General features: G+C 72.6%; 88 protein-coding genes and 1 pseudogene (2 of these 89 running past the window's edge). 51 read left to right on the forward strand and 38 right to left on the reverse strand.

Annotated features, from left to right (window positions below):
- From WMF42_RS45000 to WMF42_RS45060, 13 genes are all read right to left on the reverse strand, one after another.
- Positions 1–495, reverse strand: the 5' portion of a protein-coding gene (locus WMF42_RS45000; RefSeq protein ID WP_061608465.1) for a pilus assembly FimT family protein. The gene continues 204 nt to the left of window position 1, outside the view; 495 of the gene's 699 nt are visible here — the first part of the coding sequence; it begins with the start codon at positions 493–495; the stop codon falls past the left edge of the window.
- 25 nt (positions 496–520) lie between these two features.
- Entirely contained in the window at positions 521–973 is a 453-nt protein-coding gene (locus WMF42_RS45005; protein WP_233561509.1) for a type II secretion system protein, read from the reverse strand.
- Between the two features lie 3 nt (positions 974–976).
- On the reverse strand, positions 977–1,390 hold the full coding sequence (locus tag WMF42_RS45010) for a type II secretion system protein GspG (RefSeq protein ID WP_437689472.1): 414 nt from the start codon (positions 1,388–1,390) through the stop codon (positions 977–979).
- A gap of 7 nt (positions 1,391–1,397) precedes the next feature.
- The gene (gene gspF / locus WMF42_RS45015) at positions 1,398–2,624 is read right to left on the reverse strand and encodes a type II secretion system inner membrane protein GspF (RefSeq protein WP_061608467.1); all 1,227 of its coding nucleotides are present in this window, start codon (positions 2,622–2,624) and stop codon (positions 1,398–1,400) included.
- A gap of 8 nt (positions 2,625–2,632) precedes the next feature.
- Positions 2,633–4,405, reverse strand: a complete 1,773-nt coding sequence (gspE, locus tag WMF42_RS45020; RefSeq protein WP_437689474.1) for a type II secretion system ATPase GspE — start codon at positions 4,403–4,405, stop codon at positions 2,633–2,635.
- Positions 4,402–7,029 carry a type II secretion system secretin GspD gene (gene gspD / locus WMF42_RS45025; RefSeq protein ID WP_437689476.1) on the reverse strand — a complete coding sequence of 876 codons (2,628 nt, stop codon included), beginning with the start codon at positions 7,027–7,029 and terminating at the stop codon, positions 4,402–4,404. The genes gspE and gspD overlap by 4 nt, the downstream gene beginning before the upstream one ends.
- 52 nt (positions 7,030–7,081) lie before the next feature.
- Positions 7,082–7,381: a hypothetical protein gene (locus WMF42_RS45030; RefSeq protein WP_437689477.1), complete on the reverse strand. Its 300-nt coding sequence runs from the start codon at positions 7,379–7,381 to the stop codon at positions 7,082–7,084.
- A 93-nt stretch (positions 7,382–7,474) separates the two neighbouring features.
- Positions 7,475–8,458: a type II secretion system protein GspC gene (gene gspC / locus WMF42_RS45035; RefSeq protein WP_061607246.1), complete on the reverse strand. Its 984-nt coding sequence runs from the start codon at positions 8,456–8,458 to the stop codon at positions 7,475–7,477.
- 207 nt (positions 8,459–8,665) lie between these two features.
- Positions 8,666–10,078, reverse strand: a complete 1,413-nt coding sequence (locus tag WMF42_RS45040; RefSeq protein WP_061607247.1) for a sigma-54-dependent transcriptional regulator — start codon at positions 10,076–10,078, stop codon at positions 8,666–8,668.
- 165 nt (positions 10,079–10,243) lie between these two features.
- On the reverse strand, positions 10,244–10,801 hold the full coding sequence (locus tag WMF42_RS45045; RefSeq protein WP_437689480.1) for an isochorismatase family protein: 558 nt from the start codon (positions 10,799–10,801) through the stop codon (positions 10,244–10,246).
- 5 nt (positions 10,802–10,806) lie between these two features.
- A complete protein-coding gene (locus WMF42_RS45050) occupies positions 10,807–11,223 on the reverse strand; it encodes a hypothetical protein (RefSeq protein WP_437689481.1) in 417 nt (138 codons plus the stop codon).
- 26 nt (positions 11,224–11,249) lie between these two features.
- Positions 11,250–11,633 carry a (2Fe-2S) ferredoxin domain-containing protein gene (locus WMF42_RS45055; RefSeq protein ID WP_437689483.1) on the reverse strand — a complete coding sequence of 128 codons (384 nt, stop codon included), beginning with the start codon at positions 11,631–11,633 and terminating at the stop codon, positions 11,250–11,252.
- A gap of 127 nt (positions 11,634–11,760) precedes the next feature.
- Positions 11,761–12,369, reverse strand: coding sequence for a hypothetical protein (locus tag WMF42_RS45060; RefSeq protein ID WP_061607251.1), 609 nt, complete (start codon positions 12,367–12,369; stop codon positions 11,761–11,763).
- A gap of 117 nt (positions 12,370–12,486) precedes the next feature.
- Here WMF42_RS45060 and WMF42_RS45065 point away from each other — a divergent pair, with 117 nt between their 5' ends.
- Positions 12,487–13,182 carry a TetR/AcrR family transcriptional regulator gene (locus WMF42_RS45065; RefSeq protein ID WP_437689485.1) on the forward strand — a complete coding sequence of 232 codons (696 nt, stop codon included), beginning with the start codon at positions 12,487–12,489 and terminating at the stop codon, positions 13,180–13,182.
- A gap of 63 nt (positions 13,183–13,245) precedes the next feature.
- On the opposite strand, the gene hisN is transcribed toward WMF42_RS45065, so the two are convergent.
- Positions 13,246–14,043 carry a histidinol-phosphatase gene (hisN, locus tag WMF42_RS45070; protein ID WP_437689487.1) on the reverse strand — a complete coding sequence of 266 codons (798 nt, stop codon included), beginning with the start codon at positions 14,041–14,043 and terminating at the stop codon, positions 13,246–13,248.
- Between the two features lie 95 nt (positions 14,044–14,138).
- On the reverse strand, positions 14,139–15,182 hold the full coding sequence (locus WMF42_RS45075) for an alpha/beta hydrolase (protein WP_437689488.1): 1,044 nt from the start codon (positions 15,180–15,182) through the stop codon (positions 14,139–14,141).
- A 95-nt stretch (positions 15,183–15,277) separates the two neighbouring features.
- On the opposite strand from WMF42_RS45075, the gene WMF42_RS45080 reads away from it, so the two are divergent.
- Positions 15,278–16,279 carry an AraC family transcriptional regulator ligand-binding domain-containing protein gene (locus WMF42_RS45080; RefSeq protein ID WP_061607255.1) on the forward strand — a complete coding sequence of 334 codons (1,002 nt, stop codon included), beginning with the start codon at positions 15,278–15,280 and terminating at the stop codon, positions 16,277–16,279.
- Positions 16,280–16,324: 45 nt separating this feature from the next.
- Here the strand turns inward: WMF42_RS45080 and WMF42_RS45085 are convergent, their stop codons facing one another.
- On the reverse strand, positions 16,325–17,389 hold the full coding sequence (locus WMF42_RS45085) for a hypothetical protein (RefSeq protein ID WP_233561303.1): 1,065 nt from the start codon (positions 17,387–17,389) through the stop codon (positions 16,325–16,327).
- Between the two features lie 376 nt (positions 17,390–17,765).
- Here WMF42_RS45085 and htpG point away from each other — a divergent pair, with 376 nt between their 5' ends.
- Positions 17,766–19,754, forward strand: a complete 1,989-nt coding sequence (gene htpG / locus WMF42_RS45090; RefSeq protein ID WP_061607260.1) for a molecular chaperone HtpG — start codon at positions 17,766–17,768, stop codon at positions 19,752–19,754.
- A 79-nt stretch (positions 19,755–19,833) separates the two neighbouring features.
- A complete protein-coding gene (locus WMF42_RS45095; RefSeq protein WP_434044774.1) occupies positions 19,834–20,853 on the forward strand; it encodes a hypothetical protein in 1,020 nt (339 codons plus the stop codon).
- A 25-nt stretch (positions 20,854–20,878) separates the two neighbouring features.
- Here WMF42_RS45095 and WMF42_RS45100 read toward each other — a convergent pair whose 3' ends face one another.
- The gene (locus tag WMF42_RS45100; protein WP_061607258.1) at positions 20,879–21,739 is read right to left on the reverse strand and encodes a tetratricopeptide repeat protein; all 861 of its coding nucleotides are present in this window, start codon (positions 21,737–21,739) and stop codon (positions 20,879–20,881) included.
- 184 nt (positions 21,740–21,923) lie between these two features.
- Between WMF42_RS45100 and efp the strand changes: the two genes are divergently transcribed.
- On the forward strand, positions 21,924–22,487 hold the full coding sequence (efp, locus tag WMF42_RS45105) for an elongation factor P (protein ID WP_061607259.1): 564 nt from the start codon (positions 21,924–21,926) through the stop codon (positions 22,485–22,487).
- Positions 22,488–22,510: 23 nt separating this feature from the next.
- On the opposite strand, the gene WMF42_RS45110 is transcribed toward efp, so the two are convergent.
- Positions 22,511–24,445, reverse strand: coding sequence for a hypothetical protein (locus WMF42_RS45110; RefSeq protein ID WP_437689492.1), 1,935 nt, complete (start codon positions 24,443–24,445; stop codon positions 22,511–22,513).
- Positions 24,446–24,656: 211 nt separating this feature from the next.
- Between WMF42_RS45110 and WMF42_RS45115 the strand changes: the two genes are divergently transcribed.
- From WMF42_RS45115 to chrA, 3 genes are all read left to right on the forward strand, one after another.
- Positions 24,657–24,860 (forward strand): DUF5522 domain-containing protein, encoded by a 204-nt coding sequence (locus WMF42_RS45115; RefSeq protein ID WP_061613117.1) that lies wholly within the window; start codon positions 24,657–24,659, stop codon positions 24,858–24,860.
- 249 nt (positions 24,861–25,109) lie between these two features.
- Positions 25,110–27,287 carry a VWA domain-containing protein gene (locus WMF42_RS45120; RefSeq protein ID WP_437689494.1) on the forward strand — a complete coding sequence of 726 codons (2,178 nt, stop codon included), beginning with the start codon at positions 25,110–25,112 and terminating at the stop codon, positions 27,285–27,287.
- 135 nt (positions 27,288–27,422) lie between these two features.
- A complete protein-coding gene (chrA, locus tag WMF42_RS45125) occupies positions 27,423–28,634 on the forward strand; it encodes a chromate efflux transporter (RefSeq protein ID WP_437689496.1) in 1,212 nt (403 codons plus the stop codon).
- Positions 28,635–28,706: 72 nt separating this feature from the next.
- Here the strand turns inward: chrA and WMF42_RS45130 are convergent, their stop codons facing one another.
- The 3 genes from WMF42_RS45130 to WMF42_RS45140 all read right to left on the reverse strand — a co-directional run bounded on the left by WMF42_RS45130 (position 28,707) and on the right by WMF42_RS45140 (position 34,781).
- Positions 28,707–29,897: a glycosyltransferase gene (locus tag WMF42_RS45130; RefSeq protein WP_061605421.1), complete on the reverse strand. Its 1,191-nt coding sequence runs from the start codon at positions 29,895–29,897 to the stop codon at positions 28,707–28,709.
- A gap of 87 nt (positions 29,898–29,984) precedes the next feature.
- Positions 29,985–31,127, reverse strand: a complete 1,143-nt coding sequence (locus tag WMF42_RS45135) for an acyl-CoA dehydrogenase family protein (RefSeq protein ID WP_437694448.1) — start codon at positions 31,125–31,127, stop codon at positions 29,985–29,987.
- 153 nt (positions 31,128–31,280) lie between these two features.
- The gene (locus WMF42_RS45140; RefSeq protein ID WP_437689498.1) at positions 31,281–34,781 is read right to left on the reverse strand and encodes a hypothetical protein; all 3,501 of its coding nucleotides are present in this window, start codon (positions 34,779–34,781) and stop codon (positions 31,281–31,283) included.
- A gap of 338 nt (positions 34,782–35,119) precedes the next feature.
- On the opposite strand from WMF42_RS45140, the gene WMF42_RS45145 reads away from it, so the two are divergent.
- The 11 genes from WMF42_RS45145 to WMF42_RS45195 all read left to right on the forward strand — a co-directional run bounded on the left by WMF42_RS45145 (position 35,120) and on the right by WMF42_RS45195 (position 49,572).
- Positions 35,120–35,893, forward strand: coding sequence for a phosphoenolpyruvate--protein phosphotransferase (locus WMF42_RS45145; RefSeq protein WP_437689500.1), 774 nt, complete (start codon positions 35,120–35,122; stop codon positions 35,891–35,893).
- Between the two features lie 538 nt (positions 35,894–36,431).
- The gene (locus WMF42_RS45150; protein ID WP_437689502.1) at positions 36,432–36,857 is read left to right on the forward strand and encodes a hypothetical protein; all 426 of its coding nucleotides are present in this window, start codon (positions 36,432–36,434) and stop codon (positions 36,855–36,857) included.
- Positions 36,858–37,256: 399 nt separating this feature from the next.
- The gene (locus tag WMF42_RS45155) at positions 37,257–37,403 is read left to right on the forward strand and encodes a hypothetical protein (protein WP_437689504.1); all 147 of its coding nucleotides are present in this window, start codon (positions 37,257–37,259) and stop codon (positions 37,401–37,403) included.
- A gap of 1,212 nt (positions 37,404–38,615) precedes the next feature.
- Positions 38,616–39,296, forward strand: coding sequence for a hypothetical protein (locus WMF42_RS45160; protein ID WP_437689506.1), 681 nt, complete (start codon positions 38,616–38,618; stop codon positions 39,294–39,296).
- Positions 39,297–39,412: 116 nt separating this feature from the next.
- Positions 39,413–39,979 carry a cytochrome c maturation protein CcmE gene (locus WMF42_RS45165; RefSeq protein ID WP_061607061.1) on the forward strand — a complete coding sequence of 189 codons (567 nt, stop codon included), beginning with the start codon at positions 39,413–39,415 and terminating at the stop codon, positions 39,977–39,979.
- A gap of 109 nt (positions 39,980–40,088) precedes the next feature.
- Positions 40,089–41,339 (forward strand): phospholipase D-like domain-containing protein, encoded by a 1,251-nt coding sequence (locus tag WMF42_RS45170; RefSeq protein WP_437689508.1) that lies wholly within the window; start codon positions 40,089–40,091, stop codon positions 41,337–41,339.
- A gap of 18 nt (positions 41,340–41,357) precedes the next feature.
- Positions 41,358–42,131: an endonuclease/exonuclease/phosphatase family protein gene (locus WMF42_RS45175; RefSeq protein WP_081426317.1), complete on the forward strand. Its 774-nt coding sequence runs from the start codon at positions 41,358–41,360 to the stop codon at positions 42,129–42,131.
- A gap of 107 nt (positions 42,132–42,238) precedes the next feature.
- On the forward strand, positions 42,239–42,877 hold the full coding sequence (locus WMF42_RS45180) for an NAD(P)-dependent oxidoreductase (RefSeq protein WP_061607059.1): 639 nt from the start codon (positions 42,239–42,241) through the stop codon (positions 42,875–42,877).
- Positions 42,878–43,082: 205 nt separating this feature from the next.
- Positions 43,083–46,487 carry a DUF4215 domain-containing protein gene (locus WMF42_RS45185; protein ID WP_437689510.1) on the forward strand — a complete coding sequence of 1,135 codons (3,405 nt, stop codon included), beginning with the start codon at positions 43,083–43,085 and terminating at the stop codon, positions 46,485–46,487.
- A 754-nt stretch (positions 46,488–47,241) separates the two neighbouring features.
- The gene (locus WMF42_RS45190) at positions 47,242–47,739 is read left to right on the forward strand and encodes a hypothetical protein (RefSeq protein WP_437689511.1); all 498 of its coding nucleotides are present in this window, start codon (positions 47,242–47,244) and stop codon (positions 47,737–47,739) included.
- Positions 47,740–47,982: 243 nt separating this feature from the next.
- Positions 47,983–49,572 carry a carboxypeptidase regulatory-like domain-containing protein gene (locus WMF42_RS45195; protein ID WP_437689513.1) on the forward strand — a complete coding sequence of 530 codons (1,590 nt, stop codon included), beginning with the start codon at positions 47,983–47,985 and terminating at the stop codon, positions 49,570–49,572.
- 170 nt (positions 49,573–49,742) lie between these two features.
- On the opposite strand, the gene WMF42_RS45200 is transcribed toward WMF42_RS45195, so the two are convergent.
- Positions 49,743–51,242 carry a DUF4215 domain-containing protein gene (locus WMF42_RS45200; protein WP_155798200.1) on the reverse strand — a complete coding sequence of 500 codons (1,500 nt, stop codon included), beginning with the start codon at positions 51,240–51,242 and terminating at the stop codon, positions 49,743–49,745.
- 520 nt (positions 51,243–51,762) lie between these two features.
- Between WMF42_RS45200 and WMF42_RS45205 the strand changes: the two genes are divergently transcribed.
- The 15 genes from WMF42_RS45205 to WMF42_RS45275 all read left to right on the forward strand — a co-directional run bounded on the left by WMF42_RS45205 (position 51,763) and on the right by WMF42_RS45275 (position 69,609).
- A complete protein-coding gene (locus WMF42_RS45205; protein WP_437689516.1) occupies positions 51,763–53,055 on the forward strand; it encodes a YkgJ family cysteine cluster protein in 1,293 nt (430 codons plus the stop codon).
- 140 nt (positions 53,056–53,195) lie between these two features.
- Entirely contained in the window at positions 53,196–54,527 is a 1,332-nt protein-coding gene (locus WMF42_RS45210; RefSeq protein WP_061607053.1) for an aspartate kinase, read from the forward strand.
- Positions 54,528–54,709: 182 nt separating this feature from the next.
- Positions 54,710–55,522 (forward strand): HAD family hydrolase, encoded by an 813-nt coding sequence (locus WMF42_RS45215; protein ID WP_061607052.1) that lies wholly within the window; start codon positions 54,710–54,712, stop codon positions 55,520–55,522.
- Positions 55,523–55,533: 11 nt separating this feature from the next.
- On the forward strand, positions 55,534–56,637 hold the full coding sequence (locus WMF42_RS45220) for an ABC transporter ATP-binding protein (protein ID WP_437689518.1): 1,104 nt from the start codon (positions 55,534–55,536) through the stop codon (positions 56,635–56,637).
- Positions 56,638–56,653: 16 nt separating this feature from the next.
- Positions 56,654–57,970 (forward strand): ABC transporter substrate-binding protein, encoded by a 1,317-nt coding sequence (locus tag WMF42_RS45225; protein ID WP_437689520.1) that lies wholly within the window; start codon positions 56,654–56,656, stop codon positions 57,968–57,970.
- Positions 57,967–58,848 carry a carbohydrate ABC transporter permease gene (locus WMF42_RS45230; protein ID WP_437689522.1) on the forward strand — a complete coding sequence of 294 codons (882 nt, stop codon included), beginning with the start codon at positions 57,967–57,969 and terminating at the stop codon, positions 58,846–58,848. The genes WMF42_RS45225 and WMF42_RS45230 overlap by 4 nt, the downstream gene beginning before the upstream one ends.
- Complete coding sequence (locus WMF42_RS45235; RefSeq protein WP_061607048.1) at positions 58,845–59,687, forward strand: carbohydrate ABC transporter permease; 843 nt, start codon at positions 58,845–58,847, stop codon at positions 59,685–59,687. Before WMF42_RS45230 ends, WMF42_RS45235 begins: the two co-directional genes overlap by 4 nt.
- Positions 59,688–59,808: 121 nt before the next feature.
- Positions 59,809–60,072 (forward strand): hypothetical protein, encoded by a 264-nt coding sequence (locus WMF42_RS45240; protein WP_437689523.1) that lies wholly within the window; start codon positions 59,809–59,811, stop codon positions 60,070–60,072.
- A 371-nt stretch (positions 60,073–60,443) separates the two neighbouring features.
- Positions 60,444–62,180: a cytochrome-c peroxidase gene (locus WMF42_RS45245; RefSeq protein WP_437689524.1), complete on the forward strand. Its 1,737-nt coding sequence runs from the start codon at positions 60,444–60,446 to the stop codon at positions 62,178–62,180.
- Positions 62,181–62,541: 361 nt separating this feature from the next.
- Positions 62,542–63,093, forward strand: a complete 552-nt coding sequence (locus tag WMF42_RS45250) for a hypothetical protein (protein WP_437689525.1) — start codon at positions 62,542–62,544, stop codon at positions 63,091–63,093.
- Between the two features lie 31 nt (positions 63,094–63,124).
- The gene (locus WMF42_RS45255; RefSeq protein ID WP_061608595.1) at positions 63,125–63,781 is read left to right on the forward strand and encodes a hypothetical protein; all 657 of its coding nucleotides are present in this window, start codon (positions 63,125–63,127) and stop codon (positions 63,779–63,781) included.
- 233 nt (positions 63,782–64,014) lie between these two features.
- Positions 64,015–65,802, forward strand: coding sequence for a sensor histidine kinase (locus tag WMF42_RS45260; RefSeq protein ID WP_437689527.1), 1,788 nt, complete (start codon positions 64,015–64,017; stop codon positions 65,800–65,802).
- A 345-nt stretch (positions 65,803–66,147) separates the two neighbouring features.
- The gene (locus WMF42_RS45265; RefSeq protein ID WP_437689529.1) at positions 66,148–67,098 is read left to right on the forward strand and encodes a diacylglycerol/lipid kinase family protein; all 951 of its coding nucleotides are present in this window, start codon (positions 66,148–66,150) and stop codon (positions 67,096–67,098) included.
- A 5-nt stretch (positions 67,099–67,103) separates the two neighbouring features.
- The gene (locus WMF42_RS45270) at positions 67,104–67,913 is read left to right on the forward strand and encodes a metallophosphoesterase family protein (RefSeq protein ID WP_061608616.1); all 810 of its coding nucleotides are present in this window, start codon (positions 67,104–67,106) and stop codon (positions 67,911–67,913) included.
- A 346-nt stretch (positions 67,914–68,259) separates the two neighbouring features.
- Complete coding sequence (locus WMF42_RS45275) at positions 68,260–69,609, forward strand: DNRLRE domain-containing protein (protein ID WP_437689531.1); 1,350 nt, start codon at positions 68,260–68,262, stop codon at positions 69,607–69,609.
- Between the two features lie 89 nt (positions 69,610–69,698).
- On the opposite strand, the gene xylB is transcribed toward WMF42_RS45275, so the two are convergent.
- The 7 genes from xylB to WMF42_RS45310 all read right to left on the reverse strand — a co-directional run bounded on the left by xylB (position 69,699) and on the right by WMF42_RS45310 (position 76,007).
- Positions 69,699–71,255 carry a xylulokinase gene (xylB, locus tag WMF42_RS45280; RefSeq protein WP_061608597.1) on the reverse strand — a complete coding sequence of 519 codons (1,557 nt, stop codon included), beginning with the start codon at positions 71,253–71,255 and terminating at the stop codon, positions 69,699–69,701.
- Between the two features lie 36 nt (positions 71,256–71,291).
- Positions 71,292–72,302 carry a zinc-dependent alcohol dehydrogenase family protein gene (locus tag WMF42_RS45285; RefSeq protein ID WP_061608598.1) on the reverse strand — a complete coding sequence of 337 codons (1,011 nt, stop codon included), beginning with the start codon at positions 72,300–72,302 and terminating at the stop codon, positions 71,292–71,294.
- A 104-nt stretch (positions 72,303–72,406) separates the two neighbouring features.
- Positions 72,407–73,396, reverse strand: coding sequence for a hypothetical protein (locus WMF42_RS45290; RefSeq protein WP_061608599.1), 990 nt, complete (start codon positions 73,394–73,396; stop codon positions 72,407–72,409).
- A gap of 114 nt (positions 73,397–73,510) precedes the next feature.
- Positions 73,511–74,176 carry an LON peptidase substrate-binding domain-containing protein gene (locus tag WMF42_RS45295; protein ID WP_061608600.1) on the reverse strand — a complete coding sequence of 222 codons (666 nt, stop codon included), beginning with the start codon at positions 74,174–74,176 and terminating at the stop codon, positions 73,511–73,513.
- Positions 74,177–74,285: 109 nt separating this feature from the next.
- Positions 74,286–74,972, reverse strand: coding sequence for an SDR family NAD(P)-dependent oxidoreductase (locus tag WMF42_RS45300; protein ID WP_061608601.1), 687 nt, complete (start codon positions 74,970–74,972; stop codon positions 74,286–74,288).
- Positions 74,969–75,547 (reverse strand): GTP cyclohydrolase I, encoded by a 579-nt coding sequence (gene folE, locus WMF42_RS45305; RefSeq protein WP_061608602.1) that lies wholly within the window; start codon positions 75,545–75,547, stop codon positions 74,969–74,971. Before folE ends, WMF42_RS45300 begins: the two co-directional genes overlap by 4 nt.
- A gap of 10 nt (positions 75,548–75,557) precedes the next feature.
- Entirely contained in the window at positions 75,558–76,007 is a 450-nt protein-coding gene (locus WMF42_RS45310) for a DUF2203 domain-containing protein (protein ID WP_061608603.1), read from the reverse strand.
- Positions 76,008–76,233: 226 nt separating this feature from the next.
- Here WMF42_RS45310 and WMF42_RS45315 point away from each other — a divergent pair, with 226 nt between their 5' ends.
- The 7 genes from WMF42_RS45315 to WMF42_RS45345 all read left to right on the forward strand — a co-directional run bounded on the left by WMF42_RS45315 (position 76,234) and on the right by WMF42_RS45345 (position 84,247).
- Complete coding sequence (locus tag WMF42_RS45315; protein ID WP_437689536.1) at positions 76,234–77,079, forward strand: ABC transporter permease; 846 nt, start codon at positions 76,234–76,236, stop codon at positions 77,077–77,079.
- Between the two features lie 52 nt (positions 77,080–77,131).
- A complete protein-coding gene (locus WMF42_RS45320; protein WP_061608605.1) occupies positions 77,132–78,223 on the forward strand; it encodes a polyamine ABC transporter substrate-binding protein in 1,092 nt (363 codons plus the stop codon).
- Positions 78,224–78,236: 13 nt separating this feature from the next.
- On the forward strand, positions 78,237–79,118 hold the full coding sequence (locus WMF42_RS45325; protein WP_437689538.1) for an ABC transporter permease: 882 nt from the start codon (positions 78,237–78,239) through the stop codon (positions 79,116–79,118).
- 34 nt (positions 79,119–79,152) lie between these two features.
- Positions 79,153–80,238, forward strand: coding sequence for an ABC transporter ATP-binding protein (locus tag WMF42_RS45330; protein WP_437689540.1), 1,086 nt, complete (start codon positions 79,153–79,155; stop codon positions 80,236–80,238).
- A 153-nt stretch (positions 80,239–80,391) separates the two neighbouring features.
- The gene (locus WMF42_RS45335; RefSeq protein WP_437689542.1) at positions 80,392–82,323 is read left to right on the forward strand and encodes a DUF2330 domain-containing protein; all 1,932 of its coding nucleotides are present in this window, start codon (positions 80,392–80,394) and stop codon (positions 82,321–82,323) included.
- A 64-nt stretch (positions 82,324–82,387) separates the two neighbouring features.
- Positions 82,388–82,969, forward strand: coding sequence for a Uma2 family endonuclease (locus tag WMF42_RS45340; protein ID WP_061608609.1), 582 nt, complete (start codon positions 82,388–82,390; stop codon positions 82,967–82,969).
- A gap of 39 nt (positions 82,970–83,008) precedes the next feature.
- Complete coding sequence (locus tag WMF42_RS45345) at positions 83,009–84,247, forward strand: molybdopterin molybdotransferase MoeA (protein ID WP_437689544.1); 1,239 nt, start codon at positions 83,009–83,011, stop codon at positions 84,245–84,247.
- Positions 84,248–84,334: 87 nt separating this feature from the next.
- Here the strand turns inward: WMF42_RS45345 and WMF42_RS45350 are convergent, their stop codons facing one another.
- A complete protein-coding gene (locus tag WMF42_RS45350) occupies positions 84,335–85,075 on the reverse strand; it encodes an endo alpha-1,4 polygalactosaminidase (protein WP_437689546.1) in 741 nt (246 codons plus the stop codon).
- Between the two features lie 800 nt (positions 85,076–85,875).
- On the opposite strand from WMF42_RS45350, the gene gspC (WMF42_RS45355) reads away from it, so the two are divergent.
- The 9 genes and pseudogenes from gspC (WMF42_RS45355) to WMF42_RS45395 all read left to right on the forward strand — a co-directional run bounded on the left by gspC (WMF42_RS45355) (position 85,876) and on the right by WMF42_RS45395 (position 100,050).
- Entirely contained in the window at positions 85,876–86,838 is a 963-nt protein-coding gene (gene gspC / locus WMF42_RS45355) for a type II secretion system protein GspC (RefSeq protein WP_437689548.1), read from the forward strand.
- 201 nt (positions 86,839–87,039) lie between these two features.
- Positions 87,040–87,203 (forward strand): annotated as a pseudogene (locus tag WMF42_RS45360) (SPFH domain-containing protein); the annotation flags it as partial.
- Between the two features lie 84 nt (positions 87,204–87,287).
- The gene (locus WMF42_RS45365) at positions 87,288–89,561 is read left to right on the forward strand and encodes a Kelch repeat-containing protein (RefSeq protein WP_437689550.1); all 2,274 of its coding nucleotides are present in this window, start codon (positions 87,288–87,290) and stop codon (positions 89,559–89,561) included.
- Complete coding sequence (locus WMF42_RS45370) at positions 89,561–93,601, forward strand: kelch repeat-containing protein (protein ID WP_437689552.1); 4,041 nt, start codon at positions 89,561–89,563, stop codon at positions 93,599–93,601. Before WMF42_RS45365 ends, WMF42_RS45370 begins: the two co-directional genes overlap by 1 nt.
- Before the next feature lie 150 nt (positions 93,602–93,751).
- Positions 93,752–95,389: a protein kinase domain-containing protein gene (locus tag WMF42_RS45375; protein WP_437689553.1), complete on the forward strand. Its 1,638-nt coding sequence runs from the start codon at positions 93,752–93,754 to the stop codon at positions 95,387–95,389.
- A gap of 209 nt (positions 95,390–95,598) precedes the next feature.
- Positions 95,599–97,452, forward strand: a complete 1,854-nt coding sequence (locus WMF42_RS45380; RefSeq protein WP_437689555.1) for a vWA domain-containing protein — start codon at positions 95,599–95,601, stop codon at positions 97,450–97,452.
- 64 nt (positions 97,453–97,516) lie between these two features.
- Positions 97,517–98,359: a hypothetical protein gene (locus tag WMF42_RS45385; RefSeq protein WP_437689557.1), complete on the forward strand. Its 843-nt coding sequence runs from the start codon at positions 97,517–97,519 to the stop codon at positions 98,357–98,359.
- 111 nt (positions 98,360–98,470) lie between these two features.
- Positions 98,471–98,908, forward strand: coding sequence for a hypothetical protein (locus WMF42_RS45390; protein ID WP_061609575.1), 438 nt, complete (start codon positions 98,471–98,473; stop codon positions 98,906–98,908).
- Positions 98,909–99,084: 176 nt separating this feature from the next.
- Positions 99,085–100,050, forward strand: a complete 966-nt coding sequence (locus WMF42_RS45395; RefSeq protein ID WP_437689559.1) for an NAD(P)-dependent alcohol dehydrogenase — start codon at positions 99,085–99,087, stop codon at positions 100,048–100,050.
- A 64-nt stretch (positions 100,051–100,114) separates the two neighbouring features.
- Here WMF42_RS45395 and WMF42_RS45400 read toward each other — a convergent pair whose 3' ends face one another.
- A complete protein-coding gene (locus WMF42_RS45400; RefSeq protein WP_437689561.1) occupies positions 100,115–101,389 on the reverse strand; it encodes a CapA family protein in 1,275 nt (424 codons plus the stop codon).
- A gap of 124 nt (positions 101,390–101,513) precedes the next feature.
- Between WMF42_RS45400 and mobA the strand changes: the two genes are divergently transcribed.
- A complete protein-coding gene (mobA, locus tag WMF42_RS45405) occupies positions 101,514–102,260 on the forward strand; it encodes a molybdenum cofactor guanylyltransferase (protein WP_081426658.1) in 747 nt (248 codons plus the stop codon).
- A 7-nt stretch (positions 102,261–102,267) separates the two neighbouring features.
- Here the strand turns inward: mobA and WMF42_RS45410 are convergent, their stop codons facing one another.
- From WMF42_RS45410 to WMF42_RS45440, 7 genes are all read right to left on the reverse strand, one after another.
- Positions 102,268–103,287, reverse strand: a complete 1,020-nt coding sequence (locus WMF42_RS45410; RefSeq protein ID WP_437689563.1) for an MBL fold metallo-hydrolase — start codon at positions 103,285–103,287, stop codon at positions 102,268–102,270.
- A gap of 8 nt (positions 103,288–103,295) precedes the next feature.
- Positions 103,296–103,940: a hypothetical protein gene (locus WMF42_RS45415; RefSeq protein ID WP_437689565.1), complete on the reverse strand. Its 645-nt coding sequence runs from the start codon at positions 103,938–103,940 to the stop codon at positions 103,296–103,298.
- Positions 103,941–103,947: 7 nt separating this feature from the next.
- Positions 103,948–105,051 (reverse strand): serine/threonine-protein kinase, encoded by a 1,104-nt coding sequence (locus WMF42_RS45420; protein ID WP_437689567.1) that lies wholly within the window; start codon positions 105,049–105,051, stop codon positions 103,948–103,950.
- A gap of 98 nt (positions 105,052–105,149) precedes the next feature.
- A complete protein-coding gene (locus WMF42_RS45425; RefSeq protein WP_437689569.1) occupies positions 105,150–107,234 on the reverse strand; it encodes a serine/threonine-protein kinase in 2,085 nt (694 codons plus the stop codon).
- A gap of 358 nt (positions 107,235–107,592) precedes the next feature.
- Complete coding sequence (locus WMF42_RS45430; protein ID WP_437689571.1) at positions 107,593–109,986, reverse strand: hypothetical protein; 2,394 nt, start codon at positions 109,984–109,986, stop codon at positions 107,593–107,595.
- A gap of 138 nt (positions 109,987–110,124) precedes the next feature.
- Positions 110,125–111,435 (reverse strand): serine/threonine-protein kinase, encoded by a 1,311-nt coding sequence (locus tag WMF42_RS45435; RefSeq protein WP_437689573.1) that lies wholly within the window; start codon positions 111,433–111,435, stop codon positions 110,125–110,127.
- A gap of 134 nt (positions 111,436–111,569) precedes the next feature.
- On the reverse strand, positions 111,570–115,343 hold the 3' portion of the coding sequence (locus WMF42_RS45440) for a cellulose synthase (RefSeq protein WP_437689575.1). It continues 2,151 nt past the right edge of the window; 3,774 of the gene's 5,925 nt are visible here — the last part of the coding sequence; its start codon lies beyond the right edge, outside the window — the gene reads right to left on this strand; it ends in the stop codon at positions 111,570–111,572.

Here is a 115,343-nt window from a genome sequence, read left to right on the forward strand (position 1 = left end):
CCGCCCCTCCGTCGCGGGCTCGTCCTGGTGCGCCGTCTCCACCTGGAGGAAGCGGACGCCGCTCGAGAGCTCCTTGCCGGCCCTGTCCTTCTCGGGGTTGAAGCCGTACGCCTTCGCCGGCGCGAACGAGGGCCGCGGCGCGCGCGGCCCCTTCAGGATCGCCTCGGCCTCCGCCACCGCCGCCCGCTCGGCCTCGGTGGCCGCGGCGGCCCCGCCGGTCCGGTCGTTCCTCTCGACGAAGAGCTCGCCCGTGGACTCCTCGAGCACGATCATCCGCTCCTCGAAATCGAAGACCAGCCGCACCGGCTTCGACTTCGCGTTCGCGTGCGCGTAGGCGACCCGGACGGCGCCCGCGAGCAGCGCGGCGCTCCGCTTCAGCCGCGCGCTCGTGACCGCGCCCATGCCGAGCATGACGGAGCCGCTGATGAGCGCGATCACCGTGACGGTGATCAGCACCTCGACAAGCGTGAGTCCCCTCGTGCGACGGCGTGTCATGAGCGCTCCTACGTCCAGCGCGGCGTTACATCTCCGCGATCTTGTTGAGCTCCGACTGCTTCATGTCGTCCCGGATGTCGTCCGGGGTGTTCTCTTTCCGGTCGTTGCCGGACGAGACGACATGAACCTCGTTGGTGGCCTCGTCGCACTTGATCTTGTACGGCTGGCCCCAGGGATCGTCCGTCTTGTTGCCGTCGATCTGCTTCGCGCTCACCAGCGTCTGGATTGTCGGGCACCCGTCGCTGCCCGCGCCGAGCTGCTGGTACTGCTCCGCGGCGCTCTTGATGATCGTCGCCCCGGTATAGGCGCTCTTGACGCGCGACTGCTTGAGCTTCGGCCACACCACGAGCGTGGCGCCGCCGGCGATGATCGCCATGATCGTCACCACGATCAGCACCTCGACCAGGGTCACGCCCCGCGAGAGCTTCCGGCCCAGCCGTCGAATCCTTCTTGCGCTGCTTGCTCTGTTCGTCTCCATCTCTCACTCCACCCTGTCAAGTCCGCCGATTTCGCCGTCCGGTCCGTCGCTCATCAGATCGTATCCCTCCGGATCCCTCCTGCTAGGGCAGGTGAGCCGGAGCGGCCTGCCCCACGCGTCGACCAGGTCGATCGCGAGATATCCCTCGCGCTTCAGCTCTTCCAGGGAGCCCGGGCACCGCCGCTCGTGATCGGCGCGGTACAGCGTGATCGCCCCGTGGACGACGGACAACGTGGCGCGGGTCGACCGAATTCCCACGAGCCGCCGCTCGCGCGCGCCGAGCAGCAGCAGCAGGACCGCCATCGCGAGGCCGGCGGCGAAGGGCTTCGCGCGCGCCACGCCGCTCCGCCGGAACAGCCCGCCGGCGCGCTCCCAGGGGAAGAAGATCGTGCTCTCTCGCTGCCTGCGGCGTCCCATGAGCCACCTACCCGACGAAGCTCGACATCTGGATGAGCGGCATGAGGATCGAGATCGCGATGAACGCGACAGCGCCGCCCATGATGACGATCATGAGCGGCTCGAGCAGGCTGGTGAGCACCTGGACGCGGGTCTCCACGGCGGCGTCATAGGCGTTGGCGACGTTCTCCAGCATCGACTCGAGCTGCCCGCTCTTCTCGCCGATGGCGATCATGTGGGTGACCATCGGCGGGAACCGCCCGCTGCGCTTCAGCGGATCGGCGATGCTCTGGCCCTCGCGGATCGACCCGATGGCGTCGATGACGACCTTCTCCAGGGCGGCGTTGCCGAGCACGCTCCGCACGATGTCCATGGCGCTGAGGAGCGCGACGCCCGACGAGAGCAGCGTCGCGAGCGTCCGGGCGAAGCGCGCGATGGAGAGCATCTGGATGAGCTTGCCGAAGATCGGCGCCTGCAGCACGAACGTGTCCCACCGGAGGCGCCCCTTCGGCGTCCGCACCCAGCGGCGGAACCCGTAGATCGCGCCGGCGAGCGCGATCAGCACGAGCCACCAGTAGCTCGCGGCGAACTCCGACGTGCCGATGAGCGCCGCGGTGTACCAGGGCAGCGCCTGGTCCATCGACGCGAAGATGCCCGTCACGTTCGGCACGACCGCGATCATGAGCACGGAGATGAGCCCGATGCCGATGAGCGCCATCAGCGCCGGGTAGGCGAGCGCCGCGGTCACCTTGCCCACGAGCTTCGCCTGGTTCTCCATGAAGGTGGTCAGGCGGGTCAGCACGCCCTCGAGCGTGCCGGAGGCCTCGCCGGCGCGCACCATGCTCACGTAGAGGGGCGGGAAGACGGAGGGGTGCGCCTCCAGGGCCTTCGCGAAGCTCGTGCCCTCGCGCACCTGCTCGCGCACCTGCGTGAGCACCTTCTTCAGCGACTCCTTCTCGACCTGCTCGATGAGCGCGTTGAGCGACTCGAAGAGCGGGATGCCGGCGCCGATGAGCGTCGCGAGCTGGCGGGTCATCACGGCGACCTCGGACGTCGAGGGGCGGCCCGCGAAGGCGAGGATCTTGATGTCGCGCTTCGCCTTCGCCTTCGCGGCCTGCTCCTCGGTCGCGCCGGTGAGCATGATGCCGTCCTTGCGCAGGGCGGCGCGCAGGGCCTTCGCGTTCTCCGCGTCGCGGACCCCTTTGACCGGCTTGCCGGTGCCGACGAGGATGCCTTTGTATTCGAATACCGCCACGGCCTTCCCTACTCGTCGACGATGACGTCTTCCTGGGTCGCCGCGAGCACCTCCTCGACGGTGGTGGTGCCCTGGAGCACCTTGCGCGCCCCGTCGTCACGGAGCGTATCCATCCCCTGGGAGATGGCGACCCGCTTGATGGTCTGCGCGTCCGCGCTCTTCAGGATGAGCGGGCCCACCGCGTCGTCGATGATCATCAGCTCGTAGATGCCCCGCCGGCCGATGAACCCCTTCTGGTTGCAGGCGTCGCAGCCCCCGGGTTTGTAGAACACGGCCCGGTCGATGTCCTGCCCGATGTAGGCGTATTTCTGTCCGTGCACGCCGTACCGGTTGGAGAACTTCCGCCGGGCTTTCCAGGCGAGCCGGTCCTGGTCGAGGCCGAGCTGCTGGAGCTCGTAGTCGGAGGGGCGGTAGGCGACCTTGCAGGTCGGGCAGAGCAGGCGCACGAGGCGCTGGGCGAGGATGCCGATCACGCTGCTCCGCACGAGGAACGGCTCGATCTCCATCTCGACGAGGCGCGTCACGGCGCCGGCCGCGTCGTTCGTGTGGATGGTCGAGAGCACGAGGTGGCCGGTGAGCGACGCGTGGATGGCGATCTCGGCCGTCTCCTTGTCGCGGATCTCGCCGACCATGATCACGTCCGGGTCCTGCCGGAGGAAGGCGCGCAGCGCCGAGGCGAAGGTGAGCCCGATCCCGGGGTGGACGTGGATCTGATGAATGCCGCCGATCTCGTACTCGACCGGGTCCTCGGCCGTGAGGATGTTCCGGCTCGGCTCGTTGATCCGGTTGAGGCAGGCGTAGAGCGTGGTCGTCTTGCCGCTGCCGGTCGGGCCGGTGACGAGGATGATGCCGTCCGGCCGCTGGATGAGCCCGTCCATCAGGGCGTACTCGCGCGGCGCGAAGCCGAGGTCGTCGAGCCCGAGCAGGACCGAGGCCTTGTGCAGGATGCGCATCACGATCCGCTCGAAGCCGCGGCTCGTCGGCACCGTGGAGACGCGGATATCGACGCTCTTGCCCGCGATCTTGAGGGTGATGCGGCCGTCCTGCGGGAGCCGCTTCTCGGCGATGTTCAGCGACGCCATGATCTTCACGCGCGCGATGATCGGCGCCATGAACTGCTTCGAGGCGCGCTTCGCGACGTAGAGCTCGCCGTCGATCCGGTAGCGGACGACGACGTCGCGCTCCTCGGGCTCGATGTGGATGTCGCTCGCGCGCTCGCGGACGGCCTGCGCGAAGAGGCCGTTGACCCAGGCGATGATCGGGGCGTCGTCGTCCGAGTCGATGATGTCGACGAGGTTGTCCTCCTCGAGCGCCGCCTCGCCCTCGAGCTTCGCCCCGCCGTCCTCCTTCTTCTCCCAGATGCGGTTGATCGCGTTCAGCACGGCGTCGCTCGTCGCGACGGCGATCTCGACCGGCTTGCCGAACAGCGCCCGCACGTCGTCGATCGCGGTCGTGTCGAGGGGGTCGGCGGTCGCGCAGTAGACGACCCCGTCGTGCTCGGCGAGCGGCAGGATCTTGTGCTGCTTGGCGTAGGTGATCGGCACCCGGCTCGCGAGCTCGAGCGGCACCGCGTCGATGTCGATGCGCTGGAGGAAGCCGACCTCGCACTCCTCCGCGAGCGCCTTCGCGATGCTCGCCTCGTCGGCGATGTTGGACGAGACGATGAGGTCCGCGAGCGGCTGACCGCGCTCGCGGACTGTGTCGTAGAGCGGCGCGAGCCGCTCCGCGGGGACGACGCCCCGGCGGACCAGGATCTCGCCGAGATACTGCTGCGTGCTCATTCGACGCGCTCCATCTGCCGCCCGCCGATCGGTCGCCGCGAGGGCCGCGCCGGCGGCGCGGCCCCGTTCGGCGGCGGGGGCGGGGGCGCGTCGCCGTCCATCTCCATACCAGGGGCCATCGGCCCGCCGGCGCTCTTGCCGCCGAAGACCGGCAGCCCCACCGGCTCCACCGGCGTGTGCTCCCGCGGCACCTTCGGCCGCGCCTCCTCCTCGAGCCGCGCGCGCTCCTCCTCGGTCAGGATCGACTGCCGGATGTCCTCGACGAGCCCGTTCGACCGGCCGAAGTCGCGCGGCGGCTCCCACGCGGCGCTGTCGCTGAAGACGAAATAGCGGTCGATGAACTCCTGCCGCTCCTGCATCTTGCGCTCGAAGATGGCCCGGAGGTCCTCCTGGTCGCGGATGACGTAGGGCGTCAGCACGAGGAGCAGGTTCGTCTTCGTCTTGGTCCTGACCCGCTGCCGGAAGAGGAACCCGAGCACCGGGATGTCGCCGAGCACCGGGATCTTCGTCTCCGAGGTCGTCGTGCCGTCGCGCACGAGGCCGCCGATCACCACGGTCTGCTGGTCCCGGACGACGAGGGTGGTGCTCGCTGTGCGCTTGTTGATGGGGATCGCGCCGAGCGCGCCCTCGAGGGGGGCGCCGGCGTCGGAGATCTCCTCGGTGAGCTCCAGCCGCACCTGGTCCGAGTCGTTGACGTGAGGGATGACCTTGATCTTCGTGCCGACGTCCTGGCGCGCGGCGGCGCCGCCGAGGCCGCCGAGCAGGCCGCCGAGCCCGCCGAGCCCGCCGAGCGCGCCCGCGGCCCCCGCGCCGCCCGCCAGGCTCGCGAGCTGGTTGAGCCCGCCGCCGCCCACGTTGGTCTGGAGCGGGATGTTCTGGCCGATCGAGATCTCGGCCGGCACGTTGTCGGTCGCGAGGATGTGCGGCGTCGCGAGCACGTTGGAGTCGCCGTCCTGGGCCAGCGCGTGGAGGACGACGCCGAACGCGGGGATCGACAGGCCCGTCCCGAAGATGTTGTTCGAGCCCGGGATCTCGGCGCCCCGGACGCCGAGCGCGAGCGCGCCGAGCTGCGACGGCAAGCCGCCGACCGAGGGCACGACGTTGTTGCCGCCGTAGACGAGGCCCTGGCCCTGCGCGGTGTCGAACGGCGCGCCGGCGTGGTAGCCGATGCCGAAATCGAGCGAACGGTTGACGTTCACGTCCATGATCACGGCCTCGATGAACACCTGCCGCCGCGGCTCGTCGAGCTGGTCGATCACGGCGCGGAGCTGGGCGTAATCGTGGGGGGACGAGGTGATGAGGAGCTTGTTGCTCGCCTCGTCGCAGGTGACCTTCACCTGGCCCTCGAAGATGTCGTCGGTCGAGCCGGGCACCGCGGGGGCGTTGCGCGCGGCCCCCCGGCCGCCCACGGCCGCGCCGCCGCCGCCGGTGTTGCCGCCGAGCACCTGGTTCAGGGTCGCCGACAGCTCCTTGCAGCCGGCGTGCTGGAGCGAGAGCACGTGGACCTGCCCCTCGCCCGACTGCGGCACGTCGAGGCGCTTCAGGATGCCGAGGACGCGCAGGTAGTCCGGCTCGGAGGCGGTGATGATGAGCGAGTTGGTCCTGTCGTCCGCGATGATGCGCGCGCCGGTGCCGCCGGCGCCGGCGCCGCCCCGGCCGGGCCTGCCGCCGGCGCCGCCCGCCGCCCTCGGGTCCACGATCTCGTTCAGCTTCGTCGCGACCTCGGCCGCGGAGCCGTAGTGCACCGGCTGCACCCAGAGCTGATCGCCCGCGCCGCCGACGTCGATCTCCTCGACGATGCGGAGCATGCGCTGGATGTTCGATCCGGTGTCCGTGATGATGAGCAGGTTGCCGGGCGGGTAGACGGTGACGTCGCCGTCCTTCGACTTGAACTTGGTCAGGACGCCGCCCGCGTCGTTGGCGTCGATATGGGACAGCCGGTAGAGGCGGGTGACGAACCGGTCCTCCGTGGGCACGGGCGCGGCGGCGCCGTACACGGGGGTCGTCTCCGACACGGCGCCGGGCGTCTCGACGATCTTGAGGAAGCGGCCGTGAGGGATGACGGTGAGGTCGTTCGAGGCGAGGATCGACAGGAACGCGCTGTACGCCTCGGCGACGGTCACCTTCTCCGGCGCGTACACCGTGGCCTTGATCTGCCGGAGCTTGCCGCCGTAGATGAAGCGGCGTCCGGTGATGTTGCTGATCGCCTTGACCAGCTCCGGGAGGTCGGCCTCGTCGAGGTTGAAGCTGACCTTGTAGCCGCCGGGCTTCGGCTTGAACTCGATCTCCTGGACGCCTTGCTTCACCCCGGCGAGCGGATCGTCTCCGGCGTCGCCCGCGGCGCCCGCGGCGCCTGCCGCACCCGCGGCGCCCGGCGCGCCCGGGGCTGCTGCGCCTGCGCCCGCGCCCGCGCCCGCGGCGCCCGCGGCCGCCGCGCCGGAGGGGATCCCGGGGCGGCCCTGGGCCGGCGCGCTCTGGCCAGGGGTCCGCAGCACGGGGGCGTTGCGGTTCGCGGGCTGCGCTGCGGCGGGCGGGGCCGCCGCGGCGAGCACGAGCGCCGCCACCGGCGCGGCGAGGAGCCTCCTCCGGAGGCAGCGGGGTCGCTCGAGGGTCGTCATCACCATCAGTCGGCTCGATATTCTCTGCGTGGGTTGATAAGGGGGGAGGCGGCGCCGCTCAGTCGGCGCTCGGCGCGCTCGGCGCGCTCGGCGCGCTCTCGCGCTCGGCCGGCGAGGGGGGCCGCGGCCGCTTCGAGCGGGATGTCTTGCCCAGGGCGGTCTTGCTCGTCCCGGCGGCGGCCTCGCTGTCGGCCTCCTCCGTCGCTTCCGCCGTGGATCCATCGGCGTTGCGGGGCGGCAGGACGGTCCTCGCCACCGACACGAGGAGAAGGCTCATGACCCCGACGAACGCGAGAGAGCCGAGGACGAACGTGCCGACATACAACAGCGTCCGTCGGAGCAGGCTCCCTTCGTTCAATCTCCCTATCCATCGCGCCATGCCGCTACCCTGGTTTCGTCTTGTCTCGTCCGGTGTCGCCTGCTGCAGTCCCCGAGGTTCAGTCCGGAGCGCTCACTTGATGTTGAAGTCGATGTTCATCGGCTTTCCCTTGCGGTTGATCGTCACCGTGAGCCTGTCCGCCGTCCGGAGCCGCGCATAGGCCTCGAGGGCCTTCTGCGGATCGCTCATCTCGAACCCGTTGATGCTGGACAGCCGATCTCCGTTCTCCAGGCCGAGCGTCCCGAGCAGCGAGTCCGGTCGAATTCCGAACATACGGATGCCGACCACCTTGTCGCCCTCCTTCTCGGGGACGATGCGCGCCGAGCGCATCAGCTCGCCCTGGTTCTCCAGGATGGCGTCGACCGCGCTGCGCTCCACGTTGAACTCCGTCTCGCTCACCCGCTGGATCTTCGAGGCGATCTCCGGCGGGACCTTCTTGCCGCCGCGGGCGGCCGCCTTCGCCGTCGACGCCGTGGGCGGCGGCGCCGTCGCGGGCGCCGGCGAGGCGCTGGCCCGCGCGCCGGCGTTGTTGCCGCCCACGATGGCCTGGCAGCGCGCGCTGCCGGAGGTCAGCCAGACCCGATCCCACCCCACGTAGTAAACGGTCTGCCCGGCGATCTCATCCCCTTGCCGCCGCAAGATCGCCTTGCCGTCCGAGCCGCTCATGGCCGCGAACGACCACTCCGGATCCTCGGCCTGCGTGATGAGCAGGACGCGGGCGCCGTCGCACGACGGATCGGCGTACGGGTCCTTGTTGGCCATCTCCTGCTGGATGTTCGGGAGCTCGACGGGCTTGCCGTCGAGCGGCCCCGTCACCGAGTCGAACGGGTTCCGCGAGAGGATCGGCCCGGCGTTCGTCGCGTGGTCCGCGCTCGCGGTCGACCCGAACGCCCCCGGGCGCGCCGGGGGGCGCGGCGGCGGCGGCGGCGGCGCGTCGACCGCGACGCTGGAGGCCACGAGCTGACCCATGCCCGACGCCTGGAAATAGGCGGCGAGCGCGATCAACACGCCCAGCACCCAGGGAAAATACCGCTTCAGGATCGCGTCGATGCCCATGCGCCCATGCTCCTCTAGGCGAGTTCCATGCCAGTGGTCAATCTTCGGCAGCTCTCGCCATTTTCACAGAATTGCGGAAGCTGCCCCGCCAAGGTGACGCACCCGCGGCGCGCCGGACGGCCTCGCCTTGCCAAAGTGACAAATGGATTTTCACGGGGGTGTCGGCAAGCCGGCGCGGGCCCTGTCTGCCGGGGGGCGCGCGCTGTGTCACTCCAGCTCGCCGAGCTTTCGATAGATGGTGCGCGTGGAGATGCCGAGGAGCTGCGCGGCCACCGACTTGTCGCCCCGGGCGTGGCGGAGCGTCTCCCGGATGAGCCTGCGCTCGACCTCGTCGAGGGGGGTGCCGACCGAGAAGGTCAGCGAGCTCGGCTCGGCCGGGGCGGCCTCGCGGATGAAATCGGGCAGGTCGTCGACCGAGAGCTGGTCGCCGCGGCAGAGCACCACGGCGCGCTCCATCACGTTCTCGAGCTCGCGGACGTTGCCCGGCCACGTGTAGTCGGTGAGGCGCGCGAGCACGTCGCGCGGCGCCTCCAGGCGGGGGCGGTTGTTCTTCGTGCAGTAAGCGCCGAGGAAGTGGTCGACGAGGAGCGGGATGTCCTCGCGCCGGGTCCTGAGCGGGGGCGCCGTGATCGCGATCACGTTGAGCCGGTAGAACAGGTCCTCGCGGAAGCGGCCGGCGGCGACCTCGGCGCGGAGGTCCTTGTTGGTGGCCGCGACGAGGCGCACGTCGGCGCGCACGGTGTCGCCGCCGACGGGCTCGTACTCGCCCTCCTGGAGCACGCGGAGGAGCTTCACCTGCACGGCCGGCGAGAGCTCGCCGATCTCGTCGAGGAACAGCGTGCCGCCGGCGGCCTTGGCGAAGCGGCCCTCGCGCTTGGCGAGGGCGCCGGTGAACGCCCCGCGCTCGTGGCCGAAGAGCTCGGCCTCGAGGATGGTCTCCGGGATAGCGGCGCAGTTGACAGCGACGAACGGCCCGCGCGCCCGGGAGCTGCGCTCGTGGATGAAGCGCGAGAGCAGCTCCTTGCCGGTGCCGCTCTCGCCGAGCACGAGCACCGTGGCGCTCGAGGGCGCCGCCTGGGTGGCGATGTCGAGCACGCGGCGGAGCGTCGGGCTCGAGCCGACGATCTCGCGCTTCGTGAGCAGCTTGATCTCCTGCCGGAGCGAGCGGTTCTCGGCGACGAGCGACTGGCGCTCGGCGGCCTTGCGCACGCTCTTGATGATCGTCATCCGCTTGAGCGGCTTCTCGACGAAGTCGTAGGCGCCCTCGCGCATGGCCTGGACCGCGGTCTCCACGGTCCCGTACGCGGTCATCATCACGACCTCGGTGTCGGGCGCGATCTGCTTCAGCGCGCGGAGCAGCTCGAGGCCGCTGACCCCCGGCATCATCAGGTCGGTGAGGACGACCTCGACGCGGCGGCTGCGCACGATCTCCAGCGCCGCCTTCGCGCTGTCCGCCGTGATGACGCGCATGCCGTCGCGCTGGAAGATCTTCTCGATGGAGGCGACGTTCGACGGCTCGTCGTCGACAACGAGGACCGTGGGGGCGCCGGGCGGCGGCGCGGCGCCAGCGGGCGGAGGCGCGCTCGGCGGTGCTCCGACTTGTGCCAGATCGTCAGCCATGCGCCACTATGTCATGGGCGCGAGCGCGGTGTCCAGCCGAGCACGGGTCTGACAAAGTCCGATCGGCCGGTCTGACAAAGTGGCAAGCCGACGTTGTCAGGATGCGCTGCCCGGGAAAGCGCGCGGTCCGGGCTCCAAGAGGGGCGCGGGCCGGCGTCACCGGCGTCAGCGGATGAGCTTCGAGAGGTGCTTGAAGTCGTCCGTCCCGGCGACCCGGAGCCAGTCGAAGACGAGGGTCTCCGCGGTCGTGATCGTGGCGCCGGCCGCGCGGCAGAGGTCGAGGCCGGCGAGCCGGTGGTCGTCGCGGCGCGAGGCGACGCCGTCGAGGGGCACGTGGACCTCGACGCCGCGGCCGGCGAGGTCGCGCACTGTCTGGAAGACGCAGACGTGCGCCTCCAGGCCGATGACGATGGCGGTGCGGGGGGCGCGCTGGGTGAGCGCGCGATCGAACTCGACGGCGTCGCAGGCGGAGAACTCCATCTTGGGGAGGACCGGCGCGCCCGCCTGGGCGAGCTTCTCGGCGATGGGCGCGATGGTCCGCCCGAGCCCCGCGGGGTACTGCTCGGTCGCGAGGACGGGCGCGCCGAGGCGCCGGGCCGCCTCGATGAGCACCGTGGCCGCGCGGGTCAGCGCGTCCATCTGGGGCGCCGGCATCGCGGCCGCGAGCTTCTCCTGGACGTCGATGACGATGACCGCGCTGGCGGCGGGATCGAGTCTTCGCATGGCGGCTACCTCGTGGCGCGGAAGCTCTTCAGGAACCGGAGCAGGTCGCTCCGCAGGTCGAAGCGGAGCAGCGCCTCGCCGATCACGGCGCCGCCCTCGCCGACGAGGACGCCGGGCAGGACGGTCATCGACTCGAGGAGGTCGCCGGGGCGGACGGTCTTGCGGCCGGCGAACGCGCAGCGGCGGCCGTCGTTGGCGGTGAACTCGAAGGAGTAGGGCAGGGTGCCGGTGCGCGCGAGGTCGAGCCCGAGCCGCCCGGACAGGTAGCGGTGGTCGGCGAACCCCTCGGCGTCGATCTCGCCCTCGATCTCGACCTCGGGCCTGCGCAGGAAGTGGAGGAGGCCGCGCGAGCGGGCGCGGATCGTGAACGACATGGGCCGCTCGTCGGCGGGGGCGTCGGCCAGGTGGAAGCTCCCGGCCATTGTCTCGCAGAACTCGAAGCCGCGCATCACGCCCCCGGCGCGGCGCCGCGGGGCGGCGCCGGCAGCGGCGGGCCGGCCGTCGCCTCCGTGAAGTCCTCTGGCGGGAGCACGAGCCGCTCGACGCGGCGGCCCGCGGCGAGGGCGTCGACGATCTCGGGGACGTCGGCGGCTGTCACGCGGCCGTAGAAGTAGCCGTCCGGCTCCACCGCGATGACGGGGCCCGCCCAGCAGACGTCGAGGCAGCTCGAGGTGCAGGCGCGCGCCTCGACCTTCGCGAGGCCGCGCTCGGCGAGGGCGACCTTGAGCTGCGCGTGGATGCCCTCGGCGCCGCGCTGGGCGCAGGAGCCCTTCGGAACGCCGTCGGGGCGGCGGTTGACGCAGACGAAGAGGTAGCGATTTCGCTGGGGCACGGGGCGGATCCTCGTGCGGCGCGGGCGCCGGGTCAAGCCGGGGTGGGGGAGGGCGCGTGGGCGGGTGGAGCGGGAGAAAGGGCGCCGCGGCCGAGGGGTGGGGGAGGACACGCGCGCGTGCGCGGGCTCAGCCGGCTGCTTGTCGCCGGCGGCGCAGCGCCAGGTTCGCGAGCCCGATCGGCGCCACGACGAGCGCGAACGCGAATCCGAGGACGCCCACCGCGAGGCCCGCGAGGCTCGCGAGCGCGAGCCAGAGCACGTCGCTCGCCGCCGGGCCGGACGAGGGCACATCCACGCGCATCTCCCGGCGCAGCTCGCCCACCGTGCGGTCGAGCAGCGCCTCGAACGGGCGGCCGTACAGGGTCTCGCTGCGGCGGCCGCGGAGGAACGCGCGGACCGTGCGGCGGGGCGCCGAGAGCAACCCGGCGAAGAGACCGCCCAGGTTGAGCTGCCACGCGGCGGCGAAGTCCTTGCAGCCGGCTCCGAGCTCCCAGGCCGAGATCTCGAACTCGCCGATCGTGTTCGTGTCGTAGCCCGTGAGCACGTGGTGCAGGTCGTGGTAGCGGACAGCGCGCACGCGCGCCTGCGTGTTCGGAAACGGGACGGGGAGCGGGCCGAGCTTGAAGTCGACCCACGCGTCGCCATACCCGCCGTCCGCGCCGAAGCGGTTCACGTCGAAGTAGATCGCCCGCGCCTGCCGCATCGTGAGGCCTTCGTCGTAATGGACCAGAGCCATGGCACCACCCTCGTTCAATGACTTAAGTCACTGACCATGGTCATCATGCGAGCTCGTCATGTCAAGCGCAAATGAGGATTGACTTGATCGATGGCGCGGAAACAGATTGCCTGGACGATGAGCAAGGTCAGTGCAGGCGCAGCGAAACGCCGGAAGGGGTCCGCCTCGCCGGCCACGCCCACGCCGGACGCGCCGGCCACGCCGGCGCCCGGGCGCGGCGGGCGCGCGCAGCAGAAGCTCGACACCCGCCGGCGGATCCGGGACGCCGCGTGGGCGCTCTTCACCGAGCTCGGTTACGACGGCACGACGACCAAGGCGGTCGCGGAGCGCGCGGAGGTCGCGACGGGGACGGTGTTCGTGCACGCGCGCGACAAGGCCGACCTGCTCATGCTGGTGATGCACGACCGGATCGCGACCACGGTCGACGCCGCGTTCGAGGCGCTGCCGCGGAAGGAGCCCCTGCTCCCGCAGCTCCTCCACGTGTTCCAGAGGCTGTTCGCGATGTACGGCGAGCAGCCGCTCGTGTCGCAGGCGTTCGTGAAGGCCTTTCCGGGCGCGTCAGGCCCGAACGGAGAGCGGATGAACGCCCTCACGTTCGCGTTCCTGCACCGCATCGCGGCCCTCGTGCGCGACGCCCAGGCGCGCGGCGAGGTCGGGCGCGACATCGACCCGCTCGCGGCGGCGCACAACGTCTTCGCCCTGTACTTCGCGGCGCTCCTCTCCTGGCTCAGCGGCTTCGTGACGCTCGGCGTCGCGCTGGATCCGGTGCTGAAGAGCTCCCTCGCGCTCCAGTACCGAGGGCTCCGCGCGTGAGCCATGGGCCGGGCGCGCGGCGGCCCGGCCGGAGAGGCTCCGGCGCGCCGCCCTCAGGCCATCTCAGCCGTCGCCTCGCTCCGGACGGCCGGCGCGGAGCGCGGCGAGCACCTCGGCGTGGGCGCGCGGATCGCCGGCGGCCACCACGTCCCCGGCGCTCGCGGCGTCGAGGGGTCGCCCTTCCCAGTCGGTCATGAGCCCTCCGGCGCCGGTGATCACGGGGACGAGCGCCGCGAAGTCGTGGAGCTTGAGGCCGTGCTCGACGACGACATCGACGCAGCCGCTCGCCACGAGGCCGTACTGGTAACAGTCGCCGCCGTAGCTCACGAGCTTCGCCCGGGCCGCGACAGCCCCGAAGGCGCGCGCCGCCGTCGGCGAGAAGTACTGCGGCCCTGTCGTGGAGAGGCGCACATCCGAGAGCCCCGCGCAGGCGCGGACGCGCGCCGGCGCGCCGTTCCACAGCGTCTCCCGGCCCAGGACGCCGAGCCAGCGCTCCCCGAGCACGGGCTGATCGATGACGCCGAGCACGGGGCGCCCCCGGTGCAGCAGGGCGATGAGCGTGCCGAAGAGCGGCTTGCCCGTGATGAACGCCTTCGTGCCGTCGATGGGATCGAGCACCCACACGAGCTCCGCCCCCTCGTTCTCGCGGCCGAGCTCCTCTCCCACGATCCCGTGGCCCGGCGCGCGCGCGGCGAGGAGCTCGCGCATCGCCACCTCCGCCTCGCGGTCCGCGACAGTCACCGGGCTCGCGTCCTCCTTGTCGTCGGCCTCGATGCCCTTGCGAAAATAGCGCCGGATCACCGCGCCGCTCGCGTCCGCCAGCCGCTGGGCCAGATCGACAAGTTCCTGGGAAGGGGTCATCGTCTCCGTCCTCCTCGAGGTCCCCACGAGGCGAACCCGCGGGCGCGATCCAGTACGCGCGGCGCGCGCGCACCGCAACCGGCGCGGAGCGGAGCTCAGGCCCGGCGCGCAGACTCCCCATCTCCCGGCCGCAGCGACGACTCCCGTGGACGCGCCGCCTGCGCAGCCCCCGACAGGCACGCTCGCAGGTACGACCCCAGCGTCTCGGCCCCCCGGGCGCCTTCAGGGTGGTACTCGGCCAGGACCGGTCCGTTGTGCGGCATGTCGCGCAGCACGTCGAGCGTGACGTCGACACAGGCCTCGCGGGCCCGCCGCGCGAGCTCCAGGCCCTCGTCGTGGAGCCGCTCGGCGTCGCCGACCTGGAGGAACAGCGGCGCCAGGCCGTCGAGCCGCGCGTGCAGCGGAGACAGCCGGGCGTCGTCGAGCGGGATCGCGCCCGCGAAGTCGCGCGCCTGACGCAACAGGCCCTCCGTGGTCCCGTAGTCGGTCGGCTCGTTCGCGCGCGTCGAGGCGCTGCCCGAGGTGAGGTCGAGCCAGGGAGAGATCAGCGCGGCGCAGCGCGCCTGCTCGCCCCTGTCGCGCAGCGCGAGCTGAACCACGAGCGCGAGGTTGCCCCCGGCGGAGTCGCCCGCGAGCGCGATCTCCCCGGGCGCGTGGCCCCGCTCGACCAGCGCGTCGAAGGCGGCGAGCGCGTCCTCGAGCTGGGCGGGATAGCGATGCTCCGGCGCTAGCCGGTAATCGATCCCCACCACGCGCGCGCCGCTCGCCAGCGCGAGCCGCGCCATCATGTCCGCGTGGGTCCTCGTGGAGCCGAACAGGTACGAGCCTCCATGAAAATAGAGGACGACCCCTCGACCCATCGCGCCCGGCGGCTCGAACCACACCGCAGGGATGCCCGTCAACGTGTCGCTCGTTCGCTTGACGCGCCGGACGGCCTTCCCGGGATAGAAGCGCGCGTCCATGTCGGCGCGCATCCTCGGATACGGCCAGCCGAGCATGTCGATGAAGTCGCGGCGGAGCGCCCGGACCACCCACTCGAAGCCGAAGCTCCAGCTCGGGCGAGCGGGCCCCCGGCGGGCGCGCTCGACGGCCGTCTCCACGAATGCGAGACTGAATATCCCCATGAGACGCAGCATCATGGCGAGAACCTTAGTGCGCCCTCCCCGCGGGCGCGGCGGCCGGACACGCCAGATCGCACGGCCTCGCGCGCCATCTCGATCGTCGCATGCGCCCCATGCCGCCGCGCGGTAGCAGCCGCGCCGGCATCTCGGGCGCGATGGCCCTGCGCCTCGCCCGGCTCTTCGCGGATCGCGGCGAGGACCCGGCGCCGCTCCTCGCCGCGCTCGGCGCCACCGAGGGCGAGCTCCGGCGGCCGACCTGCCGCGTCCCGTACGCCGCGCTCGACAGCGCCGTCGAGGCGGCGGCGTCGCGGGTGGGCGCGGCGGGCCTCGGGGCCGCGATGGCGCGCGTGCGGGACGAGGAGACGTACGGCGTCGCCGCGCTCCTGCTGCTCGCGGGCCCCTCGTTCCGCGAGGGGCTCACCCGCGCCGTCGCCTACCAGCGCGTCTGGGGCGACGGCGAGCGCTTCACCCTGGCCCCGCGCCGCGGCGGCCTCGCCGTCCGCTTCGAGCACCCCGGGCGGAGCGCCCTGGCGCGCGCGGTGCTCGCCGAGTGCGCGCTCGTCGAGATCGTCGACGCGGTGCGCCTGCTCACCGGCAAGCCCGCCGACGGCCACGCCGTGCAGCTCCGGCACGATCGGCTCGGCCCCGACGACGCGCTCTGCGCGGCCCTCGGCGTCGCGCCGGCGTACGGCCGCGCCGAGAACGAGCTCGCCCTGCCCGCGGCGGTGGCCGAGCGCCCCGTCGCGGCGCCGCCCGACTTCCTGGGGCGCGCGCTCGAGCGCATCGCCCTCACGGCCGTCGCCGCGCTCCCCTCGTCCGCGTCGCTCTCGGAGCGCATCCGCTCGATGCTCCGCGCCGAGCTCGACGTCGCCGCCCCCCGGCTCGAGAGCGTGGCGCGGCGGCTGCACATGAGCGCCCGCACGCTGCAGCGCCGGCTGCGGGAGGAAGCGACGAGCTTCCAGGAGCTCGTCGACCGCGAGCGCCGCGCGCGCGCGAGCGACCTGATGGACAGCGGCGCGAGCGCCAAGGAGGCGGCGCTCCTCGTCGGCTTCGCCGAGCCGGGCAGCCTCTCGCGCGCCCGCAAGCGCTGGAGCGCAGGGGCGCGAGGCGGCTGAGCGGCGGCCGCCTCGGGCGCGCGGTGGCCGGCCGCGCCCGCCGCGTCAGCCCCGCTTGCGCGGGTCGCCCCGGAGGATGGGGTAAGCCATCAAAAGGCTCAGCCACACCACCAGGAACTTGGGGTCGGCCAGCGTCTCGAACGGGATCTCGAACCGATCGTTGTGGGCCTCCGCCTTGCGCTGCTGCGCCTCAACGACCGCGGGGCTCACGACCTGGGGCAGCCGCCTCCCGCCGATCTCGGCGGTCGTGCCGCCGGACCCGGGCAGCGGCGGCAGCAGCGCGCCCTCGGCGATCGCCTTCTCCTCCGGCGTGCGCGTCGCGAGATCCGGATCGATGATCACCGCCGCCGGCGCGAGCTCCTCGGGAAGCTCGGCGCCGGAACGGTCCGCCGCCGGGGCCCGCGCGATCTCCTCCGGGCGATCCACCGGGATGTAGCGCGGCGCGATCTCGCCCGGCTTCCTGTCGCGGAGCTCGACCGTCACCAGGATCGGGAGGTACACGCGCCGGACCTCCTCGACCGTGACGGTGTCCGTGGCGGACCCCGGCGGTGCGCCGGCGAGCTCGGGGACCTTCGCGCGCGCGGCCGCGATCGCCGCCTGCTCCGCGTCGATCGCGGCCTTGCACCTCGGGAGGGACGGATCGAAATCGAGGCCGACGGCGCTGTGGCCCCCCCTGGTCAGCTCGGGCTTCGCCGTGCACTCCTGGAGCACGCGCTCCGCGATCGCGTCGTCCTCCCGGTGCAGCAGCGCGAGCGCGAGCTCCTTGCGATCGTCGATGCCGTTCGCGATCTCCGGCCGGGCCACATAGCGGTACCGCACGCGGAGCGCGACGTCGCGCTGCCCCGTCTCCGTGTCGACGACAGTGACGGCTTCCTTGATGAAGCGGTCCGTTGTCGCGCCCTGGACCTCGCGCCGGCTCACCATCACCCGGGAGCGCCGCAGCCCCGTGAACAGCGAGCGCGTCTGCGCCCGCACGCGCTCGAGGATCTTGAAGTCGCTCGTCCCGGTCGGGACGTAGAGGTAGCCCTCGAACTGAAGCAAGGCAGGAGGACGCTTCGCGTCCGCACCGGCCGTCGCCTTGCCCCGGTCGCCGCACCCCGCGAGCGCCAAGATCCCGATTACCGGGACAAGACGAAATACTACACGGAGAAGTGCTACCACAACGGATTTCCCCGACGGCGTGGGTGCAACTTCCGTGAATCTAGCGCCCCTGACCCTCCGAAGAAACCCTGACCCTCCAGAAAAGCCGAGCGTACATGCGGGGATCGCGGACAGCGACCTCGACGTGAGGAGCCAGACGCGCAGCGTCCGACCTCGGCGCAGATCGCGACCTGGGTGATCCGGTGAGCCTCGATCGATCCTGGCCGGGGAGCGCCGCGGCAGGCGAGCGCGGAGAGGGGCGGGGCCCAGGGGCGCGGTAGGGCTGTCGCTCGACGGCGCGTCAGGGGATTGCCGTTTCGAAAATCGGATCCATTTGGTCGCCGAGATGAACACGGAAAGCCAGAACCCCGAAACCAGCGGACCCACGCCCTCTGCCCAGCCTTCGGGCGCGGAGCCGGGCGCCCCGCCTCCCGCGTCGCCCGCGCCCGATGAGGCCAGGGCGGCCGGAGCCGTCGAGCTCCCCTTCCAGGCCGAGGTGCAGCAGGTCCTCGCGCTGGTCATCAACTCGCTTTACGCCAACCAGGAGGTCTTCCTGCGCGAGCTCATCTCGAACGCGTCGGACGCCCTGGACAAGGCGCGCTTCCTGGCCCTCACGCGCGAGGGCGTCGCCGAGCAGGCGGGCGAGCCCGCGATCCTCATCACGCTCGACGACGCCGCCCGGACCCTCACCATCGAGGACAACGGCATCGGCATGACCCGGGACGAGGTGGTGGAGAACCTCGGCACCATCGCGCGCTCGGGATCGCTCGAGTTCCTGAAGGCCAACGCCGAGGCCGCGAAGCAGAAGAAGGACGGCGGCAAGCTGCAGCTCATCGGCCAGTTCGGCGTCGGCTTCTACGCCGCGTTCATGGTCGCCTCGCGCGTCGACGTGCAGACCCGCTCGATGCTGCCAGGCGCCGAGCCCGTCCTGTGGCGGTCGTCCGGCGCGGGCTCCTTCACCGTGGCCACCGGCGATCGCGAGCACCCCGGCACGAAGATCGTCCTCCACCTCAAGGAGGACGCGCGCGAGTACACGAAGGCCTGGCGCGTCAAGGAGATCATCCGCAAGTACTCCGACTTCGTCCACTTCCCCATCAAGGTGAACGACGAGGTCGCGAACCGCTCGGCCGCCCTCTGGACGCTGCCCAAGTCGCAGATCACCGAGGAGCAGCACGCCGAGTTCTTCCGGCACGTGACAGGCGGCTACGAGGGGGACAAGCCGCTGCTCACCGTGCACCTGTCGATCGACGCGCCGGTGCAGTTCCACGCGTTGCTCTACGTGCCCGAGAGGGCGCCGGCGGACATGTTCCACAAGGACCGCAGGGCGATCCGCCTCTACGCGAAGCGGGTCCTCATCGTCGAGGACTGCGACAAGCTCACGCCGATGTACCTGCGCTTCCTGCGCGGCGTCGTCGACTCCGAGGATCTGTCGCTGAACGTCTCGCGCGAGATGCTCCAGGAGAACCGCACGCTCTCGCAGATCGAGCAGCAGATCGTCAAGCAGGTGCTCAAGTCGCTGAAGGACCTCTCCGAGTCCGACCCCGAGCGCTACGCGACGTTCTGGAAGGAGTTCGGCCGGGTCATCAAGGAAGGCGCCACAAGCGACTGGAAGAACAAGGACGCGATCGCCGAGCTCTGCCGGTTCGAGTCGATGAACACAGAGGCCGGCAAGGCGATCTCGCTGCGCGACTACGTGGAGAAGATGCCGGACGAGCAGAAGGAGATCTATTACGTGACGGGGATCGGCCGCCGCGCGGTCGAGCAGAGCCCGCACCTCGAGGCGTTCCGGAAGCGCGGCTACGACGTGCTGTTCCTCGTCGATCCGGTCGACGAGTGGTTCGTGAAGGCGCTGAACGAGTTCGACAAGCGCCGGCTCAAGAGCGTGACGCACGGCGACGTCGACCTCGGCGGCGAGCCGGAGAAGAAGGACGAGCCCGAGGCGTCGGTGGACGCGGCCGTGGCGGCGGTCAAGGCGGCGCTGGGCGACCGCGTGAAGGACGTGCGCGTCTCGCGGCGCCTGACCGACAGCGCGAGCTGCCTCGTCGCCGCCGAGGGCGACCCAGGGGCGAACCTCGAGCGGATCATGAAGCTCATCGACCAGAACGCCGAGGAGTCGAAGCGGATCCTGGAGCTCAACGCGGGGCACCCGGTCGTGAAGAACCTCAACATCCTGGCGGGGCGCGAGCCCGACTCGGAGCGGGTGAAGCAGTGGTCCGAGCTGCTCCTCGACCAGGCCCTCCTCGTCGAGGGCGTGGTGCAGGAGCCGGCGAAGCTCGTCCGGCGCATCCAGGACCTGCTCGCGCAGGTGAGCACGGCGGCGGTCAGCGGCCAGTAGCCCCCCGCGGGCGGTTTCTTGGCCCTGATCCGGGCCCTGGTGTACGCGCGCCAGGGTGGCATCGGACGAGGACGGCAGGTTGTCCCGCTGCGCAGCGCCCGCGCTCGGCCGTCGGGCGTTCCTCCGGGCGCTCGGGGTGGCGGGCGGCGCCGCGGCGGCGCCGGGGCTCTGGGACCCGGCGCCGGCGCTCGCCGCGGCGTCGAGGGTGAAGGGGGTAGAGACCTCCGCGATCGGCGTGACGCTGAAGCTCGAGCTGTCGCAGGCGCCGTTCCCCTGCGACGGGGCGCCGTACCGGGACGAGACGGTGATGGTCTTCGTGCCGGCCCACTACCGCGCGCCGGAGAGCGGTGAGCTCGACCTCGTGATGCACTTCCACGGCCACGTCACCACCGCGGAGCGGGCCATCGCGGCGCACAAGCTCCGCGAGCAGCTCCACGAGAGCAAGCAGAACGCGGTGCTCGTCGTGCCGCAGGGCGCGGTGAACGCGGCCGAGTCGCCCCCGGGCAAGCTCGGGCAGCAGGGCGGCCTCCGGCGGCTGTGCGGCGAGCTCGCGGCGGTGCTCTCGACCGCCGCAGCGCGGCGGGCGCTCGGCGACTGCGCCGTCCCGCGGCAGGCGAAGCTCGGGATGCTCTGCCTGTCGGCGCACTCGGGCGGGTACCGCGTCGCGGCCGCGTGCCTCCGCCACGGCGGCTGCGAGGTGAGCGAGGTGTACCTGTTCGACGCGCTGTACGGCGAGGTCGACGCGTACCGCGACTGGGTGCTCGAGCGGAAGGACCGGTCGGGCCGCGACAGGCACAAGCTGATCAGCCACTTCGTGGCGGGCGACGTGCGGCGGCTGAACCTGGAGCTCGCGCGCGCGCTCGAGGCGCAGGGGGTCTCGTGCCTGCACGAGCGCCGCCCCGGTGAGCTCACGCGCAAGCAGCTCCTCGGCGGCCGCGCGATCTTCATCCACGCCCCCCTCGCGCACAGCGCGGTGACCTTCGAGCAGAACGCGTTCCGCGATTGCCTGTTCGCGTCAGGCCTCCGCCGCCATCTCCGGTCGAGCTGGTTCGAGAAGAAGGACGAGCCGCGCCAGATCGACGTGCGCTCCCGGTCCTGAGGCCAGCGCGCCGGCGCGGCGCGCGTCAGTGCCGGAGCGAGACGTCGGCCAGCGCGAGGCGCGCGTCGTTGATGAACGCGCTGTCCGGGAAGCGGCGAATGAACGACCGCAGCGTCGTCTTGGCGTCGTTCCAGGCCTGGATGTCGAGGAGGCACTCGGCGAGGAGGAAGGTCGCGTCGTCCATGACCTCGCGGTCGGGCGACGCCTCGGAGAGCGTCATGAGCAGCGGGATCGCGTCGCGCTGCCGGTTCAGCCTGCGGTAGGCGCGCGCCAGGTTGAGCCGGGCCGAGGGGGTGTGCGACGCCGTCTCCTTCTGGCGGATCGCGTCCTCGAAGGCGACCGCGGCCTCGTGCCAGCGGCCGGTCCGCATGTGATCGAGGCCCGTCTGGTACGACTTGATCGAGAGCTCCGACCGCGCCTTGTCGACAGCGTCCGTGAAGAACGCGAGCTCGGCCCGGGTGAGCGGCGCCTTCCGCAGCGCCTCGAAGCCCTCGATCACCTCCTGCCGCCGCTCGGCACGGATGAGCTCGTAAAACGCCGCCGCGTCGCTCTCGGCCTTGGCGCGCGCGTCGCTCCGCTGCTGCATCTCCTTGAGATCGGCCTCGTGCTTCGCGATGCGGTCGCGCGCGCCCTTGGTCTCGGCCTGGACGGCGTCGACGCGGGCGTCCCAGGCGAGCTTGACCACGCCGATCACCACGATCACGAAGAGCAGGTTCGCGCTCGCGCTGTTCCAGAAGGCGCGCCGCTCGTACGCCATCTGGCGCTTGGAGATGCTCTTCAGATCGGCGGCGAGGGCGTTCGTGAGGTTGTTCGTCTTGATGATGAGCCCACGGGACTCCACGATCTCACGCTTGATCTCCCGGAGCTCGTCGTCGAAGTCGTGCATTTTCCAGTCCTGAAACCGCGCCCTGTGCAGGAGGCCGCGCTCGTGCTAATGGGGCCGCGCACGCGGACCCCCGACCGCGCCCGGAACGCCGCGAACGCGGACGCCCGGGCCGCGCCAGGGGGCCGCGCCCGCGGTCCCCGGCCTCGCCGACAGGCCGCCCTTACGCTACCAGGAAGCTCTGCCCATGGACACAAGCGACATCCGAAAAGGCCTCAAGATGATGGTCGACGGCCAGCCCTACTCGGTCATCGACTTCCAGTTCGTCAAGCCGGGAAAGGGGCAGGCGTTCACCCGCGTCAAGATCCGGAACATGGCGACGGGCGCCGTGCTGGAGCGGACGTACAAATCGGGTGAGAAGCTGGAGCCGGCGGACGTGGAAGAGCGCAGCCTCCAGTACATCTATCCCGAGGGCACGGACTTCGTGTTCATGGACCCGGCCACCGGCGAGCAGCTCACCGTCCCCGGTGACAAGATCGGCGAGGACTCCCAGTGGCTGAGCGACGGGATGTCGATCGACGTGACCCTGTTCAACGGGCAGCCGATCGGCGTCAGCATGCCCTCTCACGTGGTGCTCCAGATCGTGAGCAGCGAGCCGGGCGTGAAGGGCGACACGGCGAGCGGCGCCACCAAGCCCGCCACGGTGTCGACCGGCGCGACGGTCAACGTCCCGCTCTTCGTGAAGGAGGGCGAGTGGATCAAGATCGACACGGCCGAGGGCAAGTACCTGGAGCGCGTCAACAAGGGCTGACCCCGGGCCGCGCGCCGCCGGGGTCACTTCGCCTCGAAGATCACCGCGGCCGCGCCGACGACGCACGCGACGCGGGCTCCCCCGTTGGCCGGCGCGCACGCCCTCGCCTGCGCGAGATCGCCGCCCGACCAGAGGCGCGCGGCGCCGCCGGCCGTCGCGACGAGGAGCCCGCCGGCGGCGGGGACCGCGAGCGTGGCGCCGTCGGGCGACCGCGGCGCGCCCTGCGGGGCGGGCGTGGTGAGCGGGAACGACAGCGCGGACGACCTCGGCGCGGCGGCGCGCAGGTCGATCGAGACCAGCGCGGCGCCGAGGGCGATGTCGAAGCCGCTCTCGGACGCGGCGAGCGGGGAGAAGGGCAGCTTCTCGGTCCCGGCGCAGCGCTCGGGCGAGGCCGCGCCCGCGCGAGGGCCCTGGGCGCGGAGCAGCGGGAGCGGGACCTCCATCGCGCCGACGGCGTCGGGCGAGCTGCGGAACAGCGCGAGCAGCGTGGGCGCGTCGCAGCGCCGCTCGACGGCGACGAGCTGCGCCGGGCCGGCATGGACCGCCGCGGGCCAGGGCGGGACGTCGGTCGCGGACTCGGTGGACGCGGCGGGGTCGACGCGCACGACGCCCTGCGCGGTCCGGACGAGCAGCGCGCCGCTCGCCTCGAACGCGAGCGGGCCGAAGGCGCCGGGGCCGGCCGGCTGCGGCGCGGCGGCGGTGCGGTACACGGCGGCGGCCGTCGTCGGCGGCGCGAGCTTCGCGAGGAGCCTGGCGTCCTCCTTGGCGCGGGGCTCGGCGCCGCCGTGGTCGAGCGCCGCGACGGCCGCGAGCGGCGCGCCCCGCGTGGACGCGGCGACCGCCTCCGCGTGGTCGATCGCCGCGGCGAGCCCCGGCTCCCCGCAGCGCACGGGGCCGACGCCCGTCCAGACGAGGGCCTCGCCCGCGCGCGCGGCGTCGCGGCCGGCGATCGCGCCGCCCCCGCCCGCGGCGTCGGCGCAGAGGACGGCGTGGAGCCGGCGCAGCCGCTGGGCGGCGGCGGCCACGGACGGCGCGGTGGACTTGCCGCGCGCGTCGCGGAGCAGGGAGGCGGCGAGGCCGCGCAGCGCCTCGCCGGGCTGCGCGGCGTCGCGCGACAGGCCGGCGGGGCGATCGAGGAAGACCAGCGGGGCGCGGAGCTCGGCGGCGGCGCCTGACGGGGCAGGGAAGGGGCGGAGCGCGCCGGCGAGGCCGACCGAGACGACGAGGTCGTCGCGGCCGTCCGCGTCGCGGTCGGCGACCTCGATGGAGGCGGAGAGCGCCTCCTCGGGCGGCGGGGTCCGGAGGCGGAGCTCCAGGGCGAGCTCCGGCGGCGCGCCCGCGCCGGGGAGGCGGAACACGGCGACCCAGCGCGTGGCGCCCGCGCTGGCGGCGCGCTGCTGATCGCCGCACTGCGGGGCGAAATCGAAGGTGAGCGCGGACGGGCCGATCTGGCTGAGGCCGACGCGCGGGGCGCACCCCTGCGCGGCGAGATCGCCAGGGAGCGCGGTGAGCGTGCGCAGCGCCTGCGGCCGCGCGGCGGGCGCGAACAGGAGCTCGCCGCGCAGGCCGTCGGGCGACCGCGCCCAGGCGACGAGGTCGCGCGCGCCGTCCCCGTCGGCGTCGAGGAGGAGCCCGGCCTCGAAGGTGCGCCCTGTCGGCGCGGCGACAACGGCGCCGCCCTCGAGCGGCCACTGCTTGCCGCCCGCGGGCGCCGGGACGCTCGGCACGACCGCGAAGCGGGGCGGGGCGGCGGCGTCCTGGTCGCCGGCGCCGGCCTCGGGGCCGGCGTCGGCCGCGCCGGGGGCCACGCCGCTCAGCGGGGGCGGCGAGCCGGCGGGCGTCGCCGAGCCGAGCGTGTAGGGCGTGTAGGGCTTCGAGCTCGGGCAGCCGTCGCAGCCGGTCGCGGCGAGGAGCGGGAGCAGGGCGCGGAGGAGCTTCGAGCAGGATCGATCGGGCATCGCAGGCGGACCAGCCGTTGCAGTCGAGGTACGGCGGGCGGCGCAGGCGTAGCACGGGAGGCGCGGGGACGTCGCGGCGCCGGCGTGAGCGCGCGCCAAGACGTGGCCGAGACGCGGCTGAAGATGAGGACGGGGACGGAGGGAGGACCCGATGGCGCATGCGCGCGCGATGGCGCGCATGCGCGTTTCAGAGTAGCTTGATCGAGGGTAGATGCGCGGGCCGAAACCTCCCAAGGCGATCGAGGGCGAGGACTACTACCTCGAGGGGAGCCGGGTGGTCTTCAAGGCGGCGTATCACCTGAAGCGCGGATACTGCTGCAACTCGAAGTGCCGCCATTGCCCTTACCGGGAAGAGGCGCCGGCGCCGGCGGGGGAACCGGTGACCGTCATGGTGCCTCGCGTGAAACTTCTCTGAAGCGAAGGCGGCGGTAAGGTCGCGGTCGAGCGCTCGCGGCGGAGGCGCCCTGCGTTCCGTTGCCAGCGCATGAGGTGACATCTCGGCCTCTGCTGGAGAGGCGCGCGCTCCGCCGATCCGCTGTGATTTCTCCGCGGCGATCCGCCGGGCTGTCAAAGGCAGAGAGAGCACGCTCGCCATGGAATGTGGGTTGATCCGGATTGAGCGAAGGGTCTAGGATTTTGCACCCACATTCGCGCAGGAGTTCCTATGCGTCGCAGTCTTCGCCCTCTTCTCTACAGCCTCTTGCTCGCGGTGCCGCTCGGCTGCACCGCCGCGTCGGGCAGCAAGCCGCCGCCGCCGGCCACGACGACCGGCGAGCCGTCGCCGAAGGTCGAGGACACGGATGAGGACGGCATCTCCGACGAGGACGAAGGGCGCATCGACGCGATCGACACGGATGGTGATGGTGAGCTGGACTTCGAGGATGCCGACTCTGACAATGACGGAATCCCCGACAAGATCGAGGGTGCTGTCCGGCCAGGGCAACAGGAGCTGCCGGACAGCGACGACGACGGGGTGCCCGACTTCCGGGACGAGGACTCCGACGGCAACGAGATCCCCGACGGGGAGGAGGGCGACGACGATCTCGACGACGACGGTCTGCCCGATTACGCGGACCTCGACGACGACGGCGACGGCCTCTCTGACAAGCTGGAGATCGGCCCGGACCCGTTCGATCCGATCAACTCCGACGACGACAGGCGGCCCGACTTCCGCGACACCGACTCGGACAACGACGGCATCCTGGATCGCTTCGAGCGGGAGCTCGACGCCGACAACGATGGGATCCCGGCGTTCCGCGATCTCGACTCGGACGACGATTGCCGGCCCGACGAGGTCGAGCGGGGCGACGGTGACCCCGAGTTGCCGCCCGTCGACAGCGACCAGGACGGCGGGGCCGATTTCGTCGATCTCGACAGCGACAACGACGGCCTGCTCGACCAGCTCGAGGACATCAATTGCGACGGCGTGCTCGATCCGGGGGAGTCGAGCACCGCGAGCGAGGACACGGATGAGGACGGGGTGGGCGACCTCATCGAGCTCGCGGCCGGCACGAACCCGAACGACGATCTGGACAACCCCCACGCCAACGGCGATTTCGTGTTCGTCATGCCGTATCGGGACGACCCGACCCCGGCGCAGGACACGCTCGACTTCTCGACCAACATCTCGCAGGCGGACGTGGTGTTCGCGATGGACACCACCGGCTCGATGAGCGGCTCGATCTCGAACCTGCAGGACGCGCTCCAGGAGATGATCGATCAGCTCGCCGAGGAGATCCCGAGCATCGGCATCGGCGTGACCCATTACAAGGACTTCCCGATCTCCCCGTATGGGGATTCCGCCGATCAGCCGTTCTTCCTGGCGCATCGGGTCATGAGCGTGCTCACGCCCGCAGGGCGGGCATCGGTGCAGCACGCGGTGGACTCCCTCAGGGCGAGCGGCGGCAATGATGTGCCGGAGAGCGGCTGGGAGGCCCTTTATCAGATCGCGCACGGGACGGGCACGACCGAGGGGAACGCCGAGGTGCCTGCGTTCAACCCGATGACAGCGCGGCCCGGCGTGGTCCCGGCGGGCGAGACGGTGGGGACCCTCGGCGGCGTCGGCTTCCGCACCGGCTCGCTGCCCATCGTGGTGATGATCACCGACGTTCCGAGCCACAACGGCACGATGCCGGGCAACAACTACTCCCGCCTCTCGTCGCCGAACTACACGCAGGCGCTCAGCTCGATCACCAGCCTGGGCGGCCGCGTCATCGGCATGGTGACGACCACCTCGGACGGGGGCCAGGCCAAGGCCGACCTCACGGCCGGCGCGCTCGCGACCGGCTCGGTGGTTCCCCCGACGGCGTGGGGGCCGGCGGGCATGCGCCCGCCGCAGTGCGCTGTCGGCCAGTGCTGCACCGGCGAGGACGGCACGGGCGTGACGGCGACGAACGGCAAGTGCCCGCTCGTGTTCGTTGTCTCCAGCAGCGGCACCGGCCTGAACCTGGCTGTCGTGCAGGCGATCAAGGTGCTCACGACCTACGTCACGCTCGACATCTCGGCCGCGGCCGAGGACGACGAGAGCGACACGATCGACGCCGTGAGCGCCTTCGTCGACAGGATCATCGCCAACAACATGGCCCCTGAGCCCTGCACCTCCGGGCTCAGGGTCATCGACAAGAACCTCGACAGCGTCGCGGACACCTACACCAACGTCTTCCCGGGGCCGACTGTCTGCTTCGACGTGCTCCCGAGGATCAACGTCTCGGTGCCTCCCACGGAGGAGCCGCAGATGTTCACCGCGAACATCGTCGTCACCGGCGACGGCGTGACCACGCTCAGCACCCGCAAGGTGTTCTTCCTCGTCCCGCCGGAGATCCCGCCGCCGCCTGTCAACTGACGTCAGTGGACGTCAACTGACGTCCACTGACGCGCCACCGGCGGCCGCTGGCCGCGCCCGGAGGCCGCCGGGAGGGCTCGCCCTCGGCGGCTCCCTGGCAGCGCGGCGGCGCCCGTTTTCAGGTAAAGACGGCGCATGGGTGAAGGCCTGCCAAGCGACGGAGCCCCGGCGTCCGGGCAGGCGCGCGGCGCGGCGCTCCGGGAGCTCGCGCGCCTCTTCCTCCGGCTGGGGACGACGGCCTTCGGGGGCCCTGCCGCCCATGTCGCGATGATGGAGGACGAGGTGGTCCGCCGGCGCGGCTGGATGACGCGCGAGGACTTCCTCGATCTCTATGGTGCGACGAACCTGATCCCGGGGCCCAGCTCGACCGAGCTCGCGATCCACATCGGACACCGCCGGGCCGGGTGGCCGGGGCTGCTCGTGGCCGGGAGCTGCTTCATCTTCCCCGCGGCGCTGATCACGCTCGGCTTCGCGTGGGGCTATGTCCGGTTCGGCGCGGTGCCGGAGATGTCAGCGCTCCTCTACGGGGTGAAGCCGGTGATCATCGCCGTGGTGGTCCAGGCGCTCTGGGGTCTCGGCCGCGCCGGCCTGCGCTCGACGCCCTCGCTCGTCCTCGCGGCGCTCTGCGCCGGCGCCGTCCTGCTCGGGGTCCACGAGCTCGCGGTCCTGGCCGGCGCCGGCGCGCTCGCCGTGGCGCACCGGCTCGCCGCCGGGCGCTCCGCCGGCCCCTCCGCCGGCGCGGCGGCGGCCGTCCCGCTCGCCGGCGGCGCCGCCGTCCCGCTCGCCGGCGGCGCCGCCGCGACGGCCGCGGCGGCGAGCGTGCCGTTCGGGCTCCTGCCGCTGTTCCTTTTCTTCCTCAAGGTCGGGTCGGTCCTCTTCGGGAGCGGCTACGTGCTCCTCGCGTTTCTCCGCGCCGATCTCGTCGAGCGGTACCGGTGGATGACGGAGGCGCAGCTCCTCGACGCTGTCGCGGTCGGCCAGGTGACGCCCGGCCCCGTCTTCACCACGGCGACGTTCATCGGCTATTTCCTTGGCGGGGTCCCGGGCGCGCTCGTCGCCACGGCGGGCATCTTCCTCCCCGCGTTCTTCTTCGTCGCCCTGAGCGGCCCGTTGATCCCCCGCCTCCGTCGTTCTGCCGTGGCCTCGGCCTTCCTCGACGGCGTGAACGCCGCGTCGCTCGCGCTGATGGCGGTCGTCTCCTACCGCCTCGCCCGGGCCGCGGTGGTCGACTGGCTCACCGCCGCCCTTGCCCTCGTCGCGGCGCTCCTCCTTGTCCGCTTCCGCGTGAGCTCGCTCTGGCTGATCGTGGCCGGCGCCGCCCTCGGCGTCGCCTCGGTCCACCTCTGAGCCCGGAGGCCTCCGCCTCCACCCCCTCTCCTCCTCGGCGGCCCCCGCGCCTCGGAGCGCGCCTGCCCCTGGCTACCTGGCCGGCGACCGCAAGGAAGCCGGCTCTTCCGCCGCCACAAGCTCCGACCCCGCCCCGATGGTGAACGCGTTCCCCCGCCAGGTGACCCGCCGGTTCGCGTGAGCGTTCAGCCAGCAGAAGAACCAGCACAGCGTCCGCAGCGGCTCCGCGGCCACCAGCGCCAGGTTGGAGCGCGTCGGCCGCAGCCATCCCAGCGCCAGGAACGTCCCCAGGCTCTGCAGCACCCAGGCGAACAGCCAGATCTCCAGCGCGAGGCGCGTCGGGCTGAGCAGCAGCGTCAGCCAGGCGATCAGCAGCGGCGCGTTGAGCGGCTCCATCACGAAGCAGCGCGGAGCGAGCGCGCGCCGCATCTTCGCCCAGCGGGTGTGCCGGTCCAGCGTGCGCATGAGCGAGCAGCTCGTATTGCGGTTCTCGATCGGATCCAGGCAGAGCTCGACAACGAACCCGCACGCGCTGAAGCGCTGCCCGAGCACGTCGTCCTCCGCCAGCACGCTGGCCACGCGCTCGAACCCGCCCACCCGCGCGAGATCGACCCGCCGCATCGCCATCGATTTGCCCACGCTGATCGGCCGCCCCGCGAGCTCGGCCGCCGCGACGACCCCGGGCGCGATGAACGACCCGAGCTGCGCGTTCTCGATCACCGCGCCGAGCGTGCGCTCCCCGGTGCCCACGATCAGGCTCGAGACGAGCCCCACGCCGGGCCGCAACAAGATCGACAGCAGCGACCGGAGATAGTCCGGGCGGACACGCACGTTGGCGTCCGAGATGACGAGGACGCTGCCCTCCGCCCTGCGCTCGAGCTCGAGGAGCTGCGCCACCTTCGGGTTCAACCCCTCGCTCGGGTCCGTCAGGCAGAGCCGCGCCCGCACCTCGGGGTGCGCCGCGATGAAGGCCTGGATCACCGGCACGGCCGGGTCCTCGCGCGAGGCGACGCCGAAGACGAGCTCGTAACATGGATAATCGAGGTGGGCGAAGGACTCGAGATTGCTGGCGAGCTCATCGTCCACGCCGGCCACCGGCTTGAGGATGCTGACGAGCGGGGTCGCGCCGAGCGGCCTCGGCGCGCCGCGACGCGCCCTCGAGCGATGCCGCGTGAGCCTCCCGTGGAAGGAGGCCTGAAGCGTCGCATAGATGATGGATGACAGCGCCGTCGGCGCGACCGTCGCCAGATCTCCCCAATCCATGGAGGCCGATGCTGACGCAGGCGCATGGCGTCTCGATGGCCGGCCCGCAAACCCAGCGCTGCCTTTTCGCGACCGGGGCGTGACAGGTCAGCTCATGCGGCCGATCAGCTCTCGCGTGATGTTCTTCTGGTGGGACTCGAGCGTGCCGCCGCCGATCTCGAGCAGCTTGGCGTCCCGGAAGAACCGCTCCACCTTGTACTCGGTGCAGTACCCCCAGCCGCCGAGCACCTGCATGGCGTTGTCGGCCACCTCCTTGCCGACAGGCGCCGCGAAGAGCTTCGCCGCGTCCGTCCCGAGCCGGTTCCGCCGATCGGGGCTGACGTTGCGCGCCACCGAGTAGATGAGCGCGCGCGCCGCCTCGGTCTTCGCGTAGCTCTCCGCGATGTAGCGCTGGATCTGCCCGTGCTCCGCGATCGGCTTGCCGAAGCTCTTTCGCTCTCCGGCGTACTGGATCATGATGTCGAGACAGCGATCGGCGATCCCGAGGCTCATCGCGGCCAGGGTGAGGCGCTCCAGCTCGAGGTTCCTCATCATGTTGCGGATGCCGCCGCCCTCCGGGCCAAGGACGTTCCGGGCGGGCACGACGCAATCATCGAAGATGAGCTCGCTCATCGTGCTCGCCCGCATTCCCATCTTCGGGGTCTTCTCGTCGGTCGAGAACCCGGGGAACCCCCGCTCCACCACGAAGGTCGTGATCCTGCCCTCGATCGTCGCGTAGACGAGGAAGATCCTGGCCTCCGGCGCATTGGTGATGAGCGCCTTGCGCCCCTTCAGGATGTACCGGTCCCCGTCGCGCCGGGCGAACGTCTTCATGCCGAGCACGTCTGTCCCGCTCGAGGGCTCGGTCATGCCCATCGCGCCGATCCACTCGCCGGATAGCACCTTGGGCAGGTAGCGCGCGCGCTGCTCGTCATTGCCGGCGTGGAAGAAGTTGTTCACGAACAGCATCGCGTGCGCGAGGTACGCGAGCGTGAACCCGGGATCGCTCTTCGCGAGCTCGTGGTGGACGATCACGGCGGCGAGCGCGTCCATGCCCGCGCCCCCGTACTCCGCGGGCACGGTCACGCCGAGCAGGCCGAGCTCGCCCAGCCGCTGCATCAGGGGGACGTTGAGGGCGGCGGTGCGGTCGTGCTCGTCGGCCTGCGGCTCGACGACCTCGCGGGCGAAATCTCGCACCATTTGCCGGAGCATCCGGTGCTCTTCCGTCGGGTTTTCCAGGTCGCTTTCCATGGCGGAGGATGACGCGCTCATCACCGCCGAACGTAGCACGTGAAAGCGCGCGCCCGCGATGGCGTGGCACGCGATTCGCTTTATCCCTGGACGAACCCTGTCGAGAGGGGCCGAATGAAACACTGGACCGATGTGGTGCTCTGGAGCGTGGCCCTAGCGTCGCTGCTGATGTGGCTGCTCTCCGTGTTCGGAGTTCTGCCCGGGAGCACCTGGGTCCACGTGCTCCTGGTGATCTCCGCCGTGTTCGCCTTGGCCGGGATGCTCCGGCAGGTCCCCGGGCGGCCGCGGGGCTGAGCCGCCGGGCGCCGCGGGAGCGCCCGGCGGCGACTCCATGTCTGCCGCCGGCGTCGAGGGCCCGTCCTGACAGCAGCGGACGCCGGTCGAGTAGTCGAGGTAGCTGCGCGGGTGGGACGTGACGAGCGCCTCGCAGCCCGAGCGGGTCGAGCGCGAGTAGAAGCCGCCGGCGAACGCGCCGCCCGGCTCGTTCACCCACTCATCGAGGTTGCCCACGAGGTCGTAGACAGCGTCGTTGCCCCAGCGGCTCCTGCACCGGGGGCTCTCGCCCGTCTCCCGGAGCAACGGCTCCCGGCCGATGCGCACGCGGTTCAGCCGCGGATCCAGGTGGCCGATCGAGGCGTTGCCGTGGAGCGCGGACGCCGGGTGCCCTGCCCGGAAGACATTGCACGCGCCCTCCTCGAACGTGTCGCCGTACGGGTACAGCGTGTCGTCCTCGCCGCGGCATGCCGTGACGAACTCCTCGACCGAGCACAGCCGCTTGCCGGCGGCGGCGCAGGCGCTCTCGGCCACGAGGCCTGTCACGTAGCCGCTCGGCCGCGCGCCGATCCGGGAGCGGGCCACGGCGGCGGTCGCGCGGCCGCGCTGCCAGCCGGGGAGCAGCGGCAGCGGGAAGGCGCGCGCGTGGACGTCGCCGAGCCTCCGCCGGCCGGTCGACCACTCGGCGAGCGTGAGCTCGAGGAGGTTCGGGGTCGACGGGTAGTCGGGCGAGAGCGCCTGCCCGGTGGCGCCGTCGACGAGCATCGCCTCGAACCGATCGACGCAGAAGCGACCGCCGTCGACGGCGACCATGTCCGCGGGGCACGCGGGCGCGCCCGGCGGCGCGGGGGCGGGCGCCTCCCCGGGATCGGCCGCGGCCGGGCGCACCGCCGCGCCCGCGCCGGCCGCGATCGCCGCCAGCGCGGGGCGCGCGACGCCCGCCTCGGCCTGCGCGTCGAGGCCGCTCACCGCGCTGCCGAACCACCGCAGGCTGCCGTCGGCGGCCCAGACGGCGTCGCCCACCACGCAGGCGCCGGGGGCCGCGAGCTCCGGGACGGTCACGAACGCCCCGGGCGAGGGGGCCGGGACCGCGCGCCGCGCGGGCCGCCCGTCGACGCAGAGCGCGCCCGTGTCGTCCGCGGGCCACGGCTGCGACGCGAGCTCCGCGCCGTCGTCGTCGAGCCACACCACGTGGCGCCGGGCCGCGTCGCTGAGCAGCGCGCCCCCCTCGGGCAGGGCGACGAGCCGCACAGCGAAGTCGCCCTCGGCGAGCGGCAGCGATGTCGCGCGCGCGGCGCCGGGCCGGCCGAGCGCGTCGATCGACAGCGCCACGACCCGGGTTGGATCCGCGGCGCTCACGCCGGCCACGATCGCCCCGCCGCCGCGGCGCTCGCACGCGTCGAACCCCGCGCGCACCGGCGACGCGATCGCGACGGCGGGCGGCGCGCGGCCTGCGGCGCCGGCGCCGGGCGCGACCTGCGCGATCGCGCCCGGCGCGGAGAGCGCGCCCGAGGCGTCGATCCCGGTGATCTGGAGCCGATCGCCGAGCACCTCGAGGAAGAGCCCCCGCTCGCGGCCGCCGACGAGCGTCGCGCCGCCTTCGTGGGCGCGCCCCCGCAGCGCGGGCACCGCGAGGGGCGCTGGCAGGAGCCGCACCACGTCGGTCCTCGCGAGCCACCAGGACGCCCCGATGCGCGCGGCGCGCCGCCTGTCCGCGGGGCGCTCCGGCTCGCTGATCGGCGTCCCCGGCGCGCCGGCCGGCGACGCGGCGCCCAGGCCCTCCGGCGCGCCGGCCGGCGACGCGGCGATCTGCCCGCGCGCGTCGATCCGGTGGAGCTGCCCCGCGGCGAACGCGAGCCCCTCGCCGTCGGTCGCGAGCGCGCCCCACGCGATGCGCGCGCGCCGCGCCGGGAGCGGGTCCGGCTCGCGGCGCGCCTGGCCGTCGGCGCGCGAGGCCGAGAACAGCGCGCCGGCGCTCGTCTGGAAGTACGCGCGATCTCCCGCCCACGCGGCGAGGCCCGGATCGTACGCCGGCTGCCCCGGCGCGCGCCGGGCGCCGCTCGCGGCGATGCGCTCGAGCGCGGCGATCTCGGCCGGCGCGAGCGGGGTCGCGTCCGCGAGGCGCGCCGGATCCACGGCGCAGACGGCCCTGGGACCGCCGCCGGCGCCGAGCCGCTGGAGCGACGGCGCCACGCGCGTCGCCTGGCACGCCCCGTTGCGGCCGGTCACGTCGACGACCACCGAGCCCGCGCTCGCCGTCACGAGGCGCGGATCCTGGTGGCCGCGCAGCGCGCCGTAGTCGAGATCCCCCTCGACGACGACGGCGCGCCGGCCCGGATCGAGCTTGCCGTCCTCACCGAGCGAGGCGAAGGCGATCTGCGCGCTCCCGAGCCACGACGTGCTCGTCTTCTTCGCGCTCGCCGCGTAGTAGAGCAGGTCGATCGCGCCCGGCCTCCCGCCGGCGTCGATCAGCCCCATGCCGTCGAGCGGCGGCCGGAAGCGCAGCCCGGTGGGCGCCGACGTCGCCGCGATCCCTTCGCCCGGCGAGATCCACCGGACCCGCACCTCGACCTCGGGCAGCGGATCCGGCCGCTTCGGCCGCGGCGCCGGGCGGGCGTTCTTCCTGGGCCGGCCGTCGCGCCCGCGGTCTGCGCCGCCCTTGTCGCGCTTCTTGTCGGTCGCCTTGTCGCGCTTCTTGTCGGCCGCCTTGTCGCGCGCCCCCGGGGCCTTCCCCGTCCGCTTCTTGTCGGTCGCCTTGCGGGCGGCCTTCGCCGCGGCGGCCTTGTCGCGCCGCGCGTCCTTGGCGGCCTTGTCGCGCTTCGCTGCGTCGACGACCTCGAGCTCGAGCAGCGCGACGCGCTCGCCCACGGCCGCCATCGCGTGCGCGCGGACCTTCGCGCACGCGCGGGACGCGGCCGAGGTCTCGCCCGGCAGGAACGCGGTCGCGCAGAGCTCGTCGCCCTGCGAGGTGAGCAGCGTGGTGCCCCCGGCGGCCGACGAGAGCGCGCCGGCGAGGTCCTCGTCGACGAGCTGGAGCGGCGGCCCGAGCTCGCCGGTCGCGGCGTCGAGGCGCCTCACCCAGCCGACCCGATCCGATGACAGATCGGAGAGGAGCAGCACCGAGCGGCCGTCGAGCGACGGCTCGATGACGAACGGGAGCGGCTCGACCTGCGGCGCGCCGAGCGGCGTGCGCCCGGGTTGCGCCGCGCCGCCGGACGTCGCCGCGCCGGGGTCGACCGGGGGCGCTGGCGCCGGGGCCGCGGCCGGCGCGCGGCCGGCGTCGCGCGCCGCCGTCCCGGCAGGCGCGGGGGATGCTGTCATCGGGCGGCCGGAGCACGCGCCCGCGCCGCAGGCGAGCGGCACGAGCAGCGCGGAGATCAAGGGGAGGGGCGGTCGGGGACGTCGCATTCTTGGCTCGCGCGGCCCCCTCGCGGCGCGGCCGGGCGGGGGCGGCGGCCGAGCCTAGTACCGCGGGGCCGAAATCCGGCCAGCGATCTGCTTCGCGCGTGGGGGGACGCGCGCCGGTGTGCGGCGGCGCGTGGGGGACGCGCGCCGGCGTGCGGCGGCGCGTGGGGGGACGCGCGCCGGCGTGCAGCGGCGCGGGGGGGACGCGCGCCGGCGTGCGGCGGCGCGTGGGGGGACGCGCGCCGGCGTGCGGCGGCGCGTCGAAGACGTGCCGCCGCCTTGCCGGGTCATGGCGAGCCCGATAGCCGGGTCTGATGGGAAAAGCCGCATTCCTCGCCCGCCGGCTCACGCCGAGCGGGTGCATTGTTGCAGGTACCAAGCTCGCCGCTCACCGGGAGGCCTTGAAATCGAAGAAGATCAAGCTCTCTGCCAAGGTCGACGCAGCGGTCCACGCCGTCATCGCGTCCACCGAGGCCCTCGAGGCGCTCGGGAGCCTCGACGCCACGATGATGGAGATCGATCGCGGCACCGACAGGTGCATCGGAGCGTTCAGCAGCCAGCTCGCCAGCATCGAGCGCGCGTTCGATCACGACGACATCCTGCCGCTGACGGAGGACGAGGCGGCGCGCCGTCGTGATGCGCTGCTGGTGCGCTCGGAGGTGCTGTCGTCAGGCACCGATTTCATCCGCCTCGTCTACTCCCAGCAATGGGTGCGCATGAGCGCGATGGTCAAGGCGCTCGACGGCAAGGACGTGAAGGCGGCCGTCGAGCGACTCGGCCTCTCGGCCGAGGCAGGCCGCCTGCAGCGCTGGACGGAGCTGTACGGCAAGAAGCTCGGCGTCACCGAGGCGAAGGCAGCGGATCCGGCCATCAAGGCGGTCGAGGCGTGGCACGAGGCCTATGGCACGCTCCTGGTGCAGGCCCACGCCGAGTACGACGACGACAAGGACGAGACGCACGCGCTCCTCCGGGATCGGCTGCTCTCGCCGTACGAGGAGGCGGCGGAAGAAGAGCGGCGCGCCGAACAGCGGGCCCGCGCCGCCAGCGCCAGGAAGAAGGCCCAGGCCGAGCCTGAGCCGATCGGATAGCGCTGCTCCCCGCACGCCCGCCAGAAGGCGACCGGCCATCCCACCCATCGCGCGAGGACGACGCCGTTCGCCGGTCACCTCGCGACACCGTTGCAGTCCCGATCCCGGGTGACAGCTCTCTCTGTTCGGGGTGCTGAACCTGATGTATGCGCCTCGCGGCGCCACGCTGCCTCGCGCGGGGAGACGCGAACAAGCGGCCCACACCAGAGCAGCTACTCAGGCTGTTCGATGGCGCCGCCAGACGAAACCCGGGGTAGCCCACCCCCCGTTCGATCGCACTGCGAAGAGACGGTGAGCGTTGCGCTGGAGTTACAGCGCGAACGCCATGCCAGGGTGTCTGCCCCGCACGAGGGGCGAGCGGACCGAGCGATGTGCGGCGCCAGGAGTCCGCCTGGCCGTGCGCCCCCACCAGCAGGCGAGGGGAGCCAGGCGCTGTCTGGTGCTCGGTAACCTTCTCCTATCGCGCGCCAGACCGTCCTCGGACGAGGCGACGCGCGCCGCGCCTTTCCGCATCGTGAGACTGAATTAGACTCCGGGTATGTCTGACCCGGACCAACTCATCCCGGAAGAAGAAGAGGATCTGCTCGACTGGGCGACTTGGGCCGAGCTCTTCGCCGTCGGCTACATCCGCATCCTCGCCGACGCGATCGAGCGCGGCGACGCCGATCTCCAGGTGGATCCCGTGGCGTGGGAAAACACCCTGAGCGCCGTCGAGGAGGTGATGGAGGAGCACATCCGCGGTCGCCTGCACGGGCCTACAGCCATCACCGTGGAAGACGTCGAGCGGATGCGGCGACTCCGCGGACTAGGTTCCGCTGCGCTCTCGGGCGGTGGGCGGTCGCCCGAGCTCTGCCCGCTCGCTCTTCGGTGCATGGAGTCTCTGTTCGGACGTGACTGGAAGCGCGCGGCGCGGGAAGCCGCGTTCCACACACGCGCTCTCAATCAGGAATTCCACCGCTCGTAGCGGCACTTAACGGGAACTCTTCCGAGGAATACACACATGTCTCCGTTTTTATAATAGTACCAGCAGCTGCTGGCCAGGCCGAGGGATCTGCACTGCCACAGCAGTCCAGTTTTGACGTTGTCTTTGTACGGGTGTTTTCGTCCAGCCGGGCAAGATATTCCTGCGTCGGCGCACCGCATCATGCAGTCGGCGCCGTGCTCATGTCTCTTGCAGCGGATGGTCTTCGCCGTGCCGATCGCCTCCGTTTCGGTCGTGGAACCGCCCGCCGCTCCGCCGTCAAGTGTCATGTTGCCGGCTTCTGGAGCGCTGGTTGGCATATCGATCTCCGCTTCAGAGAAAGTCTCCGATGGGTGCATGACGCAAGATGCAGCACATAGAGCGACTCCATGGAGAGAGACGATGGCGGCAACCGTTGGAGCGATTCGCATGGTGCCGGCGGCCGACGCAAGCAGCAGGCCCACGTCCGCCGAGTGGGACGGTGCCATGCGGCAGGGGCATCTCGTGTCCATTCTGGGGTTGGAGGACGACGAGAATCCGCAGGAGTGAACATCGTCCGGGGGGCGTGCGTCGGCGAAGAGCTCGCCGCGCAGCACGGAGGCCGGCGATGATTCCCGCGACCCCTCGACGGCATTCACCGAGGTGCATGTCCCGTCCCACCCAGTAGGGGCAGCGAACGAGATGGCGGGAGCCTCGGGGCCGCCGCAAGGGAAGTCGCCCTTCACGAGGACCCGAGCTGTCCCCGTCGTGCGCCGGTCTCCCGCCTGCCGCCGGAACGAGCGCGCTGGTGCCCCACGGTTACGCGGACCGGTCGATTGTGCAACGAGAAGCGGGGCAGTCCCGGACAACGCTCCCATGAAGACCCCGTTGCCGGCCGGCTGCGTTGCGCCAGGAAGGCGCTCGCCGAAAGGCTCGCTCCACCCGGGGCCGTCGTGCGATGAGGGCGCCGTTCGTTGACGCTGCCGCCGCGGTGAGGCCTCCGCGGGAGCTGCTCGCGCTCGACGATGCCTCGAGGGAAGCGACATGCGCGACATCGCGCAGGCCCTCCAGATCCCCGTGAACACCGCGTGGGATCGGCTGAGACGCGCACGCAAGCAGTTCACGGCCGCGGTGAGACGGCTCTCCGCGCGGGACCCGGACGCGCTCGGCCTTGGTGGCCTGCGCTTCGCCCTGGCGCCGTTCGCTCTGGCCGACAGCCCCATGCTGCTCGACGCAGGCAGGGTCCGGATCGGGCGGGCGCAGGAGCTCGCCGCACCGCTGTGGGCGCGGCTCCAGCGATCGCTCGCCTCGCCCGCTGGCCATCCAGGCCCTCGTCCAGGCCGGGCGGCGCGCCGACGCCGGCGCGCGGGCCGAGCGGTTCCGCGCGGCGTTCCCGCGCTCCATGGTTCTCCCTGCCATCGAGGCGGCGTTGAGCGGCCCATGAGGGCTCAGGCACGCTGCCTCGGGCGCGCACGGAGGACGCGCCCGCGCCGCAAGCGCGCGGCGCGACGTGCAGCGCGGTGCCGGTTCGCCGGCAGGGGGCGCGCCGCGGGGATCCCGCGAGCCGGCACGGTACCTGCAGCCCGGCGGCGCGAGAGGCTCGCTCGAGCAGGATGGCAGCGCCGGCATGTCGCCGTACGGGCGGCGCCGGCCGGGAGAACCACAGGGACCCGCCCGGCGCTCCCGGGCGCCGGCGCGCGCCACCCGCTCGACCCAGGTCGAGCTCGCGCGATCGCCGAAAGCGCGCAACCGACCTGCGCCAGAGCCCTCCAGGAGGCCTCCATGAACGCGCCGACTCGCCACACGATCCACCGCATGCACGTCGCCCTGGGATCCCTCGCGCTCCTCGCGCTCGCCTCCGGGTGCGGCGGGGAGCGGCGGCCGGCCCAGCCGGTCACCGGGACGCCGACGTTCGAGTCCGAGGTGCCCCACGACGAGGCGCCCTACGGCGAGGGGCCCTACGGCGAGGGGCCCCACGGCGCCGACGAAGGGCCGCCGGGCGCCGCGCCGTGGCACGCGCAGCCGGGCCCGGACGGCGCGCTCGGCAGGGGGCCAGCCGACGAGGGGCGGACGGGCGAGCTCGCGGAGCGCGGCATCGACGAGCACGCGCTCTGCGAGCAGCTCGCGGCGTCGACGAGCGTCAGCGCGGAGGACATCCCGGGCGGCGTGCAGATCGTGATGACGCCGAGCCCCGGCGCCAACGCGACCTCGCTCGACACGCTCGCCCGCCAGCTCGACGCGCACCTCGGCGCGATCGGACAGGCGCGGCAGCAGCCGCCGAGCGACGCCGGGACGCGCTGCCGCCTGTTCGACATGGCCCGCACCGGCGCGCGCGGCAGGGTCGTCGAGGCGGCGGACGGGCTGCGCGTCCGCTTCACGTCCCCGGATCCCGAGGAGGTCTCGATCCTCCGCGAGCAGGCGCGCCAGTTCGAGCGGTCCGCTCGCGAGGGACAAGTCCGGTAAGGCTGTCCAGATCTTGCGGGATACCGCGCGGTTGCCGCCGATCGCGGGCGGGCCGGAGCAGGTGGCGCTCGACCGGCCGTGGAGCGCGGGCTAGCCTGGGCCTGAAGGGTTCCACGATGAGCAAGAAGCTGGATGATGAGTTGGCCCAGGCGCTGTCTCTCGCAGAGCAGCAGGAGACCCCGGCGGTCGTGAAGCCGGCCGCGTCGAGCCCGCAGCCGAAGCCGCGCCCGTCGCGCAGCATCGGCCTGCTGGCGACGCTGCTCGTCATGGTGGGCGCGCTCGTCGCCCTGTTCCTCGTCGGCTTCAAGGAAGCCGCCGTCTACGCGACGCCCGTCGATCAGCTCCTCGCCTCGAAGGACAAGCTCGCCGGCCGCAAGGTCCGCGTCGAGGGCGAGCTCGTGCCGGGCACGCTGGTCAAGCGCGACTCCCCCTGCGAGTACCGCTTCCAGATCCACGGCACGCAGGCCGAGCTGCCCGTGCGCTACGCCCAGTGCGTCATCCCCGACACCTTCCGCGACGTCCCGAGCGGCGGCGTCCAGGTGACCGTCGAGGGCGCGCTCACGCAGGACGGCAACTTCGAGGCGAGCCTCGTGATGGCCAAGTGCACCTCGAAGTACGATCCCAACTCGCACGAGATGAAGGGCGACGCCAAGGCCGGCGAGGGCCCGCTCTCGCTCAACTGAGCGCGCCCCCGCCGCCTGGCGCGCGCCGCGCGCGCGCGGCGAAGAAGAAGACAACGGGCGGGCCCCGCAGCGCGCTCGCCTCCCCCCGCGCATCCTCCACACTGCGGCGATGATCTTCCGCGAGCGCCGGTTGCACAGCCCCCTCGACGAGGACCGCGGCGTGTCTGCGCCGGGGGTTCCGCCCGTCGGTCGCGCCGCCGCGTCCTCGGGCGCCGGCGCCGACGCGCCGAAGGCCGTCGGCCCCATCCTGACGGCCGAGCACGCGCTCACCCTGCTGCCCGGCATGGAGGCGGTGCTGGGCTCGATCTTCCGCGACGTCGACCGCGCCGAGCGGCGCGTCGACATCGAGACGTACATCTACCGCGACGACCTGCTCGGGCGCTCGTTCGCGGAGGTCATGGGGCAGGCCGCCGCGCGCGGGGTGCGGACGCGGCTGCTCTACGATCCGCTCGGCTCGAACGAGACCGACACCCCGTTCTTCGAGGAGCTCCGGCGCCGCGGCGTCGAGGTCCGCGCCTACCGCCCCATGGCGATCGCGCTCGGCCGCGGCGGGCTGCTGCCCCGGGATCACTCGCGCGTGATCGTGATCGACGATCTCGCCTACACCGGCGGCGCGGCCTGGGGGGACGAGTGGCTCCCGGAGCGGCGCGGCGGCGAGGGGTGGCACGACGTCTGTATGCGCGTCGAGGGCCCCTGCGTCGGCGATTTCGCGTACCTCTTCGAGCAGCGCTGGCGCGAGGCCGACGGCGAGGGCGGGGGCCTGCGCGACTACGCGACCGGGAGCAAGTACCCGGACCTCGAGCTCGTCGCGGACACGCCGGACGACAACGCGCGCGTCTACGCCCGCCACCGCGAGGCGATCCGGCGGTCGAGGGGGCGCGTCTGGATCGAGAACGCCTACTTCTTCCCGCCCGCCGGGATGCTCAAGGACCTCGTCGACGCGGCCAGGCGCGGCGTCGACGTCCAGGTGATCCTCCCCGGCCAGACCGATCTGCCCATCATCCAGCGGGCCGCGCGCGCCGAGCACGCCGCGTGGCTCGATCGCGGCTTCAGGCTCTTCGAGTACCAGCGGGACGTCCTGCACTCGAAGTTCGCGCTGGTCGACGACGACTGGTGCACGATTGGCACCTTCAACGCGAACCCGAGCAGCCTGAGCGCCGTCAACGAGGTGAATCTCTTCGTTTTCGATCCGGAGTTCGTGGCCCGGGTGGCCGACCTGTTCTCGCGGGACAGGGCGGACTCGCGGCCGGTGACCCGGGGCGCGCTCGCGGCGCGGTCGCTCCCGGACAAGGCGATGGACTGGCTCGCTCACGGGGCCTTGAGCCTCCTCGACGCGTTGACTAAGACATCCCCGGACTGACGCCCGAGGAGGAGGCATTTGAGCCACGAACGCGACCTCGTTATCCTGACCCAGAACATCTGGGGTGGCGTCGCCCTGTGGGAGCGGCGCCGGACGATGCTGGCCCGGCTCCTCGGCGATCTGCGGCCCTGCATCATCGGGCTCCAGGAGGTGCACGCGCCGTCCGCGAGCGGCGACCTCGGGCAGGCAGGCGAGCTCTCGCGGCTCGTCGGCGGATACAGGGCCTGGTTCGCGCCCGGCAGGGTCGCCGCGAGCGGCGAGTGCGAGGGGGTCGCGCTGCTCTGCAGGGAGGACATCGAGGTGCTCGACCACTCCGTCGAGGCGCTCACGCTCGATCGCGACGACCCGTTCGAGCGCGACAGCCAGCGCGTCGTCCTGCGCGCCGCGATCCGGCACGCGGGCGCGGTGATCGACGTGCTCGTCACCCACCTCTCGCTGTCGAAGCGCGCGCGCGCGCGCACCGTGCGGGAGCTCGTGAGCTTCGCCGCGCGCGAGCGGGAGAAGTCGAGGAGCCTCGGCGCCGTGCTGATGGGCGACTTCAACGCGCTCCCGAGCGAGGAGGCTGTCTGTTACCTCCAGGCGAGCGCTGGAGAGGCGAGCTGGCTCGACGCGTGGACGCAGACGCACCCCGGCAAGGCCGGCGGCACCTGGCCGGCGGGCCTGCCGCTGCGCCGCATCGACTATGTCTTCGTCCAGCCCGGGGAGGGGTGGGCGATCACGCGCTGCGAGCGGGCGCCGTTCTCCGGCTCGGATCACCACGGCGTTGTCGCGTGGCTGCGGCTCGGCGCCTGACGGGCGGAGCGCCCCTCGCCCGGCTCCAGAGCCGATCTCGGTGGACGAGCCCGGTGTGACACGCGCATGTTGAACCCGCCGCGGCAGACCGGGTAGGCTCGGGGCTCATGAGCAGATTGCTGATCTTGGGGGCGACGGGGGGCACGGGCGCCGCGCTTGTGCGTCAGGCCCTGGAGGCCGGCCACGAGGTCTCGGCGTTCGCGCGCAATCCCGCCACCATCCCTGTTCCGCACCATGAGCGGCTGCGCGCGCTCCGCGGCGACATCATGGATGCCGAGCAGGTGTCGCGCGCCGTCGCCGGCCACGACGCTGTCCTCTCGGCCCTGGGGTCGCGCGGCCTGGGGCCGACGCGCGTCTACTCCGAGGGCATCGTCAACGTCCTCCGCGCGATGAAGGAGCACGGCGTCCGCCGCCTCATCGCCGTCACCGCGGCGGGCATCGACGAGCAGCAGAGCGCGCTCTGGTTCCGCCTGCTGGTCAAGCCGCTGCTCCGCAACCGGTATTCCGACATGGTGCGCATGGAAGAGGCCGTCCGGCAGAGCGATGTGGCCTGGACCCTTGTGCGGCCGCCCAAGCTCACCGATGGGAGGCTCAGCAAGGAGTACCGCGCCAGCGTCGACCACGTGCCGCTCGGCGGCTATTTCGTCGGCGGTCCCACGATCTCGCGCGAGGACACCGCACATTTCATGCTCGCGCAGCTCGACAGCGACGAATTCGTCCGCAACGCGGTCGTCGTGGCGTACTGAGGCGCGGCGCTCGCGCGCTGTCCCTTGACGCGACGGTGGGCTTTGCGTCTGCTGCCGTCGCGGCGTCGGGGAGACTTCGGCTCTTCTGCCGTCACGGCGCCGAGCAAAGGCCGCAGTTTCCATGGTTATCCCTTCCAGGACCGCACTCCCGTTGTTCCTCGGACTGGCGGCTCCGGCCCTGGTCGGGTGCGAGCCCCTCGTCCCCGTGGACCGCACCAGGATCGATGAGCCCGCTGTCTCCAGCAGCGGTGGAGAGGCCGGCAGCAATGGAGAAGCTGGCAGCGGTGGAGAGGCTGGCAACGGTGGAGAGGGGGGCGCGCCAGGCGCTGTGTGCGGCGACGGGGCTGTCGCCGACCCGGCCGAGGCGTGCGACGATGGGAATCGGACGGCCGGCGACGGGTGCGACCCGGGTTGCGCGATCGAGCCCGGATTCGCCTGCGCCGGGGCGCCGAGCGCGTGCACGGCCGGGTGCGGCGACGGCGTGCCCGGCGGCCGGGAGGCGTGCGACGATGGCGGCAACGAGGACGGCGATTGCTGCTCGCGCGCATGTCAGGTGGAGCCCGGGTGCGAGGTCGAGCCGAACGACGAGCCCGCGTCGGCCAACGACGCCTTTGCCATAGCGCCCGACGGCCGGATCCGCGCCTTCCTCGATCCCGCGGGCGACGTGGACGTGTTCTCGGTGAGCGTCCCCGACGGGGCGTTCGGGCGGCTCAGGGCAGAGACGCTCGATGGCCCGCTGGGCACGGCGTGCAGCGCGCTCGGCGTCGATACGGTTGTGACGATCTTCGACGGCAGCATGGTGGCCCTCGACAGCAACGATGATATCGCCGGCGACAACACATGTTCTTCCCTGGCGCTGAACAGGCTCGGCGCGGGGGACTACTTCGTCAGCGTGCAGATCTCCCCGGAGGTGGAGCCCGCGACCCTCGATCAAACGCTCGATTACACGCTCTCGCTCACCCTGGACACCGCGGTGTGCGGCGACGGCGTGCTGGAGCCCCCGGAGCTCTGCGAAGACGGGAACACGATCGGCGGCGACGGCTGCAGCGCCGCGTGCGAGCTGGACGCTCCGGTGCGCGAGGTCGAGCCGAACGACACAGCGGTCGAGGCCGATGAGCGCGGCGCCCTCCGGCCGAACGAGCTCGTCACGGGGGCGATCGAGCCGCTCGGCGACGTCGACGTCTTCGCCCTTGTGGTGCCGCGCCTCGCGGAGATCCAGCTCGCCACGTTCAACCCGGGCAGCCTGAGCGCGTGTTCCCAGGGCGTCGACACATTCCTCCAGCTCCTCGACGCCGACGGCGTGACGGTGCTGGCGAGCGACGACGACAGCGGCCCCGGGGCCTGCTCGCTCATCGACTCCACCATCGCTCCCTGGGCGACGCAGCTCCGGCCAGGCACGTACTATGTGACCGTCGAGGAGTTCACGAGCGACGCCACCATCCCCGGGTACGACCTCCTCGTCGTGTTCACCGCGCTCTGCGGCGACGGCGTCGTCGAGGGGGCCGAGGCGTGCGACGGCGGCGACGGGTGCTCGGAGGACTGCGCGCGGATCGCTGTGTGCGGTGACGGCGCCATCGACGGCTCGGAGGCGTGCGACGACGGCAACACGGAGGGCGGAGACGGCTGCGGCGCCGCGTGCGAGCTCGAGGGGACGCTCCCGGAGGTCGAGCCGAACGACGCGTCGGATCAGGCCACCGCGGGGCAGGCGACCGCGTCGGGCGCGCTGTTCTCGGCGTGGATCTCGCCGGCGGGCGACGTCGATTACTTCGCCATCGACGTCCCCGGCGTCGCCGACCTCGACATCGAGACCTTCGACGCGAGCGGCCCGACCTCCTGCCGCGACGTCGATACGGTGGCGCAGCTCCTCGCGCCCGACGGCGCGCTGGTGGGCGAGGACGACGACGGCGGCGAGGGTCATTGCTCGCGCATCCAGGCTGTCATCGCCGCTCCCGGGATCTACCATGTGCGCGTCGAGGCCTCCGGTGGGGGCTCCACCGCGGGATATACCCTGCGCGCGCGGACAACCGCCCTGTGCGGCGACGGGGTCGTCGAGGGCCACGAGGAGTGCGACGGCGGCGCCGCGTGCGAGGCGACGTGCCAGCGGGTCCCGGCGTGCGGCGACGGGTTCATCGACGATCCCGAGGTGTGCGACGACGGCAACACCGAGGACGAGGACGGCTGTGACGCCGCCTGTCGGCTCGAGGGGGCGACGGCCGAGATCGAGCCCAACGCGACCCCGGCCGAGGCCGACGCGAACGGCGCCGTGGCGCCGGGAGCGCTCGTGTCCGGCGTCCTCGAGCCGGACACCGATGTCGACGTCTTCGCCCTGCGCCTCACGACCGTCTCGGACCTCCGACTCGAGACCTTCGACGCGAGCGGCCCCGGTCGGTGCGCCGACGGCGTCGACACAGCGCTCGTCCTGCTGGCGCCGGACGGGGCCACCGTGCTCGCTTCCGACGAGGACGGCGGCGCCGGCGCCTGCTCGCTCATCGACCCGACGAGCCCGGGCGGCGCCTCCGCGCGCCGCCTGGCCCCGGGGACCTACTACGTCGTCGTCCACGGCGTCCCCGGGGAGCTGGACGCCCGCTACACGCTGCGCGCCTCGCTCGACGCCTCGTGCGGCGACGGCGTGACGGAGGGCGCGGAGGAGTGCGACGGCGGCGCGCGCTGCGCGCCGGGCTGCGAGCGCCTCCCGGTCTGCGGCGACGGCCTCGTCGACGTGCCGGAGGGGTGCGACGACGGCGGCGCCGCGGGCGGCGACGGGTGCAGCGCCGACTGCCAGCTCGAGGCGGCGACCGCGGAGATCGAGCCGAACGACACCGCCGCGGAGGCGGGGGCGCGCGAGGTCGTGATCGCGGGCGACGCGCTCATCGCGGCGCGCATCGACGCGGGCGGCGACAGGGACGTGTTCCGCGTGCGCCTGCCGGTCGCGTCGGTCGTGCGCCTCGAGGTCCTCGACGGCACCGCCGCGGGCTGCGAGGGGGGCATCGCGACGGCGCTCCGCGTGCTCGACGCCGCGGGCGAGCTGGTCGCGACGGACGAGGGGCTCTCCGACGCCGAGTACGCGGGCGGGATCGGCGGGTGCTCGGCGCTCGTCCTCGGGCTGCCGGCGGGCGATCTCCTCGTCGAGGTCGCGGCGCGCGACGGCGGCGCGGCGATCCCGATCTACCTCCTCCAGGCGAAGATCCTCGCGCCGGCGGGGGCCGAGGAGGAGCCGAATGGCACCCTCGCCGAGGCGAACGGGCCTGTCGGCTCCGACGTTGTCATCGCCGGCGCGCGCACGGTCGATGACTTCGACCTCTACGCCGTGGACCTCCCGGAGGGCCGCTCGATCCGCGCGGAGATCGTCGAGGGCGGCGCGGAGACGTGCGAGTCGCTCGAGATGGACAGCCGGCTGTCGCTGCTCGACGGAGAGGGCCTGATCATCGCGGACGACGACGACGGCGGCCGGGGGGACTGCTCGCTCATCGACGGCACCGGGAGCGCCCCGCGCCACCCCGGCGCGCGCGCGCTCCCGGCGGGAACGTACTTCCTGCGCGTCCGCGCCTCGTCCGGCGCGGCGGGCTCCGCGGCCGTGTTCGACTACCGGCTGGCCGTCACGCTCCGCTGAGCCGCGCGGCGCCGCCGGGCGGCTGACCCGCGCGGCGCCGCCGCGCCACGTCCAGCCGAGATGGCGCGCGCCCGCTCCGGGCGCCGCCGGGAGAGGCCCGGACGAACCCGGCGCCGCGCGGTGACTCGATATCTGGAGTTCCCATCATCGCGATGACTACCGCGCTCGATCGCGCCGCGGCGAGGAGGTGGCTACCCGGTGCTCATCGGCGTCTCATGGCGGGTCGGGACCCACAGGCGTCATCGGGCCAGAGGGCGCGAAGGCACGCGCGAAATCCCTGGGTTCCTGCCTCGCGCGCCCAGCGTGCGCCCGCGCTGCGCCCCTCTGGCCACTCCGGGCCTGGACCGCTCTTCGCAGCGCCTCACACAGCGCCTCTGGCGCGCCGGTGCGCGATACTTCGGCTGGATGTGGGAGCCCATGGGGTGCGTTCGAGGCAGAGGATTCGAGCGCATAGTCGAGGAGTGCCGGTATTCTCCATGGTTCTATGTCAGTCGTGTTTTCGACCGCAGAATTGCCAATCAAAAGTGCTTGCGTGAACCCGCGGGGAGAATAGTCTCCTGTTGTTCGCGTCATGACCTCGGGGCGGGTTCCTCCGGGAGCGTGACCATGACGGGCCGGCGACAACGCGCGCCGCGCCCGTCGGGGCATCGCTCTCCTGGTTCAAGCCTCGGGGCATGAATCCCTTGGGTGACGATCTGGATAGGTATCTGCAACAAAACTTCACCACAGATTCGATTCCTCGGAGGTATTTCTCATGAACAAGATTGCTCGTTTGGCGCTCGCTTTCGCTGTCGTGACGTCGGTCTCGGGCAGCGCGATGGCAATGCGTAATGATTGTATTTACAAGGTGACCACCAGCACCGGGCTCCGGCAGGTCAGCGTCGGGTACATGATGGCTCAGCTCGAGGAGCACCTCCTGACCAGCCCGTGGGATCCCGTGTGCTCGAACCACGTCAACTGGTTCTCCGGGGGTGGCGGTCCGGTCGGGGTGGCTCAGAGCAGGATGCTGTACAGTCCGACGTTCGAGTGGGGGGATTGCTACGCTGCCAGCTACCAGTTCACCCAGGGATACATCCAGGTCGATCCGCAGGAGAACAACTACGGGATCACCGCGCACGGCCAGATCCAGCCGATCTCCAGCTTTCATGGGACCATGGATCCCGTGAACGGCGTCGGCGTGGCCCTGATGAAGTACAGCCCCCTGAGCTCCGCCAAGCAGATCAAGATGACCCCGGAGTGCCAGGGGCCGTGACGCACACGGGTCCGGTGTCGTACCGGCGGTAGGTCGGCGCTCGGCGCGCGGATGATCGTCGAGAGACTCCCTGTCCAGAAGCCCACAACGCAGGCCCCGGGCGGGACAGGGAGCGGATCTCTCGGAGCGCGCCGCGCAGGAGGAGGAGGGGTCGCTGGCCACGGCTGGCGACCCCTCTTTCTTTCTCCGTCGAGCGTCCGGCCGCAGCGCTTTGGCCAGGTCAACTCATCTGCAGGAGCAACAATGCAACGCGATTCCTCGACACGGAGACCCTCGCGCCGGCCCTTGTGGGTCGCCCTCGGGCTGCTCACGGCGGCCCTCGCCGGCGTCGTCCTCTTTCTCCTCCTGCGCCCGGGCCGCGAGGAGGTCGCCCCCGGCGCGAAGGCCCCGGCCGCGGCCGGAGCGGAGAAGCGCGCCCGCTACCGCAACCGGGCGCTCCTCCGTGGCGCCCACGAGGCGCCGCCCGAGGCGCGCCCCACGATCAGCGGCCACGTGTACACGACCGACGGCAGCACCCTCGCGGACGTGACTGTCGTCGCGTCCGCCTTCGAGGTCGCCGGCAACGTGCTCACGACAGCGGGCACCGCGAAGAGCGACGAGGCCGGGCGGTTCGAGCTCACGCTCCCCGACGGGACCTACCAGCTCAGCGCGAGCGTCGAGGGATACGGGACCACGTCGACGACGGCGCACAGCGGCCAGACGGCGAGCCTGGTGCTCCCGAAGAGCGGCGTCATCGAGGGGCGCGTGCTCGACGAGCGCGGCGAGCCCGTGCGGCGGTTCTCCATCGACGTGCTCTCGCCCGTGACGGAGGACGACCCCGCGCCGCCGCCCCTGTTCTCCCGCGTCTTCGAGAGCCCGGACGGCTCCTACCGCGTCGCCCAGCTCCCGTCGTGGCCCATCATCCTGAGGGCGACGACGGCGGAGCACGCGCCGGCGTTCTCGCCGTTCGTCAGGGTGCGGCCCGGGGAGGTCGAGAAGGTGGATCTGACCCTCCCCAAGGGCTGCACCCTGACCGGGCGCGCCGTGGACCCGTCCGGCGCTCCGCTGCCCGGGGTGTTCGTCGACGCGGAGTCGCTGCTCGCCGCCGGGCAGATGAGCAATGTCGCCCTGGAGGCCGCCGCCCAGGCGCAGAGCGAGGACGACGGCTCGTTCGTCCTGCCCAACGTGCCGAAGGGCACGATCGCCGTCCGCGGCTACGACGGCGCGAACGCCGTGAGCACGGTCAACGTCGATGTCGCGGGCTGCGACGACATCGCGCCGGTGAAGCTCGTGATGTCGCGCGGCGGCAGCATCGCCGGCGTGGCGCGCGGGGCCGACGGGGCGCCCCTCGCCGGCGTCCGGCTCACGCTGCTGCAACGGCGGATCGGGTTCGTGAACACGATGAGCGACGCAGAAGGGCGCTATCGCTTCGACCAGATCCCGTCTGGCCCGATCCGCATGACGGCGCAGCACGGGGAGCGGACGAGGCTCGTCGACCTCGAGGTCGAGGAGGGGAAGGAGACGGAGCAGGACGTCTCGCTGCCGCCCGGGGGGACGAGCGAGATCCGCGGCCGCGTCACGGCGGGCGGGCAGCCGCTCCCCGGGGTTCGCCTCACGCTGGCCACGCCGTTCGCCGACGACAACTCGATCGGCCTGTACTCCCCTGTCACCGCGGAGGACGGCTCGTACCGCGTGTCCGCGATCTCGCCCGGGCTCTACATGATCAGCGTCGAGTCCACCATCGCCGGGGCCGGCGTGCAGGTGAAGCCGGGCGAGGTCGCCACGGTGGATCTGCGCGTGCCCGACGCGCCGCCCGCCGGGGGGGCCTCGCCGCCGCCGCCGCCGCCGCAGTGAGCGCACCGCCGGCCGCGATCCCCGGCTGTCCCGGAGGCGGCGCCTCCCGGACGGCCGGTCCGCGTCGTGGCGACGAGGCGCGTCGCGCGCAGGCGATGTGCGGTGTCGTCGCGTCGCGTCGAGGCGTCGCGAGGGCGCCCCCTGGCGGGGCGCCCTCGCCCGGCAGCAGGTCACTCCGCCGGGGTGATCGTCAGCGTGAACGCCCCCGAGGAGCCGCTGTCGTAGCTGTCGACGAAGATGTCGATCGGCGCTGCCTCGGTCACCGTCACCGTGATCGACTCGGCGACCTCGGCGTCGAACGGGTCATCCGCGCACGCGAGCTCGCTGTCCCGGTCCGCGCAGTCGGTCCGCGCGTGGAGGACGACGTCGGCTGCGCCGACAGGCGTGGCGGTGATCGTCACCTCGCCGCTCGCAGCGGGGGTGTACCGATAGACGATCTCACCGCCGGCGCCGCCGCACGACCCCGTGAAGCCTTGCGTGCCCTCGGACGCGTCCCCCTCCGTCGCCTCCGCGGTGATCGGCACCGCGGCCGCGCACGCGACCTCCGTGTTCACCTCGCACGCGTTCGTGCACATATCGTCGTCCACTGTGTTGCCGTCGTCGCACTCCTCCGTGCCGACGAGCGCCCCGTCGCCGCAGACCTGCGCCGCGAAGGACACGTCGAGCGCATACGCGGCTTCCGCGTCTTCCGTGCCCTCGATGAAGAGGAAGTAGGTGTCGCCCTCCTCGACGGGGAGCTCCACGGGCGCGTCGTCCGCGACGAAGGCGGGCAGACAGCCGCGCAGCGTCGCCGCGTCGTCGCAGTCGGTCCGGACGTACCAGTCGAAGTCGCCCTCGGTCGCCCGCGCTGCCATCTGGACGATGCCCTTGGCCGGGGCGACGAACTGGAAGACCCGCTCGTTCGTGCCCACGCCGGCGGCGTACGTGCCGCCGAGCGTCTCGCACAGCGAGGCGAACAGGTTGGTGCCGCCCTCGGTCGTGCCGGAGAACGTTCCGCCCTCGGACACGTCGGTCGCGCCCGTGCAGGCCGCGGCGATGCTCGTGGCGCACGCTCCCGGCGCGCAGTCGCGCTCCTCGCAGTCCTGCAGCCCGTCCGCGTCGTCGTCCTCGCCGTTGTCGCAGACCTCGCCGGACGCGACGCAGTACCCGAGATCGTCGTTGCAGGCGCCCTGACACTGATCGTCGGCGTCGCAGCCGCCGATGCACATCAGCGCGCCTTCCCCGGTCACGTCGAAGCAGGCCTGCCCCGCTCCCCCGCAGTCGTCGGCCGCTTCACAGGTCTTGAGGCAGAGCGAGTAGCTGCCCTGGTTCAGGCACTCGGACCCCCCCTCGCACGGCATGAGGTCGGGGTCGCACAGCCCGGAGCAGTAGCCGGCCGCCCAGCCGAACAGCTCCTCCGTCAAGCAGAGCCCGCCGAGGCACTCGTCGTTTGTCGTGCAGGGCTCGCCGTCCGCCCTCGTCTCCGCCGTGGCGCCGCCCTGGCCGCCCTGGCCGCCCTCGCCGCCGTCAGCGCCCTGGCCGCCCTCGCCGCCGTCAGCGCCCTGGCCGCCCTCGCCGCCCTCGCCGCCGGTGCCGGACGGGGTCCCGTGCGGCGCCGGATCATCGTCACCACACGCAGCGAGCGCCAGGCACATCGCTGTAACTGCTGACAGGGGAAGACCAAGTCGCATCTTGTTTCTCCTTAGTAGAGGTACGGCGCACGTAGCACGGAGCACGCCACGGCGTGCCACGACACGAGAAAAAGACGGCCCTGACTGTACTGGTTGCGTCCGTGGCGAAATGCAGTGGTAAGACAAGAGTTTTTACGATCGTGCAATGCTGCGACCCTGACGTTTCAGAATCGAAACCTGGGAGGGACGTTCCCGACGCGATGGTGCCATTCCCGCGTCGATCTCAGGGCGCGCCGGATGGCACGCTGAGTGCTTCATAGGAAGTCAGCGCCGCCGGCGTGGCCTTCGCCCCCCTGAGGCCCCGGCGGCGCTATCTTTTTGTCCGCGTCCTGTCTGCGTCCTGCCCGCGCTCGCTCGCCTGTCGCCTTCTGCCACGGCTGAGCCCTGCGGCGCGCCTCTCCCGGAGGGGATGGGGCTGTTTGACACAGCGAACCCAGCGGGCGGGCGGCGCGGGCGTGGTGGAGGCGGCGGCGGCGCGGCCAAGCGCAGGCCGCCGGCGCGTTGTATCGTCCGCCGCCCCATGGCGATGAAGACGAAGCGCTCTCCGGCGACGAAGCTTCCGACGGCGAAGCTCTCCTCTCCCCCGGATCAGAAGTTCGAGTGCCGCGACTGCCCAGCTCGCTGCTGCCGGCTGCCCTGGAACATCCGCTTCAGCGGCGACGAGGCCAGGCGGTACCTCGAGGAGCCGTGGGTCCGGGAGCGGGCCGGGGAGGAGGGGGCGCTCGTCATCGCGCGCGGCGTCCTGCCGATGCGGGAGCAGGACGGCCGGCTCCAGTGCGTCTTCCTCGACGACGACCTGCTCTGCAGCATGCAGAAGCGGTTCGGCCACGAGTACATCCCCAAGTCGTGCCAGGCGTTCCCGTTCGGGTTCGTCCGCGACGAGAAGGAGGTCGTCGTCGCGCAGCTCTCCCAGCTCTGCCCGTCGATCCGCGAGAACTACGGCAAGCCCGTGGACCTCCAGCTCAAGGCGAAGCTCGAGCAGCGGGGCGACGCCGAGCGGATGTCGAAGGCGCTCGCCACCCTGGGCGGCGTCATCCTGGCGCAGCCCCAGTACCTGCGCGCTGTGAAGCGCTGGGAAGACGAGCTCGCGACCGGCGCGTCGCCCGCCGCGACGCTGGCGCGGCTCTACGACTGGACGGCCGCCTTCGAGCGCGCCCTCCCGCAGGGCGCCGAGCGCGCGACGGACGCGTCGATCGAGGCCGCCCTCGGGCAGGCCGGCGCCGGGGAGCTCGCGCCGCTCGAGCCCCGCAGGAGGCCCTCGTTCTACGCGCGGGTCCTGTTCGCCCACCTCCTCGGCAACCTCTGCTATCCGTCGCGGGTCCGCGAGGCGCACCGGGTCGGAAAGGCCTCGTGGACGCAGCTCCAGGCGCTGCGCAGCGCCGGCAACAAGGTCGCCTGGATGCTCGGGCGAGGCACCGTCGACATGCTGTTCGTCCCGAAGCCGTTCAAGCTACAGCGGGTGAGGACGGTCGACCGGTTCCTCGGCGCGGACGAGGGGACGATCGTCAGGGACTACCTGCGCCTCGTGCTCCAGCGCCGGCACATCTTCTCGGCGCCCCGGCACCTCCTCGCGGCCGTGCTCGACCTCTCGCTGGCGACGGTCGTGATCTCCCGCTTCGCCCGCTGCCGCGCGGCGGCGGACGGCAGGGTCAAGGTCTCGCTGGAGGACGTGCGGGAAGGCATCAGCGTCGCCGAGCTCGTCCTCCTGAGCCACGCGGCGCTGTCGGAGCAAGGCAAGCTCATGAAGAACCTGCGCTGGCTCCTGCTCACGAAGCGCGAGAGCTTCCGGGCCCTGCTGGCGACCGAGGCCTAGCGCCCGATGTGCGGCGATCGGCGCCACGGCGCGGCCCGGGGGAGCGCGCCGTGAACACAGCGCTTCCCTTCTCGCCTGGCGGCCGGCGCTGACTATCATGCCGCGCCCAGCGGGCCGGCAGGCCCATGGAGGCACGCGCCATGATCGTCATGAAGTTCGGCGGCAGCTCGGTCGAGAGCCGCGCGCAGATCGAGAAGGTCCTCAGCATCGTCCGAGCCCGCCTGGCCCGCCGCCCCGTCGTCGTGAGCTCCGCCCACAAGGGCATGACCGACGCGCTGATCAGCGCCGCCAGGCTCGCCGCCACCGGGCGGTTCGACCCCTCCATCCCGCTGGGCAAGCAGCGCTCCGTCGCCGAGTCGCTCGGCTGCGCACCCGACCTGCTCGCGCCGTTCTACCAGGAGATCGAGGATCTCTTGCGCGGCATCAGCCTCGTCAAGGAGCTCAGCCCGCGGAGCCTCGACTACATCGCGAGCTTCGGCGAGCGCATGGCCGTGCGCTGCATCGCGGACTTCTTCGCGCGGAGCGGCGTGAAGGCGCGCGCCTACGACGTCTGGGAGCTCGGCTTCATCACCGACGCGAACTTCGGCCGCGCGCGCCCGCTGCCCGGCTTCGACGCCCGCGCCAGGGCGATGTTCGCCGAGCGGGTCCCCGAGGGCGTCGTGCCGATCGTCACCGGGTTCGTCGGCCGCAACGAGGCCGGCGAGATCACGACCGTCGGCCGCAACGGGAGCGATCTGACGGCGACGCTGCTCGCCGCGGGGCTCGGCGCCGAGGAGGCGCAGATCTGGAGCGACACCGACGGCGTGATGACCGCCGATCCGAGCGTCGTGAAGACGGCCCGGAACATCCCGACGATGCACTTCGACGAGGCCGCCGAGCTCGCGTTCTTCGGCTCCCGCGTGCTGCACCCCTCCACGCTGCTGCCCGCCATGGAGAAGGGCATTCCGGTGCGGGTGCTCAACACGAACCGGCCGGATCACCCCGGCACGGTGATCGACTTCAACACCGACGCCGCGTCCCCGCCCGTGACAAGCATCGCGTACCGCGAGCGGCAGGTGGTGCTCAAGATCAGCTCGACCCGGATGTTCGGCGAGGTCGGCTTCCTCGCGCAGGTCCTCGCGGTGCTGGCCCGGCACGAGGTCGTGATCGACGTGATCACCACGTCGGAGGTGTCGGTCTCGATGACCACCGACGACCTCGGGAAGCTCGGCCGCGCGCTGCCCGAGCTGGAGCGCTTCGGCGCCTGCGAGGTCCTGCCCAACCGGACGACGCTCGTGATCGTCGGCCAGGGCCTGCCCCGGCAGAAGGGCGTCGCCGCGCAGGTGCTCGAGGCGATGTCCCAGGCCGGCGTCAACGTCGAGATGCTGAGCTACGCGATGGGCAGCATCAACCTGTGCATGGTGATCGACGACGCGAACGTCGCGCCCGCTGTCGCCGTGCTGCACCGGTCGCTGTTCGAGAAGGCGAGCTGACGCCCCTCGAGAGGGCGAGCCGCGAGGCGGCGGGCCGGCGGCGCGCCGCCGCGATGGCTCACGGCGCCCGGCCGCCGCCCCGGGGAGCGGCGCGTGACAGGGCGTTGACAGGCGTGACGCGACGCCCGCGCCGCAGTAGGCGTGGTCCTCGGCCGGAGCGGACGCCCGGCCCGGGGAGGACCATGACGGCAGCACAGGTCGACAGCAGCGGGGCGCCGTTGCCCATCCCGCGCGCGAGCACGAGCGACATCCTGCGGCGCCTCGAGGCCGAGCGCGGCGCGGTCGGCGCGAGCGCGGCGCTCGCGTTCGACGCGGACGGCACCCTCTGGGAGGGGGACGTGGGCTTCGACCTGTTCGAGGCGTTCCTCGCCGGGCGCTGCGCGCGGCCCGAGGCGGAGGCGGCGCTGCGCCGCGAGGCCGAGGCGTTCGGCGTCGCCGCGGAGGGCGGCGCGCACGAGATCGCGAGCGCGCTCTACGCGGCGTTCGCCGCCGAGAAATACCCGGAGGATCGGGCCTTCGCGATGATGGCCTGGGCCTTCGCGGGGTGGCGCGAGGACGAGCTCGCCGCCCTCGTCGACAGCGTGCTCGAGGACAGGGGCCACGCGGGGCGCATCCGGCCGGCGCTGCTGCCGATCCTCGAGTGGGCTCGGTCGCGCGGCGCGCCGGTGTACGTGGTGTCGGCGTCGCCGCGGTTCGTGATCGAGCGCGCTGTCGGGCGGCTCGGCATCGCGCCCGAGCGGATCGCCGCCATGACCCCGGCCGTCCGCGAGGGCCGGATCGCCCCCGAGCTCGGCGCGCCGGCGACGTACGGCGAGGGGAAGACGCGGGCGCTCGAGCGCATCTTCCCCGAGCTCGCCGTGCTTGCGGCCTTCGGCGACAGCGCGTACGACGCCGCCCTGCTGAGGACAGCCCGGGTGCCGGTCGCTGTCTCCCCGAGCCCGAAGCTGCTCGCTGTCGCGGGCTCGATCCCGGGGCTCCTCCTGCTCGACTGGTAGCCGCTGCCGCCATGGCCACCCTCTCGCTCCGCGGGCTGACCCGCCGCTTCCCGAACGCCGAGCGCGCCGCGCTCGCCGGCCTTTCCCTCGAGGTCGAGGACGGCGAGCTGCTCGTGCTCGTCGGCCCCTCCGGCTGCGGCAAGTCGACGGCGCTCCGGCTGATCGCGGGCCTCGACAGCCCCGACGGCGGCACGGTGTCGATCGGCGGGCGCGACGTCAGCCGGGTCGCGCCGGAGGACCGCGACGTGGCCATGGTCTTCCAGGGCTACGCGCTCTACCCGCACATGACAGCGCGCGACATCATGGGCTTCCCGCTCAGGATGCGCGGGGTCGACAAGGCAGCGCGGGCGCGGCGCGTCGAGGAGGCGGCGGCGCTGCTCAGCATCGGCCACCTGCTCGACAGGCGCCCCGGCGAGCTCTCGGGCGGCGAGCGCCAGCGCGTGGCCATGGGCCGCGCGATCGTGCGCGCGCCAGCGGCGTTCCTGTTCGACGAGCCGCTCTCGAACCTCGACGCCGCGCTGCGCGCCGAGCTCCGGGTCGAGCTCGCGGCGCTCGTGCGCCGCCTCGGCACGACGTCGGTCTACGTGACCCACGACCAGGTCGAGGCGATGACCATGGGCGACCGCATCGCGGTGCTCCGCGCCGGCGAGCTCCAGCAGGTCGGCCCGCCGCGCGCCATCTACGAGGCGCCGGCGAACGTGTTCGTCGCCGGCTTCCTGGGCACGCCGGCGATCAACCTGATCGAGCTCGAGCGCTCCGGCGCGCTGTACGAGGGCGCGGCGCTCGCGCTGCCCGCCCCGCCGGGGGTGGCGCTGCCCGACCGGGTCGTCGCGGGCGTGCGGCCGGAGCACCTGCGCGTGGCGCTGGGGGCGGTGACGGAGGGGGACGCGGGGGCGCGCGGCGCGGCGGGCGAGGTGGAGATCGCGGCGCGCGTCGTGATCGCGGAGCCGCTCGGGGCCGAGACGTTCCTGTACCTCGACGCCGGGGGGACGCGGCTGCGCGCGCGGGCGCACGGCTTCGCGACACCCGCGCCGGGGGAGGCGGTGCGCGCGCGGCTCGATCCGCGCGCCGTGCTCTGGTTCGACGCCGGCTCCGGCGCGCGGATCTCGCCATGAGCCGGGGGGCCGCGCCATGAGCCGGGCGCCGTCCTGGTCGCGGCGCGACGCGCTCCGGGCGCTCGCCGCGTCGATCGCCGCGGCCGCTGCGGGCTTGCCGGGGTGCGCGCGGCGGTCGCCGGACGGGCGCGTCGTGGCCTCGCTGTGGTTCGCGTACGGGGGCAAGAACCGCGAGGTGCTCCTGTCGCTCATCGACCAGTTCCACCGCGAGCAGGGCCGCTACCGCATCGAGGCGGTGTACCAGGGCGACTACTTCGAGGCGCTCGCCAAGCTGCGGACCGCGCTCGCGGCGCGCGCGGCGCCGGCGCTCACCCACGTCGTCGGCGAGGTGGTGCCCTACCTGGCCGAGGCGGGCGCGCTCGAGCCGCTCGATCGGTTCGTCGCCGGCGTCCCCGGCGGCGATCTCGACGTCGTCGAGGCGCTCGGGCAGTCGGGGACGTTCGTCGGCGGCGGCGAGCGCCCGCTCGTGTGCCTGCCGTTCAACCGATCGACGCCGATCGCCTACTACAACCGCGGCGTGTTCCGCGAGCTCGGGCTGTCGCCGCCGTCGACGTGGGACGAGCTGCGCCGGGCGGCGGCGCGGCTCGTCGTGCGCGACGGCGGCAGCACGCGGCGGTGGGGCTTCGAGTGCCCGATCGACTGGTGGTTCTGGGCGGCGCTCGTGGGGCAGGCCGGCGGCGAGCTCCTCGGGCCGGACGGCGCGCCGACGCTCGGCGGCGAGGCGGGCGTGCGCGCGCTCCGGTTCTGGCAGGCGCTCGTGCACGAGGACCGCACGATGAAGCCGCCGCCGGGGCGCGACTACAACGCGTGGCAGGTGACGAACACCGACTTCCTGGCGGGCCGGGTGGCGATGATCTGGACCTCGACGGCGTTCCTTCGCTACCTGGAGGACAACGCGGGCCAGGCGGGCGCGGGGAGCTTCGAGGTCGGCGCGGCCCCGCTGCCGCGCGACGTGCGCGCCTCGGTGCCCACGGGCGGCACGATGTTCGTGATGCCGCGGGGCGCGGCGCCGGCGGCGCAGGAGGCGGCGTTCGCGTTCCTGCGCTGGATGATGCAGCCGGAGCAGGCGAACGCGTGGGCGACGCGCACCGGCTACATGCCCGTCTCGCGGCGCGGCCTCGAGGCGCTCTCGCAGGGCGGCTACTACGCCGCGCACCCGAACGATCGCGTCGCCGTCGACCAGCTCGCGCACGCCGCGCCGTGGCCGTGGTCCCCGGACCTGTTCCGCGTCCAGCGCGAGGCGGTGCAGCCGCGGCTCGAAGAGGCGGTGCTCGCCCCGCGCGACGCCGCCGAGACCCTCTCCGAGGCCGTCCGCGCGGCGCGCGAGCGATGAAGCCCAGGCACCCCCTCTCGCCCTACCTGCTCCTCCTGCCGACAGCGGCCTTCCTGGCCGTGTTCTTCCTGGTCCCGCTGCTGCTCGCGGCGAAGAACAGCCTCTACGCGTGGGACATGCTCACGCCGCCGCGGTACGTCGGGCTGCGGAACTACGAGGTCCTCGCGGAGAGCGGCGAGCTCACCGGGACGCTCCTCCGCACGCTCGGCTACAGCGCCGTCGTTGTGACGCTCTCCGGCGCGCTGGGGCTCGCGCTCGCGGTGGCGCTCGATCGGCCGGGGCCCGTCTACGCCTTCGTGCGGGGCGCGGTGTTCAGCGCGTACGTCGTGTCGTGGGTCGCGGTGGCGCTGCTGTGGATGTGGATCCTCGACGCCGACGGGGTGCTCTCGGCGGCGCTCCGCGGGCTCGGCCTGCCGACGATGAGCTGGCTCGGCGACCCGCGGTCGGCGCTGCTCGCGCTGGCGGCGGTGAGCGTCTGGAAGATCACCGGGTATGCGATGGTCATCTTCCTGGCCGGCCTGCAGGACATCCCCCGCGTGCTGCACGAGGCGGCGGCGCTCGACGGGGCCGGCCCGTGGCGGCGGTTCCGCCACGTGACATGGCCGCTGCTCCGCCCGAGCGCCGCGTTCGTGGCGACGACGAGCCTCATCCTGTCCTTCCAGGCGTTCGACGTTGTCCGCGTGATGACGCAGGGGGGGCCCGTCAAGGCGACGACCCTGTTCGTCTACGCCATCTACGAGCACGTCTTCGTGAACCTGCGGGTCGGCCGGGCGAGCGCCATGATCGTGATCTTCTTCGTGTTTTTGCTGCTGCTGACCGTCCTGCAGCTCCGGGCGCTCCGCGCTGGCGCCCCGCGCGAGGGGAGGCGGCCGTCGTGACAGCGGGGCGAAGCGGCGGCGCGGGGCGCTCCGGCGCGCGGCGCCTCGTGTCGGACGCCGTGCTCGTCCTGGTGGCCGTCGTGTGGCTCGGGCCGTACGCGTGGATGACGATCACCTCGCTGAAGACGCTGCCCGAGATCACCCGCGCCCCGGCGTACCCGCTGCCGCAGGCGTTCCAGCTCGGCGCCTACCGCGAGGTGCTCCAGGCGGTGCCGGTGATGCGGTATTTCGCCAACACGGTGTTCATGGCGACGGCGATCGCGCTCCTGCAGATCGCCCTGGCGCTGCCGGCCGGCTATGCCCTCGCGAAGCTCAGGTTCGCCGGGCGGAGCGCCGCGTTCGTCCTCGTGCTCTCGTGCCTGCTCATCCCGGCGCAGGTGACGTTCGTCCCTGTGTTCACGATGCTCGGCTCGGTCGGCCTGGTGAACACGTTCGCGGCGCTGATCCTGCCCTTCGGGGTCAGCGCGCTCGGGACGTTCCTTGTGCGCCAGGCGCTGCTCTCGGTCCCCGACGAGATCATCGAGGCGGCGAGGATGGATGGGGCGGGCGAGCTCAGGATCATCTACCTGATCCTCGGCCCGATGCTGCGGCCGACGCTCTCGGCGCTGTTCCTGTTCAGCTTCGTGTTCCACTACAACGATTACTTCTGGCCGCTCGTCATGACCACCGACGATGACGTGCGCACGCTCCCGCTCGCGATTGCCCTCCTGCGGGAGCAGGGGACAGGGGTCCGCTGGCACCTCGTCATGGCCGGAAACGTCCTCTTGAGCCTCCCGGTGCTCGCTGTGTTCGCGGCGGCGCAGCGGCAGCTGCTGCGCGCGGTGACCGCGCGGATCTGAGCGCCCGGCCGTCGCTGCGCGGTTTGTTCCCGTCCGGACGCCCTCGATTCTGGCCCGGTCGTCGCACCGGCTCGCGACGGCAAGCGCAGCGCCTGCCAGGCGCCGCCGAAGGAGATCCACGATGACGACGACCGAACCAATGATGCAGAAGGAAGAGGGCAAGGTCACCACGAAGATCGAGGAGAGGACCGCGAGGGTTCCGTCCGGCGCTTATCTCGGCCTGGCGATCGGCTCCATGGTGCTGTCGGCCGGCTTCATGCTGGCCGGCAAGAAGCAGATAGCGAACTTCGTTGGCCAGTGGGTGCCATCGCTGCTCGTGATCGGCCTCTACAACAAGCTGGTCAAGATCGAGCACGAGATCGGGTACGGCGGAGCCTACCGCTGACGGACTCCGCCCCCGCGCTCCGGCCTCCACCGCGCTGTCCGGCGCCGCCGCGACACGGGGGCACGACGCCCGCTCCCGGCGCGCGCGGCGCGCGGCTTTCTTCGCACCACGCCTGAGAACACGCCTTCCCGCCCCGGCCCGCGGCGCCGGGCCCCGGCCCGCGGCGCCGGGCGTGGCGCGCCGCTCGACGGCGTGCCCGCCGTCCAGAATCCGACGTCTCCCTGGAATCCTTCTTGCTGAGCTCGCGCGCGCGGCGAACGGAGGAACTCATGCGTCAGCGACTTTGTCGTTCTCTTGTCCTCGTGGGGAGCGTGGCCACGAGCGTTTTCTCGTCCTTTCTCACGGCCTGCGGGCCATCCGAGCCATTCGGGATGCCCGAGCCCGGCCTCGGCGGCCCTGATCCGCGGATCACGGTGACCGAGGTGCCGCCGCCGGCCATCAGCGGTGGAACGCTGATCGTCGCCAGCGACGGACACACGGCGGTGGCGGCAGACCCCGACCGCGATCGCGTCTGGATCGTCGATCTCGACGGCGGCGCGCCGGGGGAGGTCCGGCTGGAGCACGGCGACGAGCCAGGGCGCCTCGTCGAGGACGCGAGCGGCCGGGTGCACGTGGCGCTCCGGCGCGCCGGGGCCGTGGTGACCCTCGATATCGAGGCGCGGTCCGTCATCGAGCGCCGGGAGGTCTGCCGCGCGCCCCGCGGGGTCGCCTACGACGCCGCGCGCGACGCCGTCCACGTCGCCTGCGCCGGCGGCGAGCTCGTGACGCTCCCGGCCGCCGGTGGCCCCGCCGTCCGGAAGCTCCGCCCCGCCGCCGACCTGCGCGACGTCGTTGTCGAAGGCGACCGGCTCCTGGTCAGCCGCTTCAAGTCCGCGGAGACGCTGGTCATCGACGCCGACGGCGCGGTCCTCTCGCGCCGCACGCTCCCCGTCTTCAACACGACCGGGTTCGGGGGCTCCGTCTCGAGCTACACGCCGTCGGTGGCCTGGCGCATGGCGCCGCTCCCGGGCGGCGGCGCGGTGATGCTGCACCAGCGCGCGATGTCGTCGCAGGTCACCCTCAGCCCGGGCGGCTATTACCAGGCGACCAACTGCGATGGGAACATCGTGCACGGCACGATCAGCACGATCGACCCGGCGGGCGCCGACGGCGAGCCGGCCGCGCCCGCGGCCGCGCTCCCGAGCCTCTCGCTCCCGGTCGACATCGCGATCGCGCCCGACGGCAAGCGCGTGGCCGTTGTGGCGGCCGGCAACGACATGATCGTGACGACGACCCTCGACGACATGGCGGACGGAGACGGAGAGCGCAACTGCGCTCCCGCGGCCACGCAGCAGCCGTTGAGCGGGCAGCCGATCGCCGTGGCGATCGACGGCCGGGGCGGCATCGTCGTGCAGCTCCGCGAGCCGGCGGCCCTGGAGGTGATCCGCGGGCAGGAGGCCGTGGAGATGTTCGACCGGCGCACCATCGCGCTCCCGGGCGCGACAGTGCGAGACACAGGACACGAGATGTTCCATCGCCCGCCGAACGGCGTGAGCGCCGCTGCGTGCGCGTCGTGCCACCCCGAAGGGCACGAGGACGGACGGACGTGGAACTTCGACCCCGTGGGCCAGCGGCGGACCCAGGCCATGGGCGGCGGCATCCTGCAGACAGCGCCCCTCCACTGGAGCGGCGACCTGATGGACCTCGACGGCCTGATGGGCGAGGTGTTCGTCTCCCGCATGGGCGGGCCGCAGCCCGGCGCCCGGCGGCTCGACCTGATGGCCCGTTACATCGACAGCCTGCCCGCCTTCCCGGCGTCGCCGCCCGAGGACGAGGCCGCCGTGGCGCGCGGCGCGGCGCTCTTCCACGACAAGAAGGTGGCCTGCGCGGACTGCCACAGCGGCCCGATGCTCACGAACAACCGGAACGAGGATGTCGGCAAGGACGAGATCCTGCAGGTGCCCTCGCTGATCGGCATCGCCGGGCGCGCCCCGTTCATGCACGACGGCTGCGCGGCCACGCTCCGCGATCGCTTCGATCCGCGGTGCGGAGGCGACAAGCACGGCGACGTCTCCGGCCTGGCCCCGGCCCAGATCGACGATCTCGTCGCCTACCTCGAGTCGCTCTGAGCCCTCGCCCCGCCGCGCTCCTCGCCTGGAGCCACCGGGGCGTTCCTCATCACCCGGGGCCGATTGCCACGATCGCGCCCCCGGTGATCCCGCAACCCGCGCGGCGGTAGAACCGCAAGAGACGGGAAATCCGGACTCACGTCAGGGGGCGGCGCTGCCCTCGCGACCCGGCATTGCGCTTGCTCCTTCCTGGAACAACCGACGTCAGACTCCGCCCATCGATGGGCCCGAGCCACAGGCACGGTCCTGTTTCTCTTCTCATGGTTCGCATGGTCCTCAGGGCTCGCGCCGCAGGCCGGGCCGGAGCTCCCAGCGTGAGAGGCAGGCCCGCACGGCGGAGGAGGCACCGAAGGAGGGCACCATGCCGAGAGGCGACAAGTCGAGCTACACGGACAAGCAGAAGCGGCAGGCCGAGCACATCGAGGAGGGGTACGAGAAGCGAGGGGTCTCCGAGGCAGAAGCCGAGAAGCGGGCCTGGGCGACCGTCAACAAGATGACCGGCGGAGGAAAGAAGTCGGGCTCGGGGGTCGGCAAGGAGGTGAACAAGGAGCCGGCGAAGAAGGGGGGCCGCAGGGGAGGCGCCGCGTCCAAGGCGCGGCCGGCCGCGGCGAAGAGCGCGGCGGCGAAGAAGGCGGCGGCGACCCGCAAGCGGAACGCCGCCAGGCGGAGCGCCGCGTCGAGCGCGGAGCGGCGCCCGGCCGCGAAGAAGGCGACGAAGAGCGCGGCGAAGCGCTCCGCGACAGGCGCCCGCGGCCGCAAGACGACCGCGCCCAAGGCGACCGCGCGCAAGACGACGAGCAGCCGCCCCCGCGCTGCGCAGGGCACGGCGCGCCGCGGGGGGACAGGGGCCTCGCGCAAGACGACCTCGGGGGCGAGGACGGGAGCGCGGCGGCGCGCCGCGGGCGGGTCCTGACCTTGCCACACGCAGGGGAGAGGGAACGACCATGCAGGAACTTCAGGGCAACGGGGCGCCGAGCGGCGGGGACGGCCCGGAGAAGGACGAATCCGGACCGCAGCAGGAGAGCCAGAAGGGGCGAGCTTTCCTGGCGAACCTCGTGCGCGAGCTGTTCCAGACGGAGCACTCGGCGAGGACCCACCCGCTCGTGGAGGCGGAGCGGCTCGGCGATACGCCGCCGGCGCGCGCCCTGCGGGCTGTGTCGTCCCACGCGGAGGCCGTGCTGTCGGAGCTCCCCGCGCTCATGGGCGAGCGCGGTCTGCCGGTCAGCGCGGGCGGGAGCGCGGTGGGCGAGGCCTTCTCGGCGCTGCGCGATCACATCGCCGATCACCTGCTGACCGCCGAGAAGTCCTACCGCGGCACCCTCCTCGGGATGCGTCACGGCATCGACCTCGTCGCGCTGATCCAGTACGTCGCCGCGGCCGAGGGCGAGACGCTGCTCGCCGCGTGGTGTGCGCGCTGGCTCTCGGAGCGCCGGCCCCTCGTCGAGGCGGCCGCCGGCGAGCTCGCGTGGTTCGCGGCCCGCCCGGCGCGCGCCACGAGGGCGGCGAAGGACAGCGCCGTCGCCCACCTCCTCCAGGGCCTCGTGAGCGGCCTCGAGGGCGCGGCGCAGCAGCTCCGCCGCCTCACCGCGCTCGCAGGTTGACGCCCGCCGGCCGCGCTCGGCGCGATCGAGCTCGCTGACAAGAAGGCGCGAGCGGCGGTCGGCTCCCGCCCCGTGAGGTGGCGAGCTCTGCCGTTGCACAAGGTTCTTCTCTCCATCTCGCCTGGCCCCTCTCTTCGTGCTGAACTGGAGAGACCGTCCGGCGACACACGGTTGAGTCGCCTTTGCTCTCGAGCGTCACGCTCGAGCGGGAGCATCCAGTGGCCACGAGGTCGATGGAGAACACGGATTCGCACGCGCACCAGGGAAAGGCCGAGCCGCTGGACGCGACGCGTCCCCCGGCCTCGCCCGCGGCGGCGGCGCACGCGGGGGACGCGTCGCGGCAGGGCGCGGGGGGCGAGCTGCGCGAGCGCGGCCCCCAGGGGCCGCACGGCTCCCACGAGGACTGCGCGCTGCTCGACGCCTTCTTCCAGGCCACGACAGCGGGGCTCGGGGTGATCGACCGCGACCTGCGCGTTGTGCGGCTCAACCAGGCGCTGGCGGACATCAACGGGATCCCCCTGGAGGCGCACCTCGGCAAGACAATCCCCGAGCTGCTCCCGGAGATGGGGGACGCGATCGTGGCCCCGCTCCGGCGCGTCCTGGAGACCGGCGAGGCCCTCTCCGCCGAGGTGACGGGGAGGACGCGGGCGTCGGATCGGCCGCGCGCGTGGATCGTCAACTACGCCCCCGTGCGCTCGAAGGGCGGGCAGATCGTGGCCGTGGGGGCGATCGTCCTCGACATCACCGAGCGCAAGCAGATGGAGACGAAGCTCCAGGAAGAGGGGGAGACGCTCGAGCTGCTCAATCGAGCGGGCAAGATGCTCGCGGCGGAGCTCGACCTGGAGAAGCTCGTGCAGGCGGTGACCGACGCGGCCACCCGGCTGAGCGGCGCCCAGTTCGGCGCGTTCTTCTACAACGTCACGAACGCGGAGGGGAAGAGTTACACGCTCTACACCATCTCGGGCGTGTCCCGCGACCACTTCTCCGGGTTCCCGATGCCGCGCAACACAGACGTGTTCGCGCCGACCTTCAACGGCGAGGGCGTCGTGCGCCTCGACGACGTGACGCGCGATCCGCGCTACGGGAACAGCGCGCCTTACCACGGCATGCCGAAAGGCCACCTGCCGGTCGTCAGCTACCTCGCGGTGCCGGTGATCTCGCGCTCCGGGAGCGTCATCGGCGGGCTGTTCTTCGGGCACCCCGCGCGCGGCGTCTTCACCGAGCGGGCGGAGAGGCTGGTGGTCGGCCTGGCCGCCCAGGCCGCCATCGCCATGGACAACGCGCACCTGTTCCGGAGGGCGCAGCACCTCATCCAGGCGCTCGAGCGGAGCAACCAGGAGCTCGATCGCTTCGCCTACGTGGCGAGCCACGATCTGAAGGCGCCGCTGCGCGCCATCGCGAACCTCTCGCAGTGGATCGAGGACGACCTCGCGGACCAGGTGACGCCGGAGACGCGCCAGCACATCGCGCTGCTGCGCTCGCGCGTGGTCCGGCTGGAGGCGCTCATCGAAGGTATCCTGCGCTACTCGCGCGCCGGGCGCGCCCGCGACAAGCCCGAGACGGTGGACGTCCGGAGGCTGCTCCACGAGGTCCTCGCGCTGCTCACGATCCCCGAGGGCGCCTCGATCGAGATCGAGGCGGGCATGCCGACGCTCTTCACCGAGCGGGTGCCGCTCGAGCAGGTCTTTCTGAACCTGATCGGCAATGCGCTGAAGTACGCCGACCGCCCCGACGCGCGCGTCGAGGTGCGGGGGCGGGACCTGGGCGATCTCTGGGAGTTCTCGGTGAAGGACAACGGGCCCGGGATCGCCCCGCAGTACCACCAGAAGGTATGGGAGATCTTCCAGACCCTGAACCCGCGCGACAACGTCGAGGGGACGGGCATCGGGCTCTCGATCGTCCAGAAGATCGTGCTCAGCAAGGGCGGACACGCGTGGGTCGAGTCCGAGAAGGGCGCTGGCGCCACGTTCTTCTTCACCTGGCCACGCCACGAGTCGGACGCCACGGGCAGCGCGCGCTGAGGCACGGCGAGAGCGCGCTTCGCGGCAGCGTCAAGCGTGTGACAATCCGCCACGCCCCGGGCTGCGTGAGGCAGCCTGGAGCGGCGCCGCCGGCCCGGCGGCCGCTCGCCGGGGGCGCTGTCGGCTCTGCCGGGGGTGGCGAGGCGCCCGGTGGACGGGCGGTTTCCCGTGGTGACGGTCGTGAAGGCGCGCCTCGCCGGAGGCGCCGGGAGCAGCGGAGAGGCCGGGCGCGCGGCTTGCTTTGCTCCTCGGGGCGGCGCGGGGCGCATGAGCTGCCTCGTCGCCGTGTCCGGTGAACACGAGCCCTCGCTCTCTGCTGGAATACCGACGGTGACACAACGATCCGTGGCTGTCCTTCTGAACTGCTCTTCCCGATCGAACCGCGCGGCGGAGCAGCGCGCGCGGCTAGGGGAGCTCCTGAACGAGAGCGGCCTCGCCGCGGATCTGCTGTGCGCCGAGAAGGGCCGGCACATGGGGGAGCTCGCCCGGCGCGCGGCGCGGGGGCCCTATGATCTCGTCGTGGCGGGCGGGGGCGATGGCACGATGAGCACGGTCGCCGCGGCGGTCACCGGGACCGACAAGACGATGGGCGTCCTGCCGCTCGGCACGGTGAACCATTTTGCCAAGTACCTGGGTGTGCCGCTCGACCTGGAGGGCGCGGTGCGCACCCTGGTGGAGGGCCGGCGCGTCCTTGTCGATCTGGGCGAGGTCAACGGCCGGGTCTTCGTGAACAACTCGACCCTGGGCATCTATCCGAGCATCGTGCGCGGCCGCGAGGCGCTCCGGAAGCGGAGCGGGATCAACAAGTGGCTCGCCTTCGCGCTGGCGACAGCTTCCGGGATCCGGCGCCACAAGGGGGCTCGACTCCGGCTCCTCCTGGATGGGCAGGAGCTCGAGCTCGACACGCCGTTCGTGTTCGTCGCCAACAGCGATTTCAAGCTCGGCGATCTCGACCTCGCCCGCCAGCGCCCGCCGGACCGGGGCGAGCTCGGCGTGTGCGTGGCGCGCGCCGAGAGCCGCCTGGCCATGGTCAAGCTGATCGCGAGCGCGTTCGCCGGGCGCATCCAGAAGGCGAATGATTTCAGCATCATGCGCACGACGGAGCTGCGCGTGGAGGCGCCTTGTCGCCACCTCCACGTGGCGGCGGACGGCGAGATCCTCCGGATGACGCCGCCGCTCGTTTACCGCACGAGGCCGTCGGCGCTGAGCGTCATCGTTCCCCCGTCGTCGGAAATCAGCGCGGGACCGCGGCGGCAGGAGGACCAACCGGGCCATCTCGCCGCGCTGGGGGGATGATCGTCATGCGCACCCTCGTGCACCTGTCGGATCTGCACTTCGGACGCGTGGACAAGACCATCTTGCGCCCGCTGATCGACAGAATATGGGGGATCGAGCCCCACGTGGTCGTGGTCTCGGGCGACCTGACGCAGCGGGCGCGCAGCGCGGAGTTCGCCGAGGCCCGCGCCTTCCTCGACGACTTGCCGACGCCGCAGATCGTGGTGCCCGGGAACCACGATGTCCCGCTCTACAACCTGTTCGACAGGTTCTTTCGCCCGCTCGACAGGTACCGGAGCCACATCACGGGCGATCTCTCGCCCTTCCACGTGGACACGGAGATCGCGATCCTCGGCATCAACACCGCGCGCTCGCTGACGATCAAGGATGGGCGCATCAACGCGCGCCAGATCCAGGGGATCAAGGAGAGGATGTGCGGCCTCGAGCCCGAGGTCACGAAGGTGGTTGTCACGCATCACCCGTTCGATCTGCCCGAGAACTCGCCCCACGACATCGTCGGTCGCGCGAGGCAGGCGATGGCCGCCATCGCCGGCTGCGGCGTCGACATCATCATGTCGGGCCACCTGCACCTCAGCCACACCGGCCACTCGGCGGAGCGCTTCGAGGCCGGCGGCCACTCGTCGCTCATCATCCAGGCCGGCACGGCGACGTCGACGCGCGGCCGCGGGGAGCAGAACGCGTTCAACGTGATCCGCATCGACGGGAAGAAGATCCATATCGAGCGCAATTACTGGCAGCCGGAGGGCAGCGCGTTCGGGATCGCGGCGCCGGAGCATTTCGAGGAGACGCCGCGGGGGTGGGTGCGGGCGGCGTAGGCTTGACGCGCCCAGCGCTTCCGATGAATCGGGGGCGGGGTGAGCCTGCGACGTGGAATGTACGTTTTATCGGGGATGCGCGTCGTCTCTTCCTTTGCGCGCGGGGCAATTACAAGCTCTCCGAGCTGAGCCGGATCGCCGATCGTCCCGAGCGCGGGTCGCGGCGCGAGGCTGGCAGCTCCGCAGGAGCGATCTGCCAGGCCGGGTTCCTGTGTCTGCTCGATTGACGACGCCCGGGCCGCCCGCAAGATCCTCTCAAGCGGGTGACAGCGAGGGCGGTCGCGTGCGCGCGCGGACGAACGGGTGACAGGCTTCGCGCGCGCGGTGGTCTGGTGGAGGTCGAATCATGAGAACGCTCACGGTGGCCCAGTCGGTCTGCGCCGTGCTCCTGTCGGCGGCCTGCGCGCAACCGACCGAGATCGACCCTCACGAGGAGGGCGGGGAGGATCGGTCAGCGGTCGTCGGCACCGCCGCGCGCGCGGACAACACGCACACGGCGGTCGTCTCGCTGCACCAGGAGCGCGCGCGGTGCAGCGGCACCATCGTTCGCTGGAGCGCCGAGGGCGACAAGGTCCACGTGCTCACGGCCGCGCATTGCTGCTCGGAGTCCTCTCCTCCCAGGGAAGTCCGGGTCGGCTTCGACCTCAACGATCCGTCGCTCATCCTTCCTGTCGATTCGTTCCAGAATCACCCATGTTACGATGATCGGAGGCTGTCGCTCAACAAGGAGTACGACGTCTGTGTCGTGACGGCCAGTGGCGCGGGTGCGCTCAACGTCAGGCCGATCCCGCTCGCGTCGGCGCCGGACGGCCTCTCGGTCGGCAGCGCCGTCACCCTCGTCGGTTACGGCAACACCCCGGCGCTGAACACCATCCGCCGGAGGGTGGAAGCGAGCGTCAGCGAGATCGGACCGCTCATGATCATGACCGATCAGACCAATGAGCGCGGCGGCCTGTGCTCCGGTGACAGCGGCGGCCCTGCGCTGATCCCGCAGGGCGGCGTCGAGGTCGTCGCCGGCGTCATCTCGTTCGCTCCCGGCGATGAGCTCTGTGACATCTCGGGCGGGCTCGGGCGCGTCGCCTTTCCCGGCATCCGCGACGAGTTCCTGGACAAGGTGCTGGCCGGCGAGAAACCCACGATCGAGGCCCGCCTGATCCAGCGCCGCGGCATCACGCCCGGTCCCGTCCGCGACACGACCATCGCGAGCGATCAGCCCGATCAGCGCTTCGGCGAGCGCGTCGATCTCCTGGTGGGGACGCCGCCTGGCACCGGCGCGGTTCGCAGAGCCCTGCTCCGCTTCGATCTCGCCGCGGTCCCCCGAGGGGCCACGCTGCTCACGGCCCGCGTCGGGCTCAGGCTGGTGAGCAAGAGCGGGCCGGGGACGATCAGCGTGCACCGCGTGGTGAAGGACTGGGACGAGAGCGAGTCCTGGGCTTCCTTCGGAGAGAACGGGTTCGACCCCACGCCGGCCGCGACCGCTGGCACCGCGACGGCCAGCGTCGAGGCCCTGGGAGTCATCTCGTTCGACGTGACCGAGCTCGTGGCGAGCTGGCTCGGCGGCGAGACGGATGACCATGGGATCTTGCTCCGCGAGGACGACGGCCAGCAGAGTCGGCTCCTCGCCAGCGAGGTGCAGCCGACCTATGCCTCGAGTCGGCCGTGGATGCACCTCTGCTACCTGCCGTCGCCGCCCTAGCACGGCGTCGCCCGAGCTCGTTCTCTGACGCCGGGCGACCCGGTGTACGCGCGGCGCAGCGGCGGCCCGGAGAGGCCGCCGTCACTCCGTCAAGCGAGCTTCCCGAGCTGCCGGAACCGCTCGCGCAGGTCGCTGTAGAGCCCCTGGTACACCGCGTGGATCTCGCGGTACCGCGCCGAGCGCGCCTGGTCCGGCGCGACGCGCGAGACGACATGGACGAACGCGTCCGCCGCCTCCTCGACCGACGAGAACAGCCCCGCGCCCGCCGCGCCGAGCAGCGCCGCGCCGTAGGCCGGACCCTCGGTCGACGTGGTGATCGCCACCGGCGCCTCGAAGACGTCGGCCATGAGCTGCCGCCAGAACGGGCTGCGCGCCCCGCCGCCGGTCAGCCGGATCTCGTCGATCGTGACCGGCGCGGCGCCGTTCGTCTGACCCACGCCGCGCATCAGGCCCAGCGAGTCCGCCAGCCCGAACGTGATGCCCTCGAGCACCGCCCGCGAGACGTCGGCCTTCGTCGTGCGGGCGCTCAGCCCGACGAACGCGCCGCGCGCCGCCGCGTCGTTGTGCGGCGTGCGCTCGCCCATCAGGTACGGCAGGAAGACGACCCCGCCGGCGCCCGGGCGCGCCGTCGACGCCGTGTCGGAGATGATCTCGTACGGATCGACCTTGCGGAGCTCCGCCCCCACGCGCTCGCCGTCGCAGAGGACGTCGCGGTACCAGCGGAGCGCGCCGCCGGCGGCGAGCATCACGCCCATCAGGTAGAAGCGGCCCGGGACCGCGTGGCAGAAGCTGTGCAGCCGCATCTCGGGCTCCACGATCCACGAATCGGTGTGGGCGAGGATGACGCCGCTCGTGCCGACCGACGCCATCGCGCGGCCGGGGCGCACGATGCCGAGCCCCACCGCGCCCGCCGCGTTGTCCGCCGCGCCGCGCACGACCAGCGTGCCCGCGGGCAGGCCCGTCGCCGACGCGACCTCGGACGTGAGCTGGCCGAGCGGCGCGTTCGACGGCGCCGACCGCGGGAAGATCGCGCGCGGGACGCCGACAGCCGAGAGCAGCTCGGCGCTGAAGGCGCGATCGCCCGGCGAGAACGCCAGCGTGCCGCTCGCGTCGCTGTCGTCCGTCCCGAGCTCGCCCGTCAGCCGCAAGCCCACGAAATCCTTCGGCATCAGCACCGCGCGCACGCGGGCGAACGCCTCGGGCTCGTGCTCCCGCAGCCAGAGCAGCTTCGGCAGCGTGAACCCCTCGAGCGCGCGGTTGCCGACGAGGCGCGCGAGGCCCGCGTCGCCGACCTTCGGGTTCGCGCGGATCGCCTCGCACTCGGCCGTGGTGCGCGTGTCGCACCACAGGATCGCCGGCCGGATCACGGCCTGCGCCTCGTCCAGCAAGACCGCCGAGTGCATCTGCCCGGTGAGCCCGATCGCGCGCACCTCGTCCCGGCGCGGGCCGAGCGCGCGGGCGAGCTCGCCGAGGGCGCTCAGCGCCGCCGCGGCGAAGTCCTCGGGATCCTGCTCGGCCCACCCGGCGTGCGGGGTGGAGAGCGGGTACTCGCGGTGCGCCGACGCGACCGCCGCGCCGCGCTCCGTCTCAACTGCGATGGCCTTGAGGCCGCTGGTCCCAACGTCGATTCCGATCACGATGGCCATGGAGAGCGTCCTTTTTCGTAAAGAAAGGGTGAGCGATTAGAACACGACCTGGAGCTTCATCGGCGCGGTGCCCTTCTTCATCATCTCCAGCCCGCGCGGGAGCTCCTCGACCGGCATCGCCTCGGAGAGGAGCTTCCTTACGTCGACCGCCCCGCGCTCCATCAGCTTGAAGGCGCGGTCGTACGTCCTGCGGATCGCGAAGCTGCCGATGATCTCGAGATCACGCCTGTAGATCTCGAACGGCGAGATCTCGATCTTGTCGTGCGGGCCGCACACGCCGAAGACGAGGTACCGGCCGCCGTTCTTGACGTACTGCAGCGAGTCGCCGAGCACCCGGGCGATGCCCGTCGCGTCGATCACCACGTCGAAGCCGTACGGCGCGATCTTCCGGAGCTTCGCCTGGACCGCGTTGTCGGCGACGACCACCTCGGTCGCGCCGTGCTGGCGGGCGAGGTCGAGCTTCGACTCGACAACGTCCACCACCGTGACCGCCGCGGCGCCGTTGGCGCGGCTCGCCTGGAGGTGGAGCTGGCCGATGGGGCCAGCGCCGATCACCAGCACCTCCGAGCCGATCTCGATGCGCGCGCGATCCTGGCCGAACACGACGCACGCGAGCGGCTCGCAGAACGCCGCCTCGCTGAACGAGACGCGCTCGAAGCGATAACAGTTCTTCGCGGGCACCCGGACGAGCTCGGCGAAGCCGCCGTCGCGGGTCACGCCGACGGCATTCCACTTCAAACAGTGGTTCTGCCGGTTGATCATGCAGAAATGGCACTCTTCGCAGGTCACCGTCGGGTCGACCATGACCCGGTCGCCCGGCTTCAGGTCCGTGACCTCGGCGCCCACCTCGGCCACCTCGCCGGCGACCTCGTGCCCGGGGATGAGCGGGAAGGTGGGGAAGAAATCGCCCTCCCAGATGTGCACGTCCGTCCCGCAGATGCCGCAGGCCTTCGCGCGGACGAGGACGTCGCGCGGGCCGATCTGCGGCGGGACGACGTCGTTCCGGACGGCGATCTTCTTGACGGCTTCGAGCACGGCTGCCTTCACGCGACACCTCCTCGAGGCGTCGCATAAGCGGGCCGCGGCCGCGCGTCGAGGGCCGTCGTCCGCCGCCCTGCGCCGCGCGGCGCAGGGCGGCTCGACGCTGGAGGTCAGGACTTGGCGGACGGCTTGGGCGGAGAGATCGTGCGCCAGAGGAACGCGTAGACGTCCATCAGATCGCGCGGGGCGAGGCTGCGCTCGCGCAGGCGCCGCTCGAGGTCGCGCGCGAGCGATTGCATCCGGGCGTAGCCCTCGGCGCTCGGCACGCGGTCGTAGGCGAGGTTGAAGCCGAGCACGGCGGCCTGCTTCTCGAAGAAGGACGGCTTCACGAACACGTGCTCCTCCGGGGTGACGAGCGCGCTCAGGATCGTCGCGAGCGGCCACGTGGCGACCTTGGCCGCCGCGAGCACGCCGGCCAGCCGGTCGAAGCGCGCCGCGTAGTCGCCGGCGCCGTAGAGGAGATCGACGACCGCCTCGGCATAGGCGCGGTGGTGCTCGGCCGGCATCTTGTTGAAGGGGATGAGGTCGCCGAGCGGGTGCAGGAGGCCGGTCGCGGCCTTGTGGACCTTGTGGATGCGCTCCATGAAATCGGCGAGGTTGCCCGCCGCGAGCAGCGCCTCGAGCTCGCCCTTGGCGAGCAGCGCGCGCGCCGTCTCGATGGCGCTCTGCTTGTAGGCCTTGCTCTTCTTCTTCGCCCCGCCGTTCGGCGCCTCGCCGCCCACGGAGCCGCGCTCCTCGGCGACGAAGTGCGGGCCCCCGAACCCGCCCTCGAACTGCGACTCGAAGCTCGCGACCTGCTCGTCGAAGCTCGTGACCGGCGGCGCGACCACGCGGGCGCGCTGCTTCTTGGCGGCGGCGGACGGCCGATCCCGGAGCCCGCGGATCCGCGCCTCGAGCGCGTTCGCCTCGTCGTCGCCGAGCTGCACCGGCTCGAGCTTCGACCAGAAAGCCTTGGCGATCGAGTGATTGTGGCCGTCCTCGAAGTCGTAGAAGCGCTTTTCGTCGCGCTCCTCGACGAGGTATCCGAGTCCCCACTGGGGACACCCCGGGTGCTTGACGATGATCGGGGCAGAGGGTTCCGTTGAACGAGAGGTCGCCATAGGCGGCGCAGCCTACCCGATCTTGGGGCGCCCGCACCCCGCTCGACACCGCTTCTGGACTCGCGTTCAGGTACAGCGCGCAAACATCGCGCGATCGAGCCCAGCCGAGCTTCCTCAGTTGACGTCGCGCGTCGCGGTGGCGAGCGCGAGCTGCTGGAGGGCGAGCGCCTCCGTCACGCGGCGCACCCGCGCGGCGACGTTCAGGGTCTCCAGCGCGGCCTGCCGCTCCCGGGCGTCGAGGATCAGGTGGTGGGCGCAGAGGTCCACGACGAGCGAGGTGGCCGCGTCGCGCGGCAGGCGGAACTCGAAGCCGCTGTCGCGCTCGCGGACGAGCGAGGAGAACGAGGCCGCGGTCGAGATGAGGGCGGCGTGGTCCTGGGCCGAGACCTCGCCGGGCTCGTCCTCGAGGAGGGTCGCGGCCGCCGTGCGGTAGGGCGGCACGAAGGGGCGCTCGGCCAGGCGGACGCGGGCGCGGCCGCGCAGGACGATGTTGTAGCGGCCCCCCGGCAGCTCGGCGTGGTCGATGATCTCGCCGGCGCCGGCCACGCCCGCGATCGCCGGGTGGCCGTGCGCGTCGACAGCGCGGGTGTCCGTGATGAGGACGACCGAGAGGATGCGGTGCGTCTCGAGGGCGTCGCGCACGAGGGCGCGGTAGCGCGGCTCGAAGATGTGCAGCGGCAAGAGCGCGCCGGGGAAGAGCACCGTCTGCGGCAGCGGGAACAGCGGGAGCTCGGGCAATGCCGCGGTGAGATCGCCCGGTCGAGGAGGCGTCGTTTCCACGGACCCAGGCTAGCACGCAGGTGCGCCGGGTGTGGCGGCCGCACGCACACCGAGCTCGGTCCGGAGGGGCCGGCGCGGGGCCTCGTCGGGAAGAGCGCGGCGGGCGCTGTCAGCCGAACATCTCGAGGGCCGAGCCGGTGACGGCGTCGGGCGCGTCGAGCGCGGCGTACACGATGAGCCGCGCCACGTCGTCGGCGCTCATCTGCGGGGGGAACCCGCTGCCGACGAGCATGTCGGTGTCGACCGAGCCGGGGAGCACGGCGATGGACTGGAGCCCCTTGCCGCGCAGCTCCTCGGCCAGGCTCTTCGAGAAGCCGACGAGCCCCCACTTGGACGCGGCGTACGACGCGTTGCCCGGCGAGGCGATGGTCGAGGAGATGCTGCCGACGTGGACGAGCCGCCCGCGGCCCTGCGCCAGCATCGACGGGAGGAAGGCGCGCGAGACGAGGAAGGGGCCGCGGAGGTTGACCGCGATCACCTCGTCCCAGGCCGCCGGCGCGGTCTCGTGGACCTGCGCGCCGCGGCGCACGACGCCCGCGTTGTTCACGACGACGCGCGGCGCGCCGAGCCACGCCACGACCTCGGCGGCGGCGCGCGCCACCTGCTCCTCGGAGGCGACGTCGCACGGGATCGGCAGCGCGGCGACGTCGAGGCGGCGGACCTCGTCGGTCACCGCGTCGAGCCGGGGGCTCGGGCGGCCGAGCAGCGCGACGGCGAGGCCGCGGCGCGCGAGCGCGAGCGCCGTCGCCCGGCCGATCCCGCGGCTCGGCCCCGTGACGACAGCGACGCCGGTCACGCGCGGCCCCCGGAGAGCGCGGCGGCGAACGCGAGGTCGCGCTCCGGCCCCGGCTCGGCGAACGCCCCCGCGACAGCGACCGTCTCGATGACGGCCCCCGCCTTGCGCTCGCCGCGGGCGATGAGGCAGGTGTGGGTCAGCGCGAGCTTGCACAGCGCGCCGCGCGCGCCGAGCTCGTTGACGAGCAGATCGACGAGCTGCCCGCCGATGCGCTCCTGCAGGGTCAGCCGGCGGGCGAGCGCGTCGAGCACGTGCGCGATCGTGCCGATGCCGGCGACCCGCGCGCCCGGCAGGTAGGCGACGATCCCGGTGCCGTGGCCGGGCAGCAGGTGGTGCGGGCACATCGTTGTGACGGCGAGGTCGCGGGCGACGACGAGCCCGCGCTCGAAGGGGCCGGTCTCCATGGCGCCCTCGCGCAGCACCGCGGCCGCGTCGATGGCCTCGCCCTCGATCAGGTCGTCCGCCCACGCGTCCGCGACCCGCTCGCCCGTGCCGGCGAGCTCCCCCTCCACGTCGCGCCCGAGCGCGCGAAGGAACTCCTCGATGGCCCGGGCCGCTCTCTGTCGATCGATCACGGATGCCTCGTCAGTTGAGGAGCTGCCGGCGCTTGGACGCGGTGAGCGGCTTGCGCCCGGCGTAGCCGGACTCGAGCGCGTGGTAGTGCTCGACCGCCGGCTCGCCGTAGCGCCAGCAGAGCCAGACGAGGGCGCCGTCGAGGCGCCCGTAGAAATCGCAGAGCCCGATCCGCTGGTCCTTCACGACCACCCCGAGCTCCTCGACGTCGCGCCACCCGGCCTCGTAGGCGGCGATCTTCTCCGAGAGCTCGCGCTCGCGGGCCCGCGCCCGCTCGCTGCCGCTGCGCGCCAGCTCCACGAGCTGACCGGGCGTCGCCACCGGGCTCGGCACGGCGTCCACGAGATCGCGCCAGCAGCGCTCGATCTCGCCCGCCAGGGCGAGCTGCCGGCCGATCAGCGACGAGAGCTGCGGGACGAGCGCGTTCGCCTCTTCGATCGTCCAGATACGAGGAGCGCTCACGTGACCTCACCTGAAGGGCGGCGCGACGACCCGGTCATGCAGGGCCGGTAAGCGGAGGAGGTGGCGGTGTCAAGAGCCTCTCCGGACGCCACCTCGTCGCGCGGCGCCCCGGCGCGCCGTCGGCGGGGCGCGCGCCCGGCCACCTCGACGGGTTGCAGTGGTTGCAAACGGCGTTCCGCCGGCGATAAGCTCGCGCGGCGACCGTGTAAGATTGCGAGGCCGCCGCATGCGACTCCGGAGGTTGTCGGGCATCAAGCTGTCAAATCTGCTCCTTGGCGGCTGGAGCGGCCTGGTCCTCCTCTATCTGTATCTCCCGATCGTGCTCCTGGTCGCTTACTCGTTCAACGACTCGCGGATGAGCGTCGTCTGGGAGGGGTTCACCTTCAAGTGGTATCGGCAGCTCTTCGGCGAGCTCGTCGCGCACCTCGGCGACGAGCGCCGGTCGCCGCTCATCGAGTCGCTGAGCAACAGCGTGATCATCGCCGGCGCCACCACGGCGTTCTCGGTCGCGCTCGGCACGGCGGGCGCATTCCTGCTCTACCGGTACAGGTTCCCCGCGCTCCGGTCGATCACGACGCTGATCTTCATTCCCATGATCATCCCGGAGATCATCATGGGGATCAGCCTGCTCATCTTCTTCAAGACGGTGGAGGTCGAGCTCGGCTTCACGACGGTGATCATCTCGCACGTCACCTTCTGCTTCCCGTTCGTGCTCATCGCCGTCCAGGCGCGGCTCGCCGGGCTCGACCCGTCGCTCGAGGAGGCCGCCCTGGATCTCGGGGCGACGCCGCTCAAGGCGTTCTTCCTGGTCATGGTGCCTTATCTTCTGCCCGCGATCATCTCCGGGGCGCTGATGTCGTTCACGCTGTCGATGGACGAGCTCATCGTCACCTATTTCACGCGCGGGCCCAAGTCCGAGACCCTGCCGATCAAGGTGTTCGGCATGGCGAAGGTCGGTCTGAACCCGATGCTGAACACGATCTCTACCGTGTTCATCGTCGCGACAGCGATGCTGGTGGTGGTCGCCGAGTCGCTGAAGGGCACCGCGAGGCGGCTCCCGGACGAGGGCTGAAGGCGAGCGCGGCGCGGACACGCCTGCGCAGGCAAGACAAGGAGCAAGGCCAATGAAACGCATCTCAGCGCTCTTGATACTGATGGTCGTCCCCCTCATGGCCCTCCTCGGCTGCGGGAAGAAGGAGAGCCCGGCGCCGCAGGCGGCCGCGTCGGGCAGCGGGCCTGCGGCCGAGCCGAAGGCGGGGGGCGAGCTCAACCTCTTCGGGTGGTCCGAGTACATCCCGCAGGAGGTCCTGGACGGCTTCACCAAGGAGACGGGGATCAAGGTCAATTACGAGACCTACGCCTCGAACGAGGAGATGATGTCGAAGCTCCTCGCGGGGGGCACCCGGTACGACCTCATCCAGCCGTCGGAGTACGCGGTCGAGGCGCTGATCAAGCAGAACAAGCTCCAGCCGCTCGATCACGCGCGCCTCCCGAACCTGAAGCACATCGCGCCAACGTTCAGGAACCAGGCGCACGACCCGGAGCTCAAGTACACCGTCCCCTACATGGGCACGACGGTCGGCATCGTCGTCAACACCGAGAAGGTGAAGGAGCCCATCAAGGGCTTCAAGGACGTGTTCCAGCCGAAGTACAAGGGGCGCATCGTGGCCCTGAACGACGCGCGCGAGATCGTCGCCTGGGTGATGGTCACGATGGGCCTCGACGCCAACAACGTGACGCCGGAGAACCTCGCGAAGATCAAGCCGACGCTCGCGGAGTGGATCAAGCTCGTGAAGGTGTTCGACTCCGACAGCCCGAAGACGGCGCTGCTCAACGGCGACGTCGACATCGGCGTGGTCTGGAGCGGGGAGGCGGCCCTGCTCTACCAGGAGGACAAGAACAAGTTCCAGTTCATCCTGCCGGCCGAGGGGACGCACAAGGCGATCGACAGCCTGGCGATCCCGACCAACGCCGAGAACAAGATCGGCGCGGAGATGTTCATGAACCACATCCTCCGTCCCGAGGTCAGCAAGCTCATCTCGGACAAGTTCCCCTACACGAACCCGAACACGGAGGCGCGCAAGCTGCTCACGCCGGAGCAGCTCGCGAACCCGGCGAGCTACCCGCCCCTCGCCGGCATGGAGACCTTCCACGACATCGGCAAGGCGGCGGCGGACGTGGACAAGCTGGTGACGGACCTCAAGGCGTCGCAGTGATCGGCGGGGCGTCATGAACACGGCCACGGGGCAGGTCGTCGAGTTCCAGGGCGCCCGGCGGAGGCCGGGCGTCCGCGGGTGGCTGCTGCTCGCCCCGCTCCTCCTGTGGCTGATCGCCTTCGTCGTGGCGCCCACCGCGATCATGCTCGTCTACAGCTTCTGCGAGCGGGACGAGCTCGGGCAGGTGGTCTTCCGCCTCTCGCTCTCGAGCTACGCGCGCGTGCTCGACGCGACCTACCTGAAGATCCTGCTCAACTCGATCCGCTACGCCGCGATCACCACGGCGATCTGCCTCGTGGCCGGGTATCCGGTGGCGTACTTCATCGGCCGGGCGCGCGAGGGGATCCGGAACAAGCTGCTCATGCTGGTCATGGTGCCTTTCTGGACCAGCTTCCTCATCCGGACGTATGCCTGGATGTCCATCCTCAAGTCGGAGGGGCTCCTCAACGGGATGCTCCTCTATCTGCGGATCATCTCGGCGCCGCTCGACATCATGTACACGCCGACGGCGGTGGTCATCGGGCTCGTCTACTCGTACTTGCCGTTCATGATCCTGCCCATCTACGGGAGCGTCGAGAAGCTGGACAACGCGCTCATCGAGGCGGCGTTCGACCTCGGCGCGGGGCCGGTGTCCGCCTTCTCCCACGTCATCGTCCCGCTCACCCGCCCGGGGATCCTGGCGGGGGTCCTCCTCGTGTTCATCCCGGCGCTCGGGATGTTCGCGATCACCGACCTCATGGGCGGGGCGCGCGTGCCGATGATCGGCAACGTGATCCAGAACCAGTTCGGGCAGGCGCGCGACTGGCCGTTCGGCGCCGCGCTCGGCATGACGCTCCTCCTCCTGTTCTCCGTGTTCCTCCTGCTCGGCCTGCGCAAGGAGCCGGAGCGCGGATGAGCTTCCGGTCTCCGAGGTACTCCGAGGTAAATCGATGGGTGTGATGGTCGAGCTCCGCGCGGTCACCAAGCGGTTCGGCAGCTTTGTCGCGGTGAACGAGGTGGATCTCCAGATCAGGGCCGGCGAGTTCATCACGCTGCTCGGCCCCTCGGGGTGCGGCAAGACGACGCTGCTCCGGATGATCTCGGGCTTCGAGACGCCGACGACGGGCGCCGTCTTGCTGGAGGGGAAGGACGTGACGCACGAGCCGCCCTACCGGCGCGACGTGAACCAGGTGTTCCAGAGCTACGCGCTGTTCCCGCACATGAGCGTGCAGGACAACATCAGCTTCGGCCTGCGGATGAAGAAGGTGCCGAGGGCGGAGATGGACGAGCGGGTCCGCGCCGCTGTCGCGATGGTGTCGCTCGGGGGCATGGAGCAGCGCAAGCCGGCGCAGCTCTCGGGCGGCCAGCGGCAGCGGGTCGCGCTCGCGCGGGCCATCGTGTGCCGCCCGAAGGTGCTGCTCCTCGACGAGCCGCTGTCGGCGCTCGACGCGAAGCTCCGGCACGCCATGCAGGTGGAGCTCAAGGAGCTGCAGAAGAAGCTCGGGATCACGTTCGTGTTCGTGACCCACGACCAGGAAGAGGCGCTCACGATGAGCGACCGCATCGCCGTGATCAACAAGGGCCGGATCGAGCAGCTCGGCGACGCGTCGCAGATCTACCACCGTCCCAAGACGACGTTCGTCGCGAACTTCATCGGCCAGGCCAACATCCTCCGGGCGGCCGTCCTGTCGCGGAGCGGCGAGCGCGCGCAGGTCCGGCTCGAGGGGGGGATCGAGCTCCTCGTCAACGCCGAGCACCTCGCGCCCGGGGCGGACAGCGCGCTCATCTCGATCCGGCCGGAGAAGGTCGCGCTCCGCAAGGAGCGGCAAGCCGCCTTCGAGAACTGCTTCGAGGCGCACGTCGAGGGCGAGCTGTTCAAGGGCGCGACCGACCAGCTCCGGCTCCGGACCGACTCCGGGCTGACGCTCACCGCCGTGGTGGCCAACGAGAGCTCCGGCCAGGCGGCGCTCCACGCCGGCGACAGGGTGTTCTGCCACCTCCACCCCGACGACATCGTGATCGTCCACGAGGCGTGATCCGCCGCGCCGTCCACGGGGCGCTCCTCGCGGCGGGGTCGCTGTGGCGACGGAGCGCCGTGAACTGCGGTTCTCAGCCGGCCTCGACAGCGTGGAAGTCGGCCTCGAAACCCGCGTACGATGGAGGGCATGCTGCTTGCCAATCGACCTCGCATGCACAGACGGTCGCTTGCGCTTGCGCTTCCTGCGGTCCTCCTCTCCTTCTCCGGTGACGCCCTCGCGGCGGGGGCGTTGCTGCCCGGCGCTGGACAGGCGTCGGTCGAGCAGCGCGTGGCCGTCGCGGCGGGGCCGGAGCGCACGACGATCTGGACGAGCCTGCGGTTCCAGGGCGCGAGCGGGCCTGTGGCGCTCGTCGTGCCGGTGCCGCCGCTCGCGGCGCTCGACGTGAGCTCGGACGCGTGGCTCGAGGCGCTCGAGGCGGCGACCGCGCCGCGCGTGCTCCCGCCCGAGGGCGTCGGCCCGTACTGCCCCGGGGAGGGGGGCGCGCCGGCGCCGTTCGACGTGACAGGGCGGCTCGCCCACGAGGCGACGCTGAAGCCGGTCGAGGTGACGGTGCTCGCCGACGTGGACGCTGTCGCGCAATGGGCGGCGTCGGCCGGGCTCGCGCTCTCGCCCGAGACGGCCGCGCAGCTCGGCGCGCTGCAGGGGGTGCGGTTCGCGGCGGCCCGGTTCGACGCGCCGGGCGGGCCGGCGGTCACGAGGACGCTGCGCGTCGCGATGGGCGGCGGCGCGCCGCTCCTGCCGCTGTCGCTGACCCGGGCGGGCGAGGGCGACGTGCTCGTGACCGCGTGGCTCCTCGGCGACGGCCGGGGCGCGCTGTCGGGCGCGGCGCCGGTGACGCTCCCGCCGGCCTCGCTGACCTGGGACGCGAGCGCGCAGCGCAGCGACTACGCGGAGCTCCGCGCCGAGGTCCTCGGCCAGGCGCGCGACGGGGCGCTCGTCGAGGGCGCGGGGCACGACGCGCTGATCCGCAGCATCGCGATCGGCAGCGACAGCGTCGACAGCGTTGTCGCGGCGTACTTCGCGCGCGCGAGCGCGTACGGCGACCTCCCCGACGGGCCGGGGTCGTGCGCCGCGGTGGCCGCGGCCGCGCTGGCGTCGAGCCTCCAGGTCGCCGCGAGCTGCCCGCGCGCCGAGCACGGCGTTGTCGACGGCGCGGCCGACTGCGCGGAGTCGCCGCGCAGGGACGAGACGGATCCGGAGCTGCTGCGCTGCGGCCCGATCGCCGACGATCTCGCTGTCGGGCTCTCCGGTCTCGCGCCGTCGTCGGTGTGGCTCACCCGCGTCTCGATGCGGCTCGCGGCCGGGCAATCCGGCGCGGACTGGCCGCTGATCTTCGGGGACGGCGCGTCGGTCTCGCCGGTCGTGCGGGCCGGCCGCATCCGCCTGGACGAGTGCTCCGGCGACGGCGGCGGCGGCGCGGGCGCCGGCCCCGGCGGCTCGTCGGGGAGCGGGCCCGGAGGCCTTGGCGGCGGGCCGACCGCCGGCGGATCGAGCGCGACCGGCGGGCCGTCGGGCGTGGACGACGACCCGTATTCTTATCACGACGACGAGCCGGTCGCCGACGTGGGCTGCGGCTGCTCTGGCACCGCCGACACGGTCGTCGTGGACGACACCGACGAGCAGGGCGAGGACGTCTATTACGACGACGAGTACGAGGACGACGGCTGCAGCGGGGACACGAGCGAGCCGGCGCCCGAGGACGAGTACTACGCGGAGGACGACGGCTGCAGCGGGGATACGAGCGAGCCGGAGTCCGAGGACGAGTACTACGCGGAGGACGACGGCTGCAGCGGGGACACGAGCGAGCCGGAGTCCGAGGACGAGTATTACGCGGAGGACGACGGCTGCAGCGGGGATACGAGCGAGCCGGACTCCGGGGACGAGTACTACGCGGAGGACGACGGCTGCAGCGGGGGCTCCGACGACTCGGCCGAGTCGGAGGACTGCTCTGTCGCGGGCGAGCGGCGCGCGAGCGCCCGGAAGAAGCGCGGGCCGAAGCTGTCGGTGATGGCGCTCGGCGCCTTCGCGCTGATCGCGCCGCTCCGCCGCGCGAGCCGGCCGCGGCGGGGCGAGCGGCGGTAGGCGTCGGGGCGAGCCGGCCCCCGGAGGGGCTGTTCCCGTGCCATACTCCGGAGGAGGTCACGACGTGAACGCCCCCGCCCGCAAGCTCTCCTTCACCCACGCCGAGTACCTCGAGCAGGAGCGGGCGAGCCCGACCAGGCACGAGTTTCTCCGCGGCGAGATCTTCGACATGGCCGGCGGCACGCCGGAGCACGCGCGGCTCGCGGCCCGGGTGACGGTGGCGCTCGGTGCGCAGCTCGGCCAGGGCTGCGAGGTGTTCTCGTCCGACCTCCGCGTGCGCGTGCTCGAGACGGGCCTCGCCACCTACCCGGACGCAGCCGTCGTGTGCGGCCGGCTGATGCACGACCCCGAGGACAGGGACGCCGTGGTCAACCCGGTGGTGCTTGTCGAGGTGCTGTCGGACTCCACGGAGGGGTACGATCGCGGGGAGAAATTCGCCCATTACCGACGCATCCCCTCGCTGAAGGAGTACGTCCTCGTCTCGCAGGCGCACCGGAGGATCGAGGTCTTCCGGCGCAACCAGGACGACTCGTGGACGCTGTACGAGGCCGGGCCGGGCGAGCGCGCGCGGCTCGCGTCGATCGACGGCGCGCTGGCCGTCGACGAGATCTACCGCGGCGCGCTCGAGACCTCCGCCCCGGGCTGAGCGGCCCGTAGCCCCGAGCTCCCCTTGCGCGACGTCAGAATGCGAGGTTTTCGCGAGCGCGCGACCGTCGAGCGGGCGCTCGAGATCCTGGAGCAGCGCGTCCAGCGGCTCGGCGACGAGCCGGTCCCGATCGCGGCGTCGGCCGGGCGGGTCGCGGCCGAGTTCGTGCTCGCCCGGGTGAGCGTGCCGCACTTCGCCCGCGCGGCCATGGACGGCTACGCGCTCGCCAGCGAGGCGACCTCGGGCGCGGCGCCCGGCGCGCCGGTCGAGCTCGCGCTCGTGGGGGCGTCGTTCCCCGGGCGCCCTCATGCTGGCGCGATCCGCCCGGGCGAGGCCGTGCGGATCACGACAGGCGCGCCGGTGCCCGAGGGGGCCGACGCGGTGCTCATGGCGGAGCACGCCGAGGAGGCCGCGGGCAGCGGCGGGGCGGAGGTCGTGCGGGTGCGCCAGCCGGTGCCGCCTGGCAAGCACGTGGCGGCGATCGGCGAGGACGTCATGGCGGGCGAGGCGGTCGTGTCGGCCGGGCGCCGGCTGCGGCCGCAGGACGTCGGCGTGCTCGCCTCGACAGGCGTCGCCGAGGTGCGCGTTGTGCGCCGGCCGTCGGTGCGGATCCTGATCACCGGCGACGAGCTCCTGCCGCCCGGGAGCCTGCCGGACGGGGCGTGCATCGTCGACTCGAACAGCCTGGTGCTTTCGGCGCTCGCAGGGCGCGACGGCGCCGGGGACGTCGCGGTCGAGTACGTCCCCGACCGGCGCGAGGCGGTGCGCGGCGCGCTGTCATCGTCCGGCGCGTCCGGCGCGGACGTTGTGCTGATCTCCGGCGGCTCGTCGGTCGGCCCGGAGGACCATGCGCCGCTGGTGCTGGCGGAGCTCGGCGAGCTGGCGATCCACGGCGTGGCGATGCGCCCGGCGGGCCCCGCGGGGTTCGGCTTCCTGGACGGCGCACGCCCTGTGTTCCTGCTGCCGGGAAACCCGGTGTCGTGCCTCTGCGCCTACGAGTTCTTCGCCGGCCCCTCGATCCGCGCGCTCGGCGGCCTGCCGCGCGCGTGGCCCCACCGGCGGAGGCGGTGCGTGGTCGCGAGCAAGATCGCCTCCCAGGCCGGGCGCGTCGATTATGTGAGGGTGCGCGTCGACGGAGATCGGGTGTTTCCGATCGCGACGAGCGGCGCGTCGATCCTGTCGTCGACGACGCGCGCGGACGGCGTGGTCATCGTGCCGGGCGACGAAGAGGCGGTGGGAGAGGGCGCCGTGGTCGAGGTCCTGCTCTACGACGCGTGAGGCGGCGGAGGCGCGGCAACGGCGCGTCCTGGCGGCGAGGGGTGCGGCGCCGAGGGCCTCACCGCTCGAGCGGAGGCGAGGCCGGGGTCACCGGCAGGGCCATCGGCCGCCGTCGAGGTCGAGCGGCATCTCCATGCTGTTGAAGCCCCAGGCGTTCGCCTGTTCGCAGAAGAGCGACCGATCGGTCATGTGACCCGAGAACGGATCGTCGTACTCCACCTCGAACACGGCCTTGCCGTTCGCCAGGAAGGTGTCGACGAGGATCTCGCACTCGTCATACTCGAAGCACTGCTCGTTCAGCGTCCAGTCGAAGTGCGGCCACAGGTCCTCCGCCTGCTCGATGTCGCCCTTGAGCCCGACGGACATGCCCATCCCGTGGGCGAGATCCGCGATGAAGCGGTTGTAGGCGATCTGGTCCTCGTAGGTGAGGGGGAACCCCGAGTCATTGGCGTAGCCGTCGACCTCGTCGGGCTCGATGGCGTCAAAGCCCTTGTCCTTGCAGACCTGGAACCGGGCCTCCATGATCGGCCCGAGGACGTCGATCTGCCGGATATCGAGCCAGAACGAGCCTTCCCAGTGATGATCCGGTTTGCCTTTGACCGACTCCGGGAAATCGCCGGCGTCCGGCCGATAGTCCTCGAACGCGCCGACGTCGACGTAGCAGATGACCCTGGCGCCCATCGCGTGGAGCGCGGCCACCGTCTCGGCCGGCGTGAACTCCCAGTCGATGTCGTAGACCGTGGGAGGCGGCGTATCGATGGGCGCCCCGGTGGGATCGACAAGGCCCATGTCCTTGGGATCGTTCAGATCCAGGGGGTGGTCGATCATCCAGTGCCACGACGTATCGAGCGCTGGGATCCAGAGGTCAGGCGCCCCTCCGGCGGACGTCGAAGAGGCCGATGTCGAAGAGGCGGATGTCGACGCCGACGTGCTCGATGTGTCAGGCGAGTCTCGGTGCGAGCCCCCTGCTCCGCCCGGATCCGCGCCGGCGTCGCCGCACGCGACGTGCGCCGCCGAGAGGACGGGGATCAACGATCTGAGCACCGCGGGCCACGATCGATTCATGATGACGCTCCTCTATCGCTCATCGCTCCGCTTCGCGCGATCGAACCCCCGGCAGGCTACAGGCAAACCATGCTGGGTCAAGCTCTCGAGGACAGGGCTCCCGTCGCAGGCCGCGGTCCTGTGCGGCCAGGAACGATGTTTTGGCCGGAGAAAACGAGCGCCTGCGGCGGTGTTTGAAGTAGTGCAAAGCCGCCATCGGGGCGCGGGAGCGTGAAACATTCCCGCATGGCTGAGCGCTGGCATCGCGCGCGACACCAGCGGCCCGCGTTGCGCTGTGGTGCCTTCGGCAGATGCGGATCTTCTTCGGGGTTGTGCGTGTCGCGCTGCACTTGAGCGATGCGCGCTCCCTGCCCGCCGAGGTGGCCTCGGCGCGCCGCGCTCCCCGCTGTCCCGGCCGGACTCCCACTTCTCCGGCCGCGATCGCCCCTGAGCGGGCACGCTCGGTGCTCGCCCCGAGGCGCGGTCTTGCCGGTGGCGAGGGCGTGCACTGCCGCGACTCCGCGGCGGCAAGGGACACTCGCGCGGCGAGGCCCGGCGCGCTCCTGCCCTGAGGAGCGGTATCCATGAACCCCGACGCGTTCGTCAAGCGCAGATTCGCAACCATCCTGGGAGGAATGGTCGCGGTCTCCGCGTATTTTCAGGCCTCCGGCCTGTCTCATCTCATCGCCTACCAGATCGCGCGGGACAGCATCCCTTCCGCCCCTCGGGCGACGGCGCCCGCCGGGCCGCCGCCCTCCGGCGACCCCCCGCCGAGCGCGGCGCCGATCCTGGAGCGCAATCCGTTCGACTCGATCACTGGCCCCCTCGGACCCCCGCCGGGCGCGGCGCCGGCCGGACAGGCGGACCTCTCCCATCTCGACCCTTACCTCGCGCCCCCGTGCGACAAGGGCCGCGTGGTGCTGATCGCCATGTCCGAGGATCCGGAGTGGTCGTTCGCGGCCATCAAGGCCGAAGGCGGGCCCACCGCGCTCGGGCGGCGCGGCGGGGAGGTCGCCGGACGGAAGGTCGAGGACATCGCGTGGGACCGGGTGTGGCTCACCTCGGGGGGCGCGCGCTGCCAGATGGAGCTCGGCAAGAAGACCGGCGAGGAAGACAAGGCCGAGCCAAGGCCACCGGAGCCCTCCGAGCCGCCCCGGGCGACCCCGCCCCGCCGGTCCGGCAAGAGCAGCGTCCCGCCGGAGATCGCCGCGAGCATCAAGCGGGTCAGCGACCTGGAAATCGACATCGACCGCACGGCCGCGGAGAAGATCTTCGATAATCCCGAGCTGGTGACGAGCACCTCGTCGGCGGTCCCGGAGATGCGAGGCGACCAGGTGGTCGGGCTGAAGATGACGGTCAAGCCCGGCTCGGTGCTCGAGTCGCTCGGGGTCCAGAGCGGCGATCTCGTGAAATCGGTCAACAGCATCGATCTGACCGACCCGCAAAAGGCCATGATGGCCTATTCGCGCATGCGCTCCGACAAGAGCCTGTCGTTCGTCGTCGAGCGCGACGGCCGCCCGGTGCGGCTCCGGGTCAACGTCCGCTGACGCCCGCGGCGGCCACCTCCGCGGCCCCGCGGCAGCGCTCCATTCCGGATCTCCGCGCGCTCCATCCTGGATCTCCGCCCCGCGGCGCGTCCCTCGGACGCCTCCTTTCACCGGCTCTCCCGCATGGCCCGGTTGCTGCCGAGTCCCATGGGGCCGCATCCGCGCGAACCCGAGCGAGCACCTCATTCTCATGCGGCGCGGGTGCACGTCACCGCCGTCGACGGCGCGGATCCGTTCGGCCGCGTCGCGGCGGCCGTGGAGGGGTGATGGGGCTGGCCCGCGCGGCGGGCCTCGAGGTGCCCGCGCCGCGCGCGCAGGAGGCGGAGCTCGCCGCGGAGAGCGGGCCCGGCGCCGACCCGCGGTGACGTCCGGCGCCGCGGCCGCGCGAATCGGGCGGGAGGCTAGGCGGGCCGGAGCAAGGCTGCTCTACTCGTCGCGCGAGACGCCCGATGGCCGCACCTTCCTTTCGCTCGAGACGATCGCCCGCCGCGCTGTCCCCCCCGCTCGCCGCCGCGCTGCTCCTCGGCGGCTGCGGCGCAGAGCCGGAGGAGACCGCGGCCGCGGCGCTGCGCCTGCGCTTCCCGGGCCACGCGGACGCCGTGCTGTCGGCGCAGGAGGCGTTCGCCCCGGCGGTGGACGGCTTCCGGCTGGCCGCGACAGCGCCGGGCGGGGCCTGGGCGCAGGCCGCGCGGCCGGCGGTGGTGCTGCCCCACGACGGGGGCGGAGCGATCCTGTTCCGCCTCGCGGACGGCCGCGAGATCCGGGTGCGGGAGCTCGGCGCCGCGGGCGAGGGCCTGCTCGCGGAGCGCGCGGTGAGCTACCGGCGCGCTGGCGGGACGTCGTTCTGGACGGCGACCGACGGGGGCGTGGAGGAGTGGCTGCTGCTCGACGAAGGCGTCGCGCGCGGCGGCGACGTTGTGGCGGCGTGGGAGGTGGAGGGCGCGGCGCTGCGGCCGCGGGGCGCGGCGGTGGAGCTCCTCGACGAGGAGAGCGGGGCGCCTGTGCTGCGCGTGACGGCGCCCCGTGCGCACGCGGCCTCGGGGCGGCCTGTCGCCCCGGCGCTCCGGGTGCGCGGCGCGCGCATCGAGCTGTCGGTCGATGCGGGCGGCGAGGCGGCGCTCGTGGATCCCGCATGGGAGCCTGCCGGCCGCATGAACGTCGCAGGGAGGCGTGGGCACACAGCGACGCTGCTGTTGCCGAGCGGCAAGGTCCTGGTGGCGGGCGGTTACGGCGGGTTCCCCGAACTCGCCAGGGCGGAGCTGTACGACCCGGCGGACGACACATGGAGCCTCGTGGCACCCATGCGCGCAGGGCGCATCTATCACACAGCGACACGGTTGAAGGACGGCCACGTCCTCGTGGTCGGGGGGCTCCAGAGCAGCGCCATGACGCCCGTCGACGCCGTGGAGCTCTACGACCCCGCGACCAACACCTGGACGGGCAGAGCCCCCATGGACGAGTCGCGGCGCGCTCACACAGCGACGCTGCTGCCGAACGGCAAGGTCCTGGTGGCGGGCGGAAGCAACGCGATCGGCCGCCTCTCCAGCGCGGAGCTGTACGACCCCGCGACCAACACCTGGGTGTCCGCGGCACCGATGCTCGTCGCTCGTGAACGCCACGTCGCGGCGCTCGTGCAGACGAGCGGCAAGGTCCTCGTGGCGGGAGGGGCCACGCCCAGCGCGGAGCTGTACGACCCGGACAAGAACATCTGGACGCTCACGGGTTCGATGACCGGAGGCGATGGGTACCCCCTGGCGCTGGCGGAGCTGCGCAACGGCGAGCTCCTGGCGGTGGGCGAGTCGGGAGCGGAGCGGTACGATCCGACGGCTGGCACCTGGTCCCCCACGAGCCGGATGATCGGGGACCGCGACGCGCTGAGCGCGACGACCTTGTATAACGGCAAGGTCCTGGTCGCAGGGCAGGTCTACGCTGCGGAGACCGGGTCCAGCAGGAACGCGGAGCTCTACGATCCGGAGGCGGACACATGGACCACCACGGCGCCCACGAATGTCGTCTACAGGGACGAGCACTCCGCGACACGGTTGCTGAACGGCGAGGTGCTGCTGGTCGGCTCTACGGTCTATCCGGAGCGGTACACGATCGTCGGCGCCGCGTGCGCGTCGGACGACGATTGCGGGCTCGTCGCCTGCGTCGACGGTGTCTGCTGCGAATCGCGCTGCTCCGAGCCCTGCCACACGTGCGCCATGCCCTCGTCCCTCGGCCGCTGTGTCCGCCAGCCGAAAGGCTGGGATGCTCGCGGTGAATGTGCCCGCGAGGGCTGTGATGGAGCGTGCGACGGGGTCGGCGTCTGCTCCGCCGTGCCCAGGGGCGGCCTGTGCGTCCCGGCGGAGTGCAGCGATGAGACGCACAGCATGACGCCTGTCCACTGCCCCGCCGATGGGGCGAGCTGCGCGGGCCCGAGCAGCGAGGCCAGGGAGGTCGTGGACTGCGCGCCCTACCAGTGCGATCAGGCCAGCGGCGCTTGCAAGGACAGGTGCGGCTCGCTGCGGGACTGCGCGCTGGGCCATGGTTGCGACTTCTCCGGCCATTGCGTGCTCCCTCCGTCCGAAGTGATCTCGGGTTGTCGCGTCGGGCCAGCCGTCGCGGCGGCGGGCGCCTCGAGGCGCGGCCTCGGCGCCGTGGCCCTCGCGCTCCTCGCCGTCGCGCAGCGGAGATCCTCGGCCTTCCGGAGGAAAGCCACACGACCGCGGGGCGACTCCTGATGTCCCCGCGCGGCTTCCTCCGGCGCGTCCTGCCGCGCTTCGCCCTTCTGCTCTCGGGCCCCGCGTGCCTCTCCGGCTGCAGCGCCGAGCCGGAGCCGCCTGCGTCAGCCGACACCCTGCGCCGCCGGTTCCCGGATCACTCTGCCGCCGTCCTCGAGGCGCGCGAGGCGTTCGTCGGCGACGCGGAGGGGTTTCATCTGGGCTCGGCAGAGGTGGGCGGGAGACCCTCGCGGCCTCGCGTGGTGCTCCCCCGGGAGGGCAGCGAGCCGATCCGGTTCCGCACGCCGGCAGGGGTCGAGGTGCGGGTGCGAGAGCAAGGCGTCGTGGGGGAGGGCACTCCGGTGGAGCAGGCCGTGGCCTACCGGCGGAGCGGGGGGACGTCGTTCTGGTCCGCGACCGATCACGGCGTGGAGGAGTGGCTGCTGCTCGACGAAGGCGTCGCGCGCGGCGGCGAGGTGGTGGCGACGTGGCAGGTGGAGGGCGCGACGCTTCGCGCGCGCGGCGAGGCGGTGGAGCTCGTCGAGCCGGGGAGGGGGGCGGCCGTGCTGCGCGTGTCGGCGCCGCGGGCCCATGCGCGCTCGGGGCGGCCTGTCGCCATGGCGCTGAGGGCGCGGGGATCGCGCATCGAGCTCTCGGTGGACGCCGGCGGCGAGGCGGTCCTCGTCGACCCGGTGTGGGTGCTGACCGCCGGAGCGATGAACGTCGCGCGGCGCGATCACACCGAGACGCTGTTGCCGAACGGCCTCGTCCTCGTGGCGGGCGGCTGGGACGTGCGCCCCGCAGCCGAGGTGACCCTCACGCTCGACAGCGCGGAGCTGTACGACCCGGCGGCCGACTCCTGGAGCTTCACGGGGAGCATGAAGCACGCGCGCGGCGGGCACACGGCGACGCTGCTCTCGACCGGCGAGATCCTCGTGGCGGGTGGCCAGCAGGCCCTCGTCCAGGATGTAGGCCCGATTTTCGAGACCGCGGAGCTGTATCACCCGGAGACCGGCACATGGACCGACGCGACGCCGATGCACGAAGCCCGCGTCGAGCACACGGCGACGGTGCTCTCGAGCGGCAAGGTCCTCGTGGCGGGCGGCGACGCGGGGGACATCGCTCCCAAGCACGCCGAGCTGTACGACCCCGAGGCCGATCGCTGGGACGTCATGGCGCCGATGAACTTCCGGCGCGACAGGCACGCGGCGACGCTGCTCTCGAGCGGCAAGGTCCTCGTGGCAGGCGGCCACAGCGTTGCCATCGTGCACGCCAGCGCGGAGCTGTACGACCCCGACACCGACAGTTGGGAGGTCACGACCCCGATGCTTGACGCGCGCGACGATCCCACGATGACGTTGCTGCCGAACGGCGAGGTGCTGGTGGCGGGCGGCCACGATAGCGCTCTCACCCCGCTCGCGAGCGCGGAGCTGTACGATCCGGAGACCGGCGGCTGGACGCCCACGCGCCCGATGAACCGCGAGCGGCAGGGCCACACAGCGACGCTGCTACCCGACGGCCTGGTCCTCGTGGCGGGCGGATACGGCGGCGAGAGCACGTTCCAGAGCAGCGCCGAGCGGTACGACCCGGCGGTCAACACCTGGGCCCTCACGAACCCCATGCGCCACGCGCGCATGGGCCACACCGCCACGCTCCTGTCGAGCGGCGAGGTGCTGGTGGCAGGGGGAGGGGACGCTGACGCCGCGCTCGCGGAGGCCGAGCGGTTCGCCCTGGCCCGGGGCGAGGCATGCACCGCTGCTTCTGCTTGCTTCTCCACCGACTTCTGCGTCGACGGGTTCTGCTGCGACGCGCCCTGTCCCTGCGGCACCTGCAGCGCCCAGGGGGCCGAAGGGTATTGCCGCGAGGCAGGCAGCCCGGCGAAGGCCGGCTCGATCTGCGCGCCGTCCAGGTGCGTCGACGACGATCACAGCGCCGAGCCGGCGCGGTGCACGCTGGCGTCCTCCGCCTGTCCAGCGCAGGTCGAGGTGGCCTGCATCGCCTATCGGTGCGATCCGCAGCGCGGCGCCTGCAGGCAGAGCTGCGCCTCGCTCGACGACTGCGCGGAGGGCTTCGTCTGCAACCTGCGAGGCCACTGCGTCCGGCCGCCCGAGCCGGCGGGCGCCGGCGGGTGCAGCGCCGCGCCGGCGCGCCCCGCGTCCTCGGCGGCGCTCGCTGCCGGCGCGGCGCTCCTCGCGCTCGCCGTCGCCCGCAGGCGGCGCCGCTCGGCGGCCACGGCGCTCGCCGCGCTCGCCGCGCTCGCCGTGGCGCCGACAGCGCTCGCCCAGCCGGCGGCTCCCCCTGCTGCGCCGCCTCCTGCCTCTCCCCCTGCCGCACCGCCGCCTGCGGCATCGCCCACGCCGCCTGCGGCATCCCCCACCACGCCGCCGCTCGACGCCGCCACGCCGGCCGCCGATCCCCCGCCGCCCGCGGACCCCGTCGTGGAGGCGCGCGCCCGCTTCGAGCGCGGCCTCGCGCTGGTTCGCCAGGGCGCCTGGGAGGCGGCGCTCGCCGAGTTCCTCGCGTCGCGGCAGGCCTATCCGACGTGGAGCGCCACCTCGAGCGCGGCGCTCTGCTTCCAGCGGCTCCGCCGCTACGACGAGGCGCTCGCCCTCTTCGAGACGCTGCTCCGCGACTTCTCGCAGAAGCTGCCGCCGGACACCAGGAACGCCGCGCAGGAGACCGTCGTGCGGCTGCGCGGGCTCGTCGGCACCCTCGACGTCGCGGGCGCCGAGATCGGCGCCTCGGTCATGATCGACGGCCAGCGCCGCGGCGACTACCCGCTGCCCGCCCCGCTGCGCGTCGGCGCGGGCAGCCACGTTGTCCGCGTCTACAAGGAGGGCTTCGAGCCGTTCGAGACCCGCGTCGACGTCGCCGGAGGGCAGGTCGTCCGCATCCTTTCCCGCCTCCAGAAGCTCGTCGAGTCGGGGCGCCTGCGCGTCACCGAGCAGAAGGGCATGGCGCTCGACGTGCTCGTCGACGGCTACACCGTCGGCACGACGCCCTGGGAAGGATCGCTCCCGCCCGGCCAGCACACCGTCGAGCTGCACGGCCCGGGGGCCCTCGGCACCATGCCGGCCTCCGTGGTCATCCAGCGGAAGCAGATGACGACCGTCGACCTTCACGCCGCAGAGCTGACCTCGACGCTCCGGATCGAGCCCACGCCGGTGTGCGCGAGCATCACCGTCGACGGCGTGGCGCTCGGCAGCGGGATCTGGGAGGGGCGCCTGAGCCCCGGCTGGCATCGCGTCGAGGTAGCGGCCGGCGGGTTCGTCACCGGCCGGCGCGACGTGCGCCTCGCCCGCGACACGCGCGTTGTCGTCCCGATCGCGCTCGAGCGCGTCCAGCTCGGGACCCCGCCGGGGCGGTTCCTCGTCGAGCTCGTCGCGTCCCCGGCGTTCGTGCCGAGCCTCGGCGGCAGCGCCGCGGTCCGGTGCAGCGGGGCGTGCTCGCAGGGCATCGGCGCGGGCGGCGTCGGCGTGGTCCACGCGGGCTACGAGCTCTGGTCCGGCCTCGGCTTCGGCCTCACGACCGGCTACCTCCAGGTGCGCCAGGCCGTGACCGAGCGGCGCATGTCCGTGGAGATCCAGGACCGCCCGCCGGAGGCCTCCGGCACCGCCGACGACGCGCTGGCGCTCAGCGGCGTCCTGGCGGGCGGCTGGGCCGGCCTGTCGCTCGGCGATCGCCACCGGCTCTCGATGCGGCTCGGCGCCGGCGCCCTGCTCGGCGCGGTGAGCGACGAGCGCAGGGGCACCTTCACCTCGAGCAGCGGCCTCGAGTTCGACCTCGACCGGACGGTCGCGCGGGACTCCGCCAGCTTCCTCGCGCTGACGTCGGAGGTGCGCGCGGGCCTGCGGCTCGGCGACCACCTCGAGCTGACGGCCGGCCTCGCGGCGGTGGTCCTGGTCCGGCTGAAGGCGCCGGTGTGGGCGAACCCCCCGGAAGGTGTCTACGGCAGGGTCGACGCCGAGAGCGGGTTCTTCGCCCGCTTCGAGCAGGAGTCGCTCGCCGGCGAGGTGATGGTCGCGATCTCGCCCGGGATCGGGGCGCGCTACGCGTTCTGAGGCGCGCGCGGCGGGCGCTGCTGCCGGCAGGACCGGTGCGCGCGAGAATGCAAGAATCCAGCAGGGGAGCACGGATATTGCTGGGTTTCGGGTCGCGATAGCATCAGGATTGAAGCCCCGCCTACAGCACCACTGGGGTAAAGCTTGCTTGTGGACGGCAAGACCTTGAGCGGCAGGTACATCCTGGGCCGACTCCTCGGTCGAGGAGGGATGGGGGTCGTCCATGAGGCCGACGACACGGCGCTGCAGCGCCGCGTCGCCGTGAAGATCATGAACGCGGACATCCTCCACAGCCGGTCCGCTGTGGGGCGGTTCGAGCGCGAGGCGAGGGCCGCGAGCGCCATCCAGACCGAGCACATCGTCCGCGTGCTCGACGCGGGCGTCGACGAGGAGACGCGCTCGCCGTTCCTCGTGATGGAGCTCCTCCAGGGCGAGGACCTCGCGCAGCTCCTCGAGCGCCTCGGCCCGCTGCCCCCGCGGCTCGCGCTCCGGATCGTGGCCCAGGCCTGCGTCGGCCTGCAGAAGGCGCACGAGGCCGGCGTCGTGCACCGGGACATCAAGCCCGGCAACCTGTTCCTCGCGCGGCGCGAGCAGGGGCCCGGGCTCATCGTGAAGGTGCTCGATTTCGGCATCGCCAAGATCAAGCCGGCCCACGAGCCGCGCCGGGACACGACGGGGCTCACCCGGTCCGGCAGCATGGTCGGGACGCCGCGCTACATGTCGCCGGAGCAGGCGCGGGGCATCAAGGACATCGATCACCGGACCGACATCTGGGCGCTCGGGATCGTGCTCTACCACGCGCTCGCGGGGCGCACGCCGACCCAGGACGTCGAGGCCTTCGGCGATCTCATCGCCGCCCTCGTCGCGGAGCTGCCCACGCCGCTCCAGGAGTTCGCGCCGTGGGTCGCGCCCGAGGTCGCCGCGGTCGTCGACGGCGCTCTCCAGTACCAGCCTGTCGCCCGCTACCCGAGCGCGTCGGTGATGCTCGACGCGATCCTGCCGCTGCTCCGCGACGACCCGGGCGACGACCCGCTCTCGCTCGACGAGGGCATGCTCGTCCCGCTCTCGCCGTCGGAGCGCCAGACCGTCGCGCCGCGGCTCGAGCTCCCGGCGGCCCCGCGCGTGCCCCGGCGGAGCGGCCCCGTGATCCCCGCGCCGGGGAGAGCCTCCGAGCGCTGGCGGGACCAGTCGACCGACGGCGCGACGGCGCCCGCGCTCGAGACGGCCGAGGCGCCGCGGGCGAGCCACGAGGCGCAGGCGCCGCGCCGGCCCTCGCGCCGGCCGCAGGTGGCGGTCGCCGCGCTGGTCGCCGCGGGCCTCGGCTCGCTCGCGATGCTCCGGCCGATCGCGCCGCCGAGCGCGGCGATGACCGGCATGCACATCGCTTTCCGGGAGCTCCCGAGGACGCCCTCCGTCCCGAGCACGGCCGCCCCGCCCGCGCCCGAGGTGCCCGTCGAGCACCGGGTCGAGCTGGCGATCGTCCCCGCGGACGCCTCGGTGGAGGTCGACGGAGCGCCGGCGCGCGTGAAGAACGGCAAGGTCGAGCTCACGGGCACGCTCGGGAGCGTGCGCAATGTGCGCGTCGTCAAGGGCAGCCGCGCGGTGGAGGAGAAGGTCTCCATCACCGAGGCGGGCTCGCTCCCGCCGAAGCTGGAGCTGCCGGTGCCCCGGCGGCCCGCTCCGGCGAGGAGCCGCCCGCCCGCGGCGACGGCGAGCGCGGCCCCGGCCGCGGCGCCCGCGGCCACGAGCGCGCACGATCCGCTCATGCCCCCGAAGTTCATGGATTAGCGCGCGGCCCGCGCCCTCGCCCCGGAGACGCGCGCGGCGCGAGGCTTTCGCGATCTCCTGCCGAACAACGCGCTCCCGTCGCTGTCTGCACGGATATCCTCGAGGGCGTCGCGGCGACGGCGCGTCGTCCCTGGCGCGCGGCGACAGAACGGATCCGGCGCTGGCCCGTCCTACCGGGCACCCGCGCGGACGGCGGGGAGGGAGAAGGCATGAGCGAACTCGGGATGATGTGGGCAAAGCGAGCGCTCCTCGGCGGCGCGCTCGCGCTGGGGCTCGCGGCGGGAGGGCTCGCGTGCAGCGCCAAGGAGGCCCCGGAATCCTCGGCGCCCGCGGGGGCGCCCGCGGCGCCGCAGGCCACGGCCGCCGAGCCGATGCGCGGGGCTCAGGACCTGGAGAACGCCAAGGCGGAGCCCGGGCTGCCGCCCGGCGCTCTCCGGGGCGGCGTGGGGGCCCCGAAGGGGGCCGTGGCCACCGGCGGGGCGCCCGCCGCGCCCGCCGCGCGCGCCGTCGCCGGGGGGGCGAGCGAGGGCGCGGGCCGCGCCGCGGCCCCCGAGGCCGCCGCCATCGACCCGAACGGCCGCTTCGCGACCACCTACCGCCCCGGCGGCGGCCACCTCGCGGCGTTCGAGTCGGCCGTCGCGCGCGGCATCGTCCCGCCCGCCGAGCGCGAGCTCGTGAGCGACGTCGGCGCCCGCTACGCGCCCGCGATCGACGTCCCGAAGGGCGCGACGCTCGCCCTGCGCACGGACCTCGAGCGCGCGAGGATCGCGCCCGGCGGCGGCCCTGTGCACGTGCGCGTCGCGCTCCGCTCGACGGCGCAGGCGCCCGCGGCGCGGCCGCACCTGTCGGTGCACCTCGTGCTCGACGTGAGCGGATCCATGCAGGGCGAGCCGATCGCGCGGGCGCGCGACGCGGCGCGCGCGCTCGTCGACCGGCTCGACGCGCGCGACGACTTCTCGCTGGTCACGTTCTCGAGCGACGCCCAGGTCCGGATCCCCGACGGGCCCGTCGGGCCCCGGCGCGCGATGATCAAGGCCACGATCGACGGCATCGCGGAGGGCGGCGGCACCAACATCGGCCGCGGGCTCGAGCTCGGCTACGCGCAGGCCGCCCAGCCGGGCATCCCGGAGGGCGCCGTGAAGGTCGTGCTGCTGCTCTCCGACGGGCGCGCGAACGCCGGGATCACGAGCTCGGAGCGGCTGTCGCGGCTCGCGCTCGACGCCTTCCAGGGCGGCGTCCAGACGAGCACCTTCGGGCTCGGCGCCGACTACGACGGCGCGCTGATGAGCGGCATCGCGAGCGACGGGGCCGGCGGCTACTACTACCTGCGCGACCCCGACCAGATCGCCCCGGCGCTCGCGACGGAGCTCGACAAGCGGCTCGATCCTGTCGCGACAGCGGTCGAGCTCCGGGTGCGGCTGAAGCCGGACGTGAAGCTGCTCCAGGTCTACGGCTCGCGCCGGCTGAGCGACGCCGAGGCGGCGCGCGTGCGGGAGATCGAGGTCGCGGCGGACGCGCAGGCGCGGAAGCGCGATCGCATCGAGCAGGATCGCAAGGACGACGCCGAGGGCGGGATGCGGTTCTTCATCCCGGCGTTCTCGCGCGACGACAGCCACGCGCTGCTCCTCAAGCTCGGCCTGCCGGCCGGCGTGGACGCGCGGACGATCGCGTCGATCGAGCTCAAGTACAAGGACCGCGTGGCCAGGAAGAACGTCGTCGACGAGGCGCCGCTCAAGGTCGCGTACGCGGCCGGCGACGCCGACAGCGCGGCGAGCGTCGACCCGTCGGTGGCCCGCACGATCCAGGGCTTCGCCGCGGGCGAGACGCTGTCCGAGGCCTCCCGGCACATCGCGCTCGGCGACCGCGGCCGGGCCGCCGCGCTGCTCGCCGAGCGGGAGGGCATCCTGCGCGCCGCCGCCGACGCGCTGAAGGAGCCGCTCTTCCTGAAGGACGCGGACCGCCTCGCGCGCCTCCGCAGCCACACGGGCGCCTCGGACGGCCTGGGCGACCCGCTCGTGCTCGCGATGCTGCTCGAGACAGCCTCGCGGGCGCACCTCCACTGAGGGCCGGGCGCGTGGCGACGACGCCGCGGGCGCGGCGACCTGCAGGCATGTTCGAGGCGAGCCCATGACCCAGACCTTCCCTCTCCGGCGCGATCGGGTGGCGCAGCACGTCGACGTGGCGCCCGGCGGCGAGATCGTCCTCCGCGGCAAGCTCGCCTGCTCGACCGACGGCTCGGTCATCGACGCGGCGACGACGACCTGGCCGGCCGGCGCGCCCGGCGGCGCCTCGGTCGACAGCGGCGGGCTCGTCGACTTCGCGCAGGGCGGCTTCCACGTGACGAGTCGCGACCCCGTGACCCACGAGGTGCACGCCATCGCGACAGGGGATCCGGCGCCCGCCTGCGCGCTCGCGGGCGTGGAGGCCCCCTGCCTTCCGCTCCGGCTCCTCCCGCTCGCGCGCGCGCGGCTCCAGACGGCGCAGGAGCTGACGAGCTGCCTGAACGGCGGCATCACGGTCGAGGTGCCGGACGCGGTGATCCCGCCCGTCGCGCCCGCGGCCGTGCCTTACGTGCAGGGCGCGGCGGTGCTGCTCGGCGCCGGCGTGCTCGCGTCGATCGGGTGGGTGGTGCAGCGCCGGCGCGCCCGCTCGCCGCTCGGCAAGCTGCTCGGCCTGGCGAAGCGCACCCGGTCCAAGCTGAGGGCCGCCGACCCAATCGTTGCCGCGCCGCTCCTGCCCGCCGTGGAGGCCGCGCTGGGCGCCCTGAAGCGGCGGCGCGTGGACGCCGCGTCGACCGAGGGGAAGCGGGTCGCGGAGCTGCTGCGGCGGGTGGAGGCGCGCCTCGACGCGTCGGTCGAGGAGGCGCGCGCCGACAGGGAGCAGCAGGCGGCGGACGAGCTGGTGCGCGAGATCGAGAGCGCTCTCGAGGCGGTCGACGAGGTGGGGGGCGCGCGGCGCGGGCGGTCGTGAGGCGCGCGGCGCGGGGGCGTGGCCAGAGGGAAGCACGGAGGGGCGCGACGCGTTCGCGAGCGGTGGCACCCGTCTCCCGGTGGCGGCGGAGGGGGTAGGGGAGGCGTACGGATGACAAGCGTCGGTGAATTCGACTTGCCCTCGGGGCGAGGGCTGTACCTTCGCGAGCTGCGACAGTACCTGACCTACGAGGGCATGCTGGAGGGGCTGCCCACCGTCGAGCGGAACAAGGAGCAGATCGAGGAGCTGGTCTCGGAGCACCGGGACAACCCGTACCCCGGCGGACCGTACCTGATCCGACCGACGGAGGCGCCCATCGAGCTCCCCCAGGACGACCCGTACCCGTTCGGCATCCCCTCGGCGCTGCCCAGGGTAACCTGCATCGGCCGGTTCGACTCGCTCGATCCGGCCCGCGACAGGAGCCGCGACTTCTCCGGCCTTGTGGTGATCTGGTTCCAGGATGACTTCGCGTTCCCGATCGATCCCGCCGTGGTCGCGCAGCTCCTGGCCATCGATTGGGAAGCTCACGCAGCCGACATGGAGTATTGAGGTGCTGTCGCCTGGCTGATGTTGCAAGACACGATAGGCTGCGCCGCTCGCTGTTGAATGTCAGGACGGTTCACCGGTCACGAAGAAGGGGCGGGCCGGCAGCGCAGCCGCGGGCGGCCTGTCTGCCCACGACGAGCCACATGGACATGATCGGCCATCTCCGGTAGCACTGAGCCATGCGAGCCGCCCGACGGGACCGCTATGGAACGCCGGCAGTCATCCGGATCGAGGACGTGGCAGTGCCCACGCCGGCCGATGACGAGATGCTGGTCCGGGTCCACGCTGCCACGGTGAGCCGCACCGACTGCGCGTTGCTCTCGGCCCAACCGTTCATCATGCGGTTCATGACCGGCCTCCGCAGACCCAGGACCCAGACGCTCGGCACCGACTTCGCGGGGCGGGTGGAGGCTATCGGCGCGCGCGTCGGCGGCTTTGCTGTCGGCGACAATGTCTGGGGGATCAACGATCTCGGGGCCGGGTCTCACGCGGAGTATCTCGTCATTTCCGGTGGTGACTCGGTCGCGCGCATGCCCACCGGCCTGAGCTTCGAAGAGGCCGCGGCTTCCCTGGAGGGTGCCTGGTATGCCCACAGCATCCTCGAGCGAGCGGCCTTCCAGAACGATCGGCGCGTGCTGATCAACGGGGCGACAGGGGCGATCGGCTCCGCGCTGCTGCAGATGTGCGTATACCGTGGCGCCACCGTGACCGCGGTGGGGAACACAAGGAACCTGGATCTGCTGAAGTCGCTGGGGGCCGACCGGGTCATCGATTACGAGCAATCGGACTTTACCCGGGACGACCATGTCCATGACTACGTGTTCGACACGGTGGGAAAGAGCACGTTTGGCGCCTGCAAGCGCTTGTTGACGCCCAGGGGCGTGTACGTCTCCTCGGAGCCCGGACCCGGGTGGCAGAATCCATTCCTGGCGCTCCTCACGCCCGCTCTCGGCGGAAAGCGGGTCGTGTTCCCCGTACCCACCGGCCGAAAGGCGTTTCTCGAGGTGATGCGCCGGCTCATCACCGAGCGCCATTTCCGGCCCGTCATCGACCGCACCGTCACCCTGGATGCGATCCAGGAGGCCTATGCCTACGTCGCGTCCGGACAGAAGACGGGCAACGTGGTGCTGAAGCTCTTCGGGTGAGGGGCCCGTGCGCAGCGCTCGCTCCGAGCGGCAATGCACGCGCGCCGGATGGCCAGGGCGTCGCTCAGCGGATCGGCCCGGCGACCTTCGGCGGCGAAGCGGGGGCCGCCTTCGCGGCCTCCTCGAGCGGCGCGCAGCCGTCGGCGGCGAACGGGCCGATCGCCGGCTCGCCCTCGACGAACGCCGCCACGCGGCGCATCCGCGCCGTGAACGCCGCCTCGGTCTCGGCGCGCCGCGGGTCGGCCGCGAGCGGCACGGTCCCGACGCCCTCGCTGCGCACGGGGCAGATCTCCGCGACGGGCGGCGCGCCGCGGCGCAGGCGCAGGCGGGCGAGCATCGCGAGCTCGACCGCGGGGCCGGTCCTCTTCACCTTCATGATGAAGTTGCCGAGGCTGTAGAAGATGGGCCGGCCGCGGCGGAGCTCGATGCCCTGGAGCACGTGCGGGTGGTGGCCGAGGAAGGCGTCGGCGCCGGCGTCGATGGCGGCGGCGGCGACCGCGCGCGCCTGGGGCAGCGGGGTGTCGAGGTACTCGGTGCCGCCGTGGTAGCTCACGACGACCGCGTCCACGCCGGGCTGCTTGCGCGCGGCGCGCACTGCGGCGGCGATCCCGTGCCGCTCCGCGGCCGCGACGAACTCGCGCGCCGGGTGCTGCCACAGCGAGCCCTGGTTCCAGATGCCGGTCACGGCCAGCACCGCCACGCGGAAGCCGCGGCGCTCGATGACGGCCGGCGCGTACGCCTGGAGCCGCGTCCGGCCGGCGCCCACGTAGGCGACGCCGACGCGCTCCAGGTGGCCGAGCGTCTCGAGGAACGCGCCCTTGCCGTAGTCCCACATGTGGTTGTTCGCGAGCGACACCACGCTGATGCCGGCGCGCGCGAGCGCGTCCGCGCCGATGGGCGGGCCCGTGAACACGAGCGGCTGGCGGCTGTGCTGGGTCTCTCCGCCCTGATCGCTGAGCTGGTTCTCGAGGTTGACGAAGCGCACGTCGGCGGCGGCGAACAGCGCCGCGACAGGGGCGAACGGGTCGTGCGCCGGGTTGCGGAGCAGCTCCTGGCCGAGCGCCTTGCCGAGGCACACGTCGCCGCCCGCGATGAGCGTGATCGCGTCGGCCGGCGCGTCAGGGGCGGCCGCGGGCGCGACAGGGGCGGCCGCGGACGCGATAGGGGCGGCCGCGGACGCGATAGGGGCGGCCGCGGACGCGATAGGGGCGGCCGCGGACGCGATAGGGGCGGCGACAGCGGGCGGTGGAGCGAGCCCGGCGCCCACGTTGGCGGACCGGTCGCAGCCGATCTGCGCGGCCGCGGCGCACATCGCGAGGAGGACAGGGGCGTGGCGCATCGCAGACGGCTTCTCGGCGCGCATTATCCACGGGGGCGCGCCGGCGCCCAACTATCCGGCCGAGGGGCGCGATCCCGGTGGCCGGCGCCCTGGCGCGCGCCCATGCTCGGACGCGGCGAACCTCATGAATCAGGGGCAGGTATCGACGGCGCTCGGTGAGCCCGGCGCACCCGGCGCGCCGGACGGCGAGGGCAGCGCTGCCTGTCGCGCGGCCGGCCTGGCGGGCGTGGTGCTGTGCGGCGGTCGGAGCAGCCGGATGGGGCGCCCCAAGGCGTGGCTGCCGTTCGGGGGCGAGGCGCTGCTCCAGCGGGTGGTGCGGCGCCTCGGCGAGGCGGCGTGGCCGATCGCGGTTGTCGCTGCGCCCGGGCAGGAGCTGCCGCCGCTGCCGGACGGGGTGATCGTCGTGCGCGACCCGGAGGAGGGCCGCGGCCCGCTGCAGGGCATCGCGGTGGGGCTCGAGGCGGTCGCGCCGCTCGCCGAGCGGGCCTACGTCTCGGCGACCGACGCGCCGTTCCTGCACCCCGCCTTCGTGCGGCGCCTCGCGGACCTGCAGGCGGGCGGCCACGCCGTCGCCGTTCCGTGGGCGGACGGGCACCATCACCCGCTCGGCGCGGTGTACGCCTGCTCGGCGCGCGCCGACGCGGCGGCGCTGCTCGCGCAGGGCACGCTGCGGCTGTCCTCCCTGTTCGAGCGGGCGCGCACGCTGGTCGTCGAGCCGGAGCTCCTGCTCGCGGATCCGCGGCTCCGCGAGGCGGATCCGGCGCTGCTGTCGCTGCGCAACCTGAACACGCCCGAGGACTACGCGGCGGCCCTGCGCGCGCTGGAGGGCGCGGCGGAGGCCGCGCGGGGAGGCTCCGCCGGCCGCCCTTGAACCGGCCTCACGGCGCCCACCTCGCGATCAGGATCCGCTGCTCTCCGTGCCTCGGGAGGAACACCCTGTCGGGCCCGAGCCCGCGCACCGCCATGACGCGCCGGAGCTCGCGGGGCGCCTGGCCGAACGCGTCGGTGCTGTTGATGAAGGTATCGAAATGAATGGCCATCATCCGGCGCGCCCCGAGGTCGAGGAAGGCCTGGACCGCCTCCGCCGGGTCCACGTGCTTCGTCACCATGAAATCGCGCGGCCCCACCGGCGCGATCGGCAAGAGGGCCAGATCGATCCCGGGGAACCGCGCGCGCGTCTCCTCGAAATAATCGCGCTGGTACGCGGTGTCGCCGCCGAAATACACCTTGATCCCGTGATACTCGATCACATATCCGGTGTAGCTCGTCGTCATCCAGTCCCGGTCGAGGCCGTAGCGGTATCCGGAGTGCCTCACCGGGACCGCCGTGACCTTCAGATCGCCCTGCTGCCATGTCGTCCAGGTCGGGACCTCGACCGACTCGAACGCGTGGTTCGGCACGTAGACGAGCCCGCCTTGCGGCACGAGCAGCGTCCGGACCTTCGGCTCGATGAGCGACAGCGACCCCAGCGAGAGGTGGTCGAAATGCATGTGCGAGACGAGGACGGCGTCGATGGGCGGCAGGTCCTCGGGGTCGAGCCCCGGCTCGACGAGCCGCTTCACGATGAGCCCCACGTTGGATGTGAAGACAGGGTCCGTCAGGATGAACTTGTCGTCGATCTGCACGAGCACTGTCGCGTGCCCGACCCAGAGGACGGCGAGCCGCGCCTCGGGTCGATGAGGCGCGCGCACCTTGTCCGGCACCGGCAGCGGGCGGTCGAACAGGATGGCGACGTTATCGCCGAGGATGCGGGCGGGCACGCAGCGCGACAGGCCGGCGATCGCGAGGAGCGCCGCGGCGAGCGGGCGCGCGCGCGATCCTGCCGCCGACAGCGCGCGTGACAGCGTGGCCGAGAGCGCGGGCGATCGTGCGGGAGACGAGGAGATGCGCTTGGCCATGCGCGGCGTCAGAAATAGCGAATGCTGAGCGTGATCGTGGTCGACCGCAAGGCGGCTGCCGGCGTGACGGTCACCTGGGCGCCGAGGCCGCCGAACAGCGTGTAGATCCCCGCCTCGTACGAGGCGGCCACCTGATCGCGAGCGTGGAGCACGGAGCCACCGAGCGAGCAGGACAGGGCCTCTCCCCGGTCGAGCAGCGGAAAATAGGAGCGTATGCCGCCGCGCACCATCCAGCCCCCGGCCGCCGCGCCCGCGACGTATTCAGGCGAGCCGAACAGCTCGATGGAGCCCGCGTGCCGCGTGAGCGGCTCGACGACGAAGGCGCGCCACGGCGAGAGCTTGCGGTTGATCCCGAACGAGTAAAGCAACGGCGTCACCTGCCAGCGGACCCCGAAGCGCGTCCCGCGCGCCCCGATCCACAGCTCCGGGCTCGGCACGAGCTGGACGAGCAGCCACGGCAGCGTGAGGCGGATTCCGGGCTCCGTGGCGGAGCCGCTCACGGCGACCTCGCGCGGCGCTCCGCCCGCGGCGGCCTCGCGCGGCGCTCCCGGCGCCGCGCCCGCGGCGAGCGGCCAGCCGAGGACGGCGGCGCAGGCGGCCAGCGCCGCGGCGCGGCGTCGTGCGGACCGTGCGGGGCGCCGTATGCCGGGCATGTCGCGGCTACGGCGCTGCGCCGTACACCTTGCCGAGCTGCTTGTACAGGAACCGCGCCGCGTGCTCTCCATACGGCGTCCTCGGGACATACACGTCGGGCGACTCGATCGGCGCGTCCGCCGCCAGCGCGCCAGGCCGCCCGATCCGGCCGAGATCGTCGCTGAGCGCCTCCATCGACGGATACCGGTTCTCCGGCCGCTTGCGCAGGCATTTCATGATCACCGCCTCGAGCGCCCTCGACGCCGGGCTCGCGCCCAGGCCGGGCGGCGGGGGCGGCGTCATGAGCTGATGGCCCAGCACCATCGCGTCTTCCATGGCGGGCATCAGCGCGTGGCCAGAGCCCCGCGCGGCGCTGAAGGGGAGCTTGCCGGAGAACACGCGGTACATGAGCATGCCGAAGCCGTAGACGTCCGTGCGCGCGTCGGGCGGGTCGCTGATTGTCTGTTCCGGAGCCATGTATTCGAGCGTGCCGACGGTCACCCCGGCCTGGGTGAGCCCCGAGTGCTCGTACAGCTTGGCGAACCCGAAATCGACGACCTTGGCGGCCCAGGCGTCGCCCCTCTCGCCCACGAGGAACACGTTGGCCGGCTTGATGTCCCGGTGGACGATCCCCGCGCGGTGCGCCGCGCCGAGCCCGGCCGCGGCCTGGAGGAGGATGGGCACGCCGGCCTCCGGAGACAGCCGCTTGTCGCGCAGGAGCAGCGAGCTCAGCGACTCTCCGAAGAGGAACTCCATCACGAGGTACGGCGACCCGTCGTGAAGGCCGATGTCGAGGACCTCGACGAGGTTCGGGTGCACGACGGTGGACGCGGCCTTGGCCTCGATGAGGAACCGCGCCTTCACCTTGGGCTCGCGGCGGAACCTCGGCTCCAGGAGCTTCAGCGCGACGGGCGCGCCCCCCTGCGTGTCCTCCGCCAGGAACACCTGCGCCATGGCGCCGCTGCCGATCAGGCCGCGCACCCGGTACCGCTCGGCGATGACGGCGCCCACGTGCTCGGTCGGCTGGGACCGGATCCGCCGGATGTCGAGGCTCTTGACCAGCTTCTCCCCGTCGTGCGGGCAGAAGCGGTGGTCATCCGCGTACCGCCGGTGGCAACGAGGGCACAGCATGGAGGTCCCGTTCCGGGCATACCCCCTCCACCGCCCTCTTTGCAAGGCCCCACCTCCCCGCGGCGCGGGGCGCTCGTCGAGCGACGACGCGGGCGCTGTCACGACGCGCGCGGCGCTACCGACTGGAGCTTCGCCCCGGGCTCGTTGATCCGGACCGTATCGACGCGGCTGAAGTCGTCCAGGTCGTGCGTGACGCCCGCGGCGCGCCAGCCCCGGCACCGGCGGGGCAGCGCGTCGAGGTGGTCGACGAAGGAGCTCACCCACGCCTCGATGTCATCCGGTCGCTCGTCGGGCGACAGGGCGAGCGCCCGGGCAAAGGCGTCGTCGATCGCCGGCGGCGTCCCCGGGAGGAGCGACGAGACGGGCGGCGGGGCCACGCGCGAGAGGCTCGACAGGACCGTGGAGATGTCGTCTCCGACCGTGACGCGCCGCCCGGTGAGCGCCTGGTACGCGACGGCGGCGAAGGAGTAGATATCGCTGCGCGCGTCCACCGGCCTGCCGCTGGCCTGCTCGGGGGCCATGTACAGCGGAGTCCCCAGGAAGATGCCCGTCGACGTCGCGCTGACGTCCGCCGAGATCTCCTTGGCGATGCCGAAATCGAGGATCTTGACGCGGAAACCGTCCGGGGACGTCGACGGAACCAGGTAGATGTTCTCCGGCTTCACGTCGCGGTGCACGAGCCCCGCCGCGTGCGCGGCCGCGAGCGCCGAGGCCCCCTCGCGCAGGAGGAGCGCCACCTGCGGAGGCGTCCCGGGCCCGTTGTCCCTCATGGCATGAGCGAGGTTGCAGCCCTCCAGCCACTCCATGACGATGTAGAGCGACCCGTCCTCGAGCTCGCCCGAGTCGTACACCTCGATGACCGACGGGTGCTGAATGCGCGCGACGAGGCGCGCCTCCCGCGCGAACCGCACGCGCACATCGTCGTTGTTGAAGAGCTCCGTCCTGATGGCCTTGATCGCGACGTCGCGCCCGAGCCGCTCGTCCTGGGCCCGGAACACGCGGCCCATGCCGCCCTCCGCGACGACCCGGGTCAGCCTGTATCGCCCCGCGATGCGGTAAGGGAACGGCCGCGGCATGCTCAGCGCGGCTCCGTCGTAGCTGCACAGCGGCGCGCTCTGATCGTAACAACGATGGCAGCTCGGGCAGATCTGCAGGACATCGATGCCGCGGCTCACCATGTCCTCGAGCGTCGCCTTCCGGCGCTCGGCCGCGCCGGCGAGCTCCTTGCGCATGCGCGACAGCTCGAGCGCGCTGCCGAGGTGGTGAGCGAACGAATCGACGAGCCGCCTCGTCGTGTCGGTCCACGCGACGCTGCTGCCGACGATGACCAGGGCGCCGTGGACGTCGCCCGACATGCCGATGACGGGGATCACGACGTCCGCCGACCTCGAGAGCGGCCGCTTCGTCAGCGCGGCGCTGCGCAGCGCCTCGGCCGACGGGGCCTCGGTGGTGGTCGCTGTGAGGCTGACCATCCTCTCCGCCTCGGCCTTCCACACGGCGACCTCGAGCGCCCCGATGGCCTCCGCGATCTGCGTCGCCGCGGCGGACGACCACCTCGCCACGTCGTCGAGCGCCTGCGCCGAAGAGGCGACGAGCTCCGCGAGCTTCTCCTGCTCCTCCGCGAGCTGGCGCGCGAAATACTGCACCGCGGCGTAGGCGATGGCCGACACAGTGAGGATGTTCATCGCGAAGAAGCAGGCGATGAGCGCCTCGGGCGTCTCCGGCGCGCTCGCCGAGAGCAGGGGGTCGACGGCGCCCGCGACAATCACGAGGAGCGCGTAGGCGGCGAACCACGGGATGGACGCCCGTGACCCGTGGAACAGCAAGAAGGTCAGCGGCGCGAGCAGCGCCCACAGGACGACGCCGCTCGACGAGACGAACCCTCCCCGGCTCGCGTGCATGAGGAACGGCAGCGCGAAGATGAGCAGCGCCTGGCGGAAGCGGAACCCGGCGAACCCCTTCGTCCGGGCGAAGTGGACGAGGCTCAGGACCGTGCACGCCGTGTAGCCGAGCGGGATCGCCGCCGAGCGGACATCCCCGCTCGCCGCATAGGCGATCCCCCAGGCGGGGCACGCGCACGCCTTGAGCGCGGCCGTGAGCGTGAGAATCCTCTTGTGCTGGCGCAGCCGCGGATCGTCCCCCGACCTCAGTCCGATCCGAGCGACGGCCTGCAACAACTTCATCCCCGCGGAGTCTACGCCGACGAACAGGGGGCCTCAAGCATTGGACCGACAAGCCCAGCGCCACGGCCGGCGCCGCTCGGCCCACGCCCGGGCGACCGCGCTGAGCAACGCGCGGCGGCCGCTCGAGCCAGCGCTGTGGCCGGCGCGCTCGGCGGCGCTTCGCGATTCGCGATTCGCGGCGCGAGCCGCGCTCCCTTCAATGCTGGCGCAATCGTCCGGTCGCCGGTCGCGCAGACCGTCCCTGGTTGAAACGGGTCCGGGCTGGCCGTGTGACTCCCGTGCTCCCGCGATCGGGAGCAGGCCAGTTCCGTGATGTCGAGAGAGGCTGCCGCGGAGCCCTCGCGCGACGGGGGCGGCGTCAGGCCGCGCCGAGGTCGAGCTCGGCGAGCCGGCCGACGAGCGGATCCTCGGTGCCGAGCTGCTCGAACGTCACGGGATCGCTCTTCTGGAGCGCCGCGAGGAGCTGCCCGAGCCCGCGCCGCGAGCCGTAGTAGTTCGACAGCTCGTGGTCCTCTTCGGTGATGCAGGCGCGCACCGTGCTGCGGGAGATCTGCGGCAGCCGCAGCGCCTTGAGCGCCATCGACCAGAGGCCGTCGATGAAGTTCTGATCCGCGGGGAACTCCAGGAGACCGGCCATCGTGAGGAGCATGGCGCAGCGCTGCCCCCTCGGCGTCGACAGCGCCTCATCGCCCTCGAGATAGCCGAGGTCGAAGGCGCGGCGCATGGCGTCGGCCGCGCAGAGCAGGCGCTTCAGCTCCTGGGCCGCGTGGCTCAGGTGGCTGTGGAACATGACGTCGACCGACAGGCCGCCGAGCGCCTCCTTGCTCTCATGAAACCGGGTGACGGCCGGGAGCCGCCCGAGATCCTGCCGGACGGCGTTGCCGGTGGGCACGTCGTGCGGCGGCTCGCGGTGGCTGAAGAAGCCCCCCGACTGGAAGACATAATAGAGCTCGCTCTGGCCCGCGAGCCCGGCCCAGATGTCCGAGTACTGCGCGACGCGGTTGAGGCTGCCCGCCGCCCAGTTGAGCCCCGCCGCGGCGTCGCCGCTGATCTGCGACGCGCTCACCCCCGGGTCGCGCGGCGTCATCGAGCCCTGGATGTCCTCGGCGATCTCCGTGAGCTGGAAGTCGAGGAAGCCGTCGTAGTAATCGGCGCGCCCGTCCCGGTTCACGTCGGAGTAGCGCGCGACGACGAGCGGGTGCGAGGGCCCGACGAACTGCGAGAACCCGGGGACCTGCGCCTGCGGGTGGTGCCACTGCGCCTTCCGGATGCGCGCGTCGAGCTCGGCGTGCGACGCGCGCTCGCTCATCCCGCGCAATGCGGCGACGAAGCAATCGATCCCCTCGGAGGCGGTGACCACGCCGTCCTGACCGACCCGGAAATAGGTCGAGTCCCAGGATGAATAGATGTCCGCGTCGGGGAACACCTGAGAGATCGCGAAGCGCGTGGTGAGCCCGGCGCACTGCGAGTTCATCATCAGCTTGTAGCCCTCCTGCCGCACCTTCACCGCGGCCGCGCGGAGGTCGAACGAGCCGAGCTGGGCGTGCCGGTTGATGAGCAGCCCGATGAAGAACTCCACCCCCATCTCGAGGTTCTCGTCCCGCGGGGTGGCCGTGCGGGCAAAGACGCGGATGGGCTCGCCGGAGGGCGTCTTGAAGGGCGCCTCGAAGACGCGGTAAGGGCTCCAGCCGCTCGGCGACGGGGGCGTGTCCGGCGGGGGCGTTACCTCCTTGAATTCAAAGGCCGACACGAGGATGCGGCACTCGCCCTCGTGGAACTCCGAGGCGCTGCACACGGCGAAATTCCACGGCCCCGTGAGCTCATCGTACGGCGGCGCCTCGCGGAGCAGGCTGCGCACGAGCCCCCGCGCGCGCTCCTGCTGGTCCGCCGTGAGCCCCGGCGCGCGGAGCTGGAGCAGCTGGATCGCGTGGGCGCGCAGCGCGGGCCGGGCCGTCTCGTCGCCCGCTTCCTTCTCGATGAGCGCGAAGATCTCCTGGGCGGCGCGGTCGGCGACGGGCGCGAAGCTGCGGTCGTCGAGCGACGTCGCGATGAGGTGCGACAGGATGGTCAGCGCCGCCGAGCGGAGCGTCGCGGCCGCCGTCGGATCGCGCCGCGCCTCGTCGCCGCCGACGGCCGCGGCCTCGAGCGCCGCGCGCGCCTGCTCCAGCAGCGCCATGCCCCGGCCCGCCGAGAGCCGCTCCTTGCGCAGCGGCTCCTCCGGGTGGAACGCGCTCGGCGGAAAGAGCTGCGTGAAGGTGCTCGTCCGGCGCGAGGAGATCCACCGGGCCGCGGTGACGAGGGCGTCGCGGCCCGCGATCCCGTCGGCGGCGAGGGCCGGGCTCGCGCTGAACACCCCGACGGGCAAGAGCCAGAGCGGCGCGGCCCCCTCGCGCCCGGCGGTCAGGTCGATCGGCGCCGCCTGCGACGCGACGCCCTGATCCGGCTCGACCTCGACGCTGGAGGCGGCGACGGCCTCGAGCCGCCGGCGCACCGGCGTGCGCCCAGGAAACACGATGAGCACCGCCTTGCCCTCGCGCTCCCGGAGCGCCGCGAGGTGCTCCGCGGGCACCGGCGACTGGAGCGAGATGGCATAGTCGTTGTCGTTCACCGCCATCGCGAGAAGGCGAATTCCCGGCGTGGACTTGCGCCCTTCGAAGGCAGCGGACGCGGCCGGCCCGACGCTATCCACCGTGCCGGGCAGGTCGACGATCCCGCGAGGGGAACGGATGCGGACGATGACTTCTGTAGGCATGCCTCTCTCCTGAGGTGAGAGAGACTCGCCCTGTTCAAGAGCGCGGCGCAACAGGAATCCGACGTTGCCCGAACGCCGTATCGTCGCGTCATGACAGGCGTCAGGAAGGGCCTTATGCCTGTATCTCAGGCAGTTCCCTCAAGGCATCTCCGGCTTGTCCGGAGTTGACTTCTTCAACTCGATATCGAGCGGAGCGTCGGCGTCGGCCGGCGCGCTGGCGCCCGGGGCGACGAGGAGGATGTGCGGCGGCTCCTGCGCCGAAGAGGTCGAGCAGCGGAGCAGCGACAGGCCAGCTCCGGCGGCGACGACCAGCGCGGCCGCGAGCTTGACGCCTGCGCTCTTCGCGCCGCGCGCCCCGGGCGCCGGGGCGCGCGGCGCGGGCAGCGGGATGCTCGACGGGGGCGCGGGCAGGAGGCTGCCCGCGCGCAGCGTCGCGACCGACGCCTCGCCGTCCAGGTCGGCGGCGCCGGCCGAGAGCGCGTCGCCGGCGCGTGCCTCGAAGGAGGGCGCGTCGCTCTCCCGCTCCCTCGGCGCCGCGGGCGGGCCGAACGGGCGGAGCGCGACGTCCGCGTAGCGCCCGAGCAGCGCGCCGACCTCGCGGAGATCGGCGGGGCGCTGCGCGCGGTCCGGGCTGAGCATGCGGTCGACCATTGCGGCGACGTCGGCGGGCAGCGCGGGCGCGATCTCGCCGATCGGCCGCATCGCGCCGGTCAGGATGCGCTTCAGCACCTTGCCCATGCTCTCGGCCTCGTTGGGTCGGACCGAGGTGAGGCACTCGTAGAGGATGACGCCGAGCGACCAGATGTCGGCGCGGTGATCCACGTCGTGCTCGCCGAGGATCTGCTCGGGCGACATGTAGTAGGGGGTCCCGAGCATCTCGCCGGTCCCTGTGCGCCCCGAGGTCCACGCGGTCTCGCCGTGCGCCGCGGTGAGCTTGGCGATGCCGAAGTCGAGCACCCGCACCCGGGCGGCCTCGTCGTGCAGCGGCGCCGCCGCCTCGGGCGTGAGCAGGAAGATGTTGTCGGGCTTGAGGTCGCGGTGGACGATGCCCAGGGCGTGCGCGGTGCCCACCGCCGAGATGACGGGCAGGAGGATGCGCGCCAGCTCGGGGAGCGGTATCTGCGCCTCCCGCAGGAGCCTGTCGCGGAGCGACTCCCCCTCGAGCAGATCCATGACGAGGAACGGGGTCCCGTTGTCGAGCTCCAGGACATCGTGGATGCACGGCACGTTCGGGTGGTCCACCGCGGCGGCCGCGCGCGCCTCGCGGAGGAGGCGCCGGCGGGTCGAGGCGTCCTCCGTCGCGCCGGGGCGAAGCAGCTTCAGCGCCACACGCTCGCCGCTCGCGAGGTGGGTGGCGGCCCAGATGACCCCCATGCCTCCCTCGGCCAACTGGCGATCGACCCGGTAGCGACTCGCCACCAGGGCGCCCGGGACCAGATTGATGGTCACGCGGAGACAGGATACCACGCGCCGCCCACCGAGCCGGCGCCGCGCGCCTGACGCGCTGCTGCGCCGCTCAGGTCGAAAAATTCTGAGTGTCGCAGCAGCGTCGGGGACGTCTGTACGTCGCTGTCGTTGCCGCTCTAGACAGCTGGCCAGATCGAGCCCGCGCGGCGGCGGTCGGCGAAGGCCTCGGCCGAGAGCGCGTAGCGCAGGAGCTCGTTGGACACCGGGTGCTGCAGGAGCAGGCGCGGCTCCTCGGTCGAGCGGGCGATGTCGCGATCGTACCGGCGCAGGTAGTCGATCGCGGCGAGCGCGTCGCCGCACAGCAGGTAGCCGATGCGGTACTCGCTCCGGCGCAGGCCGATGACGAACGCGCGCGCGTCGTACGCCACGGCGACGTTCGGCGCGATCTCCTCGAGCAGCTTGCGCTGGCGACGCCCGATCGCCCGCTGGATGCCGGGGAGCATCTGCTGGGCGGCGTGCTCGCGTGCGGGCGAGATCGCCCCCGATCCGAAGCCGGGATCGAGCGTGCGGATCGCCGCGAGCAGCAGGCCGTCGGTGGCCTCGGCCGGGATCTCGTCGAGGAAGGTGAAGCCGACCGCGACGCGCGCGAAGAGGCGGGCCAGCGCGAACGTCTGCTCGAGCTCCGGCAGCTCGGTGAACGAGGTCGGCGCGACGATCGCGGGCGGATCGCCCGGGAAGACGCGCGCGGCGCCCTGCCACGAGGGGACGAGGTAGAGCTCGAACGCCTCGATGCCGAGCGAGCGGCCGACGCGCTCGGCGAGCTGCCGCGTCGGGTGGTTGTCGCGCGGGCCGAGCCGCTCGCGCGAGCTGACCCCCAGGTTGCTCAGCTCGAAGCGGATCGCCTTGGCGGTGATCGGCGCGATCGCGAGCGCCACGTCGATCCAGGAGCTCCGGGCCTCCGGGACCAGCAGCCGGCCGATCTCGGGGCCGGCGAACGCCCCGACGTAGGGCGCCTCGGAGGGCACGCGCCGGCCCCTGAGCCGGGCCATGCGCTCGAGCGACACCTCGCCGAGGCAGGCGCGGACCTCCTCGACGGTGACCCGCTCCTCGGCGCGCCCGTCCTTGGCGAGCGCCGCCTCGAGCGCGGCGAGCGCGGGGCCGAGATCCGGGAGCCGCGTGAGGACCTCCGCGTCGGACGTGAGCACGTCCCGCAGCACCTGGACCGCCTCCGAGTTGCGCCCCGCGGCCTCGAGGCCGCGGCCGAGCGCGGTGCGCGACTCCGGCGGGGCGCCGGGGAGCGCGACGGCCTGCTGGAGGCGCGCGAGCCCGTCGCGCGGCCGGATGAGCAGCGTCGACTCGAGCAGGCCGAGCGTCGTCAGCCAGCGCGGGTCGAGCGCGACGCGGCGCGTGCCGGCGATCTCGAGCAGCTGCGAGAGCGCCTTGGCGTACGCCGCCGCCCCCTCGCTCGTGTCGACGCGGTAGAGGCGGGCGAGCGCCGTCCAGCCGCGCGTGTCGCCGCTCGGCGAGCTCACGATCACGTCGCAGAGCGTGCGCACCATGCCCGCGCTGTCGCCGGCGTCGCGGTAGGCGTCGGCGAGGCGCAGGCCGGCCTCGACGCGGGCGTTCGGGTCGGGCGACAGCTCGACGAGGCGCCCGAGCGCGCGCAGCGCGAGCGCGTGATCGCCGCGCGCGACGCCGAGCTTGTGCAGCCGCTCCAGCGCGGGCCGGCTCTGCGCGTCGATCGACAGGACCGCCTGGAGGGCGTCCTGCGCGAGCGCCGGGTTCGCGAGCGGCCCCTCGTACAGGTCGGCGATCAGGAACTGCGCCGCGATCTTGGTCTCGGCGTCCGTCGCCGCGGCCACCGCGCGCTTCAGGGCGTCGCGGGCCTCCAGCCAGACGCGCTGCGCGGTGAGCAGCCGGGCGAGGAGGAGCAGCGCCGCCGCGTCGTTCGGGGTCGCGTCGATGACGCGCCGGATCGCCGCGATGCCCACGCCGGGGTCGATGGCGCCGGGGCGCCCCTGGTGCTGCAGCACCGACCGGGCGATCTCCGTGCCGAGCAGCGTGATCGCCTCGCGATTCGCGGCCCGGTTGAGCGCCTCGCCGAGGCGATCGGCGAGCCGGTGCGGGTCGCCCGCGAGCTTCTGGGCGAGCGCGCGCGCCGCGGCGACGCTGCTCGGATCCGCGCGGAGCGCGCTCTCGTACAGCTCGAGCGCGCGCGCGTTGCCCTCGGGCGAGGTGTCCTCGGCGGTGAGCTCCGCCGCGCGGACGAGGTGCGTCGCGCGCGCGGGCTCCCCGAGGACGAGCGTGGCGAGCGCGAGCTGGGCCGTGACCATGCTCGCCTTGTCGCCGACGCGCTGCGCGAGCCGATCGAGCCCGCGCGCCGCGAGCAGGCTCTCCGGCCACAGCGCGAGGGCGTCGCGGAAGCCGGCGAGCGCCGCGCGGGCGGCGCCGGGGTCGGCGTCGGCCTGCGCCTCGGCGAGCAGCGCCTCCTCGATGCTGTAGAGGGCGCGCGCGATCGGGTCGCTCGTCAGCTCGCGGCTGTCGCGGACGGCGCTCGTGAAGAGGGCCTGCCCCCGCGGCGCGGCCGGATCGGAGGGGGCCACCTTGCCGGCGAGGCGCAGGATCGCCATGTGGGCGGCCGCGTCGCGCGGCGACTCCTTGACGATGCGCGCGAGCGCCTCGAGCGCGGCGCTCGGCCCGAGCTGGTCCTCGAGCGACGCGATCTCCCAGAGGGCGCCCCCGCGCGCGGCCGACGACGTGAACACGTCGGCCTCGGCGCGCAGGACCGTCGCGAGCGACGTCGGGGCCTCGAGCAGCCGGTAGAGCTGCTCCAGCATGCGGAGCGCGGGGACGTGGTTCGGCACCACGGCGACGAGCCCCTCCAGGATCTCGACGGCGTGCCGCGGGCTGCTCTCCGCGAGGACCAGCGCGAGGGAGATCCGGAGCGCGTGATCGACGAGCGCCGGCGGCTTGCGCTCGAGCCAGCGCGCGTAGAGCCCCGCGAGCTCGCTCGCGATCATCGAGTGGGACATCCCCGGCAGGCTGGACGCGGCGCGCGTGCCGGTCGCCGGCCGCTGCGCGGCGGGCGCGCCGAGGTTCACGCCGAAGCCGGCGCCGCCGGCGCGGACGTAGATGCGCTCCATCGCGTCGAGGATCGCCGGGTCCGGCTGGCTCGAGGCGAGCGCGGCGTCGGCGCGGGCGAGGAGGCGGAGCGCGTCCTGATCGCGCCCGAGCGCGAGCTCCTGCACCTCGGCCGCCTGGAAGAGCAGCCGCGCGTGGTCCTCGGGTCGCTGCGTCTCGTCGGCGAGCGAGCTCAGCACCTCGACGAGCTTCTCGTAGTTGCCGGTCTCGCGGAGGAGCCGCGCGATCTCGATCCGCGGCTGCGGGTGGGAGGGCCTCCGCCGCGCCGCCTCGCGGTACGACTCGACGGCGCTGTGCGGCCGCCTGAGCCGCCGCTCGTCGAGCGCCGCGACCTCGATCCAGAGGCTGAACGCCGCGTCGGACGCGGGGTCGCGCTGGATGAGCTTGAGCAGCGCGCGGCGCGCCTCCTCGTAGCGGCCGGACCGCTCGTCGAGGCGGAAGCGCGCGCGCAGCGCGTCCGGATCGGCCGGATCGATCGCGAGCGCGCGGTCGACAAGCGCCGAGGCCCGGTCGCGATCGCCGAGCCTGATCTCGGTGATGTCGGCGGCGCGCAGCAGCAGCCTGCGCTGCTGGGCCGGGTTGCTCGTGAGCTCGGCCTCGGCGCAGAGCGCGCGCGCGAGCCGCTGCGCGTCGCTCGCGCGCGCGGCGTTGCGCTGGAGCGCGAGGATCGCGGCGCGCCGCTCCGGGTCGATCTCGAGGATCTTCTCGATCTCCTCGATGGCGCGGGCGGGCTGGGAGAGCTCGTCCTCCCAGATGGCGACGAGCTTCTCGAGCAGCCCGACCTTGCGCGCCGGGTCCTCCGTCGCGCT

It is taken from the genome of Sorangium sp. So ce176 (assembly GCF_051519835.1).
Taxonomy (GTDB): domain Bacteria; phylum Myxococcota_A; class Polyangia; order Polyangiales; family Polyangiaceae; genus Sorangium; species Sorangium cellulosum_G.

Excerpts from the sequence above, each read along its gene's own strand:
- gspC (WP_061607246.1), bottom strand. The coding sequence starts at position 8,458 with ATGGGCATCGACGCGATCCTGAAGCGGTATTTTCCCTGGGTGCTGGGC.
- WMF42_RS45050 (WP_437689481.1), bottom strand. The coding sequence starts at position 11,223 with ATGGCCGGGAGCTTCCACCTGGCCGACGCCCCCGCCGACGAGCGGCCC.
- hisN (WP_437689487.1), bottom strand. The coding sequence starts at position 14,043 with ATGACCCCTTCCCAGGAACTTGTCGATCTGGCCCAGCGGCTGGCGGAC.
- WMF42_RS45380 (WP_437689555.1), top strand. The coding sequence starts at position 95,599 with ATGAGCGAACTCGGGATGATGTGGGCAAAGCGAGCGCTCCTCGGCGGC.
- gspC (WP_437689548.1), top strand. The coding sequence starts at position 85,876 with ATGAACCCCGACGCGTTCGTCAAGCGCAGATTCGCAACCATCCTGGGA.
- WMF42_RS45395 (WP_437689559.1), top strand. The coding sequence starts at position 99,085 with ATGCGAGCCGCCCGACGGGACCGCTATGGAACGCCGGCAGTCATCCGG.
- WMF42_RS45425 (WP_437689569.1), bottom strand. The coding sequence starts at position 107,234 with ATGAAGTTGTTGCAGGCCGTCGCTCGGATCGGACTGAGGTCGGGGGAC.
- WMF42_RS45325 (WP_437689538.1), top strand. The coding sequence starts at position 78,237 with ATGAACACGGCCACGGGGCAGGTCGTCGAGTTCCAGGGCGCCCGGCGG.
- WMF42_RS45120 (WP_437689494.1), top strand. The coding sequence starts at position 25,110 with ATGCGTCGCAGTCTTCGCCCTCTTCTCTACAGCCTCTTGCTCGCGGTG.
- WMF42_RS45320 (WP_061608605.1), top strand. The coding sequence starts at position 77,132 with ATGAAACGCATCTCAGCGCTCTTGATACTGATGGTCGTCCCCCTCATG.
- WMF42_RS45145 (WP_437689500.1), top strand. The coding sequence starts at position 35,120 with ATGGGAAAAGCCGCATTCCTCGCCCGCCGGCTCACGCCGAGCGGGTGC.
- WMF42_RS45190 (WP_437689511.1), top strand. The coding sequence starts at position 47,242 with ATGAACAAGATTGCTCGTTTGGCGCTCGCTTTCGCTGTCGTGACGTCG.
- WMF42_RS45155 (WP_437689504.1), top strand. The coding sequence starts at position 37,257 with ATGGCGGCAACCGTTGGAGCGATTCGCATGGTGCCGGCGGCCGACGCA.
- WMF42_RS45385 (WP_437689557.1), top strand. The coding sequence starts at position 97,517 with ATGACCCAGACCTTCCCTCTCCGGCGCGATCGGGTGGCGCAGCACGTC.
- WMF42_RS45080 (WP_061607255.1), top strand. The coding sequence starts at position 15,278 with ATGCCGCCGCGCGGTAGCAGCCGCGCCGGCATCTCGGGCGCGATGGCC.
- WMF42_RS45230 (WP_437689522.1), top strand. The coding sequence starts at position 57,967 with ATGAAGCCCAGGCACCCCCTCTCGCCCTACCTGCTCCTCCTGCCGACA.
- WMF42_RS45330 (WP_437689540.1), top strand. The coding sequence starts at position 79,153 with ATGGGTGTGATGGTCGAGCTCCGCGCGGTCACCAAGCGGTTCGGCAGC.
- WMF42_RS45135 (WP_437694448.1), bottom strand. The coding sequence starts at position 31,127 with ATGGAAAGCGACCTGGAAAACCCGACGGAAGAGCACCGGATGCTCCGG.
- WMF42_RS45255 (WP_061608595.1), top strand. The coding sequence starts at position 63,125 with ATGCAGGAACTTCAGGGCAACGGGGCGCCGAGCGGCGGGGACGGCCCG.
- WMF42_RS45130 (WP_061605421.1), bottom strand. The coding sequence starts at position 29,897 with ATGGATTGGGGAGATCTGGCGACGGTCGCGCCGACGGCGCTGTCATCC.
- WMF42_RS45275 (WP_437689531.1), top strand. The coding sequence starts at position 68,260 with ATGAGAACGCTCACGGTGGCCCAGTCGGTCTGCGCCGTGCTCCTGTCG.
- WMF42_RS45315 (WP_437689536.1), top strand. The coding sequence starts at position 76,234 with ATGCGACTCCGGAGGTTGTCGGGCATCAAGCTGTCAAATCTGCTCCTT.
- WMF42_RS45195 (WP_437689513.1), top strand. The coding sequence starts at position 47,983 with ATGCAACGCGATTCCTCGACACGGAGACCCTCGCGCCGGCCCTTGTGG.
- WMF42_RS45350 (WP_437689546.1), bottom strand. The coding sequence starts at position 85,075 with ATGATCGACCACCCCCTGGATCTGAACGATCCCAAGGACATGGGCCTT.
- WMF42_RS45420 (WP_437689567.1), bottom strand. The coding sequence starts at position 105,051 with ATGCTGTGCCCTCGTTGCCACCGGCGGTACGCGGATGACCACCGCTTC.
- WMF42_RS45100 (WP_061607258.1), bottom strand. The coding sequence starts at position 21,739 with ATGCACGACTTCGACGACGAGCTCCGGGAGATCAAGCGTGAGATCGTG.
- WMF42_RS45225 (WP_437689520.1), top strand. The coding sequence starts at position 56,654 with ATGAGCCGGGCGCCGTCCTGGTCGCGGCGCGACGCGCTCCGGGCGCTC.
- gspD (WP_437689476.1), bottom strand. The coding sequence starts at position 7,029 with ATGGTGATGACGACCCTCGAGCGACCCCGCTGCCTCCGGAGGAGGCTC.
- WMF42_RS45160 (WP_437689506.1), top strand. The coding sequence starts at position 38,616 with ATGAACGCGCCGACTCGCCACACGATCCACCGCATGCACGTCGCCCTG.
- WMF42_RS45410 (WP_437689563.1), bottom strand. The coding sequence starts at position 103,287 with ATGGCCAAGCGCATCTCCTCGTCTCCCGCACGATCGCCCGCGCTCTCG.
- WMF42_RS45210 (WP_061607053.1), top strand. The coding sequence starts at position 53,196 with ATGATCGTCATGAAGTTCGGCGGCAGCTCGGTCGAGAGCCGCGCGCAG.
- chrA (WP_437689496.1), top strand. The coding sequence starts at position 27,423 with ATGGGTGAAGGCCTGCCAAGCGACGGAGCCCCGGCGTCCGGGCAGGCG.
- WMF42_RS45250 (WP_437689525.1), top strand. The coding sequence starts at position 62,542 with ATGCCGAGAGGCGACAAGTCGAGCTACACGGACAAGCAGAAGCGGCAG.
- WMF42_RS45005 (WP_233561509.1), bottom strand. The coding sequence starts at position 973 with ATGGAGACGAACAGAGCAAGCAGCGCAAGAAGGATTCGACGGCTGGGC.
- WMF42_RS45205 (WP_437689516.1), top strand. The coding sequence starts at position 51,763 with ATGGCGATGAAGACGAAGCGCTCTCCGGCGACGAAGCTTCCGACGGCG.
- WMF42_RS45065 (WP_437689485.1), top strand. The coding sequence starts at position 12,487 with ATGAGCAAGGTCAGTGCAGGCGCAGCGAAACGCCGGAAGGGGTCCGCC.
- htpG (WP_061607260.1), top strand. The coding sequence starts at position 17,766 with ATGAACACGGAAAGCCAGAACCCCGAAACCAGCGGACCCACGCCCTCT.
- xylB (WP_061608597.1), bottom strand. The coding sequence starts at position 71,255 with ATGGCCATCGTGATCGGAATCGACGTTGGGACCAGCGGCCTCAAGGCC.
- WMF42_RS45200 (WP_155798200.1), bottom strand. The coding sequence starts at position 51,242 with ATGCGACTTGGTCTTCCCCTGTCAGCAGTTACAGCGATGTGCCTGGCG.
- WMF42_RS45215 (WP_061607052.1), top strand. The coding sequence starts at position 54,710 with ATGACGGCAGCACAGGTCGACAGCAGCGGGGCGCCGTTGCCCATCCCG.
- WMF42_RS45115 (WP_061613117.1), top strand. The coding sequence starts at position 24,657 with ATGCGCGGGCCGAAACCTCCCAAGGCGATCGAGGGCGAGGACTACTAC.
- WMF42_RS45040 (WP_061607247.1), bottom strand. The coding sequence starts at position 10,078 with ATGGCTGACGATCTGGCACAAGTCGGAGCACCGCCGAGCGCGCCTCCG.
- WMF42_RS45260 (WP_437689527.1), top strand. The coding sequence starts at position 64,015 with ATGGAGAACACGGATTCGCACGCGCACCAGGGAAAGGCCGAGCCGCTG.
- WMF42_RS45170 (WP_437689508.1), top strand. The coding sequence starts at position 40,089 with ATGATCTTCCGCGAGCGCCGGTTGCACAGCCCCCTCGACGAGGACCGC.
- WMF42_RS45335 (WP_437689542.1), top strand. The coding sequence starts at position 80,392 with ATGCACAGACGGTCGCTTGCGCTTGCGCTTCCTGCGGTCCTCCTCTCC.
- WMF42_RS45150 (WP_437689502.1), top strand. The coding sequence starts at position 36,432 with ATGTCTGACCCGGACCAACTCATCCCGGAAGAAGAAGAGGATCTGCTC.
- WMF42_RS45390 (WP_061609575.1), top strand. The coding sequence starts at position 98,471 with ATGACAAGCGTCGGTGAATTCGACTTGCCCTCGGGGCGAGGGCTGTAC.
- WMF42_RS45180 (WP_061607059.1), top strand. The coding sequence starts at position 42,239 with ATGAGCAGATTGCTGATCTTGGGGGCGACGGGGGGCACGGGCGCCGCG.
- WMF42_RS45365 (WP_437689550.1), top strand. The coding sequence starts at position 87,288 with ATGGCCGCACCTTCCTTTCGCTCGAGACGATCGCCCGCCGCGCTGTCC.
- WMF42_RS45400 (WP_437689561.1), bottom strand. The coding sequence starts at position 101,389 with ATGCGCCACGCCCCTGTCCTCCTCGCGATGTGCGCCGCGGCCGCGCAG.
- WMF42_RS45075 (WP_437689488.1), bottom strand. The coding sequence starts at position 15,182 with ATGATGCTGCGTCTCATGGGGATATTCAGTCTCGCATTCGTGGAGACG.
- WMF42_RS45060 (WP_061607251.1), bottom strand. The coding sequence starts at position 12,369 with ATGGCTCTGGTCCATTACGACGAAGGCCTCACGATGCGGCAGGCGCGG.
- efp (WP_061607259.1), top strand. The coding sequence starts at position 21,924 with ATGGACACAAGCGACATCCGAAAAGGCCTCAAGATGATGGTCGACGGC.
- WMF42_RS45240 (WP_437689523.1), top strand. The coding sequence starts at position 59,809 with ATGACGACGACCGAACCAATGATGCAGAAGGAAGAGGGCAAGGTCACC.
- WMF42_RS45290 (WP_061608599.1), bottom strand. The coding sequence starts at position 73,396 with ATGGCGACCTCTCGTTCAACGGAACCCTCTGCCCCGATCATCGTCAAG.
- WMF42_RS45270 (WP_061608616.1), top strand. The coding sequence starts at position 67,104 with ATGCGCACCCTCGTGCACCTGTCGGATCTGCACTTCGGACGCGTGGAC.
- mobA (WP_081426658.1), top strand. The coding sequence starts at position 101,514 with ATGAATCAGGGGCAGGTATCGACGGCGCTCGGTGAGCCCGGCGCACCC.
- WMF42_RS45010 (WP_437689472.1), bottom strand. The coding sequence starts at position 1,390 with ATGGGACGCCGCAGGCAGCGAGAGAGCACGATCTTCTTCCCCTGGGAG.
- WMF42_RS45045 (WP_437689480.1), bottom strand. The coding sequence starts at position 10,801 with ATGCGAAGACTCGATCCCGCCGCCAGCGCGGTCATCGTCATCGACGTC.
- WMF42_RS45430 (WP_437689571.1), bottom strand. The coding sequence starts at position 109,986 with ATGCCTACAGAAGTCATCGTCCGCATCCGTTCCCCTCGCGGGATCGTC.
- WMF42_RS45165 (WP_061607061.1), top strand. The coding sequence starts at position 39,413 with ATGAGCAAGAAGCTGGATGATGAGTTGGCCCAGGCGCTGTCTCTCGCA.
- WMF42_RS45220 (WP_437689518.1), top strand. The coding sequence starts at position 55,534 with ATGGCCACCCTCTCGCTCCGCGGGCTGACCCGCCGCTTCCCGAACGCC.
- WMF42_RS45370 (WP_437689552.1), top strand. The coding sequence starts at position 89,561 with ATGTCCCCGCGCGGCTTCCTCCGGCGCGTCCTGCCGCGCTTCGCCCTT.
- WMF42_RS45245 (WP_437689524.1), top strand. The coding sequence starts at position 60,444 with ATGCCCGAGCCCGGCCTCGGCGGCCCTGATCCGCGGATCACGGTGACC.
- WMF42_RS45415 (WP_437689565.1), bottom strand. The coding sequence starts at position 103,940 with ATGCCCGGCATACGGCGCCCCGCACGGTCCGCACGACGCCGCGCCGCG.
- WMF42_RS45110 (WP_437689492.1), bottom strand. The coding sequence starts at position 24,445 with ATGCCCGATCGATCCTGCTCGAAGCTCCTCCGCGCCCTGCTCCCGCTC.
- WMF42_RS45345 (WP_437689544.1), top strand. The coding sequence starts at position 83,009 with ATGCGAGGTTTTCGCGAGCGCGCGACCGTCGAGCGGGCGCTCGAGATC.
- gspE (WP_437689474.1), bottom strand. The coding sequence starts at position 4,405 with ATGAGCACGCAGCAGTATCTCGGCGAGATCCTGGTCCGCCGGGGCGTC.